95 protein-coding genes and 1 pseudogene (2 of these 96 running past the window's edge) are annotated in these 115,343 nt (G+C 68.5%); 41 read left to right on the forward strand and 55 right to left on the reverse strand.

Annotated elements, in window-relative coordinates; genetic code table 11:
- Positions 1-1,271 carry the 3' portion of an ATP-binding domain-containing protein gene (locus AB0E69_RS09335; protein WP_360142031.1) on the forward strand. The gene continues 1,171 nt to the left of window position 1, outside the view, so only the last 1,271 of its 2,442 coding nucleotides appear in the window; its start codon lies beyond the left edge, outside the window; it ends in the stop codon at positions 1,269-1,271.
- Here the strand turns inward: AB0E69_RS09335 and AB0E69_RS09340 are convergent.
- The gene (locus tag AB0E69_RS09340; RefSeq protein WP_360142032.1) at positions 1,261-2,205 is read right to left on the reverse strand and encodes a zinc-binding alcohol dehydrogenase family protein; all 945 of its coding nucleotides are present in this window, start codon (positions 2,203-2,205) and stop codon (positions 1,261-1,263) included. The genes AB0E69_RS09335 and AB0E69_RS09340 overlap by 11 nt on opposite strands.
- 59 nt (positions 2,206-2,264) lie before the next feature.
- Between AB0E69_RS09340 and AB0E69_RS09345 the strand changes: the two genes are divergently transcribed.
- The 3 genes from AB0E69_RS09345 (at position 2,265) to AB0E69_RS09355 (ending at position 6,732) form a co-directional block, all read left to right on the forward strand.
- On the forward strand, positions 2,265-2,870 hold the full coding sequence (locus AB0E69_RS09345) for a TetR/AcrR family transcriptional regulator C-terminal domain-containing protein (RefSeq protein WP_360142034.1): 606 nt from the start codon (positions 2,265-2,267) through the stop codon (positions 2,868-2,870).
- Between the two features lie 97 nt (positions 2,871-2,967).
- Positions 2,968-5,361 carry a transglycosylase domain-containing protein gene (locus tag AB0E69_RS09350; protein WP_360142036.1) on the forward strand — a complete coding sequence of 798 codons (2,394 nt, stop codon included), beginning with the start codon at positions 2,968-2,970 and terminating at the stop codon, positions 5,359-5,361.
- Between the two features lie 108 nt (positions 5,362-5,469).
- Positions 5,470-6,732: an aminotransferase class I/II-fold pyridoxal phosphate-dependent enzyme gene (locus tag AB0E69_RS09355; protein WP_360142038.1), complete on the forward strand. Its 1,263-nt coding sequence runs from the start codon at positions 5,470-5,472 to the stop codon at positions 6,730-6,732.
- 10 nt (positions 6,733-6,742) lie between these two features.
- Here AB0E69_RS09355 and AB0E69_RS09360 read toward each other — a convergent pair whose 3' ends face one another.
- Both AB0E69_RS09360 and AB0E69_RS09365 read right to left on the reverse strand, forming a co-directional pair.
- Positions 6,743-7,369 (reverse strand): response regulator transcription factor, encoded by a 627-nt coding sequence (locus AB0E69_RS09360; protein ID WP_360142040.1) that lies wholly within the window; start codon positions 7,367-7,369, stop codon positions 6,743-6,745.
- A complete protein-coding gene (locus tag AB0E69_RS09365) occupies positions 7,366-9,297 on the reverse strand; it encodes a GAF domain-containing sensor histidine kinase (RefSeq protein WP_360142042.1) in 1,932 nt (643 codons plus the stop codon). The genes AB0E69_RS09360 and AB0E69_RS09365 overlap by 4 nt, the downstream gene beginning before the upstream one ends.
- 151 nt (positions 9,298-9,448) lie before the next feature.
- Between AB0E69_RS09365 and AB0E69_RS09370 the strand changes: the two genes are divergently transcribed.
- The gene (locus tag AB0E69_RS09370) at positions 9,449-10,162 is read left to right on the forward strand and encodes a hypothetical protein (RefSeq protein ID WP_360142044.1); all 714 of its coding nucleotides are present in this window, start codon (positions 9,449-9,451) and stop codon (positions 10,160-10,162) included.
- Here AB0E69_RS09370 and AB0E69_RS09375 read toward each other — a convergent pair.
- Positions 10,152-10,652: a PaaI family thioesterase gene (locus AB0E69_RS09375; protein ID WP_360142046.1), complete on the reverse strand. Its 501-nt coding sequence runs from the start codon at positions 10,650-10,652 to the stop codon at positions 10,152-10,154. The genes AB0E69_RS09370 and AB0E69_RS09375 overlap by 11 nt on opposite strands.
- A gap of 160 nt (positions 10,653-10,812) precedes the next feature.
- Here AB0E69_RS09375 and AB0E69_RS09380 point away from each other — a divergent pair, with 160 nt between their 5' ends.
- Both AB0E69_RS09380 and AB0E69_RS09385 read left to right on the forward strand, forming a co-directional pair.
- Positions 10,813-11,313: an excalibur calcium-binding domain-containing protein gene (locus AB0E69_RS09380; protein ID WP_360142048.1), complete on the forward strand. Its 501-nt coding sequence runs from the start codon at positions 10,813-10,815 to the stop codon at positions 11,311-11,313.
- 61 nt (positions 11,314-11,374) lie between these two features.
- Complete coding sequence (locus AB0E69_RS09385; protein WP_360142050.1) at positions 11,375-11,824, forward strand: excalibur calcium-binding domain-containing protein; 450 nt, start codon at positions 11,375-11,377, stop codon at positions 11,822-11,824.
- On the opposite strand, the gene AB0E69_RS09390 is transcribed toward AB0E69_RS09385, so the two are convergent.
- The 4 genes from AB0E69_RS09390 to AB0E69_RS09405 all read right to left on the reverse strand — a co-directional run bounded on the left by AB0E69_RS09390 (position 11,764) and on the right by AB0E69_RS09405 (position 16,340).
- The gene (locus AB0E69_RS09390; protein ID WP_360142052.1) at positions 11,764-12,660 is read right to left on the reverse strand and encodes a hypothetical protein; all 897 of its coding nucleotides are present in this window, start codon (positions 12,658-12,660) and stop codon (positions 11,764-11,766) included. The two genes, AB0E69_RS09385 and AB0E69_RS09390, sit on opposite strands and share 61 nt — an antisense overlap.
- 51 nt (positions 12,661-12,711) lie before the next feature.
- Positions 12,712-14,136, reverse strand: coding sequence for a hypothetical protein (locus AB0E69_RS09395; protein ID WP_360142054.1), 1,425 nt, complete (start codon positions 14,134-14,136; stop codon positions 12,712-12,714).
- A gap of 372 nt (positions 14,137-14,508) precedes the next feature.
- Positions 14,509-14,769 (reverse strand): transposase family protein, encoded by a 261-nt coding sequence (locus tag AB0E69_RS09400; RefSeq protein WP_360143010.1) that lies wholly within the window; start codon positions 14,767-14,769, stop codon positions 14,509-14,511.
- A 212-nt stretch (positions 14,770-14,981) separates the two neighbouring features.
- The gene (locus AB0E69_RS09405) at positions 14,982-16,340 is read right to left on the reverse strand and encodes an NAD-dependent succinate-semialdehyde dehydrogenase (RefSeq protein WP_360142056.1); all 1,359 of its coding nucleotides are present in this window, start codon (positions 16,338-16,340) and stop codon (positions 14,982-14,984) included.
- 129 nt (positions 16,341-16,469) lie between these two features.
- On the opposite strand from AB0E69_RS09405, the gene AB0E69_RS09410 reads away from it, so the two are divergent.
- Positions 16,470-18,566, forward strand: coding sequence for a M6 family metalloprotease domain-containing protein (locus AB0E69_RS09410; protein WP_360142058.1), 2,097 nt, complete (start codon positions 16,470-16,472; stop codon positions 18,564-18,566).
- Positions 18,567-18,613: 47 nt separating this feature from the next.
- Positions 18,614-19,270, forward strand: a complete 657-nt coding sequence (locus AB0E69_RS09415; protein WP_360142060.1) for a DUF2306 domain-containing protein — start codon at positions 18,614-18,616, stop codon at positions 19,268-19,270.
- Here the strand turns inward: AB0E69_RS09415 and AB0E69_RS09420 are convergent.
- The gene (locus AB0E69_RS09420) at positions 19,254-19,826 is read right to left on the reverse strand and encodes a histone deacetylase (RefSeq protein WP_360142062.1); all 573 of its coding nucleotides are present in this window, start codon (positions 19,824-19,826) and stop codon (positions 19,254-19,256) included. The two genes, AB0E69_RS09415 and AB0E69_RS09420, sit on opposite strands and share 17 nt — an antisense overlap.
- A 141-nt stretch (positions 19,827-19,967) precedes the next feature.
- On the opposite strand from AB0E69_RS09420, the gene AB0E69_RS09425 reads away from it, so the two are divergent.
- Complete coding sequence (locus AB0E69_RS09425) at positions 19,968-21,998, forward strand: phosphocholine-specific phospholipase C (protein WP_360142064.1); 2,031 nt, start codon at positions 19,968-19,970, stop codon at positions 21,996-21,998.
- 65 nt (positions 21,999-22,063) lie between these two features.
- On the opposite strand, the gene AB0E69_RS09430 is transcribed toward AB0E69_RS09425, so the two are convergent.
- The 7 genes from AB0E69_RS09430 to AB0E69_RS09460 all read right to left on the reverse strand — a co-directional run bounded on the left by AB0E69_RS09430 (position 22,064) and on the right by AB0E69_RS09460 (position 30,977).
- Positions 22,064-24,859, reverse strand: coding sequence for a type ISP restriction/modification enzyme (locus AB0E69_RS09430; protein ID WP_360142066.1), 2,796 nt, complete (start codon positions 24,857-24,859; stop codon positions 22,064-22,066).
- Positions 24,856-25,215 (reverse strand): hypothetical protein, encoded by a 360-nt coding sequence (locus AB0E69_RS09435; RefSeq protein ID WP_360142068.1) that lies wholly within the window; start codon positions 25,213-25,215, stop codon positions 24,856-24,858. The genes AB0E69_RS09430 and AB0E69_RS09435 overlap by 4 nt, the downstream gene beginning before the upstream one ends.
- 262 nt (positions 25,216-25,477) lie before the next feature.
- Positions 25,478-26,365: an ABC transporter ATP-binding protein gene (locus tag AB0E69_RS09440; RefSeq protein ID WP_360142070.1), complete on the reverse strand. Its 888-nt coding sequence runs from the start codon at positions 26,363-26,365 to the stop codon at positions 25,478-25,480.
- A complete protein-coding gene (locus AB0E69_RS09445; protein WP_360142072.1) occupies positions 26,362-27,174 on the reverse strand; it encodes an ABC transporter ATP-binding protein in 813 nt (270 codons plus the stop codon). The genes AB0E69_RS09440 and AB0E69_RS09445 overlap by 4 nt, the downstream gene beginning before the upstream one ends.
- Complete coding sequence (locus AB0E69_RS09450) at positions 27,167-28,042, reverse strand: ABC transporter permease (protein WP_360142074.1); 876 nt, start codon at positions 28,040-28,042, stop codon at positions 27,167-27,169. The genes AB0E69_RS09445 and AB0E69_RS09450 overlap by 8 nt, the downstream gene beginning before the upstream one ends.
- 5 nt (positions 28,043-28,047) lie before the next feature.
- Positions 28,048-29,142 (reverse strand): ABC transporter permease, encoded by a 1,095-nt coding sequence (locus tag AB0E69_RS09455; RefSeq protein WP_360142076.1) that lies wholly within the window; start codon positions 29,140-29,142, stop codon positions 28,048-28,050.
- Complete coding sequence (locus AB0E69_RS09460; RefSeq protein WP_360142078.1) at positions 29,139-30,977, reverse strand: ABC transporter substrate-binding protein; 1,839 nt, start codon at positions 30,975-30,977, stop codon at positions 29,139-29,141. Before AB0E69_RS09460 ends, AB0E69_RS09455 begins: the two co-directional genes overlap by 4 nt.
- Positions 30,978-31,307: 330 nt before the next feature.
- Here AB0E69_RS09460 and AB0E69_RS09465 point away from each other — a divergent pair, with 330 nt between their 5' ends.
- Positions 31,308-32,294, forward strand: a complete 987-nt coding sequence (locus tag AB0E69_RS09465) for an aminoglycoside phosphotransferase family protein (protein ID WP_360142080.1) — start codon at positions 31,308-31,310, stop codon at positions 32,292-32,294.
- A 507-nt stretch (positions 32,295-32,801) separates the two neighbouring features.
- On the opposite strand, the gene AB0E69_RS09470 is transcribed toward AB0E69_RS09465, so the two are convergent.
- Together AB0E69_RS09470 and AB0E69_RS09475 are read right to left on the reverse strand one after the other, a co-directional pair.
- The gene (locus tag AB0E69_RS09470; protein ID WP_360142082.1) at positions 32,802-35,765 is read right to left on the reverse strand and encodes a hypothetical protein; all 2,964 of its coding nucleotides are present in this window, start codon (positions 35,763-35,765) and stop codon (positions 32,802-32,804) included.
- 69 nt (positions 35,766-35,834) lie between these two features.
- Positions 35,835-36,272, reverse strand: coding sequence for a cupin domain-containing protein (locus AB0E69_RS09475; protein ID WP_360142084.1), 438 nt, complete (start codon positions 36,270-36,272; stop codon positions 35,835-35,837).
- Positions 36,273-36,336: 64 nt separating this feature from the next.
- On the opposite strand from AB0E69_RS09475, the gene AB0E69_RS09480 reads away from it, so the two are divergent.
- Together AB0E69_RS09480 and AB0E69_RS09485 are read left to right on the forward strand one after the other, a co-directional pair.
- On the forward strand, positions 36,337-37,155 hold the full coding sequence (locus tag AB0E69_RS09480; RefSeq protein WP_360142086.1) for an SGNH/GDSL hydrolase family protein: 819 nt from the start codon (positions 36,337-36,339) through the stop codon (positions 37,153-37,155).
- Entirely contained in the window at positions 37,142-37,720 is a 579-nt protein-coding gene (locus AB0E69_RS09485) for a GNAT family N-acetyltransferase (RefSeq protein ID WP_360142088.1), read from the forward strand. Before AB0E69_RS09480 ends, AB0E69_RS09485 begins: the two co-directional genes overlap by 14 nt.
- Before the next feature lie 3 nt (positions 37,721-37,723).
- Here AB0E69_RS09485 and AB0E69_RS09490 read toward each other — a convergent pair whose 3' ends face one another.
- The 3 genes from AB0E69_RS09490 to AB0E69_RS09500 form a co-directional block, all read right to left on the reverse strand.
- Positions 37,724-38,524 (reverse strand): GNAT family N-acetyltransferase, encoded by an 801-nt coding sequence (locus AB0E69_RS09490; RefSeq protein WP_360142090.1) that lies wholly within the window; start codon positions 38,522-38,524, stop codon positions 37,724-37,726.
- A gap of 26 nt (positions 38,525-38,550) precedes the next feature.
- The gene (locus tag AB0E69_RS09495; protein WP_360142092.1) at positions 38,551-38,757 is read right to left on the reverse strand and encodes a hypothetical protein; all 207 of its coding nucleotides are present in this window, start codon (positions 38,755-38,757) and stop codon (positions 38,551-38,553) included.
- 88 nt (positions 38,758-38,845) lie between these two features.
- On the reverse strand, positions 38,846-39,340 hold the full coding sequence (locus AB0E69_RS09500; protein WP_360142094.1) for a MarR family transcriptional regulator: 495 nt from the start codon (positions 39,338-39,340) through the stop codon (positions 38,846-38,848).
- 67 nt (positions 39,341-39,407) lie between these two features.
- Here AB0E69_RS09500 and AB0E69_RS09505 point away from each other — a divergent pair, with 67 nt between their 5' ends.
- The gene (locus tag AB0E69_RS09505; RefSeq protein WP_360142096.1) at positions 39,408-40,169 is read left to right on the forward strand and encodes a hypothetical protein; all 762 of its coding nucleotides are present in this window, start codon (positions 39,408-39,410) and stop codon (positions 40,167-40,169) included.
- Between the two features lie 205 nt (positions 40,170-40,374).
- A complete protein-coding gene (locus tag AB0E69_RS09510; protein ID WP_360142098.1) occupies positions 40,375-43,866 on the forward strand; it encodes a hypothetical protein in 3,492 nt (1,163 codons plus the stop codon).
- 51 nt (positions 43,867-43,917) lie between these two features.
- Here AB0E69_RS09510 and AB0E69_RS09515 read toward each other — a convergent pair whose 3' ends face one another.
- Together AB0E69_RS09515 and AB0E69_RS09520 are read right to left on the reverse strand one after the other, a co-directional pair.
- Positions 43,918-44,640 carry a DUF2071 domain-containing protein gene (locus tag AB0E69_RS09515; protein WP_360142100.1) on the reverse strand — a complete coding sequence of 241 codons (723 nt, stop codon included), beginning with the start codon at positions 44,638-44,640 and terminating at the stop codon, positions 43,918-43,920.
- Between the two features lie 29 nt (positions 44,641-44,669).
- Complete coding sequence (locus tag AB0E69_RS09520) at positions 44,670-44,990, reverse strand: hypothetical protein (protein ID WP_360142102.1); 321 nt, start codon at positions 44,988-44,990, stop codon at positions 44,670-44,672.
- Between the two features lie 59 nt (positions 44,991-45,049).
- Between AB0E69_RS09520 and AB0E69_RS09525 the strand changes: the two genes are divergently transcribed.
- Positions 45,050-46,108, forward strand: a complete 1,059-nt coding sequence (locus tag AB0E69_RS09525; protein WP_360142104.1) for an epoxide hydrolase family protein — start codon at positions 45,050-45,052, stop codon at positions 46,106-46,108.
- Here the strand turns inward: AB0E69_RS09525 and AB0E69_RS09530 are convergent.
- From AB0E69_RS09530 to AB0E69_RS09565, 8 genes are all read right to left on the reverse strand, one after another.
- Positions 46,105-47,106, reverse strand: a complete 1,002-nt coding sequence (locus tag AB0E69_RS09530) for a sugar phosphate isomerase/epimerase family protein (RefSeq protein WP_360142106.1) — start codon at positions 47,104-47,106, stop codon at positions 46,105-46,107. The genes AB0E69_RS09525 and AB0E69_RS09530 overlap by 4 nt on opposite strands.
- Before the next feature lie 223 nt (positions 47,107-47,329).
- A complete protein-coding gene (locus AB0E69_RS09535; RefSeq protein WP_360142108.1) occupies positions 47,330-52,699 on the reverse strand; it encodes a ThuA domain-containing protein in 5,370 nt (1,789 codons plus the stop codon).
- A 100-nt stretch (positions 52,700-52,799) separates the two neighbouring features.
- Positions 52,800-53,969, reverse strand: coding sequence for a xylose isomerase (gene xylA / locus AB0E69_RS09540; protein ID WP_360142110.1), 1,170 nt, complete (start codon positions 53,967-53,969; stop codon positions 52,800-52,802).
- Positions 53,966-55,129, reverse strand: coding sequence for a Gfo/Idh/MocA family oxidoreductase (locus tag AB0E69_RS09545; protein ID WP_360142112.1), 1,164 nt, complete (start codon positions 55,127-55,129; stop codon positions 53,966-53,968). The genes xylA and AB0E69_RS09545 overlap by 4 nt, the downstream gene beginning before the upstream one ends.
- 27 nt (positions 55,130-55,156) lie before the next feature.
- Positions 55,157-56,197: a substrate-binding domain-containing protein gene (locus AB0E69_RS09550; protein WP_360142114.1), complete on the reverse strand. Its 1,041-nt coding sequence runs from the start codon at positions 56,195-56,197 to the stop codon at positions 55,157-55,159.
- A 13-nt stretch (positions 56,198-56,210) separates the two neighbouring features.
- Positions 56,211-57,236, reverse strand: a complete 1,026-nt coding sequence (locus tag AB0E69_RS09555) for an ABC transporter permease (protein ID WP_360142116.1) — start codon at positions 57,234-57,236, stop codon at positions 56,211-56,213.
- Positions 57,236-58,738, reverse strand: coding sequence for a sugar ABC transporter ATP-binding protein (locus tag AB0E69_RS09560; RefSeq protein ID WP_360142118.1), 1,503 nt, complete (start codon positions 58,736-58,738; stop codon positions 57,236-57,238). The genes AB0E69_RS09555 and AB0E69_RS09560 overlap by 1 nt, the downstream gene beginning before the upstream one ends.
- On the reverse strand, positions 58,735-60,123 hold the full coding sequence (locus AB0E69_RS09565; RefSeq protein ID WP_360142120.1) for an ROK family transcriptional regulator: 1,389 nt from the start codon (positions 60,121-60,123) through the stop codon (positions 58,735-58,737). The genes AB0E69_RS09560 and AB0E69_RS09565 overlap by 4 nt, the downstream gene beginning before the upstream one ends.
- A 137-nt stretch (positions 60,124-60,260) precedes the next feature.
- Here AB0E69_RS09565 and AB0E69_RS09570 point away from each other — a divergent pair, with 137 nt between their 5' ends.
- A complete protein-coding gene (locus tag AB0E69_RS09570; protein WP_360142122.1) occupies positions 60,261-61,766 on the forward strand; it encodes a lectin in 1,506 nt (501 codons plus the stop codon).
- A 160-nt stretch (positions 61,767-61,926) separates the two neighbouring features.
- On the opposite strand, the gene AB0E69_RS09575 is transcribed toward AB0E69_RS09570, so the two are convergent.
- Together AB0E69_RS09575 and AB0E69_RS09580 are read right to left on the reverse strand one after the other, a co-directional pair.
- Entirely contained in the window at positions 61,927-62,718 is a 792-nt protein-coding gene (locus AB0E69_RS09575; protein WP_360142124.1) for a hypothetical protein, read from the reverse strand.
- A 244-nt stretch (positions 62,719-62,962) separates the two neighbouring features.
- Positions 62,963-63,760: a dienelactone hydrolase family protein gene (locus tag AB0E69_RS09580; protein WP_360142126.1), complete on the reverse strand. Its 798-nt coding sequence runs from the start codon at positions 63,758-63,760 to the stop codon at positions 62,963-62,965.
- Between the two features lie 124 nt (positions 63,761-63,884).
- Here AB0E69_RS09580 and AB0E69_RS09585 point away from each other — a divergent pair, with 124 nt between their 5' ends.
- Together AB0E69_RS09585 and AB0E69_RS09590 are read left to right on the forward strand one after the other, a co-directional pair.
- The gene (locus tag AB0E69_RS09585; RefSeq protein WP_360142128.1) at positions 63,885-65,543 is read left to right on the forward strand and encodes a glycoside hydrolase domain-containing protein; all 1,659 of its coding nucleotides are present in this window, start codon (positions 63,885-63,887) and stop codon (positions 65,541-65,543) included.
- A 235-nt stretch (positions 65,544-65,778) separates the two neighbouring features.
- Positions 65,779-68,604 carry a S8 family serine peptidase gene (locus AB0E69_RS09590; protein ID WP_360142130.1) on the forward strand — a complete coding sequence of 942 codons (2,826 nt, stop codon included), beginning with the start codon at positions 65,779-65,781 and terminating at the stop codon, positions 68,602-68,604.
- Between the two features lie 53 nt (positions 68,605-68,657).
- Here AB0E69_RS09590 and AB0E69_RS09595 read toward each other — a convergent pair whose 3' ends face one another.
- Positions 68,658-69,995, reverse strand: coding sequence for an amidohydrolase (locus AB0E69_RS09595; RefSeq protein ID WP_360142132.1), 1,338 nt, complete (start codon positions 69,993-69,995; stop codon positions 68,658-68,660).
- Positions 69,996-70,081: 86 nt separating this feature from the next.
- On the opposite strand from AB0E69_RS09595, the gene AB0E69_RS09600 reads away from it, so the two are divergent.
- From AB0E69_RS09600 to AB0E69_RS09610, 3 genes are all read left to right on the forward strand, one after another.
- Positions 70,082-70,996 (forward strand): phosphotransferase, encoded by a 915-nt coding sequence (locus AB0E69_RS09600; RefSeq protein ID WP_360142134.1) that lies wholly within the window; start codon positions 70,082-70,084, stop codon positions 70,994-70,996.
- A gap of 581 nt (positions 70,997-71,577) precedes the next feature.
- A complete protein-coding gene (locus AB0E69_RS09605) occupies positions 71,578-72,282 on the forward strand; it encodes a hypothetical protein (protein WP_360142136.1) in 705 nt (234 codons plus the stop codon).
- 261 nt (positions 72,283-72,543) lie between these two features.
- Positions 72,544-73,188, forward strand: coding sequence for an alpha-ketoglutarate-dependent dioxygenase AlkB (locus tag AB0E69_RS09610; protein WP_360142138.1), 645 nt, complete (start codon positions 72,544-72,546; stop codon positions 73,186-73,188).
- 5 nt (positions 73,189-73,193) lie between these two features.
- Here the strand turns inward: AB0E69_RS09610 and AB0E69_RS09615 are convergent, their stop codons facing one another.
- Positions 73,194-73,640: a hypothetical protein gene (locus tag AB0E69_RS09615; protein ID WP_360142140.1), complete on the reverse strand. Its 447-nt coding sequence runs from the start codon at positions 73,638-73,640 to the stop codon at positions 73,194-73,196.
- Between the two features lie 854 nt (positions 73,641-74,494).
- Between AB0E69_RS09615 and AB0E69_RS09620 the strand changes: the two genes are divergently transcribed.
- The 7 genes from AB0E69_RS09620 (at position 74,495) to AB0E69_RS09650 (ending at position 81,518) form a co-directional block, all read left to right on the forward strand.
- Complete coding sequence (locus AB0E69_RS09620; protein ID WP_360142142.1) at positions 74,495-75,748, forward strand: MFS transporter; 1,254 nt, start codon at positions 74,495-74,497, stop codon at positions 75,746-75,748.
- Positions 75,748-76,386: a pyridoxamine 5'-phosphate oxidase family protein gene (locus tag AB0E69_RS09625; protein WP_360142144.1), complete on the forward strand. Its 639-nt coding sequence runs from the start codon at positions 75,748-75,750 to the stop codon at positions 76,384-76,386. The genes AB0E69_RS09620 and AB0E69_RS09625 overlap by 1 nt, the downstream gene beginning before the upstream one ends.
- A gap of 78 nt (positions 76,387-76,464) precedes the next feature.
- A complete protein-coding gene (locus tag AB0E69_RS09630; RefSeq protein ID WP_360142146.1) occupies positions 76,465-77,604 on the forward strand; it encodes a sensor histidine kinase in 1,140 nt (379 codons plus the stop codon).
- Between the two features lie 108 nt (positions 77,605-77,712).
- Positions 77,713-78,627 (forward strand): ATP-binding cassette domain-containing protein, encoded by a 915-nt coding sequence (locus AB0E69_RS09635; RefSeq protein ID WP_360142148.1) that lies wholly within the window; start codon positions 77,713-77,715, stop codon positions 78,625-78,627.
- Positions 78,624-79,388 (forward strand): ABC transporter permease, encoded by a 765-nt coding sequence (locus tag AB0E69_RS09640; protein ID WP_360142150.1) that lies wholly within the window; start codon positions 78,624-78,626, stop codon positions 79,386-79,388. Before AB0E69_RS09635 ends, AB0E69_RS09640 begins: the two co-directional genes overlap by 4 nt.
- A 13-nt stretch (positions 79,389-79,401) precedes the next feature.
- On the forward strand, positions 79,402-80,073 hold the full coding sequence (locus tag AB0E69_RS09645; RefSeq protein WP_360142152.1) for a response regulator transcription factor: 672 nt from the start codon (positions 79,402-79,404) through the stop codon (positions 80,071-80,073).
- Positions 80,070-81,518 (forward strand): HAMP domain-containing sensor histidine kinase, encoded by a 1,449-nt coding sequence (locus tag AB0E69_RS09650; protein ID WP_360142154.1) that lies wholly within the window; start codon positions 80,070-80,072, stop codon positions 81,516-81,518. The genes AB0E69_RS09645 and AB0E69_RS09650 overlap by 4 nt, the downstream gene beginning before the upstream one ends.
- Here AB0E69_RS09650 and AB0E69_RS09655 read toward each other — a convergent pair.
- Complete coding sequence (locus AB0E69_RS09655) at positions 81,462-82,673, reverse strand: alpha-hydroxy acid oxidase (protein WP_360142156.1); 1,212 nt, start codon at positions 82,671-82,673, stop codon at positions 81,462-81,464. The genes AB0E69_RS09650 and AB0E69_RS09655 overlap by 57 nt on opposite strands.
- Before the next feature lie 96 nt (positions 82,674-82,769).
- Between AB0E69_RS09655 and AB0E69_RS09660 the strand changes: the two genes are divergently transcribed.
- Positions 82,770-83,546, forward strand: coding sequence for an FCD domain-containing protein (locus AB0E69_RS09660; protein WP_360142158.1), 777 nt, complete (start codon positions 82,770-82,772; stop codon positions 83,544-83,546).
- Here AB0E69_RS09660 and AB0E69_RS09665 read toward each other — a convergent pair.
- Positions 83,454-84,035 (reverse strand): DUF6069 family protein, encoded by a 582-nt coding sequence (locus tag AB0E69_RS09665; RefSeq protein WP_360142160.1) that lies wholly within the window; start codon positions 84,033-84,035, stop codon positions 83,454-83,456. The two genes, AB0E69_RS09660 and AB0E69_RS09665, sit on opposite strands and share 93 nt — an antisense overlap.
- Before the next feature lie 130 nt (positions 84,036-84,165).
- Between AB0E69_RS09665 and AB0E69_RS09670 the strand changes: the two genes are divergently transcribed.
- The 5 genes from AB0E69_RS09670 (at position 84,166) to AB0E69_RS09690 (ending at position 88,555) form a co-directional block, all read left to right on the forward strand.
- Entirely contained in the window at positions 84,166-85,320 is a 1,155-nt protein-coding gene (locus AB0E69_RS09670; protein ID WP_360142161.1) for a histidine kinase, read from the forward strand.
- A complete protein-coding gene (locus AB0E69_RS09675; RefSeq protein ID WP_360142163.1) occupies positions 85,313-85,969 on the forward strand; it encodes a response regulator transcription factor in 657 nt (218 codons plus the stop codon). Before AB0E69_RS09670 ends, AB0E69_RS09675 begins: the two co-directional genes overlap by 8 nt.
- Before the next feature lie 88 nt (positions 85,970-86,057).
- Positions 86,058-86,723: a response regulator transcription factor gene (locus AB0E69_RS09680; protein ID WP_360142165.1), complete on the forward strand. Its 666-nt coding sequence runs from the start codon at positions 86,058-86,060 to the stop codon at positions 86,721-86,723.
- A 97-nt stretch (positions 86,724-86,820) separates the two neighbouring features.
- A complete protein-coding gene (locus AB0E69_RS09685; protein WP_360142167.1) occupies positions 86,821-87,720 on the forward strand; it encodes an ABC transporter ATP-binding protein in 900 nt (299 codons plus the stop codon).
- Positions 87,710-88,555: an ABC transporter permease gene (locus AB0E69_RS09690; protein WP_360142169.1), complete on the forward strand. Its 846-nt coding sequence runs from the start codon at positions 87,710-87,712 to the stop codon at positions 88,553-88,555. Before AB0E69_RS09685 ends, AB0E69_RS09690 begins: the two co-directional genes overlap by 11 nt.
- A 29-nt stretch (positions 88,556-88,584) precedes the next feature.
- Here AB0E69_RS09690 and AB0E69_RS09695 read toward each other — a convergent pair whose 3' ends face one another.
- Positions 88,585-89,442, reverse strand: coding sequence for an aminoglycoside phosphotransferase family protein (locus AB0E69_RS09695; protein WP_360142171.1), 858 nt, complete (start codon positions 89,440-89,442; stop codon positions 88,585-88,587).
- A 368-nt stretch (positions 89,443-89,810) separates the two neighbouring features.
- On the opposite strand from AB0E69_RS09695, the gene AB0E69_RS09700 reads away from it, so the two are divergent.
- Positions 89,811-90,230: an ester cyclase gene (locus AB0E69_RS09700; RefSeq protein ID WP_360142173.1), complete on the forward strand. Its 420-nt coding sequence runs from the start codon at positions 89,811-89,813 to the stop codon at positions 90,228-90,230.
- 560 nt (positions 90,231-90,790) lie between these two features.
- Here the strand turns inward: AB0E69_RS09700 and AB0E69_RS09705 are convergent.
- Genes AB0E69_RS09705 through AB0E69_RS09720 form a run of 4 tightly spaced genes read right to left on the reverse strand, consistent with a single transcriptional unit; the run spans position 90,791 to position 96,127 of the window.
- Positions 90,791-92,059 (reverse strand): glycoside hydrolase family 125 protein, encoded by a 1,269-nt coding sequence (locus AB0E69_RS09705; protein WP_360142175.1) that lies wholly within the window; start codon positions 92,057-92,059, stop codon positions 90,791-90,793.
- A gap of 7 nt (positions 92,060-92,066) precedes the next feature.
- Positions 92,067-93,320, reverse strand: coding sequence for an ROK family transcriptional regulator (locus AB0E69_RS09710; RefSeq protein ID WP_360142177.1), 1,254 nt, complete (start codon positions 93,318-93,320; stop codon positions 92,067-92,069).
- Positions 93,321-93,333: 13 nt separating this feature from the next.
- On the reverse strand, positions 93,334-94,899 hold the full coding sequence (locus AB0E69_RS09715) for a hypothetical protein (protein ID WP_360142179.1): 1,566 nt from the start codon (positions 94,897-94,899) through the stop codon (positions 93,334-93,336).
- 13 nt (positions 94,900-94,912) lie between these two features.
- Positions 94,913-96,127 carry a cysteine desulfurase-like protein gene (locus tag AB0E69_RS09720; RefSeq protein ID WP_360142181.1) on the reverse strand — a complete coding sequence of 405 codons (1,215 nt, stop codon included), beginning with the start codon at positions 96,125-96,127 and terminating at the stop codon, positions 94,913-94,915.
- 121 nt (positions 96,128-96,248) lie between these two features.
- On the opposite strand from AB0E69_RS09720, the gene AB0E69_RS09725 reads away from it, so the two are divergent.
- The gene (locus tag AB0E69_RS09725; protein ID WP_360142183.1) at positions 96,249-97,214 is read left to right on the forward strand and encodes a DMT family transporter; all 966 of its coding nucleotides are present in this window, start codon (positions 96,249-96,251) and stop codon (positions 97,212-97,214) included.
- Here AB0E69_RS09725 and AB0E69_RS09730 read toward each other — a convergent pair.
- The 4 genes from AB0E69_RS09730 to def are packed head-to-tail and all read right to left on the reverse strand — an operon-like array spanning position 97,211 to position 101,084.
- Positions 97,211-98,203, reverse strand: coding sequence for a DMT family transporter (locus tag AB0E69_RS09730; protein ID WP_360142185.1), 993 nt, complete (start codon positions 98,201-98,203; stop codon positions 97,211-97,213). The two genes, AB0E69_RS09725 and AB0E69_RS09730, sit on opposite strands and share 4 nt — an antisense overlap.
- A gap of 42 nt (positions 98,204-98,245) precedes the next feature.
- On the reverse strand, positions 98,246-99,610 hold the full coding sequence (locus tag AB0E69_RS09735) for a transcription antitermination factor NusB (protein ID WP_360142187.1): 1,365 nt from the start codon (positions 99,608-99,610) through the stop codon (positions 98,246-98,248).
- Complete coding sequence (fmt, locus tag AB0E69_RS09740; RefSeq protein ID WP_360142189.1) at positions 99,607-100,539, reverse strand: methionyl-tRNA formyltransferase; 933 nt, start codon at positions 100,537-100,539, stop codon at positions 99,607-99,609. Before fmt ends, AB0E69_RS09735 begins: the two co-directional genes overlap by 4 nt.
- Positions 100,536-101,084 (reverse strand): peptide deformylase, encoded by a 549-nt coding sequence (gene def / locus AB0E69_RS09745; protein ID WP_360142191.1) that lies wholly within the window; start codon positions 101,082-101,084, stop codon positions 100,536-100,538. The genes fmt and def overlap by 4 nt, the downstream gene beginning before the upstream one ends.
- Before the next feature lie 161 nt (positions 101,085-101,245).
- Between def and AB0E69_RS09750 the strand changes: the two genes are divergently transcribed.
- Both AB0E69_RS09750 and AB0E69_RS09755 read left to right on the forward strand, forming a co-directional pair.
- On the forward strand, positions 101,246-102,571 hold the full coding sequence (locus AB0E69_RS09750) for a hypothetical protein (RefSeq protein ID WP_360142193.1): 1,326 nt from the start codon (positions 101,246-101,248) through the stop codon (positions 102,569-102,571).
- Complete coding sequence (locus AB0E69_RS09755; RefSeq protein WP_360142195.1) at positions 102,571-103,728, forward strand: hypothetical protein; 1,158 nt, start codon at positions 102,571-102,573, stop codon at positions 103,726-103,728. Before AB0E69_RS09750 ends, AB0E69_RS09755 begins: the two co-directional genes overlap by 1 nt.
- Here the strand turns inward: AB0E69_RS09755 and AB0E69_RS09760 are convergent.
- The 4 genes and pseudogenes from AB0E69_RS09760 to AB0E69_RS09775 form a co-directional block, all read right to left on the reverse strand.
- Entirely contained in the window at positions 103,725-104,237 is a 513-nt protein-coding gene (locus tag AB0E69_RS09760) for a DUF1707 domain-containing protein (RefSeq protein ID WP_360142197.1), read from the reverse strand. The two genes, AB0E69_RS09755 and AB0E69_RS09760, sit on opposite strands and share 4 nt — an antisense overlap.
- Before the next feature lie 78 nt (positions 104,238-104,315).
- Positions 104,316-104,933 carry an HAD family phosphatase gene (locus AB0E69_RS09765; protein ID WP_360143012.1) on the reverse strand — a complete coding sequence of 206 codons (618 nt, stop codon included), beginning with the start codon at positions 104,931-104,933 and terminating at the stop codon, positions 104,316-104,318.
- Entirely contained in the window at positions 104,930-105,667 is a 738-nt protein-coding gene (locus tag AB0E69_RS09770; RefSeq protein WP_360143014.1) for an Lrp/AsnC family transcriptional regulator, read from the reverse strand. Before AB0E69_RS09770 ends, AB0E69_RS09765 begins: the two co-directional genes overlap by 4 nt.
- Positions 105,668-105,782: 115 nt before the next feature.
- Positions 105,783-105,998, reverse strand: a pseudogene (locus AB0E69_RS09775) (AsnC family protein); the annotation flags it as partial.
- A 124-nt stretch (positions 105,999-106,122) separates the two neighbouring features.
- On the opposite strand from AB0E69_RS09775, the gene AB0E69_RS09780 reads away from it, so the two are divergent.
- On the forward strand, positions 106,123-107,385 hold the full coding sequence (locus tag AB0E69_RS09780; RefSeq protein ID WP_360142199.1) for an MFS transporter: 1,263 nt from the start codon (positions 106,123-106,125) through the stop codon (positions 107,383-107,385).
- Here AB0E69_RS09780 and AB0E69_RS09785 read toward each other — a convergent pair.
- Positions 107,360-108,613 carry an MFS transporter gene (locus AB0E69_RS09785; protein ID WP_360142201.1) on the reverse strand — a complete coding sequence of 418 codons (1,254 nt, stop codon included), beginning with the start codon at positions 108,611-108,613 and terminating at the stop codon, positions 107,360-107,362. The two genes, AB0E69_RS09780 and AB0E69_RS09785, sit on opposite strands and share 26 nt — an antisense overlap.
- A 95-nt stretch (positions 108,614-108,708) precedes the next feature.
- Between AB0E69_RS09785 and AB0E69_RS09790 the strand changes: the two genes are divergently transcribed.
- A complete protein-coding gene (locus AB0E69_RS09790; protein ID WP_360142203.1) occupies positions 108,709-109,698 on the forward strand; it encodes a helix-turn-helix domain-containing protein in 990 nt (329 codons plus the stop codon).
- On the opposite strand, the gene AB0E69_RS09795 is transcribed toward AB0E69_RS09790, so the two are convergent.
- The 4 genes from AB0E69_RS09795 to AB0E69_RS09810 all read right to left on the reverse strand — a co-directional run.
- Entirely contained in the window at positions 109,695-111,722 is a 2,028-nt protein-coding gene (locus AB0E69_RS09795; RefSeq protein ID WP_360142205.1) for a primosomal protein N', read from the reverse strand. The genes AB0E69_RS09790 and AB0E69_RS09795 overlap by 4 nt on opposite strands.
- A gap of 93 nt (positions 111,723-111,815) precedes the next feature.
- Positions 111,816-113,009, reverse strand: a complete 1,194-nt coding sequence (gene metK, locus AB0E69_RS09800; RefSeq protein ID WP_360142207.1) for a methionine adenosyltransferase — start codon at positions 113,007-113,009, stop codon at positions 111,816-111,818.
- A 188-nt stretch (positions 113,010-113,197) separates the two neighbouring features.
- Positions 113,198-114,310, reverse strand: a complete 1,113-nt coding sequence (locus AB0E69_RS09805) for a winged helix DNA-binding domain-containing protein (protein ID WP_360142209.1) — start codon at positions 114,308-114,310, stop codon at positions 113,198-113,200.
- Positions 114,311-115,189: 879 nt separating this feature from the next.
- Positions 115,190-115,343, reverse strand: the end of a protein-coding gene (locus AB0E69_RS09810) for a dihydrofolate reductase family protein (protein WP_360142211.1). Its footprint extends 614 nt past the window's final position; 154 of the gene's 768 nt are visible here — the last part of the coding sequence; its start codon lies beyond the right edge, outside the window — the gene reads right to left on this strand; the stop codon is at positions 115,190-115,192.

Below are 115,343 nucleotides of genomic sequence, written 5' to 3' on the forward strand. Positions count from 1 at the left end.
TCGCCCTGCTCGACCGGCTCTGGCCCGAGCTCACTCCGCAGGCGCTGGTCTCGGTCTTGCTTTCCTCGGCGGAGCGACTGGCCGCGGCCGCTCCCCACCTCACCGACGACGAGCGCCACGCCGTACTGCGACCACTCGGGGCGACCGCTCCCAGCCTCACCGACAACGAGCGCAACGCCGTGCCGCGACCACTCGCGGCGGCCGCTCCCCACCTCACCGACGACGAGCGCAGCGCCGTGCTGCGAACAGTCGCGGCGGGCTGGGCGCCGTCCGATGTCGCGCTGCTCGACGAAGCGGCCGAGCTGCTCGGCGAGACCAGCGGGGTCGTTGCCGGACGCAAGCGTCAGCAGGCCGAGGACGCGGCGGCCGAGGCGGCCAACCGGGAGTACGCTCAGGGCGTGGTCGACATCGAGCTGACCGCCGACCGGATCACGATCGAACCGTGGGAGATCGATCAGTTCAAGGATCTGATCGCGCAACGAACACGCTTGATCGAAAATCCGTTCACCCTGGCCGAACGCGCAGCATCTGATCGAACGTGGGTGTTCGGTCATGTGATCGTCGACGAAGCACAGGAACTCTCGGCCATGGACTGGCGGATGCTGATGCGCCGCTGCCCACGCCGCTCGATGACGCTGGTCGGCGACATCGCCCAGACCGGTTCGGCGGCCGGGGTCACCTCGTGGGCCGAACTGCTGGACCGTTACGCACCCCGCCGCTGGCAAAGCGCCGAACTGACCGTCAACTACCGCACGCCCACCGAGATCATGACCATTGCAGGCCGGGTCCTGAACGCCATCGATCCGGCGCTCACCCCGCCCACCTCGGTCCGCGAAACCGGCGTCGAGCCCGACCTCCAGAGCGTCCCGGCCACCGATTTCGTCGACGCTCTACGAACAACGATCACCATCGAACGCGAAGTGATCGGGGACGGCCGGCTCGCGGTCATCGTGCCGTCGTCGAGGTACGACGAACTGGCCGCAGCACTCCCCGACGTCGTCCACACCCACGACCCCGCCGTTCTCGACGCCCAGGTCGCACTCCTCGACGTACCGCAGTCGAAGGGCCTCGAGTTCGACGCGGTCCTGATCGCCGACCCCGCCGGCATCGTCGCGGAGTCCGACCGCGGCTGGTCCGACCTGTACGTCGCGATCACCCGAGCCACCAAACGCCTCGGCATCCTGAGCCCCGGCAACCTCCCCGAAGTCCTCGAGCAACCAAGAGGAACGACTACCGGACCGGACGAAAGTGGCCCGGTGGTCAAGGGATAATGACAGTTCGGCGGCCGCGGGAGCTGGTGCCCTGCCAGGCGGTTTCGATGTCGGTCAGGGGGACTCGGTCGATCATGTAGGTGAGCTTGCCGGTGCGGGTCCACTCGAGGACCTGGTGGTAGGCCTCGCCCATTCGCTCCGGGTTCAGGTTGCGGCCGGCGCCGTAGAGCTCCACGCCGGAGGTGCGGAGGGCTGACGCCGGTACGACGAGGTCTGGGCCGGCGACCTCGCCGGTCTGCACGATGCGCGTCGGCTTGCCGAACGCGAAGCTCTCCGGAGTGAGTGCCCGCAGCAACATCTCCGTCGGCCGCCCCCACAGGAAGTCGAGCACCACGTCGTACGGACCGGCGGCGACGTACGCCTCCCGCAGTACGTCGTCCACGACCGCAGTGTTCACAGTCGCGTCCACCTCGAGCTCCTGCAACTGCTCGGGATCCCGGCCGGACGCAACGATCCGGCCGGCCCCGAGCAACCGCGCGACCTGGATCGCGAGCCGCCCGGACACTCCGGTCGCGCCCTGGATCAGTACGGTCTCTCCCGGCTCCAGACCGGCCGCGGTCCGCATCGTCATCGCGGTGATCGCCGACGCCAGCACCGTCGCCACGGCGGGATCGACCCCGTCCGGGATCGGCGCGTAGGAGCCCTCGGGTACGACGGTCAGCTCGGCAAGCGCGCCGTACGGCGACCGCGGGTTGCCGAACCCGACCACGGTCCCGTCCGCCAGCCGCCCGACGCCGTCGAAAACCGGGATCATCGGCAACTCCGTGAGGTACTGCGCACTCGCATAGTGCTTGCCGGCGGCAACCGCCTTGTCCACGTTCTCGAGCGCGGCCGCGAGGACCTCGACCAGCACCTCGCCGGCCGCCGGAACCGGGTCCGGAAAGTCCTCGTAGCGCGGCACCCCGCCCACCTCGTGCAGAACTGCAGCCTTCATCACGACACCCCTCTCTCTAACACCGTTAGATCCACTCTAACACTGTTAGAATCCGCCAGGTGAGCCTGGACAAGACCCGGATCGTCGACGAGGCGGTCGCGCTGCTCGACGCCGAAGGGCTGGAGGGCGTCACGCTGCGGAAACTGGCCGCCCGCCTCGGGGTGCAGGCCCCGACGCTCTACTGGCACCTGCCGAACAAATCGGCCCTGGTCACCGCGATCGCGGAGGCGATCGTCCCCGACCCGACCCCGCCGGGGCCGGAGCAGCCGTGGCAGGAGTGGCTGACCGACTTCGCCGTACGGCTCCGCGCCGCCCTGCTCGCCCACCCGGACGGCGCTCGCGTGGTCTCGATCGCCCAACTGTCCCGGCAGACGGCTGCCTGGTCGGAGCTCGCCATGAGCACCCTCGCCGACCGTGGCCTGAGCCTGCGGGACGCACGGATCATCGCCCTGACCGTGGAGCGGTTCACGATCGGCCACGCGCTCGAGGAGCAGTCCCCCAGACCGGACCCGGCCGATTTCGACCTCGCGAGCTACACCGCGGCGTACCCGGTCTCCGTGCGCGCGATCACGGAGTACTTCGAGCCGGGCCGGACCGTCGACGACCTGTTCCGGGACTGCCTCGAGGTGGTCGTCGCGGGAGCCGGAGTGGTTGCCGTGCAGTGAGCGCGCGCCTACCCAAGGTGAGATCGGTGGGCAAATGTGTAAATTCCGTAACGGAAAAGCTGCCGGAGATCCTTTTCCTGACGTAATCTGCCCAACCATGCACAGAGGCGAGCGGGCCCGCCGGCCCAACGTCGTGATGTCGGTCTTCATGTTTCTCCTGGTCAGCGCTCTCGCCGGAGCGCTGGCAGCCGGTCTGGCCCTCCCCATGGCCGGTCTGGCCGGGGTGACAGCGAACGCCGCCCACGACAGCGTTCAGTACCTGCCGCAGGACCTGAAGACGGCCCCGCTGGCCCAGAAGAGCGTCATGGTGGCCGCCGACGGCACGACCATCGCCACGCTGTACCAGAAGAACCGGACGCCCGTCTCGCTGAAGGCGATCAGCCCGATCATGCTGAAGGCGATCGTGGCGATCGAGGACGACCGCTTCTACGAGCACGGCGCGCTCGACGCCAAGGGCACGCTCCGCGCGCTGCTGCGGAACAAGTCGTCCGGCGGCGTCCAGCAGGGCGGCTCCAGCATCACCCAGCAGTTCGTGAAGCTGAACCTGGTGAACAAGGCGAACACGCCCGAGGAGTACCAGCAGGCCACCACCGACACCTACGAGCGCAAGGTCGCCGAGCTGCGGTACGCGATCGCGGTGGAGAAGGAGCTCAGCAAGAACGAGATCCTCAACGGATACCTGAACCTCGCCTTCTTCGGTGATCGCTCGTACGGCATCGACGCGGCCGCCATGCACTACTACGGCGTCCACGCGAACAAGCTGAACCTGCCGCAGGCGGCGATGCTCGCCGGTCTGGTGAAGAACCCGAGCGGGTACGACCCGATCGACAAGCCGGCCAAGGCCAAGGCGCGCCGCGACGTGGTCCTGCGGCGGATGCAGGAGCTGAACATCATCACCGCCACCCAGGCCGCCGCGGCGATCAAGACCCCGGTGATCAACCCGGCCCGGGTACAGAACGTGCCGAGTGGCTGCGCGAACTCGCGGTACCCGTTCTACTGCGACTACGTCATGGCCAAGCTCAAGGCCAACCCGTCGCTGGGCAAGACGCCGGACGAACGCGAGAACTACGTCGAGACCGCGGGCCTGGTGATCAAGACCTCGCTCGACCCGAAGATCCAGGCGGCCGCCGAGACCTCGATCAAGAACCACACCAAGTTCGGCGACCAGGCGGTCGCCGCGATCACGATGGTCGAGCCGGGCACCGGTCTGGTCAAGGCGATGGCGCAGAGCCGGACGTACGGCAGCAAGAAGGGGTACACCGCGTACAACTTCAACGTCGAGAAGTCGTACCCCGGTGGGTTCGGCGGATTCCAGAACGGGTCGACGATGAAGGCCTTCACGATCGCGGCGGCGATCGGCAAGGGCGTGCCGACGACGTACCGGATCAACTCGCCGCAGCAGATCGACCTGAGCGGGAAGAAGTTCAGCACCTGCAACGGGACGACCTCCGACGACGACTACAACCCGAGCAACTCGACCAAGACGATCGCCGACCCGTCGATGGTGGACGCGGCGCGGGCGTCCACCAACACCTACTTCCTGCAGCTGTCCGAGCAGATCGGTCTCTGCCCGATCGCGACCATCGCGTCGCGGCTGGGGATGTACGACGGGCAGTCGCTGAAGCCGCTCGAGCAGGTGGTTTCGTTCACGCTCGGCTCGGCCGGTTCGATCACGCCGCTGATGCTGTCGAACGCGTACGCGACGTTCGCCGCCCGCGGGATGTACTGCACCCCGCAGATCGTCACGGCGATCACCGTCTTCAAGACCAGCAAGGCGATCCCGACGCCGGGCCCCGGCTGCCACCGGGTGCTCTCGCCGAGCGTGGCCGACGGTGTCAACTACGTGCTGCACCAGGTGATGCAGAACGGCGGCACCGGTGCCAAGGTCAACTTCGGCAAGAGCGACCTGGCCGGCAAGACCGGCACCATCCAGTTCAACCACGCGGTCTGGTTCTCGGGCTACTCCTCGCGGCTCGCCGCTGCGGCCGTGGTCGGTGACGCCGACCCGCCCGCCCAGGACCTGAGCAAGCAGGTCCTGAACGGCAAGAAGATCGGTGATCCGTCGGGTTCCGGTACGGCGGGACCGATCTGGGAGACGGCGATGCAGCTGGCCCTGCACAGCCTGCCGACCACCAAGTTCGTCCAGCCGAGCGACATCATCATCCGCGGTAACGTCAAGGACCTGCCGTACCTGAAGGGCATGCCACCGGCCGACGCGATCGCGAAGCTCCTGTCGATGGGCTTCCAGGCAGAGGTCGCTCCGGCACCGGTGGACTCGGACGCGGTGGCCGGCACCGTCGCGTACACCTCCCCCCGCCAGGAGGACGGCGCACCGGCCGGAGCGAAGATCACGATCTTCCTCTCCAACGGCAAGGACGCGCCGCCCCCAGTCACTCCGCCGGTCACCCCACCGATCACCCCGCCCGTCCCGCCGAACACCATCAAGCCCACCAACTGCCCACCCAAGTTCCCGTTCTGCCCCCACCGCTGATCGAGGGCTTGTCACCAGGTGGACGAACGAGGGGTGCGAGGCGACCGCCGCGCACCCCTCCGTTTACGCTTGGGCTCGAAGATCGAGCACTGTGTGAAAGGACTCCCCGTGAGTGTGGATGAGCTGACTGCCCAGCGTGACCGTGCGCGCCAGGACTACGAAGAGCTGGTGGCGAAGGGGCTCAAGCTGGATCTGACGCGGGGGAAGCCTTCGCCGAAGCAGCTTGACGAGGCCAATCCGATGCTGCGGCTGGGGACCGAGCCGGTCGGTGCGGACGGGACCGACCTGCGCAACTACGGCGGTCTGAACGGGCTCAAGGAGCTGCGGGAGATCTTCGCCGCCGACCTGCAGGTTCCGGTCGACCAACTGCTCGCCGCGGGGAACTCGAGTCTCGAGCTGATGCACGACGCCGTCGTGTTCGCGCTGCTCGGGAAGGTGCCGGGCGCCGAGCGGCGCTGGGCCGACGTCGAGGGCCTCGCGTTCCTCTGCCCGGTGCCGGGGTACGACCGGCACTTCGGGATCTGTGAGCGGTACGGCATCAAGATGATCCCGGTGCCGATGACGGCCGACGGACCGGACATGGACGTGGTCGAGCGGCTGGTCGCCGAGGACGCCGCGATCAAGGGCATCTGGTGCGTGCCGAAGTACAGCAACCCCGACGGCACCGTGTACTCCGACGAGACGGTCCGCCGGCTCGCCGCGATGGAAACCGCGGCACCGGACTTCCGGATCTTCTGGGACAACGCGTACGCCGTGCACGACCTCACCGACTCCCCCGCCGAGATCGCCGACCTGCTCGCGCTCTGCGCCGAGCACGGGCACGCGGACCGCGCGTTCGTGTTCGGCTCGAGCTCGAAGATCACCTTCGCCGGTGCCGGCGTCGCGTTCTTCGGGTCGTCGCCGGCGAACCTCGAGTGGTGGCTGAGTCACACGGTCAAGCGCAGCATCGGCCCGGACAAGATCAACCAGCTCCGGCACGTGCAGTTCCTGCGCGACGCCGACGGGCTGCACGCGCACATGCGGGCGCTGGCGGCGCTGATCCGGCCGAAGTTCGACGTGGTCGACAAGGTCCTGACCACCGAGCTCGGTGGCACCGGCCTGGCCACCTGGACCTCACCGGCGGGCGGCTACTTCATCACCCTGGAGGTGCCCGAGGGCTGTGCCCGCGAGGTCGTCGCCAAGGCGAAGGCGGCCGGCATCGCCATCACCCCGGCCGGTGCCACTCACCCGTACGGCGACGACCCGACCGACCAGGTCATCCGGATCGCCCCGACCTTCCCGGAGCTCCCCGAGGTCGAGGCCGCCATCACCGGCCTGGCCACCTGCGTCCGCCTCGTCGCCACCGAGAAGCTGCTCGCCGACCAGGCCTGAACAGCCGCGCTCAGCCCAGGCCGTGGTCCCGGGCGAGCAACGCGGCCTCGGTTCGGCCGTTGACGTGCAGTTTGGTGAAGACCGACGACGTGAGGTTGTTGACGGTCTTCAAGGACAGCCCGAGGTACTCGGCGATGCCGGCGTTCGACCGACCGGTCGCCAGCAGGCCAAGCACGTCCCGTTCCCGCGGTGTCAGCTGCGGGAACGGGTCGGCCGGCGGCGCACTCAGCTGACCGAGCAACCGGCCGGCGACCGACGGACCGAAGATCGCTTCGCCGGCAGCGACCGCGGTCACCGCGCGGCGAATCTCTTCCTTGGTCGCACCCTTCAGCAGGTAGCCCTTTGCGCCGGCTCGCACGGCGCGGCTCAGGGTCCGGTCGTCGTCGGTCATCGTGAGCACCAGCACCGCGACCTCCGGCGCGGCCTTCCCGATCTCGGCCGTCGCCGCGAACCCGTCCAGGTCTGGCATGCCCAGATCCATGATCACCACGTCCGGACGCTCGGTGACCGCCCCGCGGACGGCCTCCCGGCCGGTCGCGGCTTCGCCGACCAGCTCCATCTCCGGCAGCTGCTCGAACAACGCCCGAAGCCCGTCCCGGACGACCGGATGATCGTCGGCGACCAGGACCCTGATCATCTGCCTCCTCCCAGCGGGAGTACGGCGGCCACCCGGCCGCCGTGCGCCGTCGGACCCAGCTCGCAGGCCCCGCCCAGCTCGGCAGCGCGCGCCCGGATCGACTCGAGACCGACCCCAGCCGGCCAGGCTCGCTGCGATCGACCGTCATCGGTCACGGTGACCGTCAGCGCGCCGGAGTCCGCCGTCAACGAGACGGTGGCCCGTCGGGCCGCGGAGTGCCGGGCGACATTCGTGAGGGCCTCGCTGGCAATGCGGTACGCCGCGAGCTCGACCGGCGCCGGCAACCGCGGCAGCGAGTCCGGCGCTTCGACAGTCAGGGCGATCCGGCCGAGTCCACTGCTGTGCCCGCGGAGAGCGGCGACCAGTCCCAGCTCGTCCAGCACCGGCGGACGCAGCGCGTAGACGATCCGCCGGACGTCGGCGATCGCCGCCCGCAACTGCCCGGCCAGCTGGGTCGCGAGCTGCTCGGCGCGCTCCGGGTCCGACCGGGCCGCCAGTGCCGCGCCGTCCGCGGTGAACGCCGCGCCGGTGAGTACCGGGCCGAGGCTGTCGTGCAGGTCGCGGTGCAGCCGCTCACGTTCGTCAGAAGTTGCCGTCAGCAACCGATCGTGGGATTCCCGGAGCTGCTCCCGCAGCGCGGTCGAGTGCAGCGCCACCGCCAGCGGGCCGGCCAGTAGACCCAGGACGGCCGTGTCCGGCTTGGACAGCTGCCGCTCACCACGGCGAGCACCGACGACGAGCAGGCCGGCCACCTCGTCGTGGTGACGGAGCTCGACGGTGACGACGTCGTCCGGCCGGGTCCCGGAGACCGCGACGCACTCGGCTCCCCGTTCGATCGCGGCGTACGGCAGGCGCAAGGCGGCGCATAGCGCGTCCAGCACGCCGGTGAGGTCGTCACCGGCAAGTTGCCTCCCGACGACCGAGACCGCGCGGACCGGATCGCGGCGCGCGCCGTAGAGCCAGTGGTCGATCAGGCGCTGCAGCCGGAGCCGGACGGGGTTGAAGGCGAGCGCGACGGCCAGCGTGGCCAGCACGGGTGCGCCGGCGGAGCTGAGCAGCCGCTCGAGCAGTGCGACCAACGCCGTGTACGCCGCGATCACCGCGGCCGAGAGCGCGCCGTACAGGAGCAGCCGGGACAGCACCAGCCGAACGTCGAACAACCTGTACCTGAGCACCGCGACGGTCATCGCGGCCGGGATCAGCGGGAAGCTCAGCAGCAGGAAGATCTCCTTCCCGGTCGGCACCGAGAACCACGACGGGCTGTTGACCAGGATCACAAGCACGACCGCGACGACCAGCCAGAGCAGCTGCTGCCGGACGACTTCCCCGGCCTTTGCGAAGCGCACGATCAGGCTGATCACCGTCGCCAGCATGACCAGCGGGGTGAGCACGCCGCCGAGTTGCTCACCGGTCTGCCACCACGACGACACGAAGTACGACGAGGCGCCGTACTCGGGTGTCGGTCCAGTGGAGAAGCCGCTCACGACCGCGGTCACCAGCGTCAGCCACCCGAGCCATCGCCAGGCCGGAGTCACCGGACGTCCGGTGGGGAACAGCTGCAGCGCGAGCGGAAGGCAGCAGAACAGACCCCAGCCCCACGCGAAGTTGAGCACGGTGACGAGCAGCCGGAGGACCGGTTGTGGCCAGCCTGACTCGTGGCCGGCGGCGATCAGCGGCACGGTCGCGGCGGTCAGCAGCGGCGCGCACCCCAGACCGAGCAGCAACCACCCGATCGGGCTCGACGGCCGCCGGCGCGCGATCAGGAAGCCGCCCGGAGTCGCGGACAGTCCGATCGCGACGTTCGTGATCAGGTAGCTGGAGATCGCCGTACTCGCGTCCAGGCCGACCAGCAGCGTGCCGCACACCGCGACCGCGGCGAGCAGCAGGGCAACGGCCGCGACGACCGGCGCGAGATTTCCCCTCCGCATACGGTCATGATCACTCGATCTGCCGCTCCGCGACAGGGAGTCGCCTCCTGGGGCGGCCGGGCAGCCACCCGGGGCGACCGGGAGGTTCCGCTCTGCTTCCCCGGCTCCGCGTGTCCGAGGCTCGGAACGACACCGACCTTCGGAGGGGAAGATGACCACACTGCGCGAGACCCCGCACGGCACGGGGAAGACGGTCCGGGTTCACGACGTACGCCGTTTCCGGCGGTATGCCGCTGCGGTCCTGCTCCTGGTCCCGGCGACCAGCATCGGCATCGCCCGGCTGTTCCAGACCAACGACGACGACACCCGCCGCGCGCTCGACCAGATCGCCACCAACCCGGACCGGCAGTTCGTCTTCGCGCTGCTCGGCTACCTGGGCATTCTCACCATTGTCCCGGCGTTCCTCGCCGCGGCGCGGCTGTCGCGGCGGCGCCGCCCGGTGCTGACCACGATCGCGCTCGCCGTGAACCTGGTCGCGTACCTCGGCTCGTGGGCGCTGGGTGCGATCGACAACCTGTTCCTGATCGGCGGGCAGCTGCCGGCCGAGCAACGCGGTACGGCGGCCGTCGTGATCGACAAGCTGTATTCCTCGGGGCTGGCCGGTATCAGCGCCGGGGTGTTCGTCGCCGGTCACGTGATCGGCGCGATCCTGATGGGGTTCGCCTTACGTGGAAGCATTCCGGCCGTTGGCTGGCTGGCGATGGTGCTCACCACGCCGGCGCACGTAGTCGCGTTCGTGATTCTGCAGCAGCCGGTCGTCGACATGGCCGCGTGGTTGCTGATGACCGTCTGCTTCGCGTACTGCGCGATCGCGGTGGTTCGGACGTCCGACGACGACTGGGACGTGCCTCCGCTCAGGCGGTGAGGTCGAAGATCAGGCAGGTCGAGGTTGCGTGGGCGAGGAGTTTGCCGCGCTCGTCGTACAGGTGGGACTCGGCGACCGCCGTACGGCGTCCGCGGCTGACGATGGCGCCCACGCAGCTGAGCTGGCCCGAGTCGACCGTCACCGGCTTGATGAAGCGGGTCATCAGGTCGAGTGACGTGTAGCCGACGCCGGCCGGTAGCGTCGAGTGGACCGTGCAGCCCGCGGCGGTGTCGAGCAGGGTCGCGATGATGCCGCCGTGGACCGTGCCGAGCGGGTTGTAGTGGAACTCGGCGGCGGGCATGAAGACCGTGACCTTGCCTTCGTCGACCTCGAATCCGGTCGCGCCGACCAGCTGCAGGATCGGCGGGGCCGGCAGGTCGCCGTCCCGCATCGCCTGCAGCATCTCCAGCCCCGACGTGCTCCCGACCCGCGCGGCCGTCGCCCGCGGGTCGTCCCACGTGAAGGTCCTGGTGCGCTGCGTCTCCGTCATGGGTAGAGCGTCACACCACCAGCTGAGTCTGTCAACGAGACTTAGCTAACCGTCCGCCGTTCGAGGTCGCAAACGCTTGAAAACAAGGGATTCCACGAATTCGGGCCGTAGCCCTTCCCTTCCGCTCCGTGGTCGCTAGGCTGCGTTCCGGAGGCATGAAGTGCGCAAGTTCACCACACCACCGCAATGGCCCGATCCACCGACCCGAAGCTGGCGCCCACCCCGGCGCTGGCGCCCACCGGACTCCTGGCCGGCCGCGCCCGCGGGGTGGATCTTCTGGACAGACCAGCGCGGCGAACCCGTCCGCGGACCCGTCGGCCGGTACGGCGGAACCAGCCGGCTGAAGGTGACCGCGATCGCCGGCATACCGGCCGCGCTGATGGCACTCGTCGTACTGAACCCTTTCAACACCAGCGACCCACCAACCGCCGCGCTCGCCGTGTTCGCACCCACCGAAACACCGGCGCCTCCGGCCCGGCGCACCCAGAAACCCGCCCGGCTGGCAGAACGTGCACCGATCCCGACGACGCCGCCGAGGTACCGGACCTGTGCCGCAGTACGCGCCGCGGGTAAAGCACCGTTGCGCCGCGGCGACGCCGGATACTCGCGAGCGCTGGACCGCGACGGTGACGGCATCGCCTGCGAACGCGCCAACTCCTGATGCCCTGACCCTTCCGTCGGCCCGCGGGAAAGCTAAGCTGCCTGCCGGGGAGGAAGCAGAAGTGAGGCAGTTCAAAGCACCACCGGAATGGCCCGATCCACCGACACGAGACTGGCGCCCGCCGCGGCGTTGGCGTCCACCGGACAGCTGGCCGGCCGCTCCTGCGGGCTGGGCGTTCTGGGTCGACCAGCAGGGTCACGCCATCCGCGGCCCGATCGCCCGGTACGGCGGTCCGAGCCGGATCCGGATGACCGCGCTCGTCGCCGTGCCCGTGATCCTGATGACCCTCGTCGTCAGCCTCCTGCTGGTGCGGCCCGCGGGTACGCCGGCGCTCGCCCAGCCGACCGTGGAACCGCGATCGACGGTCGTGCCGACCACGGCCGTGTTCTACAAGAGCTGCGCCGAGGTCCGCGCCGCCGGGAAGGCGCCGCTGCACCGCGGCGAGCCCGGTTACTCGCGAGCGCTCGACGGCAACGGCGACGGTGTCGCCTGCGAGCGCGGCACATCCTGACGGATGCCTTCGTTCCACAGCTCCTGGGTCTGACTCAGCCAGAACGCGGCGAACAGCAGGATCAGCGCGCCCTCGATCCACAGCACCGCGTGGTCCCAGCCGAAGAGCGCTTTCCACCCGACCATCGCCGCGGGCCCGAGCACCATCGCGAGCGCGATCACGGAGTACCGGTTGGCCGGTGAGTGCGCGACGGCGTGCTTGCGCTGCTTGCGCCGGAACTGCTCGGCGTTGACCAGCACGACCACGACGATGCAGGCGAACATCACGATCGCGGCGGCATAGTGGGCGTGTCCGATGAATCCGTCGCGGTCCGCGAAGAACCAGGCCAGTCCCCCGCCGAAGAGCACCACCGCGACGGCCAGCCCGAGCACGTACATCGGCGTCCAGCGGTCCGGGTTCGTGATCCGGTCGCGGATGACGAAGATCGTGGTCAGCACCAGACAGGGCGCGCCGATCGCGAACAGCGCGCCCATGTTGTTCGAGACGTTCGCCGCCGCGTCGCTGATCCCCATCTGCACCGAGTGGCAGCGGCCCTGGCCCGGCGTAGGCACCAGCGCGACCACCGGCGCCAGGATGCCGGCGACATTGAGCAGGATGTCCTCCGGCTCGGTGTTGCCCTTCAGCACCACCATGCACACGCCGATCGTGATCAGCGCGCCGACGAAGATCGCGCGTACCGGCGTGTAGTAGTACGCGCTGATCGAGGTCTGCAGGCAGTGCGGATCGGTTTTCGACCATTCGATCACCAGTGCGGCACCGAGCAAAACGATCATGGCGACCATCGCCATCCGCAGATACCGATAGGTCTTGATCGAGTAACCACCGGGCACGGGCATCGTCGGCCCCCCTCGAGACGAGCTCCCCCTACATCTCGCAGTATGTGCTCGTCAGCGGCGGATGACGAGAGCCTGGAAGGCAGCCTTGATGGTCGCGTTGGTGGGGGCGACGTACTGCGTCGACGGGACATAGTCGTTCAGGTACGGGACGGACGTCGTGTAGTTCAGCCTCCGCGGGCACGACGAGCCGGCGATCTCGACCGTCGCCCCGTACACCTGCCGCCCGGTCCGCAGCTCGTACACCTTCACCGGGATCGCGATCTGGTGGAACGTGACGTCGGTCGGCACGGCACTCGGGTTCAACTCGGGCGTGTACGGGCAGGTGCGGACCGCCGTACCGTAGTTGGCCTCGCCGGCGCACAGGATGAGCGTGGCGCGGTACGGGTCGCTCGTCTTCCACTGGCTCGGCAGCCTCGAGGTGTACTCGTTGTCACCCAGGAAGAGCGTGGGATTGACGCCGCGGTGGTACGGCGGAGCCCCGCTGTACTGCGCGGGCGAGTCGCAGTACGTCGCACTGGTCACCAGGTCGCGCACGTTCGCCAGCTCGATGGCGAGAGTCGCTCGCTGGACGCCGCCGCGGGCACGAGCCGCCTGCTTGGCCTTGGGATACCGGCCGACGAGCTGCTCGTAGGTGCTGCGCGCACTCGGCCACTGCTGGGCCATGGCTTGGGCGTCACCGCAGCTGAGCAAGGCGTTCGGCTCGAACTTCGGCACGGCCGCGGCGGCCCGGTCGAGGGTGGTATGTGTCGGCGTGCGCGAGCGCAGCCAGCCGGTGACCTGGACGACCGCGCACGGCGTGCTCTTCGAGAGCTTGGTAAGGAACTCGTCCACCGCGCGACCGACGGTTCGATCCTGGCCGGGCCGGTTCAGAACCTCGGAGAGCGTCTTGAAGCCGGAGTCCAGCAACAGCAGGTTGCCGCGCGCGCCATCGGCCAGGTCGCTTCGGGCCTCGTCGATCCGCTCGCAGGCCGCGACGTCGCCTTCGCTGCGGACCGTCTTCGGCCCGTCGGTGAGCCGGTGCCAGAACCCGAGCCTGTCCGCCGTCCGCTTGACCTGCCCGCAGTCGCCGGCGTCGCGCGCGTCGATCACCTTGTCGTCGATCCGCGCAGTATCAATCCGCAGCAGGCCGGCAACTAGCAGAATCGGCATCGCGACGGCGAGGGCGATGATCCGCTTGCGCGGCTGGGCTTTCCGGTACGGCTTCGTCCGGGCGAGCAGCCAGCCGTGCACGACGACGAGCAGCCACCAGCCGATCAGCGCGAGCTCGCACCAGAGCTCGCGGACCGACACCAGCAGCACGACGAATGTCGCCGTACCGATCCAGTTGAGCACGGCGAAGCCCCGGCGGCGCGCCATCAGGTAGCCGAGCCCAAGCAACGAAGCGTTGCCCACGGCAACAGCCACCGGATCGTAGGCAACCGGCGGCGGACCCGGGTACGGCGTTGCGCCCGCAGCGGGCGGCGGCAAGTGGCTCATCCCATCAAGTCTGAGCCACCCCACCCGGGACCCTTCCCCAGCTGACCGCTTGCTGCCACCGGACCAAGCACTGAATGAAGAAAGAACGGAAAGGATTATTCAGCAACCCCGAGTCGGACCTCAGGAAGATACTGAAGGAAAGACCAAGAAAGGAAGATATTCAGAGGAGTGGTCAGTTCAGTGACCGCCCGCAAGTTTGCTGTCCTACATATCACCCCAGACAATGCCGTCCGATGTGCGCGGTCAGGCAGCCGACGGTAGCGAGGATCTACCGGCCGACCACTGAGGGCCAACCACCACTCTAAAGCTCTTCGGGGGTTGTTCAGACGTCACCAGCCAAGTCGGTCGGCCACGGAAGCCGGCGGTGAGGATTCACCAGTTCTTGAAGTGGCCGATGGCGCGTTCGACTGCGGATCGTCGCGTGGAAATTTTTCTGTTGACGGTTTGTTCGTAGCCCGTGAGGTCCCGGTGCTTGCTGCGTTTGTACGGGACGGTGGCGGTGATGCCGGTGTAGATGGCGTCGGCGTACCAATGTGGTCGTTCAGTACTGGCTCCCAGCCGCACTCGGTCATCGCTCAGCGGTCGTGGCGGCCTCCGGCGACCGGGATGGACACGGCCAGCATGGTGCAGCACCAGCTCCAATTCTTCTATTGCGGTGGGTCGATTGTGTGTTCTGACACGCTGACGTCGCGTCGCTAATCTACAGCCGGTTGCCGAAGCCGGCCACCACTCTAAATCTCTCTTCTTCCTCTGATCTTTTCTTTGATCTCTTCCTTCAAGGCCTACTCGGGACTTCTGAACAGCCCTCTTTGTTTCTTTCTTTGGGTTCTTTTTCCTTGTCTGGTTTACAGGCGGATTGACTTTTTGTTCATGAATTCTTCGATGCCGGCGGAGCCGAGTTCGCGGCCTAGGCCGGAGCGTTTGATACCGCCGAAGGGGAGGTCGGCCTGGGAGCCGCCGGCGCGGTTGAGGTAGACCATGCCGGCGTCGATCCGGTTCGCGACCCGGCGGTTGCGGGCGGCGTCCGTGCCCCAGACCGAGGCGCCGAGGCCGAACGGCGTGTCGTTGGCGAGCCGGACGGCGTCGTCCTCGTCCTCGGCCCGGAAGACGATCGCGACCGGCCCGAAGATCTCCTCGTAGTACGCGTCCATCGACGGCGTCACGTCGGTCAGCACGGTCGCCTCGAGGAACGCGCCGGGCCGGATCCGCCGGCCACCGGCACGCAGGGTCGCACCTTGCTCGATCGCCTTCGCCACCTGGCCGGCAACCTCGTCGGCCGCGGCGTCGGACGCGAGCGGCGGGAGCTTCGTCGCCGGGTCGGACGGGTCGCCGGGGACGTAGTACTCCGTGACCCGCTTGGTCAGGCGGTCGACGTACTCGTCGTAGATGTCGGCGAGGACGATCATCCGCTTCGGGGCGTTGCACGACTGGCCGCAGTTCCGCATCCGGGCGGTCGCGGTCGCGTTGACCGTCTCGTCCATGTCCGCGGTGTCGAGGATGATCAGCGGGTCCGAGCCGCCGAGCTCCAGCACGGTCTTCTTCAGGTGCTTGCCCGCCTCGGCCGCGACCGAGATCCCGGCCTGCTCGCTGCCGGTCAGCGAGACACCCATGATCCGCGGGTCCGCGAGGATCGCGGGGATCTGCCGGCTGGAAGCGTACGTGTTCACGTAGACGTCCGCCGGTACGCCGGCCGCGTGCAGGATCTCCTCGATCGCCCGCGCCGAGCGCGGGCAGATCGACGCGTGCTTGAGCAGGATCGTGTTGCCGAGCACCAGGTTGGGCGCGACGAACCGGGCCACCTGGTAGCAGGGGAAGTTCCACGGCATGATCCCGAGCAGCGGCCCGATCGGTTCCTTGGTGATCACCGCCTGACCGCCCTTGATGTCGATCGGCTCGTCGGCGAGCAGCGCCGGCCCCTGCTCGGCGTAGTACCGGAAGATGTCGACCACGATGCCGACCTCGCCACGGCCCTCGTTGATCCGCTTGCCCATCTCGACCGTCATGATCGGCGCAAGCTCGTCGGCCCGCTGCTCGAACAGGTCCGCCGCCCGCGCCACGATCGCGGCCCGCTCCGCCACGGACCGACTTCGCCACCGCGGGTACGCCGCGGCCACCCGCCCGATCGCCGCTCGCACCTCCTCCTCCGTCGAGTTCGCCACTTCCTCCACCAGCTCACCCGTCGCCGGGTCGGTGACCGAGTACATGGTTCCTCCATCCAAGGTCGAATACTCACCATACTGTATACAGTGAGCTGATCCGTTGTGGTACGGCGTCTCAGCAGGCAAGCTCAGGTCTTGTCTCGTTGTCCCCCTTCGTCGATCGGATACCCGCCCGTGTCTGAGCAACGGAAGCTTCGTCGTGTACTACGGCTGGTCGCTGTACTGGCCGCCGTATCCGTCCCGTCGATGGCGCTCGCCGCACCGAGCGCTCCACCGGACCCCGCCAACGCCTGGCAGTACCCGCACTGGCCGCAGAAGCAGCCGTGGCAGGAGTCCGGCCACGACCAGCGCATCGCCACAACAGCGTCGTCCGGCCTGCCCGGACCCATCGACCCGCAGAACTGGGAGAACCCGGACCACATGACGTGGGACGACTACGTCAAACCGCCGGGCACCAACTGGGCCGATCCGAGCGTGAAGGGCTCGACCCGGACGTTCAAGGGTGCGCTCGTCCTGCTCGACTACCCGAACCAGGACTTCGTCATCACCAAGCCGAAGGGCTCGACCGTCTTCGGCAACCCGAGCGCCGCCGCGAACGGCGTACCCCGGGATCAGGTCGCGTCCTTCTATCACGACTTCCTGAACAAGCCCGAGCCGCTGAACCACGGGCACACGCTGCACGAGTACTGGATGGAGGACTCCGGCGGCCGGTACGGCGTCGACCTCACCGCGTTCGGCCCGTACCGGATGCCCGGCAAGTCGCACGAGTACGGGATGGAGTTCCAGAGCCCGGCCGAGTGCCCGGCCGGTGACAACTGCAGCCGCGACATCCGCACCGACGGCAAGGCGGCCTGGGTAGCCGACCAGGGCGCCGAGGTACCGGCCGGGTTCGACTTCGTGTTCTTCCTCAGCGCCGGCCAGGACGAGTCGTCCACCTGGCAGGAGTTCGGAATGATGAAGTTCCCGACCAAGGAGGACGTCACCGACGACTTCGGCCCGCCGGACCCGGCCCTGCCGAACTGGTCCGACACGCGGTACGTCGACTGGACGTCGTGGGCCGCCGGTTCGTCGATCTGGCTGAACGCGGGTGGCGGCTCGTCCACCCAGGCGGAGAGCTCCGGGATGGCGGTCTTCGCACACGAGTTCAGCCACATCCTCGGGATCGGCGACAACTACAACAACCCGTACGGCGTGCCGGCCCGACGCTCCTACACCGGCATCTGGGAGATGCTCAGCCGCGGCAGCTTCAACGGGCCCGGTGGTCCGCACAGCCGCTGGATGATCCCGGCGACCGGTGGCGCGTCGATGGGCGCGCAACACATGCTGCGGAACAAGATCAAGCTGGCGATGGTCGACGAGCAGAACGTCCTGCGGCTGTCCCGCGAGGCGCTCGCCTCGTCCGGTGTCGTGATCGCGAACGTGACCGCGCGCAGCGTGAACCCGGGTACGAAGGATCTGTCCGGGATCAACATCGAGCTCGGCGGCGCGGGTGACCTGGACCCGGCGTGCGACGCGGCGACCGATCCGCTCTGCGACGGCCGCGGGTACCAGAACTACACGGTCGAGGTCGTGGACCGGATGGGCACCGACTCGTTCACCCCGGACGCCGGTGTGCTGCTCGCGAAGACGAAGAACCAGGACCGCGCGCCGTTCGAATGGGTCGTCGACGCGAACCCGCAGAACATCAACCTGACCGACTACGTGCTGCCGGACGGTACGAAGGTCCCGATCACGATCGGCGACTACCGGCAGCTGGCGGACGCGCTGTTCCACGCCGGCACGAACTCCGGCAGTGAGTACGAATACACCGACACGGCGAATCGGCTGCACTTCTACATCACCAACGTGCACCGCGACAGCAAGGGGGTTCTCGCCTACACGGTCGCGATCCGTTCGCTCGACGGCTCCGGCGCACAGAAGCGCGGCGTACGGCTCCTCCCGACCGTGGCGAAGCCGGGCGCGGGCGGCGTACAGACCTGCAACTTCCGGCTGACCAACACCGGCAAGGCCGGCGCGACCGGGAGCCAGCCGGAGGACGTCACGCAGTACCTCAAGGGCGACGTCTACCGCCTGTCGGCCAAGGCGGACGGCAACGACTGGCCGATCTCCTTGCCGAACGCACTGGCCACCGCGAACGCAGGCCAGGACGTCACCGTGCCCGTCTACACGAAGGCCGGTAGCGGCCCGCTCGCCAAGATCACCCTCACCGCGACCTCCGAGAGCGACCCGACCAAGCACGCCACCGCAACCTGCCTAGCTGTCAGGCGGTGACTTCGCCGCCAGACCGCTGAAAGGTGCTCCGCCCTAGCGTCGTCGGTATGACGCAGACCGTCGTAACGCTGGGGCGGAGCCGGTTGCGGGTGGTCCAGGTCGGGATCGTGGTTCTGGCCGGGATCATCCTCGCGTTCGCGGCCGCCCGACTGGTCAAGGACGTGCCGCACATCGCCAACGGCACGATGCCGCCGGAGGCGATCGACAAGGAGTACGTCGCGCACCCGTGGATCGCGTACTTCCACATCGCGCCGGCAGTGGTGTACCTGGTCGGAGCGCCGGTCCAGCTCGCGTACCGGATCCGGTCCCGGCACTACACGTTCCACCGCCGCTTCGGCCGGATCGTGCTGACATGTGCCTTGCTGTGCGGGGTGTTCGCGATCTGGTTCGGCCTGTTCTACAGCTTCGGCGGATGGGTCCAGGCCGCCGCGACGGTCGTCTTCGGCCTGTGGTTCCTGTACTGCCTGGTGCGCGCGTTCCGCGCCATCCGCGGCGGCGACATGGCCACCCACCGGAGGTTCATGATCCGCGCCTATGCCATCGGCATCGGCGTCGGCACAATCCGGATCTGGGTCTACATCTTCACCCTCCCGAACCTGTTGTCGTTCCCGGCCAGCTTCGCCGCGTCGTTCTGGATCGCGTTCGCGATGCACGCCGCCTTCGCGGAGTGGTGGGTGCGTACGACGCCTACTCCCCCAGGCTGAGGTAGTCGGCGATCCGCTCCTCGTCCCAGCCGTGAGCCTCACGCAGGCCGGTCCTGATCCAGTGCAGGTACGCCGGAGACGGCGCGGCCGGCTCGAGGTCCGCGACCGTGCCGTGGGTGACCGTGAACATCGGCATCCCGTCGAGCTCACCGAGCCGGACCACGGTCTCGTAGCGGCCCGGACCCAGCGTGTGGAGCTCCTCGACGCCGGGGAGGACGGCGGTCAACTGCTGCGCGAACTCGCCGCCGGGCTCGCGCCACATCTCCTGCGCCGCGACGTCGCTGAGCTGCTCCGCGGTCAGCAGGTACGCGCGGGCGGCGACCTCACCGGCGGCCGACCAGTGGTAGAAGGCGGAGCCGCCGCCCCAGGTCTTCGACGCGCCGGCGAAGACCAGCCGGCCGGGGATCATGACACCCTGTGTGCGGATGGGTGCTGTCGGGTTGCGGCAGCCGGGGTACATCCGCGCGCCACCGGATGGTTGACCGCCGGACACGTAGCAGCGGAATCGTTCCATCGCCAGGTTGGAGCCGTAGGCGACGTACCAGACCCGATCCACACGTTCACAATAGTTCGAAACTGTAGAGAAATGAACACAACGGTTCATCTTCCCTCGGTTTAATCGTTCAGCTATCGTGCCGGGGTCGTAGCGCTGGTCTTCATGACTCCATCCGCCTCATTGTCCGCCCGAGGAGACCCCATGCCAGACATCAACCGCCGGAGGTTCCTGCAGCTCGCCGGAGCCTCGGCCGCGTTCACCGCGATGGCGAACAGCATCGAGCACGCCGCCGCGATCCCGGCGTACCGCCGCAACGGCGACGTCCGCGACGTCGAGCACATCGTCGTCCTGATGCAGGAGAACCGCTCGTTCGACCACTACTTCGGCACCCTCAAGGGCGTCCGCGGCTTCGGTGACCCGCGGCCGGCGACACTGCCCGACGGCAAGCCGACGTTCTACCAGAAGAACGCCCTCGGCAAGGAGATCCTGCCGTTCCGGCCGCAGGCGGACAACCTCGGCCTGCAGTTCATCCAGGACCTCGCGCACAGCTGGCCGGACGCGCACCTGGCGCACAACAACGGCAGGTACGACCAGTGGATCCCGGCCAAGACGTCGACCACGATGGCGTACCTGACCCGCGAGGACATCCCGTTCCACTACGCGCTCGCGGACAAGTTCACCCTGTGCGACGCGTACCACTGCTCGTTCATGGGCTCGACCGACCCGAACCGCTACTACATGTGGACCGGCTACACGGGCAACGACGGCACCGGCGGCGGCCCGGTCCTCGGCAACGACGAGGCCGGCTACAGCTGGACGACGTACCCCGAGCGGCTGGAGAAGGCCGGGGTGTCCTGGAAGATCTACCAGGACAGGGGCGACGGGCTCGACGCGGCCGGTGGCTGGGGCTGGATCGACGACGCGTACCGCGGCAACTACGGCGACAACTCGCTGCTGTACTTCAACAACTACCGGAACGCGCAGCCCGGGAACCCGTTGTACGACAAGGCGCGGACCGGCACCAACGCGAAGGCCGGCGAGAGCCTCTTCGCCCAGCTGACCGCCGACGTCAAGGCGAACAAGCTGCCCAAGATCTCCTGGATCGCGGCGCCCGAGGCGTTCACCGAGCACCCGAACTGGCCGGCCAACTACGGTGCCTGGTACATCTCGCAGGTCCTCGACGCGCTCACCTCGAACCCCGAGGTGTGGAGCAAGACCGCGCTGTTCATCACGTACGACGAGAACGACGGCTTCTTCGACCACGTCATCCCGCCGTACCCGCCGATGGACGCGAACCAGGGCCTGTCGACGGTCGACACCGGCCCCGACCTGTACACCGGCTCGGCGGCCGCGCACGGTCCGTACGGCCTCGGCCAGCGGGTCCCGATGCTGGTGGTGTCGCCGTGGAGCACCGGTGGGTACACCTGCTCGGAGGTCTTCGACCACACGTCGATCATCCGGTTCATGGAGAACCGGTTCGGAGTGCACGAGCCGAACATCTCGCCGTGGCGGCGGTCCATCTGCGGTGACCTCACCTCGGCGTTCGACTTCGGTACGACGGGGACGAAGCCGTCCGGACTGCCGGACGTCAGCGGGTACGAGCCGCCGGACAACGACCGGCACCCGTCGTACGTCCCGACGCCACCGGCGGTCGGCGCGCTCCCCGCGCAGGAGCGTGGCTGCCGCCGGACCCGGCCGTTGCCCTACGCACCGGTCGTCGACGGAGCTGTTGCCAATGGCAAGTACAAGCTGACCTTCGGCTCCGGTCCGCAGCGCGGGACGCAATTCCTGATCACCTCGGCGAACCGTGCCGACGGTCCGTGGACCTACACGGCCGAGGCCGGCAAGACCGTCGCCGACAGCTGGAACCCGGTCTACTCCGGCGGCGTCACCGACCTCACCGTCCACGGCCCGAACGGCTTCCTCCGCACCTTCAAGGGCAAGACGACCGCCGGCCTGGAGATCACCGCCCGCGACACCCGCACCGGTGACGTCACGCTGACCTTCACCTCCGACGCGGCCCGCCGCGTCACGATCAAGAACGCGTACACCGGCGGCACCAAGACCCTGGACGTCCGCAAGGGCACGACGACGTACACGGTCACCACCACCAGCCGCTGGTACGACGTCTCCGTCACCATCGACAAGGACACGACGTACCTCCGCCGCTTCGCCGGCCACGTAGAAACCGGCATCCCCGGCATCAGCGACCCCGCCATCAAAACGGTCTGAGATTAGAGCGACTGTCTGGCGGTGACTACAACCCCGCCGCCAGGCAGGCTCTTGATCAGACTCCCTCAGTTGCCGAACAAATCGTCGCTCGACGGCGGCTTCGGCGCTTGAGTTGCCCACGACGGGATTGGCAGGAGGTGCGCGGACTCGAGGTCGGCAACGGTGATCAACGGGACGTTCATGATCCGCGCCAGTAACGCGTGCTGTACAGGCTCAAGAGCCACACAACGACCGATTACGTTCAAAAGTTCCAAGAGTTCTGTAGTCATTGCCGACGTCCAATGAGTGGCGACAATGTCGTTCAGAGGAGAGCCACGATTTCCTGCCGGCACCTTCCGTCGATAATCGAACCAGTGCTTCAGAACGAACATCCCCGACACCTGGTACTCGACCACTTCAGGCTCGACAGGCGCTACCTGGCCCGTCCCGACATGCAAGGTTTTGGTCGCAGAGTCGTAGCGCAACTGCGTCGGCATCTCATCCTCAGTATCTGGGATGCTCACAAGCACCTTCGGGCGATGAACCTGCATTCGCGGCGGCCCGGGTGGCCGACCCTCAGTCCGATTCGCCCCGCGCTCGCCGTAGGTATGAAGCCACAGCACCTCGCGACCCAGCCGGCAGGCCTGCCGCCAAAGCGCGGGATCGGCGGTCAGCGGAATCCTGATACCCGGTGAGACGAGAGATGCCGCGAATCGCGAAATGTACCCGCCGTGCGCAGTCGTCGCAGCAAGGTAAGCCAGCAGATCCTCGGCCCCAACCTTGCACTTGTAATTTGTCGAGAGGAAATCAAGCAGGCCTGGCGTAATATTCGGTATGTCTGCATTGATGTCCCGATAGAGCGGCAGAACTCGTCCACCACGTCCGGCGAAGTAGTGCATGTCTGGTATCAGCGCCGAAAAAACCAACGCTGGACCCGCTGTGACTGGGTGGGCGTGGTGCTCGACAACATAGATCTGCTGGTGAGAGTTCGTGAACCACAATGGTGGGCTTGGCCTGTGGTGAACCCGGGCGTCGGCCACCACCCATTTCCGGTCGAATGACCTGTGGCCGACTCTTCGCAACGGTGGGGAGGAGTGATTTTCCTCGCCCAGAGTTCCGCAGTGCGAAGTCATGCCAGGGAGTGGGGAGATCTTTGAATCCACGCGCGTCGAGGCCGTCTCTTTGAGCAACCCCGGCTTCTCTGCCGCAGTCGCGCTCACTAAGCGACGCCAGCGACGTTCCAAGGACTCTTGCTCAGGCGCATACACCCACGTGCGATTCGGCTTGATGCCCGGGGCCGACCACGGCATCAGGTCCGTCATCGCGGGCATGGACTTCCAGGTATCGTTCGATGCCTCAGCGAAGGGCTGGTCCCACCCCGTCGCACAGTCTGCCCATTGGTCCGAGTCGAGCGTGATACGGGTGAGAGCAGCCTCTTTCTCGCTGAGCGACCCAGCCACGCTCATGCGGTGGATCCGCGCGGGCACACCGATGTCGGCTCCTTCTCGCCGGATGAAGATCGCCACACAGATAGGCTGCTGATTGCCTTTGAAGAAGCGGGTGTTCATTGGCGGCTGATGTCCCTCTGGGGTCAGGTCAATCAGCCAGCCCTCATCGGACGTGCGTCGCAGATACTCACGCATCCCAGCGAAGCCAGGGCCGCTGGTGAAGCCTGCTGAGCAGACCATCGCCACGACGCCGGCAGGGTCGGCTGGATGGGCGTCGAACGCTTTCCAGGTTGCCCAGCGCCAGAAGTACACGTACTTGTTGGACAGTACGTACTCCAGTTTCCCGTTGCCTGGCTTTCGGAACGCGGAGAGGCTTGGTGACGCTGAGGTCTCCGCAGGCTTCTCGATCCAGCTGGACGAACCCTTCGCTTTGTCCTTGTACGGCGGGTTGCCGATGACAACCATGACCGGCTCGTCGCGCTTCACGCGATTGGCCCCGTGACGTGACTGCTCGATCGCCTCGTACATCCTGCCCAGAGGAAGAAGTTGCAGGCCCGGATCGTCGAGAGTATCGGTGAGAAACCGGCGTTCGCGGATCGGAACCTCTGCCCTGTGACGCTTCCTGAGAAGCGTGTGGATGCGCAGTTCCGCAACAGCGTAGGGAGCGGCCTGGTTCTCGAATCCGATCAGGCGGTTCGACAGTTCGCGCAGATGGGGGACCACCGCTCCAGGACCCTCGTCACGCGAGATGGTCTCCGCGACCGTGTTGACGACGTCCGCGAGGAAGCTGCCAGTACCCATCGCGGGGTCCACCACGATCACATCGGACTCCGCGAAGCCGAGCGGTCGATCGAGCCGCTCCCTGAGTATTTCGTCCACGAACCTGGTCATGAATTCCACGAGCGCAGCAGGCGTGTAGTAGACACCGCTCTTCTTACGCAGTTCCGGATCGTACCTTGCCAGGAAGTTCTCATACAGCAGGGCGTAAGAGTCGTCAGGGAACAAGCTCCAGTCCACGGCGCTGAGCACGCGAATCATCGTCGTCAGTGCGACGCTGTGCTCCTCCTCCGGCTGGTCCGTCAGCACAGTGAGTGCACGACCCATCAGGGAGTGCTTCTTCCCGAGCAGGCGTGCAATCTCACCGATCGACTGGTGGTCGAAGCTGACCTCTTCGACTCGCGCAAGCAGAAGAGCAAAGGTCACTGTCTGGGCGTACTGATCCGCGAATTCCGGGTCACTGAGGTTCGGAAACAGTACTTGTCGCCAGTCGGTTGCCAGTCGTGTGAAGTTCGGTGCTGCTTGCCCTCTGTTTTCGCGATCCAGCTCGGTCGCGATGTCGTCACGAAGCAGCCGGCACAGGTTCGCGACCAGCCGGATGAGGTCGTCCAGTGTCCGCGGGCGTTCCGGTTCCCACAGCAGGAAGCCGGTGATCAAGCGGGTGAAATCGGTGCCTTCCGCGTGCAGATTCCCCCTGCTGCGTGCACAAGACCTGGCTCCAGGCGGGCGACCCTGCCCTGCAGTCTGCCGAAGCTGTACCGAGCAAACTGCTCGCCGTCGGAGTACAGAACGTTGGGGAGTTGCTGAAAGCGCTGCCACTGGTCCAGATCATGCTTTCCAGGCCGTTGCCATGTTCCGGGGACACCGTGCCCTGGACGCTTCAATTCGACGTACCCAACCCGGGCGCCGGCCACGTCGACGGCGTAGTCAGGTCGAATGGAAAGATCAGGCAATCGGGTTTCGCCGATCATCGTGACGGTCAGGCCGCGGCTTTCGGCGATCGACCTGATCATTCGCTCGAAGGGACCCCTCAGGTGATCCTCGCCCGAGCCCTCCCCGGTCCGGAGCTTTCGAGACACCTCGCGACCGAAGCGCGTGATCGCAAGAGCGATCGCCACTTCAGACGGATTTTCGACAGCATTCGACCGAGGCATGAGTCCCCCCAGTTGTTCAAACGCCCATGACACCTCACGCCAAGCAGACTTTGAACTATTTTCCGGCGCGCTGAACCGCGCGGCGACTTGACTCGGCGTGCCGGAGAACTCGTGCCTCTTACTACAGGATCGGGGCTTCTGGCTTTGTGGTGTCGCCGGGGGTGTTGTCGTCGACGCGTTCGAGTTCGTCGACCTGGATGCGGGTGGTCCAGCGCAGGTCGGGGTCGGGGGACGGGATGGAGTCGAGGAGGAGTTTCGTGTACGGGTGGGACGGCTCGTGCATGACGGTCGACACCGGGCCGCGTTCGACGATCTGGCCCTTGGTGATGACCATGACCTCGCCGCCCAGGTAGTAGACGGTGGAGAGGTCGTGGGTGATGAAGAGTGTGGTCATGCCGTGCTCGCGCTGGAAGTCGAGCAGGATGTCCAGGAAGTGCCTGCGGACCTGGGCGTCCAGCATCGAGACCGGCTCGTCGGCGATGATGAAGGACGGCCTCAGCATGTGCACCCGGGCCAGCATGATGCGTTGCCGCTGACCGCCGGAGAGTTGGTGCGGATAGCGGCCGAGCACGTTCTCCGGCTCGAGCCGGACCGCCTCGAGCGACTCCTCGATCAGCTGCAGGCCCTTGGCGCGGGTGTCGGCGAGCTTGAACTTCTTGACCGCCTTCCAGAGCGCGCGGTCCACCCGGTAGAACGGGTTGAAGATCGCGTACGGGTCCTGGAAGACCGGCTGCACGTCCTTGCGGTACTCGTCGTACTCCGCACGGCTCAGTTTGAAGATGTCCTTGCCGCCGTACAGGACCTGACCATCGGTCGGCTTCTGCAGGCCGAGAACGTTGCGGGCGATCGTGCTCTTGCCGCTGCCGCTCTGGCCGACCAGGCTGACGATCTGCGGTGGGGACGCGGCCAGCGTGAAGCTCACGTCGTCGACCGCGGTCAGGTAGCCGCCGGCCACTCCGCGGGCGTGGAACCGTTGCTGGACGCCCCTGAGTTCGAGCTCCGACTTCACGAGGCCCTCCTTCCGACCCGCGGGATCGACTCGATCAGCTGCCGGGTGTAGGCATCCTGCGGGTTCTTGAACACCTGCCGTACGTCGCCGACCTCGACCAGCCGGCCCTCGTACATCACCGCGACGCGGTCGGCGAGCTGGGCGTGTACGCCCATGTCGTGCGAGATCACCATCAGCGTCACGCCGAAGTCGGTGCGCAGATCGGCGAGCGACTGCAGGATCACCCGCTGGATCGTCACGTCCAGCGCGGTGGTCGGTTCGTCGGCAATCACGAGGTCGGGCTCGAGCGCGACCGCGATCGCCATCAGGACGCGTTGCTTCATGCCGCCGGACAGCTCGTGCGGGTACATCCGGGCCACCCGCGGCTCCAGGCCGACCTCGCCGAGCAGCCGCGGGATCATCGTGTCCACCTCGCCCTTGCGGCCGGGAGCGTGTTCCAGGATCACGTCCTTGAACTGGTCCTGGACGCGCATGACCGGGTTCAGCGAGCTCATGGATCCCTGCGGGAGGTACGAGAGCGCGCTCCAGCGCAGGACCCGCAGTTCCTCGCCTTGAACCTGCAGGAGATCCACCGGCGAACGGCCGGCCGGGTGGAACATGGCTGTGCCGCCGGAGACCTTGCCCGGTGGCTTCAGCAGTCGGAGCAGCGCGACCGCGAGTGTGCTCTTGCCGCTGCCCGACTCCCCCGCGATCCCGAGGATCTCACCACGGCGGACGTCGAGATCGATGCCGCGGACCGCTTGCACGTCGCCGCGGTTGGTGGAGTAGATGACCTCGAGGCCCTTGACCTCCAACACCGACTCATTCACCGGCCACTCCCCTCAGCCGTGGGTTGTAGACCTCTTCGAGGCCGATGTTCACCATGTTCAGCGCCGCGAACAGCAAGGTCAGCAGGACGATCGGGACCACGAACATCGGCCAGGCGCCGAGCGTCAGCGCGCCGGTGTTGATCGCATTGAAGATGATCTGACCAAGGTCGATCACACCACCTGGCCCGAGCCCGATCACCTCCAGTCCGACCAGCCCGAAGATCGCGCCGAGCGCCGAGGACGCGAACCCGACACCGATGAACGGCAGCAGGTTCGGCAGCAGCTCGGTGACGATGATCTCGAGGTCCCGGGCCTTGCTGACCCGCGCGAGGTCGACGTACGGCCGGGTGCGCAGGCTGAGCACCTGGGAACGGATGGTCTTGGCCGCGAACGGCCAGGAGAAGATCGAGATCATCACCCCGACCTGGAACAGGCTCACGTTCTTCGCGTACGCCGAGAGCGCGATCAGCAGCGGGAACGTCGGGATCACCAACAGGATCCCAGTGAACGTGGAGAGCACGTTGTCGATCCAGCCGCCCTTGTACCCGGCGACGAACGCGACGATGACGCCGGCCACGGTCGAGATCACGCCGGCGATCGCACCGATCTGCAGCGAGACCGAGAGCGCCTTCACCACCATCGCGAAAACGTCCCGGCCGAACTGATCGGTCCCGAGCAGGTGGTCCGGACCCGGCACCAGCCATTTGTCGTACGCCGCCAGCTCGATCGGGTCCTGGCCGCCGCCGACGGCGTGGGCGATCAGCGGGCTGAACAGCGCCAGCAGGACCATCACGCCGAGGATGATCAGCCCGGTCGCGAGCCGCCGGCTGTTCCGGATCGTCCGCAGTACCGCTGTCAGGATTCTCATCGTCATCACTTCCAGTACTTGACGCGGGGATCGAGCAGCGGCAGCGCGAGATCCAGCAGCAGTACGGCGGTCAGCACCGAGAAGATCGCCATGTCCGTGACGCCGAGGATCGTGTTGAAGTCGAGCTGCTGGATCGCGGTCACCAGCGTGGTGCCCAGACCCGGGTAGTTGAACAGCTGCTCGACCAGCACGTTCCCGTTGAAGATGAAGCCGAGCGAGATCCCGAACGCGGTGATCTGCGGCAGGTAGCAGTTCCGCAGCGCGTACCGGGTCAGCACCCGCCAGCCCTTCAGGCCCTTCGCCTCGGCGTACACCAGGTAGTCCTCACCGAGGATCGGGACCATCAGCATCCGGGTGGACAGGATCCAGCTGAAGGTCCCGATGATCACGATCGACAACCCCGGCAGCAACCCGTACTTGAGCACACTGCCGATGAACTGCGGTGTGATCCCGGGACTGATGTTGGAGTCGTACGCCGATCTCGCAGGCAGCACACCCATCGAGTACGCGAAGATGTAGACCAGGATCAGCGCGATGAAGAAGTAGGGCACGTGCGACAGCGCGATCGACAGGTTGGTGGCGATCGACGAGCCGAGCTTGCCGCGCCGCCAGCCGGCGATCGCGCCGATCACGACGCCGAGCACCCAGGCCAGCACCGCGGAGATGCCGAGCAGACCGATTGTCCAGGGCAACGATCGCAGGATCACGGTCTGGGCCGGCGTCGGGTAGTTGATCAGGCTCGGCCCGAGGTCGCCGTGCAGGATCAGCTTCTGCATGTAGACCACGTACTGCGTGAGCAGGTTGCCGTCGAGTCCGAACTCGTGCTTGTAGCGGGCGATGATCTCGACGCTCGCCTGCTGGTTGTAGATGTAGTTCTGCTGCAGGCTCTGGATCAGGGTCTGGATCGGGTCCCCCGGCATCAGCCGGAAGAAGAAGAACGCGATCGTCAGCGCTCCCCAGAGCTCGACCAGGTACAGGCCGAAGCGGCGGATCGCGTACGCCGCCAGCGGATGCCGCGACAGCCAGGCCCGCACCCCCGAGACGGGTGCGGAGTCCTGGCTCTTGTCGACAGCGACCACCGGCGGGGCTTCCGCCGTCACGCCGGTCCCTTCTGCCCGGTGGGCTCGATCTTGCCGAGCACGAAGATGAAGTGCTGCCACCAGTTCAGCGGCACCTCGTACAGGTCGTCGTCGGTCGGCCAGCCCTTCCAGAACGCGGTGTTGAAGTACGACGGGTACCCGGTCTGGATCACCGCCAGCATCGGCAGGTCCTGGAAGTAGATCTCCAGCGCCTGGTCAAGCAGCGGCTTGGCCTCCTCGCTGTTCGGGTCGAGGCCGGCCAGCTGCTTGGAGATCGCGTCGAACTTCGGGTTCCGGTACCGCAGCTTGTTCTTGCCGGCCGCGTTCTTGCCGATCGGCTGGTACTTGTCGCTGGTCCAGTCGGTGTACAGCTGCTCGGGGTCGATCGCGATCCCGGCCCAGCTGGAGTCGATGTCGAACTCGCCGCGCTGGAACTTCTCGTCGTGCACGTTGCCGGCCAGGCTGCGCAGCGTCGCCGGGACGCCGACCTTGGCCAGCTCGGTCTTCAGCACGTTCGCGATCGCGTACTCACCACCGTCGACCGGCGACGGGGTGATGATCTCGAGGTTGATCTCCTTGCCCTTGTACATCCGTTTGCCGGCCGCGTTCTTGGGCGCGATCTCGTCCAGCAGCTTGGTCGCCTTGTCCGGTGCGAACTCGAACTTGTACTTGTTCGCGAGATCGTCGTTCTTCCACTTGTCGTTGGTCGGGTAGTCCGCCCACGGGTACTGCGCCGGCGGTACCGGCACCGGCCAGATCGACTTCCCGATCTTCTCCCGGTCCAGGCAGTAATTGATTGCCCAGCGCATCTTCGGCTCCGAGATCACGCCACGGGCCGGGTCGCAGTTCAGCCACATCACCCGCGGGTTCGGGTCGTGGAACTGGGTCGTCACCAGGTTCGGGTAGCCGGTGTTGCGCAGCTGCTTGGCGTGCTGCTCGTCCACCGAGCCGACGTCGAACTCGGCCCGCTCGAACGCCAGCGACGCCTGGTCGAGCTGCTTCGACGTGCTCTGGTAGACGACGTACTGCGGCTTGACGTCGAGCTTGTCCTTGTTCCAGTAGTTCGGGTCCTTCTCCCAGACGAACATCTTCTGGGCCCGGATCGCCTGCTTCAGCTTGTACGGCCCGCTGTGCACCGGCGGGTTGTCCTTGTACTTCGTCGGGTCCTGCGACTTCCAGATGTGCTCGGGCATGATCCCGAGCGGCGGTCCGGCGATCGCGGAGATGAAGTTGTAGTGGAACCGCGGCGTCGGCTTGAGCAGCTTGACCACGGCGGTCTGCGCGTCCGGTACGTCGATGGCCTTGACGAACTCCTTCAGCTCACCGCCACCGCCGAACAGGTCCGGGCGGTCCTTCAGCAGCATGATGGTGAACTTGAAGTCGTTCGCGCCCAGCGGCTGGCCGTCGTTCCAGTGCGCCTTCGGGTCGAACTTGAAGGTCACCTCGGTGTGGTCGTCGTTGTACTTGTACTCGGTCGCCAGCCACGGCGTGAGCTTGCCGGTGGCGAAGCTCAGGTAGAACAGCGGCTCGGTGCTCAGCTCGACGCCGGCGCCACCGGGCGAGCCGTTCGGGATCATCCCGTTGAAGCTGTCGAAGACCGTGTACTCGACCTGGCCGACGATCACGGCCTGGTCGCGGGGAACCGGGATGTTGGCCTTGCCGATTTGGATCGACTTGGTCGCGACGGGCTTGTTGTTGTTCGCCGGCTTGTCCGAGTACGAGCCACCGCCGGAGCAGGCGGCCAGGAACGCGGTCATCGCCGCCGCGGCACCTCCGCCGAGCATGCTCCGCCGGCTCACCTGGTAGCGGACCACCTCCGCGACATCTTCGTACTGCGGGCGCGTCGATTCATCCATGACGAAAGTCACCTCCGATTCCGTTGCGCGGACGGGCTGATCACCGACCGAGAGGTGTCACGGACTATAAGTAGGCCTGACAACGTTGGCAAGGGTTCGTTCCCACGTTGAAAAGATCAAGCTATATCCGCAGATCAGTCGATATACCAAGCCATGACAACGTTGGCTCGCTCTCCGTGACCCCCGCAGGCGGAAACGCTTCCATTTCCGGTCACACGCCGTACCGATCGGCCCTTCTCAGCCCTCGCTCGGCCCCTGGCCGACTCTGGACAGCCGGGCGGTGTGCAAATGGTGTGGAGCGAGACTTGGGAGGTGTGCGACGGTCGGTACGTGTCCGACCCATCGACCCCGTTCGTCGGCGAGCCGGCGTTGCTGAGGACTCTGGCCGCCGCTGGCCTGCCGGCCACCGGGCGCTTCCTTCCGAAGGGCGGCTGGGTCAGCCGCGTGTGGGTCGGCGACGAGTACGTCGTACGGCTGAGCAACGGACAGTTCCGCGACTCGTTCCGGCACGAGGCCACCGTCGCCGACCTGCTCGCCGGCAGCGAGGTCCCACACGCCCGGCACCTCGCCCACGGCGACGGCCCGGACGGGCCCTGGTCTGTCACCGAACGCGTGCCCGGCCGAACCCTGTACGAGGCCTGGCCGGAGGCGGACTCGCACACGCGCCAGACAATGATCGAAAGCCTTGGCTCTGCGTTGCGCGCACTTCACCGCGTTCCGGTCACCGCCGACCTGCTGCCGCCCTGGCTGGCCGACGCACTCGCCGGCAAGCCGTGGCCTGCGTTCCACCCACCCGTCGTGAATGCGACGCTCCAGGAGGTCGAGGCTGCCCGGCGACTGCCCGGCCGTGACTCGCGCCTGCTAACGGACGTCGCCGACTGGATCCAGGAGCGGCTGCCGCTGTTCGCGACCGACGTACCCGTCCTCGTCCATGGTGACCTACATGGATCCAACGTGATGGTCGACCAAGGACGCGTCACCAGCCTCATCGACTTCGCGGAGGCAGTGACTCAGCCGGCGGACGTCGAACTCGACACCATCCTGCGCTGGTGCGCGAAGGCGCGAGAGTACCCACCCACACCCTCCGATCAAGGACTCGACGAGACCACCCTCACAGAGGTCCCCCGATGGCTACATGGCGCGTACCCGGAGCTGTTTGAGCGTGAGCACCTGCGCGACCGGTTGCTCTTCTACGACATGTACGTGGAGCTCGCGCTCTATGCCCACCACCCCCAGCCCGACGTACGCCAGGTGTCGCAGAACCGCATCACTCGCCTACTTGCCGGCCACAACCATCTAGACGCACTCGCCTGGTAGATCGTCGCCGGGGCCGCACTCCTGTTCGCGCTTCGAGCCGGCAGCTCAGTCCGACCGGTCGTGACCGCGACGCCCGCACAGGACAATCGGCGCCAGGCGCTATCCGTTTCGCGCGAGCCCGGAACCCTCAGCGCAACCCCTCCCGCGCAACCACGACCCACACCAGGAGCCGCCTGCGCGAATCGCCTTCCTTCCCACACGTCCTTGACCGCCCGGGTCACCACGCCCGCCCCGCAACCACCGTCCGCACCCGCCGAAGGCGGCCAACAGACAGCCAGCGCGAAGCGCTGTCCATTCCACGTATCCACCTGACTGCCCGGGTCACCGCACCCGCCCCGCAACCACCGTCCGCACCCGCCGGAGGCGGCCAACAGACAGCCAGCGCGAAGCGCTGACCTTTGCGCGTATCCACCTGACTGCCCGGGTCACCACGCCCCGCCCGGCAAGCACCTTCCGCGCCCGCCGGAGGCGGCAACAGACAGCCGGCGCGGAGCGCTGTCCTTTGGGTTAGGTGTCGTAGGTGGCGTCGGTTTGGAGTTCTGTGGTTCGGGTGGGTTCGTTGAGGATGGCTCGGATCAGGTGGCGTTGGTGCCAGTGGGTGCTGGACCAGGCGAGGGCTTTCGCGAGGCCGTCGAAGGTGGCGGCGTGGGGAGCGCCGTCGGGGTCTACCCACCAGGAGACTTCCACGCCGTCGACGGTGAGTTCCTCGTGTTCCCACCACTCCGGTGGTACCTCGGGGACCAACTCCCGGACGATCGGCGGGACCTCGGCCACCTGACCCTCGCCGTCTATCTTGCCTTCAGCAACTTCTTGAGCGAGAGGTACGTCGAAGAGATCGCTCAGCCCGTCCGCGGCCGCGCCGGACGCGATGATGAAACCGCCCAGGTCCTCGCGCTGCAACCACATCGGCGCGTCGATCACGACCGCGGCGTCGGCGTCGACGACCCGCGTTTCCCCGTCGAGCCCGAGCACCCGAACCTGTTCCGGCGCGTCTCCGGGAAACAGCGACAGCGTTCCCAGCCGGCTCCAAAGGCGCAGGATCGCGGTCTCGTCCACCTCCCGCGCCGGATCAGCCAGCCGCTCCAGCACAAGGCCGATGCCGTCGGCATCGAGATCGCCGACGTCCCGCACCAGTCCGACCGCGGTCCGCACCTCCGGATCGAGCGCCGCGGTCCACTCCGGCGCCGGGTCCAGAAACGTTGCCAGCACCGGCTCGGCGTCGGGGTCGGCGCGGCCGGACAAAGGTTCGCCGTCGTCCAGGACCACGTGTTCGCGGATCCACCAGGCGGAGTACGACGGTACGCCGAGCGGCCGGTCGTCCGGCCCGACCACACGGACCTGCGTGACGAGGGCGCGCCGCAGTTCGGGCGAGGCGCCGAGAAGGTCGAGAACCCGCGGCCACGCGTTGTCGGTGATCCAGTCGAGGTCGCGGATCGCGGCCAGTTCGCCGACCGTCGCGCCGTACCGCGAGCCGTCCGGGGCGACGTCGTACGCCCAGTCCTCGATGCCGTCGAGATCCTGCAGAGCTTCCGGCAGCTGGTCGAGCGTCACATCGGACGCGGTCACAACTCCGAGCGTCGCAAGTACGCCGACGGCCTCCACCGCCGCGAGCCCGTAACGTTCGAGAACCTCGGTAGCGAGCGGGGCGACCTCGTCGGCGTCGAGGATGGCTTCGGCGTCGGAACCCGTGACCACCAAGGCGTTTGCGGGCACGAGCTCGCCGTCGGCGTCGCGCAGTACCAGGTCCGACAGCCACCACAAACCCTCCGCCTGCGACGGGTCCGCGGCGACGAGGCTCAGGACCGCATGGGCGATCGCGTCCGGATCGTCGGCGTCGGCGGAGTGCTCGACGGCAGTCCGTACGGCGCTGTCCTCGAGCAACGACCGCGGCGTCGCCGGGATCGCCCCGAGCCGCTCGAGCGCCGGATCCACTGCGTCCGGATGCACGACGCGTACGCCGTACTGGCCGAACGCAGCCAGGATGTCGACCGGGATCTCGGGCCCGGGCAGGAGCAGCCCACGAGCGCCACGGACCAACCGGCCATCGGCAAGCGGTACCGGCAAGGTGCCCAGCGATTCCCGGATCAGCGGGTCCGTGACCATCGAGCCGAGCGACGCGTAGAGCGCTCTCCACCACGCCGGCGACTCCTCCCCGCCGAGCTGATCCACGACCTCGGCCAGCTCGAGGCGCCTTGTTTTCAAGGCATCCAGCGCCAACCGATCCTGCCGACCGCCGCGAATCAGTCCGGGGAGAATCGGCGCCAGCACACGATTGAAGTCGTCATCCGCGCCTTCAACCACGACCGCGTCCTGGGGCCGAAGCAGCTCCCCGCCGTCGACCGGCCGAACTATCGGAGTCCCAGGCAAGACGCGCAGGATCTGCTCGCGCAAAGCCCCGTCCAGCACACCCGCGGCGAGCCCCGTCGGGACGAGCCGCAGGACGTCGTCACCGTCCTCCGCACGCTCCCGCAGCAGCTCACCGAAACCGGCCGCCGCTTCCCGCACCAGCCGGTTCGTCAACGCCCCCTTCGCCACGTGCCGCCGGGTCGAGTCCAGCGGGAAGGTTGCCAACAGCAACGCACCGAGGGACAGTGCTTCGTCGGTGGGCGTCGGTGCGTGCACGACCTCCGGCACCGCGGTGATGGGGTTCCGTGGGAGCGCCCAAACGACCGACCACGAAGGCCGAGCGCGTTCCTCGGTCGGCCGATCGGCGAACAGCTCGTCGCGTTCCTCCGGCGTGAAGACGCCGGCCGTGCGGTGCACCCACCAGCGCGATGCCGCGTCAGCGAGCGTTCGCTGGCCGTCCTCGGTCTCGATCTCAATCCGCTCCAACCCCGGCAGGGCGAGCAGCAACGCGTCATTGGTCTCGTCCAGCAACCGCCGTACCAGAGCCACCGCGGCCTCGTCCCGCAACGGCAAGAGGATCGCAGTGTCGTACCCCGCCGGCGGCTCTCCCTCAGCCTCGAACGGCAACCGCAGCACGGGTACGTGTCCGTCCCGGCGGCGTACCTCGGTGTCGAGCTTGCCCGACCCAACCGCAGCAATCGCCGCCGCCGTGTCCGCCTTCGAGAACCGCACCCCACCCGACCGCGACAACACGACCGGTTCGTCGCTCACTGCCAGCACAGCAGAGAACCCGACCCCGAACCGGCCTACAGCTGGTTCTTCGAGCTTCGCGGAGGCGCGGAGCGTTGCCAGCGACTGCACACCTTCCACAGTCAATGGAGCGCCGGTGTTTGCCACGACCAGGGTGTTGTTGCGCAGCTCGTACAGGACTCGGCCAGGGACGCCGGCGCGAGCGGCGGCGTCGGCTGCGTTCTGGGCCAACTCGATGACCAGGCGGTCGACATACCCACCGAGGGCCAGTTCTTCCTCGGCGTTGGCGTCTTCGCGGAAGCGGATCGGGGCAGCCGACCACCCGGCCAGGACCCGGTCGCGGATGCCCGTCGTACCGAACACGTCGTCGCTCACGCGGTGCAGTATGCCGCACCCCCGGAAGACTGCCTGCCGGGGCAGCAGTCTCTGCCCCGGCAGTCGGGACTACTGGAACGGGCAGCCCGGGTTCGGTGCGTCCTCGGACAGCGGCTTGCCGTGCGGGAGGACGTACAGGACCTCGAGCACGATCGGCTTGGAGCCGAGGTTACGGCCGAGGTGCACGTGGTTCGCGCCACTCGGCTCCGTGAACGCCGCCCCGGCCCGGTACACGCCATCGGTGGTGCAGTCATGGTCGGAGTGAGTCAGCGTTCCCGCCTTCACGAACGCGTACAGCGTGCCGTCGTGGAAGTGCCATCCGGTCGTACCACCCGGCTGGATGGTGATCTCGCGCAGTACGTAGTCGGTGCCGCCCACCGTTTCCTGCATCAGGATCGTGCCGGTGACGCCGGACCCAGGCGTCGCACTCGCCGTCGCCGGCATCAGGCCGGCCGCGAGTACGCCGGTGGCGAGAACGGCGAGCGCTCCCCGAGAGGCTCCGCGCATGAGTAGTTCCTTTCGTCGCAAGGGTTGTCGGCTCATGGTGACACCTCGACGTAGAGTGGGCGGAATGGTGCCCTCCGGAAGCAGGTACGTCGCCCTCGGCAGTTCGTTCGCGGCCGGTCCGGGGATCGGCCCGATCGTGCACGCGCCGGCCGGCCGATCGGGTAACAACTACGCGCACCTCGTCGCCGCCGAGCTCGGTCTGGACCTGGTCGACGTCACGTACTCCGGTGCGACCACGGCCCAGCTCCTGGACACGCCGCAGGACGAGGCACCGCCGCAGCTCGAGGCGCTTACCCCGGACACCGCGCTCGTCACGATCACTGCCGGTGGCAACGATCTCGAGTACGTCGGAACGTTTCTGCGCGGCAGCTTCCTGAACACGATCGCGAAGCCGGCGACGATCCTCGGCCGCCGGGTCGCGAACCGGATCCGGGCGCGGGTCAGCTATCTCAAGGACGAGGCGTCGTACCAAGCGGTCGCCGACTCGTTGACCCGCGTGGTCGAGAGCGCGAGAGAGCGCTCCCCGGCGGCGCGGATCGTGCTCGTCGACTACCTGAGCCTGGTCGGCCCCGGGACCAAGCCGCGGAAGGACGTACCGCTGAACGAGGAGCAGCTGCCGAGCGTCGCGATGATGGCCGACGGTCTCGCGGCCGCGTTCGCGAAGGCGGCCGCGGCGACGGGTGCCGACCTGGTCGCCGCGTCGGCGGCGAGTCGCGAGCATGCCATCGGGTCGGCCGAGCCGTGGACGACCGGGTTCACGATGCTGCCGCCGATGCTCGGCGGTTTCGTGCCGTACCATCCGAACGCGGCCGGCATGCGGGCCGTCGCCGACCTGATCGTCGAGGTACTGCGCTCCGAAGGAGAACCTCGTGCTGGTGCGTGAGGCAACCACTGCGGACGTCGACGCCGCGGCGATCACGTTGTCGCGCGCGTTGGAGGACTACCCCATGACACGCGCCTGCATCGATCCGGTGAACTACTTCGAGCGGCTCGTCCAGTACCACCAGCTCTTCATCGGGGCCGTCGCGCTGCCGCACGGCCGGGTCTGGGTCACGGACGACGTCACCGCGGTCGCCGTCTGGACCACGCCGGCAACCTCGTCCGACGCGTTCGCGCCGTACCGGGACAGGTTCCAGGAGATCTCCGGTTCCCGGGCCGCGATCGCCGCCGAGTACGGCCAGGCCACCGCGATCTTCCACCCGAAGGAACCCGTCTGGTTCCTGGGTCTCGCCGGCGTCGACCCCGACCATCAGCGCCAGGGCCTGGGCCGCGCCGTGATCACCCCCGGCCTGGCCGAGGCGGACGCCGCCCACTCCCCCGCCTTCCTGGAGACCCAGGACCCGGCCAACGTCGCCTTCTACGAGTCCCTCGGCTTCACCGTCACCGCCGAACTGGAACTCCCCCACCGCGGCCCGATCCACTACTCCATGTACCGAGCCCCCCGCTGACGCTCAAGCCGGCGTGTGGACGTACGGCGTGGTGGTGGTGATTGCGAGGAAGCCGAGGCGCTGCAGGATCGGGCTGCTGTTGTCGGAGGCGTCGACGTGGAGGTATTTGTAGCCTCGGGCAACTGCTTGGGTGGCCCGGGTGGCTACCAGGGCTTTGTAGATGCCTCGGCCTCGGAAGGGTTCGAGGGTTGAGCCACCCCACAGGCCGGTGAACTCGGTGTTCTGTTTGTAGACGGCCCAGGCGGCGGAGACGACGGTGCCGCCCGACTCCGCGATGTAGACGTCCGTGTGGCCGGTGGCGTGGCGGCGGACCAGGTCGTCCGGGAGCCAGGACCAGTCGTCGTTCCAGACGGCGGACTCCATCGCCGCGATGCGCTCGAAGTCGGCACGGTCGGACACCTGGCGGATCGTGATCCCGTCGACCGACTCACGGCCGCGGAGGCGCTCGACGATGTCGGCGCTCTCGGCGACGAGCACAGTCTCCTGGTCCTCAGGCACGAACCCCGCCGCCCGCAGGCGCTCCGGCAGATCCGCAGGCTGGTCGTGCCCGCGCAGCTTCCACTCGACCGACTGGCCCTTGGCCGCGAAATAGTCGCGCTGGCGGGCGATCAGCGCATCGACCTCAGCGCCGTCGAGGCCCTCGAGAGCGCGGTAGCTCACGAACCCCCGGTTCGGGTACTCGACCCGGATCACCGGCCCGTCGAGGCTCGTCGGTACGTCGGCGCTCTCGCTCGTCCCGCGCAGCTGGTCGTCGTACGCCGCCAGCAGTTGCCGGCCCTGGTCATTCGTCGAAGCATCAGTCACGAGCGGACTCTGCCATGGCTGTTGGGTCAGCGGGCCGAGACCGCGGTGCCGCGGCGGGTGAGTTGGCGGGCGAAGGTGATGAAGGTGGTGCGGCGGCGCGGCTGGGGGTCCGTGGGGCAGGTGGTCGGGTTGGTGCGGCGGGAGCGGCCGGCGGGGGTGCTCAAGCCGCGCTTGTTCGCCCGGTTCTCGCCGGCGAAGTGGCTCAGCGACACCATCAGGTTCAGCGGTTCCATGGCAGTGGTCCTCGGTCTCTGGGGCACCCTCTGGTGGGCGCCTTCACTGAGTACGTCGGAGCCACTCCCCCGTTCTTGACACCACGGGCTAGGAACTTTCCTCGGCGGCCAGGACGAGGTGCCGGAGCAGGTTGTCGAGACGCAGGCGGTCGGTCCTGGGCAACCGGTGGACCAGGTCGCGCTCGACCTGGATGATGTCGCCGATCGCCTGCTCCCAGACCTGGTCGCCCGCGGCCGTGAGCGTCGCGTAGACCTTGCGGCGGTCATCGCGGTCGTGCGTGCGGTCGACGTACCCGCGCCGCTCCAGCGCGTCGATCCGGTTGGTGAGAGCGGCGGCGGACATGCTCAGCTGCTTGGCGAGCTCGCCCGGCGTCGCGCGGTACGGCGGTCCGCCGCGGCGGAGCATGTGGAGCGTCTTGAACTCCCAGTGCTGCAGGCCGTACTCCGCGAGGACCGCTTCGCGGCGGCGCTCGAGGCACCGCGTCAGGACCTGCATGCGGACGGTGATTCCCTCGACCACCCGGTCGAGGTCGGGCAGTTGGCCGGCCCAGAGGTCGACGTGGGCGTCGATGAAGTCCTTCACCCGACTGATCTTTCAGCCACTGAAGGTTAGTTGTCAAATATTTCGACGTCGAAATACTGTGATCGACATGACTGAACTCGCAGCTGTAGACGTTGTCGCCGCCGCCACTCAACTGATGCGCGCGGCTCAGTGGGACGCCGCGACCAGCCTGCTGGCCGGGACCCGGACCGACGATCCTGGTGAGCGGCTCGCACTGGCGGTGGCTCGGGCGGTGGTGGCGATCGACCAGGACTTCTGGCAGCGGACCGACCACGGACAGGCTGCGCTGACCGCGGCCAAGCAGCTCCTCGACGGTAGCCCGGAGCCTGCCTGGGACCTCGAGTTCGCCGCATTCCGGAGGGACTACTCGGCGGTCGCCTTCACCAGCGCCAAGGAGCCGGGAGATCTCAGGGCGCGCTCGTTGCGACTCATCGAGAGTGCTCCCGACGAGGCGCGGCAAGCGGCGATCTCGTTCTGGGCCGGCGTGCTGGCCGACAACGTGCTCGACGAGCCCGAGGCGGCGTACGGCTACTACACCAGCGCGCTACAGCTCGGGGAGAAGAGCGGGGACGAGCTGACGATGTCGTACGCGCTCCGGCACCTCGGGGATCACGCACACACGGCTGGCGACCTCGAGCTGGCGAGAGCGCACTGGGAGCGTTCCACCGAGCTACGGCAGAAGGCCGGCCACGTGCCGGGAGCGCTCGCGCAGCAGACGCTGCTCGCCCTGCTCCTACGTGACGAGGACGACGCGGAGGGTTCCCGGGCGGTGGCGACCGAGGTGAACCGGTGGGCTCGTCAGCTCGACCTCCAGTTCATCGCCGCTGAGACCGCGGGCCTGTCGACCTGACCGACCGGCGAGCCACTCCGCGCACTCCGGCCCAGACCAGATCGTTGCTCAGGGCGCTGATCTGCCTGAAAGGGCATTGGCAGCCACCGAGTGGTTGACAGGTCTGCCGGGTGCGCGGACCGTCGGCTCTAGGTTGTCTCGGCAGGGGGCCGGGGGCCGGGGCCTGGGCTGGCACGGACAGCCCACGAATCAAGGGGGGAATTCGATGAGGCACGTCAGTCATGCCCGGAAACGCCGAGTGGTGTGTGCGGCCGGGGTGTTCGCTTTCACGGTGCTCGGAGCGGGGGTGGCACAGGCACAGCCCGCAAGCACGACCACGGCCGGAACCAGTACCGGCCTGACGAGCGCGGCCGCGCCGCGGAGCGCCGCGTCGAAGGTGCCGACGCTGGTCGCCCAACGGATCGCCAAGGTCGGAAAGGCCGCGGGCAACGGGCACAGCCTGGACGCCAAGCAGCGCAAGGCTCTCAGTGACGACCTGCTGTCGGTGGACACCGCGGCGAACCTCGACCTGGAGATCCACGCGCTCGGCCGGGTCGGCGGCAAGGAGCGGGCCGAGCTCTCCCGGCTCGGCGTGAACATCCTGAACGGTTCCGACCAGTGGGTGAAGCCGCAGCGGGTGAAGGCGCTCCCGGACGCCGGGATCTTCCACGCACTGGTCCCCTACGACCGGGTCACCCAGGTCGCGGCCCTGGACTGGGTCGCCGCGATCCGGCCGACGGAGTCGTCGCCACCGGACGCGGGCAGCTTCCTCAGCGAGGGCGTCGCGCTGCACCGCGCGGACGCCGCGCAGGCGGCCGGGTACGACGGTACCGGCGTCTCGGTCGGTGTCATCTCCGACGGCGTCTCGAACCTCAGCGCCGCGCAGGCGCTCGGCGACCTCCCGGCCGGAGTCACCAACCAGGCGACCGGTTCCGGCGACGAAGGTACGTCGATGCTCGAGATCGTGCACGACATGGCTCCGGGTGCGGATCTGTTCTTCCACGCCACCGGCAGCGGCGTCAGCGACCACGTCGCGGCGCAGAACGCCCTCGCCGCCGCGGGAATCGACATCCTCACCGAGGACATCCCGTTCGACTCCGAGCCCGCGTTCCAGAAGGGGCTCGCCGCGGTCAACGGCGAGATCCTGGCCGCTTCCGGCATCTGGGTGAGCTCGTCGGCCGGCAACCTCAACTCCTCGCACGCACCGCGCGTCGCGGCGACCGGAACCGGCTCCGGGCCGGACGGCGCGTCGCCGGCCGGCTGCGGCGTGGCACCGGCCAACACGGTCGCCTTCAACGGCGCCGACACCACGTTCGACGTCTCGGTCGCTCCGGGCGCGAGCATCGGTGCGACGCTGCAGTGGAGCGAGCCGCGGGCGATCTTCCCGACCGCCGGCGCCGGCGGTTTCACCAACCTCGATCTCTACATCCTGGACGCCACCGCCGCGAACTGCCTCGCGACGAGTACGGCCACCCAGGGCGGCGGCTCCGGCGACACGCTCGAGCAAGCTTCCTGGACCAACGGCGGTACCGCCGCCGTCACCGTCAAGCTGGCCGTCAACGTCACCGGGTCGACCGGCGCCAAGGCCACGCCCACGATCGACCTACGCTGGCGCGGCAACACGAGCGCAATCGACGCGACCGGCAACGCGGGCTCGATGAACCCGGACAGCAACTACACCGACCTCGCGACCTCCGCGGCCGCCGTCAACGCCGGCGCCGACCAGAACCCGGCGACCGTCGGCCTGGAGGGCTTCAGCGGCCAGGGCCCGGTCCGGTTGGTCAGTTCGACCGTCTGCACCACGTCGTACCCGTGTCCCGCCTCCGCGCCTGCCGGCAGCAACCAGAGCGTGGCAGGTGGAGCGGGCCGGACCGTGACGGCACCGACGTACTCGGCCGCGGACGGCGTGTCCGTGAGCGGGGTCGGCAACTTCGGTAGTGGCAACTGTCCCGCAACCGTCCAGGGTGAGTGCCGGTTCTTCGGTACCTCGGCCGCGACGCCGAGCTCGGCCGGTGTCGCCGCGCTGGTTCTCGACGCGGCGGGTGGTCCCGGGTCGCTCACGCCTTCCGCGCTGACCGCGGTACTCGCGGCCACCGCAACGGACCGCGGTCCGGCCGGACCCGACAACGCGTTCGGTGCCGGTGTCCTGGACGCGTACTCGGCCGCCGCCGGACGAGCGGATGTGGCGGTCGCCAAGAACTGCCTGCCCGACGGACCGGCTGCCGCGGGTACGGCGTACCCATGCACGATCACCGTGACGAACAACGGCCCGGCGATCGCTCGTGCGGTCACGGTGACCGACACGGTGAGCTCGAGCGGCACGTTCCAGTTGTCCACCACCTCGAGCGGTTGCACGGCACCGGCCGGCGACCAGTCCGGCAGCGCGTCGGCCACCTGCACCCTGAGCGATCTCGCGTCCGGACAGCAGGTGAGTGTGGTGATCAACGAGCGGGCGAACGAGGCACAGGACATCGCCGACACGGCGAAGGCCGGCGCCGGGACGGTGGACCCGAACCTCGGCAACAACTCCGCTTCCGACACCCTGCACGTCGTCGGCTCGGCGGACGTGAGCATCGACAAGACCGCTCCGGCGAACGCGACAGCGGGCGGCCAGATCACCTGGACCACCACGGTCTCGAACAACGGTCCGTCCACCGCGACGGCCGTGACCGTCCACGACGTCCTGCCCGCGCAGGTCACCGTGAACTCGGTCAGCGGGACCGGCGCGACCTGTACGGCGGGCGTACCTGGTAACGCGGCGCAGCCCACCACGTGTTCGTTCGGCAACCTGGCGACGGGCACGAGCCGGACGATGACGGTCGTGGCCACGATCAACCCGTCGTTCACCGGTGCCATGCACAACGACGCCAGTGTCTCGTCGACGACCGCTGATCCGGACCTGTCGAACAACACCGACACCGTCACCACGCAGGTCGGCGCGCAGGCGGACCTGTCGGTCACCTCGACCGACAGCCCGGATCCGGTGCTCGCGGGCCGCCCGCTGACCTACACGGTCCGGGTCACGAACGCGGGTCCGTCGACCGCGACCGGCGTCAAGCTCGTCGACGTCCTGCCGGGCGCGGTGGACTTCACCTCGGCGACCATCACGACCGGATCCGGTAGTTGCGTGCTGGTCACGATCCCGGTCGACCCGCCGTCGAAGCAGGTGGAGTGCGAACTCGGCACGATGGCGCCGGGCAGCGGCCCGACCACCGTCGTGATCGCGACCAAGGTCCAGTCCGGTACGCCGGCCGGCGCGATCGCCGACCAGGCCACGGTGACGTCCTCGACCGGTGACCCGGTGGCCGCGAACAACACGGCGTCGGCGTCGACCACCGTCGGGACTGCTGCCGACCTTGCGATGAAGCTGGTCGCCGACAAGGACGTCTACAAGCCGTCGTCGACGATCATCTACACGGCGACGGTCACCGACGCCGGCCCGTCCGACGCGCAGTCGCCGAAGGTGACGGTCGCGCTGCCGGACATCAAGCAGGCCGTGTACGTCTTCGACACCGCCAACTGCACCAAGTCGGGCCAGACGCTCACCTGCCTCCGTCCGACATCGCTCGCGGCCGGTGCGTCCTGGTCCTTCAACGTCCATCTGCTGGTGAAGGGCAGCAAGGGGGTCGTCACCACGTCGGCCGCCGTCACGTCGCCCACCACCGACCCGGCCACCGGGAACAACAGCCTCGCGCTGTCGGTGAAGATCGGGAAGTAGTCCGCAACGCGCCTGTGCGCCGCACCCTGCTGGGTGCGGCGCACAGGCGCGTCAGTGCCGCAGCGGGAGGCCGAATTCGGCTGGGACGCCAGGGCTGAACGCCAGGTGGTCGGGTGGGCGGCCGGGTGGGGTCAGGCCGACCGAGGACAACAGGGCGCCGGCGTCCAGGGTGGTGAGGGTGGCGGTGTGGAGGGTCCAGGCCGGGTGGTGGTTCGGGAGGTACCAGGTGCGGCCGAAGCGTTCGATGTGGAGGCCCCAGCGAGCGGTGAGGAAGTCTTCCAGCGGGCCGATGCTCAGTCGCGGGCCCATCTCGATGCCGATGGCGGTGTCGACCTGAGGTCCGCGGCGGCGGAGGGTCGAGGTGTAGGTGTGGTGGGCGCCGTCGCGGTGGTGGTGCATGCGGGCCCAGCGGTACGGCAGGCCGAACACGGTTCGGGCGGTGCTGACCACGGCCAGGCGGTTGGCGTCGAGGCTGCGGAAGACGACGCCGCGGCGGCCCGTTTCGTCGACGGAGTACAGGCGGATGTTCGTTTCCAGGAACGAGCCGAAGTACGGTACGCCAGGCCCGTGCGGGAGCCCGGTACCGACCATCCGGAACGGGACGAGACCGACGTACGTACGCCCTTCGAACGTGTCCGGTCGTGTGCCGGGCGGGAAGAACCGCGCGACCTCATCCGGTTCCACGGCCCAGTGCAGGAAGGTCAGATCCAGCCACCGCTGCCGCAGAATCCGCGGCCGCCGCAGTCCCGGCGCCGCCGGCCAGCTCGCCTCCATCAGTCCACCCACCTCGCGGTCCGGGCGGGTCAGCCCGCGGTTGGGTCGACCCGGCAGGTGGGGTGGCCGTTCGAGAGCGTGCAGGTGATGGTGGCCGCAGCACCGGATGTCGCCGCGCGCCAAGGCATCACCGCATCGCCGGACAGGAGTGCGTCCAGGGTCTGGAGCTCGGTGTCGCGCGGCTCGGCGTGGTGCTGGTAGCCGGCGGCGCCGAGCGCGAGGGCGATCGCCATACCGAGCAGGTTCACCTCGGTGGGCTGGTCCGGGATGGTGGTGCCCTCCTCCGGCTCGAGCTTGATGCCGCGGTCCGGGACCTCGACGATGCGCGCGACGTACTCTCCAGCGGTCATGGCCTGAGCGTATCCGTAGAGGTCAGCCACTGTCCGCTACCTCCCCTAGCGTGGGTCGCATGGAGTTTCGCGCTGAAGTCCCGCAAGCACACCTCGACGACCTGCAGCACCGGTTGGACGCTGTCCGATGGCCGGATCAGCTACCTGACGCCGGGTGGTCGTACGGCGTCGAACTCGGACGACTGCAGCAAGTCGTGAACTACTGGCGCACGTCCTACGAATGGCGAAGCCTCGAAGAGCGACTCAATGCGCACACCCAGAACCGGGTGGAAATAGACGGGCAGCCTGTGCATGTAATTCGGGCGGGCTCGTCGGGGGTGCCGCTGTTGCTGCTGCATGGCTGGCCTGGGGCGGGGGCTGACTACCTGGACGTGATCGACGCGCTGGCCCAGGACTTTCAGTTGGTGGTGCCAACGATGCCCGGGTTCGGGTTCAGTGGGCCGACGACGGCGACCGGGTGGGGTGTCGAGCGGATCGCGAAGGCTTGGATCGCGTTGATGGAACAGCTCGGGTTCGAGCGGTACGGCGTCCACGGGTTCGACTGGGGTGCGCGGATCGGACCGGTGATCGCGCGGATGGCGCCGGAGCGCGTGATCGGGCTGCACCTGGACGGATATCTCGCGTTCCCGCGGGGCGAGGAGCTGACCGAGGACGAGAAGCGGCGGCTCGGCGGGCTGGAACGTTGGCAATCCGAGCGTTCGGGGTACGCCTCGATCCAGAGCACGCGACCGCAGACGCTGTCCTATGCACTGAACGACTCGCCCGTCGGCCAGTTGGCCTGGAACCTGGAGTGGTTCGACGACTACGGGCATCGGGTGGGTGCTATCAGCAACGATCGGATCCTCGACTCGGTGACGTTGACGTGGTTGACGGGGACGGGCGGATCGTCAGGGAGAATCTACCGAGAAGCCCTGGACTCCTGGAATGCAAGCGCCGAGTATTGCCCGGTGCCGACGGGGTTGGCGGTGTTTCCGGGAGACAGTACGGTTCGGCGGCTCGTCGAGCGGGAGTTCGACGTCGTGCATTACACCGAGTTCGAGCGCGGTGGCCACTTTGCCGCCCTGGAGGTCCCCGAGCTCGTGGTCGAGGACCTCCAGGCGTTCTTCGGCAAGCTCTAGGACGAGAACGCCGCGTCGAAGGAGGCGGTCGGCGGGTCGAAGGCGAGCCGACGGACGAACTCGACGGCTTCGGCCGCGCCGACCAGGCGGTCCATGCCGGCGTCCTCCCACTCGACCGAGATCGGGCCGGTGTAGCCGATCGTGTTCAGCATCCGGAAGCAGGCCTCCCAGGGGACGTCACCGTGACCGGTCGAGACGAAGTCCCAGCCGCGCCGCGGGTCGCCCCACGCCAGGTGCGAACCCATCCGGCCGTTGCGGCCGTTGCCGACCTGGCGCTTCGCGTCCTTGCAGTCGACGTGGTAGATCCGGTCCTTGAAGTCCCACAGGAACCCGACCGGGTCGAGGTCCTGCCAGACGAAATGCGACGGATCCCAGTTCAGGCCGAACGCCTCGCGGTGCCCGATCGCCTCCAGCGTCGCCGTGGTCGACCAGTAGTCGTACGCGATCTCCGACGGGTGCACCTCATGGGCGAACCGGACCCCGACCTCGTCGAACACGTCGAGGATCGGGTTCCACCGGTCGGCGAAGTCCTGGTACCCGGCCTCGAGCATCGCCGGCGGGACCGGCGGGAACATCGCGACCGTCTTCCAGATCGAGGAGCCGGTGAACCCGACCACCACGTCCACCCCGAGCGCACGGGCGGCCCGGGCCGTCGTCTTCATCTCCTCGGCCGCCCGCTGCCGGACGCCCTCGGGATCGCCGTCGCCCCAGATGTGCCCCGGCAGGATCGCCTGGTGGCGCTGGTCGATCGGATCGTCGCAGACCGCCTGCCCGAGCAGGTGGTTCGAGATCGTCCACACCTTCAGGTGGTTCTTCTCCAGAATGTCCAGCCGGTCCTGGACGTACGCCGGGTCCTCGGCGGCCCGCCGTACGTCGAGGTGGTCGCCCCAGCAAGCGATCTCGAGCCCCTCGTAGCCCCACGAGGACGCCAGCCTGGCCACCTCCTCGAACGGCAGGTCGGCCCACTGGCCGGTGAACAGTGTGATCGGTCGAGCCATGGTCTTCTCCTCGTTCTGTGACTCGTCTTGTCGTACCTGTCTGGTCAGCTGGGGCGAGCTGAGGATCTGGGGGGAGGTGTCCCCGGCGGCGGTCCGGAGCGCGAGGTCGCCGCCGGGGACGGGTCGCCGCCGGAGAGAGCGCTCCCTGGTGACGCTCCGCATGGGGCCGAACCAGCGGAGACGCCGACCGAGGTACCGAACGCGCTCTCCCGCGGCGACGTCATCAGCCCAACCGCCCTCTCAGGTCCTGCCCGACGGCGGTCAGCAACATGCGCGTGGGCACGTCGCGAACCGTCCGGGCCTGGGTGAGATACAGGTTGAGCGCGATCCCGGCGACGAGCGGCTGCTTCCGCTCAACGGCCTTCTGCGCGATGCCCAGCTGGGCCTTCAGCACGGTGGCGGTTGCCAACGGCACCTTCCCGGCCAGCCGGAACCGGTCGACCAGCTTGATCGCCTCCGGGTACGACGCGAACACGGTGAACTGCACCGTGGTCGTGGAGCTGTTGCCGGCCAGGTCGAATGCCTGCGCGGTGAGAGAGTGCACTCCGAGTCCCAGGACTGCCCCGTCAAGCGCACCCGCACTGGGCTCGCCGTCGACCGTCAGCACGACCTTGTCGGGACCTGACTGGGCATCTCGGGAGGTTGCCTTCACTTGAGCAGTCGAAGCCACACCCAGGGCGGTGGGTAGTCCGGTCATGTCGGCGGTCGGTGGTGTCTGGTCGAGCTTCACCGTGACGGACGAAGGCTCCGAGACATTGCCGGCGGTGTCACTTCCCCGGACTGTGATGGTGTGGGTTCCGTCGGCGGTCAGCTGCACGGGGGTTGTGTACTCCGACCAGGTGCCGTCGGCGGCCTTCTGCTCCAGGTAGACCTGACCGCCTTGGTCGTCCGTGCCCAGCGCGGTGACCGTCACCGGTCCCGTCCACCATCCGGCTTGTCCGGACGGGGTCGACGGGTTGAGTCCCAGGCTGACGGTGGGAGCCGTGGTGTCGGTGATTCGTTTGAAGTAGTCGAACTTCGCGGTCTTCGAGGCGGTCTGGTCTACCCCGAAGGCGTAGATGCCGAACTTCGCGTTGCCGAGCGCGGTGTTGGTCACCGGCGGCAGAGCGGTCCAGGACAAGCCGTCAGCACTGTACGAACCTGTGAAGGTCGAACCTGATTTCGCCAGGCGGAGGTACCAAACACCCTGGACTGGAGAAGGAGCGTTGGGCTGCGGTGACTGGACGGCATCGGCGATCTCAGACCTGAGTTCGATGCCTCGGGCAACCGGTGTGCCGGGTGCGTTGGTGGTGAGGTAGTCGAGTTTGACGTAGTTCGCGTCGTCGGCGTACACCATCAGGCCGGCCTGCTGGAACGCCTCGTTGAAGGTCGAGGCGTCGACCTTCGTCTCGATCGTCCAGTCGCCGTCCGGTGCCGGCTGGAGCATCAGGTTGCGCGGATTCGTTGCCGTGCCGCCGTAGATGTCGCCCTTGCTGGTGTCGATCTCCAGCCCGCCGTCGGTCACCCGGTAGGCGGCCGCGTCGGGCCGTACGACGGAGGACCAGCGGCACGCGTCGAGCGTCGTACCGGCGAAGTCGTCGTCCGGTGCCGGCTGCTCGGCCTTGTCGTCCGGCGTGATCGTGAAGTAATCAAACGACGCCGTGATCGGCAGCGCCTCGGTCCGGTTCGCCAGGCCGAAGAGGCCGATCCGCGGGTTGGTGATGCCGGCCAGCTGCTTCGTCTCCGGCATCTCCGTGAACGTCGCACCGTCCGCGCTGTACGCCGCCTTCAGGTTCGCGCCGTCCGAGGTGAACCGGATCCACACGGTGTCCGGGTAGTCCGCCCCGAGGTTGGCCGTGTTCGACGCCGCGACCTCGTTCGGTACGCCGTTCTCCTCGCGGATGAACTGGAAGATCCGGTCGGCCGCGGACGCCGCGCCGGTGGAACGACCCTGGATCACCATCTTGGCGTAGTTGTCGTCGTCGCCGTAGATCAGCAGACCGGCCTGCTGGTAGGCAAGCCGCGCCGGAAGCGTCAGCTTCGTGGTCGCCGACCAGGCGCCGGCCGGGAGCGGCTGGAGGACGAGGTTCGGCGTGTTGGTATTGCCGGTGCCGTAGATGTCCGTTGCTGTCAGCGGTAGGTTGAGGTTGCCGTTGGCTACCGACAGCTCCTGGTTGCCTCGGACAACTGATGACCATCTGGTCGTGTCCAGGGACGTGCCTTCGAAGCCGTCGGAGCGGCCGGTGAGGCAGGTCGGCGCCGTCGGTGTATCGACCGTGATGTCTACCTTGGCCGTCCCGGTGGCGCCGCGCGAATCAACCACGGTCGCGGTCACGGTGTGCTTACCCGGGACTGTGAAGGTGTGGGTGGCGACGGGGCCGGTGGCGGTGGAGCCGTCGCCGAACGTCCAGGCATACGTGAGTGGCAGGTCGCCTTCGGGGTCGGTTGCGGCGGCGGTGAAGTCGACCTTCAGCGGCGCCTCGCCCTGGGTGGCCGACGCCGTGACGGTCACCGCGGGGCGTTCGTTCTCCGTGACGCCCTTGCCGATGAACTTGACCCAGTTCACGTTCAGCTGCCCGGTCGTCTTCACGAAGTACAGCGGTCCGCTCTCCAACGACGCACCGCTCACCGCGCCGGTGAAGTCGCCGTACGTCTGCCATGCCCCGGTCGGCGCGACCTGGATCGTGGCCACGACCGGACCGTCGGTCGGCGATCCCTGCCGCACCTGCACGGTCGCGCCGAGCTCCGGTGACGCCGCGCGGAGCTGCAGCTGGTTGATGTTGGTCAGGTTCGTCGGCTTCCACGCCCACCAGTCGCCGTCCTCGATGAACCCGATGTTCTTCCCGCCGCCGGCGGTGTCCCCGGTGTCCTCGACCTGCACGCCGCCCGTGGAGCCAGGTCCACCTGTCTCGGTGAAGAACTCGGCCTCGCGTGTCTTCGGCTGCAGCTGGATCACCTTCTGCGTGGTGATCCTGCCGGTTCCGGGCGCGCCCTTGTCCGTGTACGTCACGGTCACGATGCCGAAGATGTTCGCCCCGACGTGGCCCTGGTCACCCGGCAACGGGAAGTCGCCCTCACACCCGTGGTACTGCTCGTAGGGATGCGCGTGCTCGTCGTGCCCGAGCGCAGGCTGTGTGATCACGTCGTTGCAGTCGACCACCCCGTCCTCGGGATCGGTGACCGTCACCTTGTAGTGGATCGTGTCGCCGAAGTCGAAGAATCCGCCGTCGACCGGTGCCTGGACGGTGATCGTCGGCGCGGTGTTGCCGGCCGTGATCGTCCGGTTCGACACCGCCGTACGCCCGTCGGGATCGGTCACCGTCAACCGGGCCGTGAAGACGCCGGCCGTCGAGTAGGTGTACGCCGGCTTCGCCTCGGTACTGTCCGTCGTACCGTTCCCGTCGAAGTCCCACGCCACCGTCACCGGCTGCCCGTCCGGGTCGCGCGACCCCGTCGAGTCGAAGGCGACCGTCAGCGGCACCGGACCGGACGTCCTGTCGGTCGTGAACTGCGCGATCGGTGCCCGGTTCCCTTGCACGTAGTCGATCCGGTAGAGCCCGGAGTCGGCGTTGTTCCCGCCGAACCCGCTCCCCCACTCGATCACGTACAACGCACCGTCCGGACCGAACTGCAGCGCGTGCGGCCGGATGAAGTTCATCCCCTGCAGCATCCGCGACACGTCCGCGACACCCGAACGGTCGTCGTTCAGCTGCAGCGAGAACAGCCGGCTGTCGTTCCAGTCCGCGAACACCGCCTTGCCGTCGAAGTACGCCGGCCACTTCCGGTCCGACGGGTTGGCCGCGTCGAACTTGTAGGCGCCCGACGTCATCGGTGCCCCGCTGCCACCGATCTCCGGTACGCCGGATGTCGACTTGCCCATCCACAGCGTCGCCGGGATCGCGGCCGGCAGCTGCGTGATCCCGGTGTTGTTCGGCGAGTCGTTCACCGGCGCACCGCAGTTGAACGTCGGTCCCGACGTACCGGTCGCGAAGTCGTAGTCGTTGTACGGCGTGTTCGCGCCGACGCAGTACGGCCAGCCGTAGAACCCGGGCTTGTCGATGATGTTCCACTCGACCCGGCCGTCCGGGCCACGCGTCGGCGAGGCCGCACCGGCGTCCGGCCCGTAGTCCGCGACGAACAAGTGGTTCGTGGTCGGGTCGATCCCGATCCGGAACGGGTTCCGGAATCCCATCGCGTAGATCTCCGGCCGCGTCTTCGCGGTCCCGGGCGGGAACAGGTTGCCGTCCGGGATCGTGTACGAACCGTCGGCGGTCGGGTGGATCCGGAGGATCTTGCCGTTCAGCACGTTGCTGTTCGCCGCGGTCCGCTGCGAGTCCCACGCCGCCCGGCCGGGCCGCTCGTCGAGCGGCGCGTAGCCGTCGGAGTCGAACGGGTTGCTGTTGTCGCCGATGGCAACGAACAAGTTGCCGTTGCCATCGAATTCCAGCGCACCACCCGCGTGGCAGCACTGGTCTCGCTGGGTGTCGATCCGGAGCACCTGCTTCTCACTCGCGAGATCCAGCGTGTCCCCGGTCACCGTGAACCGGGACACCCGGTCGAACGGTTCCGACGACACCGGCGAGTAGTAGAGGTACAGGAAGCCGTTCGACGCGAACCCGGGATCGAGCGCGATACCGAGCAGACCGAACTCCTGGCCGGTGTACACGTTCAGCGTCCCGGCGGTCACCACGGATCCGTCGGGCTTGACGATCTTCACCGCGCCGTTGCGGTCGATGTAGAACACCCGCCCGTCGTCGGCGATCGAGAGCTCCATCGGGTTCGAGGTGTCGTCGTCGAGCGTCACCTTCTGGTAGCTGTCGCTCAGCGACGCGCCGCAGTCCGCCGGCTCGACGCCGGCGGCGGTCTTGATACCACCGAGGAGCAGCTTGCGGAACGTGGGATCGGCGTACGACTCGATCGTGTGGCCCATGCCCGTGTACCAGGCGCGGCCGCCGTCGTAGTCCTGGCACCAGGTGATCGGGTGTTCGACACCCATGTTCCCACCGCTGTACGTCGACTCGTCCAGCGACTCGAGCACGTGCACGGTCCCGCGCGGATTGGTGCGGTAGTTGTACCACTCGTCCGTGCGCTGCCAGGTGGTCGGCGCTTCGGCGGTCGAGGGGTGCGCGTGGTCCTCGGTCTTCACGGTCGCGGTCGGCGTACCGGCCGGGTGGCTGTCGAAGTAGCTGCCGACGAGCTTGCCGTACCAGGGCCAGTCGTACTCCGTGTCCGAGGCCGCATGGATCCCGGCGTACCCACCGCCGCCGCGGATGTACCGCTCGAAGGCGGCCTGCTGGTCCGCGTTCAGCACGTCACCGGTCGTGGACAGCCAGATCACCACCTCGTACTTCGCGAGCTCGGTGTCGGTGAACACGGACGCGTCCTCGGTCGCGGTAACGGTGAACCCGTCCTGGGTCGCGAGGTCCTTGATCGCCTGGATCCCGGCCGGGATCGAATCGTGCCGGAAGGCGGCGGTCTTGCTGAAGATCAGTGCGTTGAAGGTTTCGTCACCGTGGCCCGGATGAGCCTTGGCCGGTAACGGGGTCAGTAAAGCCGCGAACAGGGCGAGCACGAGAGCGCACACCAAAGTGCCGTGCCTGCGTAGCTGGATCATGCGGAGCTCCTCCTGGGGACGGACAAGGGGTGGCGCGCTCCATCACTACGGATCCCGTGCTCTGCCCTGCGCGGGATGTAACTACCTCACTACGTCTGGATCAGCGAACGCCGAGCAGGTGCTCCATCGCCAGCTGGTCCAGCCGCTCGAACCCGAGACCGCGCTCGGCCAGCGCCTCCCGGTCGTACGTCGCGTTGCGGAGGTCCGCCAGCGATTCACCCTCGGCCAAGGTGGGTTCTGACAGCTCCGCGACCCGCGCGGCGGCCAGTGCCTCGGCCACCTCCGGGTCGGCGCGGAACGCCTGCACCTTGTCGCGCAGGATCAGGTAGTTCCGCATGCAGCCCCGGGCCGTCTCCCAGACGCCTTCCTCGTCCTCGGTCCGCGGCGGCTTGTAGTCGAAGTGGATGTGGCCCTCGTACGCCGGGTAGCTGCCGGACCCCTGCAGTACGTCGACGGTCCAGAACGCCTCGCGCAGGTTGCCGGCCCCGAACCGCAGGTCCTGGTCGAACCGCGGACCGTGCTGTCCGTTGAGGTCGATGTGGTAAAGCTTCCCGTGCCACAGCGCCTGCGCGATCCCGTGGGCGTAGTTCAGCGACGCCATCTGCTCGTGCCCGACCTCGGGGTTGATCCCGACCAGCTCCGGATCGGCGAGATCGTTGATGAACGCGATCGCGTGCCCGATCGACGGCAACAGGATGTCGCCGCGCGGCTCGTTCGGCTTCGGCTCGATCGCGAACCGGATGTCGTACCCCTGCTCACGCACGTAGGCGCAGAGCAGGTCCATCGACTCCTTGTACCGGTCGAGCGCCGCGCGGACATCCTTCGAGCCGCCGGACTCGGCGCCCTCACGACCGCCCCAGAGCACGTACGTCGTCGCGCCCAGCTCGGCGGCGAGGTCGACGTTCCGGAGCACCTTCGCGAGGGCGTACCGCCGTACCTGACGGTCGTTGGCGGTCAGGCCGCCGTCCTTGAAGACCGGGTGCGCGAACAGGTTCGTGGTCATCATCTCGACGGCCATACCGGTGTCGGCGAGCGCCTTCTGGAACCGGTCCAGGGTCTGCTTGCGGGTCGCGTCGTCGGGTACGACGTCGTCGTCGTGGAACGTGACGGCGGCGGCGCCGAGCTCGGCCAGCTTCTCGACCGCGTACACCGGGTCCATCGCCGGGCGGACCGCGGTACCGAAGACGTCGACGCCCTGCCAGCCGACGGTCCAGAGTCCGAACGAGAACTTGTCGTCCTTCGTCGGGGTGTAGTCAGTACTGCTGCTCATTCAGGAATCTCCTGCCATTGTTTGGAGGTCGAGCTGGCCTCGACCGCGGCCAGCACCCGCTGGACGCGCAGCCCGTCGGCGAACGACGGCGCCGGATCGGCTTCTTCGGCGATCGCGGTGACCAGGTCGACGACCTGATGGGTGAACCCGTGCTCGTAGCCGAGCAGGTGGCCGGGCGGCCACCACGCGGCGACGTACGGGTGCACTGGCTCGGTCGCGAGGATTCTGCGGAAACCCGCGGTCCTCGAGTCTTCGGTGGCGTCGTAGAAGTGCAGGAGGTTCAGGTCCTCGAAGTCGAACGCCAGACTGCCGAGGCTGCCGTTGATCTCGATCCGGATCGCGTTCTTCCGGCCGGTCGCGAACCGGGTCGCCTCGAACACGCCGAGCGCCCCGGAACGGAAGGTGGCCAGGAACACGGCCGCATCGTCGACCGTGACCGGTCCGCGTTCGGTGCCCGCCGTACCGGCCAGGCCGGAGTGCTCGGCGGCCACCGGGCGCTCCTTGACGAACGTCTCGAGCCGGGCGCTGACCTCGCCGATGGTGTCACCGGTGATGTACTGCGTCAGGTCGATGATGTGCGCGCCGATGTCGCCGAGCGCACCCGAACCCGCCTTGGTCTTGTCCAGCCGCCAGGACAGCGGCGCCTCCGGATCGGCGATCCAGTCCTGGAGGTACTGCGCCCGGACGTGCCGGATGGTACCGAGCTTGCCTTCGGCAACGAGCTGGCGGGCCAGCCCGATCGCCGGCACCCGGCGGTAGGTGAACCCGACCATCGACCTGATCCCCTTGGCCCGGGCCGTTTCGGCGGCCGCGGTCATCGCCTCGGCCTCCTCGACGGTGTTGGCCAGCGGCTTCTCGCACAGCACGTGCTTGCCGGCCTCCAGGGCTGCGATCGCGATCTCGGCGTGGCTGTCCCCCGGCGTACACACGTCGACCAGCTGGACGTCGTCCCGGCCGAGCAGCTTACGCCAGTCGGTCTCGGTCTCCTTCCAGCCCAGTTTCGTCGCGGCGGCTTGGACAGCCTCGGCGTTACGACCGCACAGCACGTTCATCTGCGGGTCCAAAGGCAGGTCGAAGAAGCGCGGTGCGCTCCGCCAGGCCTGCGAGTGGGCCGCGCCCATGAACGCGTAGCCGATCAGGCCGATGCCCAGGTTGGTCATGACTCTCCTTCTGGCTCTCGAATGCCTCTAGCTCTCGAACGCGGTGGGCAGGTACTGGTCCACGTTGTCCTTCGTGACGACCGGCGCGTACAGCTGGACCGTGCGCGGGACCTCGACCTCCACCAGGTCGCCGAGGTTCTTCTTCTGCACCAGCAGGCGGGCCAGCCGGATGCCGTCGGCACCCTGCGTGGACGGGTAGATGACGGTGGCCTTGAGCAACGAGCTGCCGGACTTGATGTCCCGCATCACGTTCGCCGAACCGGCGCCGCCGACGACGAAGAACTCCTTGCGGCCCGAGTTCTTGATCGCGGCCATCACGCCGACGCCCTGGTCGTCGTCGTGGTTCCAGATCGCGTCGATCTTCGGCGCGGCCTGGAGCAGGTTCGCGGCGGCCTTCTCGCCGGACTCGACGGTGAACTCGGCCGCGACCCGGTTGCTCACCTTGAGACCACAGTCGGCCAGTGCTTCCTTGAAGCCGCGGCTGCGGTCCTGAGTCAACGGCAGCGAGTCGATCCCGGCGATCTCCGCGACCACCGCGTCCTTCTTGCCCTTCAGCTGCTGGCAGATGTACGTGCCGGCCGACACTCCCATCCCGTGGTTGTCACCGAGCACCGTCGTCCGGGCCGCGAACGGGCTGTCGAACTCGCGGTCGACGTTCACCACCGTGATCCCCGCCTGCATGGCCTTCGTCGCGACCGGGGTGAGCGCGGCCCCGTCGAACGGAAGGAGCACGATCGCGTCCATCTTCTGGTTGATGAAGGTCTCGATCTGGGAGATCTGCAGGTTGACGTCGTTGGTGCCCTCGGCCACGTGCAGCTCGACGTCGGAGTACTTCTTGGCCTCCTCCTGGGTCCGCTTGGTGATCGCACCCATCCAGCCGTGGTCGGCGGCCGGCGCCGAGAAGCCGATCTTGACCTTCTTGCCGGGTTCGTCGTTCTTCACCGCGGCCTGGTTGGCGGCGGCCTTGTCGGTGCTGTCGTCGGCCTTCGGGGAGTTGCTGGTACAGGCGGCGAGCGCAAGCACCCCGAGGCCTGCGATCACCACTGTGCGGGCGGAACGTCTGGACATCCTTGTCCTCCTTCTAGGAACCGGTCGCGCGACGCGCCAGCCGTTGCTGGAGGAGGACGGCGATCACGATGATCGCGCCCTTCGCCACCGACTGGGCGGAGATGCTCAGGTTGTTGAGGGTGAAGACGTTGTTCAACGTCGTGAAGATCAGTACGCCGATCACCGTGCCGACGATCGTGCCGCGGCCACCGGACAGCAACGTGCCGCCGATCACCACCGCCGCGATCGCGTCCAGCTCGTACAACTGACCGTGGGTAGAGCTCCCCGTTGTCGTCCGCGCCATCAGCATGACCGCGGCGATCCCGCAGCACAGGCCGGCCAGCACGTACAGCGCCACCGTGTGACGCTGAACCTTGATCCCCGCCAGGCGAGCGGCCTCGGCGTTGCCGCCGACGGCGAAGGTCCGGCGGCCGAAGGTGGTCCGGTTCAGCACCACCCAGCCGGCCGCGGCCACCAGCAGGAAGATCCAGACCAGTACCGGTACGCCGATCAGCGAGCCGCCGAAGAAGTCGACGAACCCGTTCACCGTGATGATCTGGGTCTTCCGGTCGGAGATGATCTCGGCCAGGCCGCGGGCCGCCGCCAGCATCGCCAGCGTCGCGATGAACGGCACGATCTTGCCGTAGGCAACCAGCAAGCCGTTGACCAGTCCGCAGGCCGCGCCGACCAGCAGCGCGGTCGTCACCATCACGAGCCAGTGCACGTCGGCGGCCAGCTGCTGGGTCGCCAGCGTTGTCGCCCAGACCGAGGCCAGCGCCACCATCGCGCCGACGCTCAGGTCGATGCCGCCACCGGTGATCACGAACGTCATCCCGACGCTGACCACGCCGATGACCGCGGCCAGCCGCAGGATCGTCAGCACGTTGGCGCCGGTGGCGAACGTGTCTCCCGCCGTCACCACCCCGACGATGCACAGCAGGAGGAGCGCCACCACCAGGCCGAGATTGCGGCCGAACCCGGAGTGCAGCAGGCCGGTTCTCGGGGCGGCGGGTGGAGTGACTGTCTCTTGAGTGGACTGTGTCGTGAGGTCCTCACTCATCACACGGCACTTCCTTCCATCACCAGGTCGAGCACCTGGTGCTCGTCGATGTCTTGCGCGGGCCCCGTGTGGACGGCTCGCCCCTCCCGCAGTACGACGACCCGGTCTGACAGACCGAGCACTTCCTCGACCTCACTGGAGACCAGCACGATCGCGACCCCGTTGGCGGCCAGCCGCCGAATCAGCGCGTAGATCTCCGAGCGCGCACCGACGTCGACGCCCCGCGTCGGCTCGTCGAGCAGTAGCACCCGGCAGTCCCGCAGCAGCCAACGGGCCAGCACGACCTTCTGCTGATTGCCACCGGACAGGTTGCGCACCGGATAGTCGACACCGGCCGGCCGGAGATCGAGCGACTTGGCCAGCTCCGTAGCGGCGGCCCGCTCGGCCCGGTTGTTCAGGAATCCGCCGCTGGCGAACCGCTGCAGCGTCGACACCGTGATGTTCTTGTAGACGGCTTCGTCCAGCAGCAGCGCCTGACTCTTCCGCTCCTCCGGGGCCAACCCCACGCCGGCGCGGACGGCGGCCTGCACCCGGCCGGGTCGCAGTAGGGCGCCGTTCACCCGGACCGTTCCGGTCGCAGCTTTCCGGGCGCCGTACACGGTCTCGAGGACCTCGGAACGCCCGGAGCCCACAAGCCCCGCCAGACCGAGGATCTCCCCGGCCCGCACCGAGAAGGCGATGTCGGCGAACTCGCCCGGTCTGGTCAGTCCGTCGACCTCGAGCACGACCGGCGCCGTACTCAGCACCTCCGCGCGCGGCGGGAAGACGTACTCGATCGAGCGGCCGGTCATCAGCCGGATCAGTTCCTTGGTCGGCGTCTCGCGGGCGTCGAGGCCGGTGGCGACGGTCGCGCCGTCCTTCAGCACGGTGACCCGGTCGCCGATCTGGCGGATCTCCTCGAGGCGGTGCGAGATGTAGACGACGGCGACGCCCCGCGCGGTCAGGCCGCGGATCACCCGGAACAGGTTGGCGACCTCTTCGGAGTCGAGGACCGCGGACGGCTCGTCCATCACGATCAGGCGTGCGTCGCGGGACAGCGCACGGGCCATGCTGACGACCTGCTGGCCGGCCGACGGGAGCAGGCCGACCGTACGGTTCGTCGGGATCTCGGCGTGGCCGAGGCCTTGCAGGATCTCGCGGGCTCGGACCGTTGCCTCGTGCGTGCGGCTGAAGCCGAAGCGGGCCGGTTCGTGGCCGAGGAAGATGTTCTCGGCCACGGTCAGCTCAGGGACGAGGTCGAGCTCCTGGTAGATCGCCGCGATCCCGCGCTCGATCGCGGCGGTCGGGCTGTTGAGCTGGACCTGTTCGCCGTTGATGTGGATGGTGCCGGCGTCGGGCTGGTGGGCGCCGGTCAGGACGCGGATCAGCGTGGACTTGCCGGCGCCGTTCTGCCCGAGCAGGCAGTGCACCTCGCCGGCACGGACGTCGAGGTCGACGCCGTCGAGCGCCCGGACGCCAGGGAACTCCTTGACGATGCCGGTCATCATCAGCAGGTCGGTCATCGCGCTGCCCCCGCCGCGGTCAGGGTCGGGTCGACGAACACCTGGTCGAGCGAGATCTGCGCGCCGCCCCGGACCGCCGCGGCGAAGCCGAGCTCGGACCGGACCACGCGGCAGCCACCGCCGTCGGGGGCGATCACGCGGTCGCGGATCGCCTTCTCGAGTGGTTCCTTCAGCCACGGCCCGAGGACGGCGAAGTAGCCGCCGAGCACGAGCACGTCCGGGTTCAGGATGTTCACCAGGATCGCTCCCCCAATCCCCAGCCAGGTACCGACGTCCTTCAGCGCCGACAACGTCCGCGCGTCCCCCGCTTCGGCCCGCCGGGTGATCCCGGCCAGCCGCTGCTCCACGTCCAGCGACGGGTCCCGCACCGGGTCGTCCCTGTCCGTTGCCTTGTGCAACAAAGCGGTCAGCCCGACCACGGTCTCCCAGCACCCGGTCCGCCCACACCCGCAGTCCCGCCCCGGCGGCGCGACCGGCATGTGCCCGACCTCCCCGCTGTAACCCCGTCCGCCGCGGAGCAGATGCCCGTTGGACACCACGCCCGCACCAACACCCACCGCGCCGGTGAGAAGCACGAGATCGTGCACCGGCCGGCTGTCCGCCCCGGTCCTCCCGCCCGCCGCGCCGGCCTGGCCGGCGGCACTGGCCTGGGCGGCGGCACCGGCCGGCTCCCCGGCGACGAATGCCGGTGTTCCGTCGGAGCCGGCGGAAGCTGCGTCACCTCGGCGCAGCTCGGCGTAGGCGGCGAGGGCTGCGAGGTTTGCTTCGTTGTCCACGTGGAGGGAGTAGGCCGGTTCGCCCAGGCGGCTGCGCATCTCTTCGGCAACCGACAGTTCCCCCCAGCCGAGGTTCGGAGCGAGCTTCAGTTCGCCGGTCTCGCCTTCGACCAGGCCAGGTACTGCGAGCGTGACGCCCACCAGCCGCCCGCCCCGGGCGTCCACAGCCAGCACCGCCTCCTGGACCAGCTCCGCCACGCGGTCCAGGGTCATGGCTGGGTGCAGGTTGGCGACGTCCACCGGGACGCGCTTCTCGAACACCGGCTCACCGGAGAGGTCGAGCGCTGCGACGGCCAGGTAGTCGACATTGATCTCGGCGCCGACGCCGCACACCCCGGACCCGTCCAGCTCGACCAGCTGACCGGGACGACCCAGCGCTCGAGTTGAGTCCGCCGAACCCTCGCGAAGCAGCCCGCGTTCAACCAGCTCGGCGACGAGGCTGCTGACCGTCGCCTTGTTCAGGCCGGTGTCCGCCGCGATGCGCGCCCGCGAGCGCGGTCCGAGGTCGCGGACGTGCCGCAGTACCACGGAGAGGTTGTTGCGCCGGAGCGAGACGTGGTCGGCGGCAACAGCCCGGCTGCCCGGGCGACGGCCGTCGGTCAACGTCATCGAACACCCCTCCCCGGACTTTGTCTGTTGGATCAACAAACTAAGTTTGGGCGTAGATCTCGTCAAGACCTTGCGGTCGTCAGTTTCTTGCACGAGTCTGTTCAAGATTTCCTAACCGCCCCCACTAGGAGTCTGCCGTGAAGATCTCCCGTCGTACCCTTCTCGCCGCGACCACCGCCACCGTTGTCGCCGGCACGCAAGTCGAAGCCGCCCTCGCAGCGAGCCCACCTGGAGACGTAGTCGGCAAGGTGACCGTCGGCTATCAGGGCTGGTTCGCCTGTCCCGGCGACGGCGCCCCGATCAACGGCTGGTGGCACTGGAGCAGCAACTGGGGTCAGCCGCCGTCGCCCTCGAACACGGCGATCGTGAGCTGGCCGGACGTGCGCGACTACAGCTCGACGTACCAGACGGCGTACGCGAACCTCGGCAACGGGCAGCCGGCCAAGCTGTTCTCGTCGTACGACCAGCAGACCGTGAACACGCACTTCCAGTGGATGCAGCAGAACGGCTGCGACACGGCCGCGCTGCAGCGGTTCAACCCGACCGGCGGCGAAGGGCCGACGCGGGACGCGATGGCAGCCAAGGTCCGGCAGGCCGCGGAACAGTACGGCCGCAAGTTCTACATCATGTACGACGCCACCGGCTGGACGAACATGCAGTCGGAGATGAAGGCCGACTGGACGAACAAGATGCAGGCGTACACCTCGTCACCGGCGTACGCACGCCAGAACGGCAAGCCCGTGGTGTGCATCTGGGGCTTCGGGTTCAACGAGGCGAACAAGGCGTTCCCGGCGTCGGTGTGCCTCGATGTCATCAACTGGTTCAAGGGCCAGGGCTGCTACGTGATCGGCGGCGTACCGACGCACTGGCTGCCGGGGAACGAGGACTCGCGGCCGGGGTACCTCGACGTCTACCACGCGTTCAACATGCTGTCGCCGTGGATGGTCGGGCGGATCAGCGACATCGCCGGCGCGGATCACTACTACAACAACGTGAACCAGCAGGACCAGGCCGACTGCAACGCCCATGGGATCGACTACCAGCCGTGCGTGATCCCGGGCGACCTGCAGTCCGGGCACCGCGCACACGGTGAGCTGATGTGGCGGCAGTTCTACAACCTGACGCGGGTCGGCGTGCAGGGTCTCTACATCTCGATGTTCGACGAGTTCAACGAGGGCAACCAGATCGCGAAGACCGCCGAGTCGGCCGCGTTCGTGCCGTCCGGGTCCGGGATCCGCGCGTTGAACGAGGACGGTACGGCGTGCTCGTCGGACTACTACCTGCGGCTGACGAACGACGGTGGCCGGATGTTCAAGGGCCAGGCGCCACTGACGTCGGTGCGGCCAACGGTTCCGATGCCGTCGCAGGGCGCCGGTGGCGTGATCTTCTACGAGCACGTGGACTACGGCGGCGCGGCCGGCACAGCGCTTGCCAAGGGCAACTACACGCGCGCCCAGCTGCAGGCCGCCGGCGTGCAGGACAACTGGGCCTCGTCGGTGAAGGTGCCGGCCGGGTGGACCGTCACGATCTACGCCGAGGACAACTTCGGTGGACAGTCCTGGACCCGGACCGCGGACACACCCAACTTCGTCGCGCTCTCGCCGAACGCGAACGACCAGCTGACGTCCTGCCGGATCTCCTAGTGTCCTGAGTCGGAGGTTGGGCGAGCGATTTCGGTGGTCAGGTGCGTGCATCGGGGTGCTTGGTCAGTGGCCTCGATGCGGAGCATCGTGGGCGCTGGGCAAGTGCCGCGAGGTGCGTGCCTGGGCGCCGAAAGCGCCGCCGAACCTCCGACTCAGGACACTAGAAGAGCTCCATCGAGTCCGAAGCGGCCGTGATCACCGGGTTGTCGAGGTAGAGACGGCACGCGATCGCGTGGCCGGCGCAGGTCAGCAGAGCTGGGCCGGCCGCGTCGACCACGCGGTACGCGACCGGGTGCTCGCAGCGCTCGATCTCGCCCTCGTTCGGCCGGCCGCAGCCGAGCACGTGGCAGGTGCCACCGGTCTCGCCGATGTTCATCAACGTCAGGCCGTGCTCGGGACAGACGCCCCAGCCGACGTTGCAGGCCTGGCCCTCGTTCGCCGCGAGGCGGACCAGCTTGCCGGCCGTGACCTCCAGCTTGGTCGCGAGCTCGCGGAAGGTGGTCGCGGCCTGGTCGAGGTCACGCCGGAACCGGCGCAGCTCGACGGAGTCCGGCATGCTCTGGGTGGCGGCGTGCAGGTCCTCGGCCAGCGTCATCGCGGCGACGGCGATCTCGTCGACGCGCACCGGGGTGTTGAACTGACCGAGCGCCGGAGTGACCGGCGGCCGGTCGCGTACCTCGGCGGTCCAGGCCCCAGGTGCCGGTGGTACCGGCTGCTGCTGGGGTGGCTCCTGCGGTGCCTGGTTCTCCGGTGCCTGGTTCTCCGGGGCCGGGTCGAGACTGATCTCGGCCACCTGCTGGTCCGGGCGCCACGAAGCCGACGGCGCCGTACCGGCGTCGTCCTTCGGGGCCTGCTCGAGGTGCGGCTCCGGTTGCGGAGCGTGACCATTGGTCCCGTTCGCCGCGGCCCCGTTCACCGGAACCCGGCTCTCCTGCGCTGTCCGCCCGTTCATACAGCCTCACATCTCGGTGCTTGGCACACGCTGCGCGCCCCCTGTCGTGCCTCCGGTGGACGATCGTGCCATGGCTCCGGTACCCAGGACCAGAGGAAACAAGGCCACATCACCCACCGCTCCCCCTCCCTTGCAGACCGCAACGAAACACCCCCAGGCATCAGCCTGATGCCCACTCCACGTGGAGCGAATCACACTCTGTGCATTCCTCAACGTGGCTTTAACATTTCCGCACGGAGGGTCGTCAGCCGGTCGCGGTGAGGTGCTCCCGGAGGAACTCGACGGTCCGGGCCCGCGCCGCGAAGGCGGAGTTCGGCGGGTTGTCCCGGACCTCAGCGGTGAGCACAGCGTGTGCACCCTTGGCGTACCCGTCCGGGTTGCCCGGTGCGGAGTCGAGCTGGATCACCTCGAACGCGTCGCCGAGCTGTGCACGCAGCGTGGCGAAGCGCTCCGGCGGCACCGCCCGGTCGCCGCTGAACCGCATCCCGAGCACGCACAGGCCGTCCGTGCGGGTCCGCTCCTTGACCACCTCGAGCTCCTGCTGGGAGACACCGGGATCGCGGCGCAGCTTGGGGGTCACCGGGAACGGTGTCGCCGGCTGGCTCAGCACCGGCGCGGTGACGACGTCCTCGACCGCGGTGGCGAGCGCGAACCCGCCGGTGAAGCACATGCCGATCACCCCGACCCCACGGCCGGGCGTACGCGCCGCGAGATCGGTCGCGACGGCCCGCAGGTACTTCGTGATCGGCCGCTCGGCGTTGGCGGCGAAGCAACGAAACTCCCTCGAGACGCAGAGCCGGGCCACGACGCCGACGACGTACCCCATCGACTCCGGGCGTCCCGGCGTACCGAACGGGGACGGGATGACGACGGTGAAGCCGGCGTCCACGAGGTGCTCACCGAAGGCGAGGACGTTCGGGGTGAGACCGGGAATCTCGGGGATCAGGACGACGCCGGGGCCCTGACCCTTCTCGAAGCAGTCGTAGGTGAAACCGGCGCCGGTGAAGGGCGTGCGCCGCCAGGAAGCCAGGTCGTCGCTCATGTCCGACAGCTTAGGGTCCGCGCTCGCGCACGACCTGTCGTCTGAATGGAAAGGGTTGATCTTCACCGCCGGGCGCCGTGGACTTGAAATCGATTGCCGCCCTCGTTTGTGAAGGACCGCCCCCATGCATCGTCTTCTTGCGTTGGCGACGGGCGCCACGCTGGCGTTACCCGTCGTTGTTCCCGCCCAAGCCCTGCCGGATCTGCGGACGGTGAGCTACCACGGGTACCAGGTCGCCGTACCGCGGTCCTGGCAGGTCGTGGACCTGTCCGCGGATCCGCGGGCGTGCGTGCGCTTCGATCGGCCCGCGGTATACCTCGGTCGTCCGGGTGCTCAGCAGGACTGTCCGGCGCATTTGGTTGGCCGGACCCAGGGTTTGATCATCGAGCCGCTGGCCGGGTCGTCGCCCCGCGCCGCTACCGTCGTGGCTGGTACGGGGATCGCGCCGTCGGTGGATCAGGAGATCCAGGTCGGGGTCGAAGACGCCGGCGTACTCGTGACCGCCGTCCACGGTCCGTCGGACGAGGCGGCGGTACGGCGGGTGCTCGGCAGCGCTCGGGTGGTGCGTGGCGGGTCTCCGGCGAAGCTGGAGAAGCCCGCCGCTGCGCGGATGGCCCCGGCGGCCTCGATCGTTGCTCCGGGCAACATGATCGACCAGCAGGCGTTCGACCAGTGCACCGCCCCGTCACTGGGCGCAATGAATGCGTGGAAGGCGTCGCCGTTCAAGGCCGTCGGTATCTACATCAGCGGTACGTCCCGGTCGTGCTCGCAGGCGAACCTGACCGCCTCGTGGGTGGCGTCGAACGCGAGCAACGGCTGGTCGTTCATCCCGATCGACGTCGGCTACCAGGCGCCGTGCGGCACCCGGAACCCGAAGATCTCGCTGGATCTCGGGACTGCGCGAGCTCAGGGTGCCGACGAGGCGTCGACGTCGGCTTCCGCGGCGGGGAACCTCGGGATCGGGCCGGGGAGCGCTCTCTACGCGGACATCGAGTCGTACCCGACCGGGAACACCGCCTGCCGCGAGGCGATCCTCTCGTACGTCAGCGGCTGGACCGAGAGATTGCGCTCCCTGGGGTATCTCAGCGGCGTCTACAGCAGCGCCAGCTCCGGCGGGCGGGACCTGGCCAACGCGGCCGGTGACTCGCGGTGGCTGATGCCGGACCACCTGTGGTTCGCGTGGTGGAACAACGTGGCGAACACCGACGGTGGGCAGTACGTCCCAGCCGGCCTGTGGGCCAACCACCAGCGGCTCCACCAGTACAAGGGCGACCACAACGAGACGTGGGGCGGCGTCACGATCAACATCGACAGCAACTTCCTCGACGTCGCCGGCAGCGCGCCCGCACCGATGACGGACGGCGTGTACCGGATCACGTCCGAGGTCGGCGGCTTCGACCTCGACGTCCGCGACTGCCAGTCGAACAACGGCGCCGACGTCCGGATGTGGGACCGCATCCTGACCAGCCCCTGCCAGCAGTGGCACATCGTCAACGTCACCGGCACGACGTTCAAGATCCTGGACGGCAACACCGGCAAGGCCCTGGACGTCATCGGCTGCTCCACCGCCGACGCCACCCCCGTCCAGCTCTACGACGACTGGGGCGGCGACTGCCAGACCTGGTCCATCGAACCGATCGTTGGAGGTGCCTACAAGATCATCGGTACCGGCTCCGGCAAGTCCCTCGACGTCGCCGGCTGCAACCCCGCCCGGGACGCCGACGTCATCATCTGGCCGTTCCACGGTGGCTCCTGCCAACGCTGGTACTTCACCCCCGTGTAGCCCACGCAGTAGGTACTCGATCGGTCACTCTCTGTCGGGTTGCGGATGGGGATGGTGGGAGCGGCGTTGCCGAATTGCAGCTATTGGCAGGAGTTCTGGTCTGCTGGTGGGGCCGAGACTCTGGCATACTCCGCAGGTCTATCTGTTTGACCCATGGGGGGTCCCTGTGTCTTTCCGCCCTGCTCATCTTGCACGTCTGGGGCTGCCTGCGGCGCTTGTCGCGGGAGCCTTGGTCGTGCTGACCAGCTCGTCCGGTACGGCGGCTCAGCCGCAGCCGTACCGGCCACCGTTCACCGCTCATCAAGGCGGCCCGCAGGCCGCGTTCGAGCCCAATTCCGTCCTGGTGAAGTTCAAGCCGAAGGCATCGTCTTCGGCCCGTCGCGCGACGATCTCCAAGGTCAGGGGGACCACGGAAGACTCGGTCAACGCGAAGGTCGTCGAGGTCGAGGGTGACCTGGCCGCGCCCGACCTGCTGAAGAAGGTCAAGGCCGACCCGGCGGTCGAGGAAGCCTCGCTGAACTACGTCCGCCGGATCTCTGCCGTACCGAACGACACGTATTACCAGACGGACCAGACCGTGCAGATGAACACGGTCCGTATGCCGCAGGCGTGGGACCTGTCGAAGTCGACGGGCACGCTGAAGATCGCTGTGCTCGACACCGGTGTCGACGCCGGTCACCCTGATCTGGTCGGTCATCTGTGGCCGGGCTACAACGCAGTCTCCAGCACCCGCCCGAACCCGGTCGACGACAACGGGCACGGCACGATGACGCTCGGCATCATCGCGGCCGCCGCCAACAACGCGGTGGGGGTCGCGGGAGTTGGCTGGAACGCGAAGGCGATGCCGGTCAAGGTGATCGGGGCGAACGGTTCCGGCAACGACGCCGACATCATCGAGGGCCTTAACTGGGCGGTTTCGAACGGCGCCAAGGTCGTCAACATGTCGTTCGGCTCGCTCGGCGACGACCCGTTGCTGCACCAGGCCATCCAGCAGGCGGTGGCCGCCGGCGTCACAGTGGTGGCGGCTGCCGGCAACGACGGCAACAGTGCGCTGCAGTACCCGGCGTCGTACCCCGAGGTGATCGCGGTCGCGGCGACCAGCCCGAGCGGCAGCCTGACCGACTTCAGCTCGTACGGCGACTGGGTGGACGTCGCGGCGCCCGGCTTCGACGTACTGACCACCGGACCGCGGGACAAGACTCCGGCGGCCAACGTGCCGTACTGGTACTGCACCGGTACGTCGTGCTCCGCGCCGATCGTCACCGGGATCGCGGCGCTGGTGAAGAACAAGTACCCGACGCTCACGCCGGCCCAGGTCGCGCAGCGGCTCGAGACACTGGCGCGGGACGCCGGACCGCGTGGTTTCGACCAGTACTACGGCTACGGAATCGTGGACGCGTACTCCGCGCTCGGCGGGCGCTTCACCGCGGACTTCCCGGCGGCCGGTGAGGACGGCAACGACCAGCCGGTGCGCGCGACGTCGCTGACGGTCGATGCGTCCAACCCGACCTCGACCACCGGGACGGTCGGCATCGAGGGTGACGTCGACTGGTACGCGGTGGAGTCCTCCGGCGTCCGGAACCTGTCGGTCTCGGTGACGGGTCCGATCTTCAGCTGCAACAACACGGCCAACTTCGGCCCGCAGGTCGACGCGTACAACCCGCAGCTGATCGCGCTCGCCCATGGCGTGAACGAGTACCCGGCCACGCCGATCGATCCCGCCACCGGTTGCCCGAAGCCTGTCGCGCTCACCGAGACGGTGGCCGTCAGCGCGGAGGCCGGTGCCACATACATCGCCGTGCGCAACGCCAACGGGTCAGCAGGCGGTCAGCAGTACACGCTGACGGTCAAGCAGGAAGGCGCCGGCCAGACGCCGAACGGGACCGCGTACCCGGTGAAGGACGTGAACCCGCACGACCTCGGCCGCAACGCCGCGCTCGACACGGCGCCGACGGTGCGGTTCGCCCGGGAGGTGGCCGCGGACAGCGTCAACGCGACCAACGTCCGGCTGGTCAACGGCAAGACCAAGAGCACCGTCGGTGCGACGGTCAGCTTCGATGCCGCGACCAACGTCGCGACCATTCACCCGAGCGCGCCGCTCCTCGACAACACGCCGTACCGGATCGCCGTGAGCGGCGTGCAGGGAGGCGGTGGCGGCACGGTCGCGCCGTTCACCAGCGTCTTCTCCACAGCGGACAACATCCCGGCAGCGCTCGGATCGTTCGACGCGAGCGGTCTCTACCTCGCCGCGAACCTGTCCTGGAAGATCCCGGTGACCGGTGACCTCGACCAGGTCATCGTCCGGCGGAACGTCGGCAGCAAGCCGCCGGCGATCAACACCGGCACGCTGGTGTACGCCGGCACTGGGTCCGCGGTGAAGAACACCGGGCTGGCGCAGGGCGTGACGTACACGTACGGCGCCTGGGTCACGGACCGGACCGGTCACAGCAGCCCGATCGCGACGACCCAGCTGCTCGGGATGAAGACCGGGATCTCCACCACGTCGACGCTGCTCACGTACGGCGGAGCGATCACGCTGCGCGGCAGCACGCTGCGGATCGACAACATCGCGTACGCCGGGTTGCCGACCAACCTGTACGTGCGGCCGAAGACCTCGTCGACGTTCAAGCTGCTCGCGGCGCTGAAGACGTCGGCGACCGGGACGGTGAGCTTCGTCGACAAGCCCACGGTGTCGTCGGTCTACATGATGACGTTCCCGGGGAACGCGGACCTGATGGGGACGCGGACGCCGGACATCACCGTGCAGGTCGCGCCGTCGATGGCGTCGGCGACGCTCGCTCCGGCGGCGATCCGGCTGGGTCAGGCGACCGCGTTCAGTGGGTACGTCGCTCCGGCGCACGCCGGCAAGCTGGTCTACCTGCAGCAGTACGGCAACAAGGTGTGGAAGTCGATCGCCTCGGTCAAGCTGAGCACGTCGGGCAAGTTCGCCTTCGGCATCAAGCCCGCCGTCCGGGGCCAGATCGCCTACCGCGTCTGGTTCCCGGCCGACGCGGACCACGCGCAGGCCTACACCGTGAACAAGATCCTGACGGTCAGCTGATCCGACGGAGTGGTGGTGCGCCCCGGGCCTCTGGGTCCGGGGCGTACTGCGTTCTAGGGGGCGTAGTGCTGGACGGCGCCGCCTTTCGAGAGGTCGACGAGGGTGTGGGCCAGGGAGCGGGCTTCGGCGAGCAGCTCCGGGAGATCCATCGTGAGGAGCTCGCGGTTGCGGACCACCACCTGGCCCGCGACCAGGACGGTGTGGACATCTGAGTCTCGGGCCGAGTAGACGAGCGCTGCCCGTGGGTCGTGGAGTGGCTGGTTGTGGGGTGCGCTGAGGTCGATCAGCGCGATATCGGCTTGGCGACCGGGCTCGAGCGCCCCCAGCTGCGTCGATTGACCGGCGGCGGTGGCGCTGGCGCGGGTAGCCAGGCGGAGAGTTTCGGACAGCGGCATCCATTCCGCGTCGTGCTCGCGTTGTTTCTGGGTCAGTGCGGTCAGACGGATGGCTTCCCAGACGTCGAGGGTGTTGTGAACGGCGGCTCCGTCGGTACCGATGCCGACCGGTACGCCGATCGTGCGCAGGGCCTTGATCGGGGTCACCGGGCCCATCGCGAGTTTGAGGTAGACCTTCGGGCAGCTGGCGATCGCGGTCCGGTCGGCGTACTGCTCGAGGATCGGCAGGTCGGACTCGCGGATCCCGCAGCCGTGGGCAATCAGCGCACCCGCGTCCAGGACTCCGGTCCGCTCCAGGACCTCGACCGGCGTGACACCGAGCTTGTCCAGCGATGCCTGAGTCTGGTCGTCGGTCTCCGCCGCATGCAGGTGGATCCGGAACCCTTCCGCCCGGGCAACCTCCGCCGTACGCCGAAGGTCGTCGTCGGACACCGTGTACGTCGCGTGCGGTCCGAGGCTCGCCGTGATCCGCGGATGCAGCCCGCTCAGCTGGCGCGCCGTATCGATCGCCGCCTCGATGGCCTGCGGACCGGCCGACGAGAAGAACGTGGGCGCGAGGTCAGCCCGGATTCCCGACTCGATCGCAGCCGCGGCGATCTCCTCGGCGTGGAAGTAGTGGTCGACGAACGTGGTGACACCGCCCAGCAACATCTCCGCGCAAGCGAGGCGTGCCCCGACCCGCACCCGCTCCGGCGTCAGATTCACCTCCATCGGCCAGATCCGCCGGTTGAACCAGTCGTCGATCCCGAGATCTTCCGCCGCACCCCGCATCATCACCATCGGACTGTGCGTGTGCGAGTTGATCAGCCCTGGCACCGCCAGCAACCCGGTCCCGTCAACCACCTCCCCCGAGCCGTCCCGGCGCTGCTCGGTGGTCGGAGCGATCCCGGTGATCCGGTCGTCCTCGATCTGAATGTCCTGCGCATCGTCGACGCGACCTTCGCCACTCTCCGGCACCACCAGGACGGACACGTTGCGGATCAGCACTCGAGCCATGGTTGAGGCTACTGTGCGCGAGAGGTCCTCCCTGTGATGTCGTTCCGGGAGCAGTCAAGGTCCAACCGGCTTGGAGAAGCACAAGTATGGCTCTGACAATGGACGGACATCCGACGCAGGAGCTGCACACGCTGATTGCGTCGGCACTGGGCAAAGATCCGATCGACTGGCATCGACCGCACACGGGGCGGTCGGCCGCGTCCTTCGTCGTTGGCTTTGCTGACGGCTCGAGCGCCTTCGTGAAGGCTGCGGTCGATGAGCAGTCAGCGAAAGGGCTCCGCACAGAGCATGAGATCGTCTCCAGTGTCGACAGCGACCTGGTTGCCCGGGAGCTGGCCTGGCTCGAGTACGGCGATCGCCCAGTCCTCGTGATGGAGGATCTGCGTGCTGCGCATTGGCCGGCCGACCATGACCCGGTGATGTGGAAGCCCGGTCAGTTCGATCTCCTGTTCGCGGCACTGCGGCGGGTCGCTGAGCTGCCCCCGCCGGCATCCCTTCCGTCAGCCCAGGACGGATTCCGGCCGCAGTGGCCGCTGATCGAGCGCGACGCGGATGACTTCCTGGCGCTCGGCCTGTGCAGCGAGGCCTGGTTCCGCGCTGCGCTGGATGGACTGGTGGAAGCGGAGGGCAACGTCCCCGTCGGGGGTGATGCGCTGGTGCACAACGACGTTCGGAGCGACAATCTGTGTTTCGTCGGTCGACGCGTGGTGCTGGTGGACTGGGCTCAGGCCGTTCGTGGGAATCCGCAGCAGGACCTCGCTTCGGCACTCGCTACGTTGCCACTCGAAGGCGGGCCGGATCCGTTCGACGTACTCCCTGAAGGAGGGCCTTGGGCGGCCCACATCGCCGGTCAGTGTGCTCGCCGGGCCGCTCACGAGACGCAGGCTCCGCAGTGGCTCCGCAGGGTCTTTCAACGGATCGCCGTGATCTGCCTCAGCTGGGCATCCCGCTCGCTCGACCTGCCCCCTTGGACCGGAGCCCACTGGACCGAGCTCCGCTGACTGGTGGTGAGGTCTCGTCAGGCGCGGTGGTAGCACGCTGCCGCGCCATCTGGGCAACTTGCGCTGAAGCCCTCGGAGAAGGCCGACGGACTCCGCGTCTGAGATGCCGGACGTGATCCGCCAGTCGAGGCCGGAGCCGACGACATCGCTCGCAAACACGATCTCGACTGATAGCAGGACTCGTCTCCAGTCGTCTGCTGTCATCGTCTGGCCTGCTTCGATCCGCTTCCAAAGCGCCCAGGCCTCGCTCGACAGGCTGTCGGCGCTTGTGAAGCCCATGGCGACGGCGAGTTCATCCGTGGGCTGCGCGGGGCCGCCCCAGTCCAGCAAGGCGGCCCGTAGAAAGCGTCGTTCCATGTCATCGAGCAGGACCGGCAAACGGGCAGCGTCGCTCACGGCGCCGATACTGCCAGGGATCGCCGCACGGGCGTACTCGTCGGCACGACTGCGCGGATCGCGGCAAATGAGTGCGTTTCCCGGGTCAGCATTTAGTAGCGCCACAGCAGCGCCAGGGTGGGCCAGGGCGTAGATCGAGGTGATCCCTGTTGATGATTGCGGCTACCCAAGCGCATTCTGTGGCCATGAACAAGGTTTCGCTGACGGCGCCGACCCCGGCGTTCGGGGAGCGGGTCGTGGGCGCGGCGGCGATCGCGTTGGTAGCGTCGTTGGTCATCCAGAATGCGGTGCTGGTCTGGGCCGGAGCGCCCGGCTACGGCGACCCGATCGAGAAGGTGCTCGCCTTCCACGCGGAGAACCGCGGCGCGGTCGCGATCGCGACCGGCTCAGAGGCGCTGAACCTGCCGCTGCTGCTCGTGTTCGTGACCGGTTTCCACGGGCTGGTCGGGCGTCGCGGGGGTGCGGGCGCCGACTGGTCGCGCCTCGCGGTGGCCGCGGGCGCGACTCTCGCGGCGGTCTTCGCGCTCTACGCGGTTCTGTGGAACGGAGTCGTATTGTCCGCCGGCGAGCTCGCCGAGCCGAGCCCGCTGTTCAAGCTCGTCTGGCAGCTGCATGCAGGAGCATTCGCTCTGGCGCTGCCGGCGCTCGGCACCACCTTCATCGGCGCTGCGCTGGCGGCGCATGCGAGTCGGCTGGCGGCGCCGTGGCAGCGTGTGCTCGGCGTGGCCGGGGGAGGCCTGCTGATCGCCGCCGGGGTGGCCAACCTCGCGATCGCTGACGGCTCGCCGATCCTGTTCGTGGGGCTGCTGGGCTACGCCGCCTGGCTCGTGTGGCTGCTGGTGACCGGGGTACGGCTGGTTCTGATGCCCAGGAAGGTCGGCGCTGCCTAGGAACCGTTCCCGCCACGCGGCAGCCCCGATACAAAGATTGCGTCAATCTGGGCGACCGAAGTGACACGACCGCTCATCGGCAGATCCGGAAGGACATGCCTTGCACGCCGGGCCGAAGAAGTGTCACCACCAAGCGCCCCGGAAGCGTCACCGATGTCCTGATATAGATTCGTCACCGATGTCCTGAGACATGACAACGAGGTCCTCCCGACCGCCCGGCGCAGGGGAACAGGCGTTCGAATGTCGGGGTATGGTGGGGGTATGGGTGCTGGACTTCAGGGCTCGTTGCTGGATGCGTTCGCGGATCCGGCGTTGGGGTCGTTGGACGGAATCGCGCGGACCGAGCTCGGGCGCGGGGCCTGGATCGACGTGCTGCCGGGGTGGTTGACCGGGGCCGATCAAGTGTTCGAGCGGCTGGCGCGGGACGTGCCATGGCAGGCGGAGCGGCGGCAGATGTACGACCGGGTGGTCGACGTACCGCGGTTGCTCTGCTTCTACGGGGAGAACGTCGAGCTCCCGTTGCCAATCCTGGACGAGGCCCGCGACGCGTTGAGCGCGCACTACAAAGGCGAGTTGGGTGAGCAGTTCCGGACCGCAGGGCTCTGCTACTACCGGGACGGCCGTGACAGCGTCGCCTGGCACGGCGACCGGATCGGGCGCGGGAACAGCGAGGACACGATGGTCGCCATCCTCTCGGTCGGCGAGCCGCGGGTGCTCGCGCTCCGGCCACGGCCCGGTGGCACCAGCGGTCCGGTGGCGTCGACGATTCGCTACCCGCTCGGCCATGGCGACCTGATCGTCATGGGCGGCTCCTGCCAGCGCACCTGGGAACACGCCATCCCGAAGGCCTCCGGCCGGATCGGCCCGCGGATCAGCATCCAGTTCCGCCCGCGGGGCGTCCGCTAGCCCGCTCATGCGGCGATCGCAGGTGCGTCGAGGGACGGCTGGTAGATACCGTCGCGGGCGGCGATGTAGAACCCGAGGAGACGGGTGTTGGTCGACCGGCAGATAGTCATGCTCGCGACAGCCCACTCGTAGTCGAGCTCAGGCCGCCGAGCCGGACCTGGACGCCCCAAGGCGAGCACCAGCCCTGTCCCAGGAGCGGTATGCACCGCCGGGATGATCGGCTCCAGCGCGGAACTGCACGCCTCCCCCGCATCCAGCCTCGCCCCGAACCCGGCCGGCAGGTCGATGGTCAGAGCCGCCCGGTAGTGGTCATCGGGATCACAGAGCAGAACGGTAAAGGTGCCGCGCTGACGATCCCCAAGGCTGACCATCAGGTCAACAACATCGGCCGCAACGGCAGAATCGGTAAGTGGCTGATCGGTCCAGGACGAAGGCAGTTGTTGGAAGCTCATGCCTGTAAATGTGCCGCGATCCCACCCCCCAATCCGACTTATCCACAACCCAAAACCACCACACCACCCGACTGCTTGCCCACCTTCCTCGGCGCGCCAATTGACGGCCGCACACCGCGCAGCGGTGACCTTCCCGCAGAGCAGTCCCTCCCCAACCAGCGAGCTGACGCGGCACCTCCACCCCCTGACCACGCCAGCTCACGCCAACCAGCCGCAGACGTCACCACGAGACGCGCATCCGCTGAAGGCGCCAACAGACAGCCACCGCAGCGGTGACCTTTCCCGCAGGCCAACCCTCGCAGGAGTACCGGGCCGGCGCCGGACCCCCACCCACCACGTCAGCTCGCGCCAACCACCTGCGGGCATCACCACCAGACGCACCCGCCGAAGGCGCCAACAGACAGCCACCGCGCAGCGGTGACCTCTCCCGCCGACTAACCCTCGCGGGAGCACCGGGCCGGCGCCGGACCCACTGACCACATCAGCTCGCGCCAACCACCTCCGGGCGTGACCAGGAGATGCGCACCCGCCGGAGGCGGCAACAGAACAGCCACCGCGAAGCGGTGACCTTTCCCGCGGACACATCAGCTCGCGCCAGTACCTCAGGGCGTGACCAGGAGACGCGCACCCGCCGAAGGCGGCAATAGAACAGCCGCGGCGAAGCCGCGTCCTTTGCGGGCGGTGACCTTTGCGGGCGGTGACCTTTGCGGGCGGTGACCTTTGCGGGCGGTGACCTTTGCGGGCGGTGACCTTTGCGGGCGGTGAGCTTTGCGGTGAGGGAGCAGCAAGTGGCCCATCATTTCGAGTGGTCAATGGATCTCACTGGTGGGCCGTTGGGCGGTTAGGGTCGGGGCATGAGCAGACTTGGGAATGTGCTTCCGCCGGCGGGGGCGCCGCGGGATCTTGCGATGGCGCAGGTGGCCAACTCGGTGGGGGACGGAGCGTTCGTCGTCACCTCGGCGTTGTTCTTCACCCGGGTCGTCGGGCTCTCCACGGCGCAGGTCGGGCTCGGGCTGACCATCGCCTGGCTGGTGGGTTTCCTGGCCGGCGTCCCGCTCGGCAACCTGGCTGACCGGCGGGGCGCGCGGGGGGTCGCCGTGCTGCTGGCGCTCACCACCGCGACCGGAGTCGGTGCGTTCCTGTTCGTCCGCAGCTTCCCGCTGTTCCTGGTCGCTGCCATCGTCTACGCGTGCAGCCAGACCGGACTGACCGCGGCCCGGCAGGCGCTCCTGGCCGCGCTCGTGCAGCCGGCCGAGCGCACTCGGATCCGCGCGTTCCTCCAGTCCACGGTCAACGCCGGTCTCGCGGTCGGCGCGCTGCTCGGTGGTATCGCGCTCCGCTTCGACACGGAAACGGCGTACCTGATCGTCTTCGGCATCGACGCGCTCAGCTTCCTGATCGCCGCCGCGCTGATCCGCAAGGTCCCCCGGGTCGCGATCAGCATCCGCGTCCAGGGCGAGCCGCGGCTCGCGGTCCTGCGCGACCGCCCGTACGCCGTACTCGCGCTGCTCAACGCGATCATGCTGCTCTTCATGCCGCTGATCAGCCTGATCGGCCCGCTCTGGATCGTCACCCGGACCAACGCGCCCAGCTGGGTCGTCGCCTCGCTGATGATCGTCAACACGATCGGCGTCGCGTTCTTCCAGGTGCGGGTCGCCAAGCGCGTCACCGACCTCCGCAGCGCCAGCCGCTCGGTCCGGTACGCCGGAGTCGCGATGCTCGCCGCCTGCGCCGTATTCGCGCTCACCGCCGCCCACCTGAGCCCCGTCGCCGCAGCCGCGACACTCGTCCTCGCCGCCGCGCTCCTCACTCTCGGCGAGATGAAGCTGGCCTCCGGCGCCTGGGAGATCAGCTTCGGACTGGCCCCCGCCGACAAGCAGGGCCAGTACCAAGGATTCTTCGGCTCCGGCCCCGCGATCGCCAGGATGCTCGGCCCCGCGCTGCTCACCACCGTCGTCCTCGGCTGGGGCCCGATCGGCTGGATCCTGGTCGGGGCCCTGTTCCTGGGGACCAGTTGTGCGACTGGTCCCGCCGTACGATGGGCAGCGCGGACGAGGGCCGTCAACGAGGACGCCACGCCGCCGCTGGTAGAGGAGAACGCCGCCTGATGGAGATCCCCGGACTGGTCGAGATCACGACGTACGACGAACTCCGCGAGGTCGTCCCGGAGCCGCTCGCGGCGGCCGCCGGCAAGACCCGCAAGGAACTGCACGACCTGGACCGGCAGTGGCTGGCGGCGTCGCCGTTCTGCCTGATCGCCACGTCCGCCGCGGACGGCAGCTGCGACGTCTCCCCCAAGGGCGACCCGGCCGGCTTCACCAAGGTCTTCGACGGCTCCACGATCGCCATCCCGGAGCGCGCCGGGAACCGCCGCGTCGACGGCTTCGGCAACATCCTCTCCAACCCGCACGTGGGCCTGATCTACTTCCTCCCCGGCCGCGGCGACACGCTGCGGATCAACGGCCGCGCCCGGATCGTCCGGGAGGCGCCGTTCTTCGACGAGATGGTGGTCAAGGGCAACCGCCCACAGCTGGCCCTGCTGGTCGAGATCGACGAGATCTTCCACCACTGTTCGAAGGCGTTCCTGCGCTCGAAGCTGTGGAACCCGGAGACCTGGGACCCGGAGGCAGTGCCGAGCCGGCCGCGGATCTCGAAGGCGCTGGAGCGGCAGGACGCCGACCTGGCCGAGCTTGAGCAGTACTACGGCAAGGCGTACGAAGAGAAGATCTACCAGGTCAAGTACTGACATACCGCAGCGGGAGCAGGCCGAAGTACTCCGTGGCGACGATGACACTCGCGCCGCGGCGCTCTACGGTTTCGTACTGTGAGCACGACTGAGCCGACCACCACACCGACCTTCGGGGATCGGGCGCGGCGGATCGCGCTGCCGCTGTTCATCTCGGTGATCGCGGTGGTCGGGTCGATCGGTGCGTCGCACAACGAGGTCGCCCGGCGGCCGGCGGACTGGTTCATGATCCTGCTGATCCTGAAGGGCTCGATCGCGCTCTACTGGCTGCGGACCCACCCGGTCCCGGTGCTCTGGATCACGGTCGTCTCGACGCTCGTCTACATGCTGATGGGGTACGCGTACGGGCCGGTCATCTTCGCCTTCGTGATCGCGGTGTTCACCACGATCCGGATGGGCCACCGCCTCGCCGGCTGGTCCGCTCTGACCGGCCTGTACATCGGCCACGTCGGCGGGCGGATGGTGCTCGGCCTCAACGCGCTCGGCGTCTACCAGATCCTCCTCGTCGGCACGTGCTTCGTCGTCCTCGGCTTCATCGCCGAGCTCTTCAGAGCCCAACGCGACCGGGTCATGGCCGCGGCGCGCACCCGGCAAGAGGAGGAGCTGCGCCGGGCCGACCAGGAGCGGCTGCGGATCGCGCAGGAGCTGCACGACGTCGTGGCGCACCACATCTCGCTCATCAACGTCCAGGCGGCGACCGCACTGCACCTGGTCGACCGACAGCCCGAGCAGGCCGCTCCGGCGCTCGCAGCGATCAAGGACGCAAGCAAAGAGGCACTGGTCGAGCTCCGCTCCATCGTCGGCATCCTGCGGCAGCCAGAGGAGGATGCGCCGCGCCAACCGGTCACTGGCCTCGACAACCTCGACCACCTGGTCAGCCGGACCTCCAGGGCCGGGTTGGCCGTGCACAAGGTCATCCACGGCGACCCCCGTCCGTTGCCAGCCGGCCTGGACCGAGCCGCGTTCCGCATCATCCAGGAGTCGCTCACCAACGTGGTCCGGCACGCGAAGGCCACCTCGGCCACTGTCAGGATCCAGTACGGCGAACAAGCGCTCGTGCTGCAGGTCGACGACGACGGCGAGTGCCTGGCCGCGCCGCCAACGGAGGGCAACGGCATCTCCGGCATGCGCGAGCGCGCGACCGCGCTCGGCGGCACCCTGACCGCGAGCCGCACCCCGTCCGGTGGCCTCCGGATCGTGGCGACGCTGCCGCTGTAGGTTTCCTGTGAGTCCTGGCCGCCGGAGACGACGAACAGGCGGGTGCCTCACAGAGTTCTCCCAGAACCTCACTCCGGACGCTCAGACCAGCAGTTCAGGCTCTGGAGCATGACCACCATCGAAGTCCGCGGGCTGACCAAGCGGTACGGCCCGGATCTCGTCGTCGACGACCTGTCCTTCACCGTCGAGCCCGGCCAGGTGACCGGGTTCCTCGGCCCGAACGGCGCGGGCAAGTCCACGACCATGAAGATGATCATCGGCCTGGCCGCCCCGACCAGCGGCACGGTCGCCGTCGGCGGCCGCCGGTACGCCGATCTGAAAGTCCCGCTCACCGAGGTCGGCGCGCTGCTCGACGCCGGCGCGGTCCACGGCGGGCGGACGGCGTACCACCACCTGCTGGCGCTTGCCCTGAGCAACGGTCTGCCGAAGCGCCGGGTCGGCGAGGTGCTGGCGCGGACGGGCCTGGAGAGCGTGGCCGGGAAACGCGCCGGCGGATTCTCGCTCGGGATGCGGCAGCGGCTCGGGATCGCCGCCGCGCTGCTCGGCGATCCCCGGATCCTGATCTTCGACGAGCCCGTGAACGGCCTGGACCCGGAGGGCATCCGCTGGATCCGCGACTTCATGCGATCGCTGGCCGCCGAGGGCCGCGCGGTCCTGGTCTCCAGCCACCTGATGAGCGAGATGGCGCAGACCGCGGACCACCTGGTCGTGATCGGCCGCGGCCGGCTGATCGCCGACACCGGGATCGCCGAGCTGATGCACGCCGGCGGCGAGGGAACGGTGCTCGTCCGGACTCCCGAACCGGCGTCGTTCGCCCGGCAGCTGACCACGGCCGGCGCGGTGGTGAGAGACGGCGTAGAGCGCTCTCTGGTCGTTTCCGGGCTGTCCAGCGCGGAGATCGGCAAACTCGCGGCGTACCACGGGATCGCGCTGGTCGAGCTCACGCCGCAGCGGGCGTCGCTCGAGGACGCGTTCATGGAGCTGACGAAGAACAGCATCGACTACCACGGAGCGGCGGCATGAACGCGATCCGGGCGGAGTGGGTCAAGCTCCGCAGCCTGCGCTCGACCTGGTACACCCTGGGCACACTTCTCGTGCTCGGACTCGGGATCACCACGTTGACGATGAGCTCGATGCACAGGCAGTACTTCGAGGCGTCACCGGCGGACCGGGCCGCGTGGGACCCGACCGGGCAGAGCCTCAAGACGTACATCGTCGCGCAGCTCGTGGTCGGCGTCCTCGGGATCCTGATCGTCACGTCGGAGTTCGCGACCGGCCTGATCCAGACCACGCTGGCGGCCAACCCCCGCCGGAGCCGGTTGCTGGCGGCAAAGTCCCTGGTGGCCACTGTGGTCGCCGCGGCGGCCGGGCAGCTGCTGATGTTCGCCGCGTTCCTGCTCGGCCAGGCGGTCCTCGCCGCTCAGGACGTGCCGTCCGCGAGTCTTGGCGATCCCGGCGTATTCTCCGCTGTGATCGGCGGCGGGCTGTACCTGTCCGCGATCGCCTTGCTGGCGCTGGGTCTGGGCGCGATCATGCGAGCAACAGCAGGCGCGCTCGCGACGCTGGTCGGGATCGTGTTCCTCGTTCCCGCGCTCTCTGGCCTGTTTCCGTCCTGGCTGCACGGGGTGCTCGCGTGCTGGCCGACGCTCGGAGCGGCCGCGATCTTCAACACCATCCCGGACCCGGCATACCCGCACCCGTGGCTCAACCTGGGCGGGTTGTGGCTGGGCGTTCTCGCCGTCCTCGCGGCCGCGTTCTTCGTGTTCCGGAAACGCGACGTCTGACATTCTGGCGACCATGACCCGGCTGCTCGTGGTGGACGACGAGGCGACCGTGCGCGAGCTGCTGTCCGCGACGCTGCGGTTCGCCGGCTTCGAGGTGACGTCCGCGGCCACCGCCACCGAGGCGGTCGCCGCGGCTGTCGCGGAGCCACCTGACCTCGTGCTGCTCGACGTGATGCTGCCGGACCTGGACGGCTTCGAGGTGGTACGCCGATTGCGGGACCAGCGGGCCGAAGTACCCGTCCTCTTCCTGACCGCCCGCGATCGCCAGGCCGACAAGATCACCGGCTTGTCTCTCGGCGCGGACGACTACGTGACCAAGCCGTTCGACCTGGAGGAGCTGATCGCCCGGATCCGCGCGATCCTGCGCCGTACCTCCGGGCACCGCAACGACGTACTGACCGTCGGCCCGCTCACGCTCGATGCCGAGGGCCACCAACTGACCAAGGCCGGACAGGCGTTGCGCCTCTCCCCCACCGAGTTCCGGCTGCTGCACTACCTGATGGAGAACGCGGGCCGGGTGGTCTCGAAGGGCCAGATCCTCGACCGCGTCTGGCGCTACGACTTCAACGGAGACACGAGCATCGTGGACACCTATATCTCGTACCTGCGCCGCAAGGTCGACGACGCGGACCCCAAACTCATCCACACCGTGCATGGTGTCGGCTACGTGATGCGGAAACCATGAGCCTGCGCGCCCGGCTTCTGCTGCTGACCACCGCGCTGCTGCTGGCCGGTCTCAGCCTGATCAGTGCGGTCGTCTCGAACCAGCTCGAGGGCTACCAGCTCAGTCGGCTCGACTCGCAGCTGAGGTCGTTCACCGAGATCATCTCCGGCGTCGCCCCGGCCGGACCGGACAAGAAGGCGCCGGCACAGCCCCAGCTGCTCGATCCGGCGCTCGACCTGATCGGTACGCCGTACCTCGCCTACCTGGACGCGAACGGCAAGATCATCGGCACTCTGCAATCGTCCCGCGTCGACGCCGCCACGTTCCCGACCGCGGACTCGCTTCGGACGTTGCCGCGCGACGGGTCGGCCGCAGTATTGCCCGCGTCCAACGGCGACGGACGCTGGCGGGCGGTGGCGCGGCCGTCCACCGGTCGACCGGGGACTGTGGTCGCCGCGGCGCCGCTGGCTGAGGTCGACGCGACCATTGCCAAGCTGCGGACCAGCAGTCTGGTGTCGGGCGCAGTGCTGCTCATCCTGCTGACTGGCGTTGGATGGTGGGCGCTGGGACGCGGGCTGCGCCCGTTGCGGCGGGTGGAGAGTACGGCGGCGGCGATCGCGGAGGGGGATCTCAGTCAGCGGGTGCCGGGGCTGGCGGCTCCCAAGACCGAGATCGGGCACCTGGCGGCCTCGCTCAACACAATGCTCGGGCAGTTGGAGCAGGCGTTCGCGGATCGGTCGGCAGCCGAGACGCGGATGCGGGCGTTTCTCTCGGACGTCAGTCATGAGCTGCGGACGCCGCTGGTCGGGATCAAGGGGTCGACCGAGCTGTACCGGATGGGTGGGTCGACTGTCGACGAGGCGATGGGGCGGATCGATCGCGAGGCGACTCGTTTGACCGCGTTGACCGAGGATCTGCTGTTGCTGGCGCAGCTGGACGAGGCGCCGGAGGGGCAGCTCGACCCGGCGCCGATGGATCTCCGGACGATCGCCAACGACGCCCGCCACGATCTCAAGGCGCTGGATCCGTCGCGGCGGATTACTTTGACCGGCCTCGATGCCGACGACCCGCCGGGGCCCGCTCCCGTGATCGGTGACGAGGATCGGCTGCGGCAGGTGGTCACCAATCTCGTCGGGAACGCGGTCGCGCACACGCCAGCGGGTACGGCGGTGCGGATCGGGGTGGGTGTGGAGGACGGATGCGCCGTACTGGAGATCGCCGACGACGGCCCTGGAATGACCGAAGAGCAGGCCGCGCGCGTGTTCGACCGCTTCTACAGGGCCGACCGGTCCCGTGCTGGGGCGAGCACGGGACTTGGGTTGGCGATTGCGCGGTCGATCGCGCGGGCGCACGGCGGGGACGTCGTACTGCGGACCGCCCTCGGGAAGGGCTCGACGTTCGGGCTGGTGCTAGGGCAGGCGGACGTGGGACGGGTTGAGGTCGGCGACGCGGGAGACGCCGAGTAGCGCCATCGTCCGCCGTACCTCCTTGGTCAGGATCTCCGCGGCGCGGGCCACGCCGCGCTGACCGCCGGCCATCAGGCCGTACAGGTACGCGCGGCCGACCAGGCAGGCATCCGCACCCAGCGCGAGCGAAGCGACGATGTCCGCGCCGGACATGATCCCGGTGTCGAGGTAGATCTCCGCGTCGGTGCCGATCGCCTTGCGGACGTCAGGGAGGATCCGCAGCGGCGTCGGCGCCCGGTCGAGCTGGCGGCCGCCATGGTTCGACAGCACGATCGCGTCGGCGCCCGCGTCGACCACGCGCCGGGCGTCGTCGACAGTCTGGATGCCCTTGACGATCAGCGGTCCGTCCCAGATCGAGCGCAGCCAGTTGAGGTCGTCGATCGTCATCGTCGGGTCGAACAGCTTGTCCAGCAGATCCGCGACCGTCCCTTGCCACGTGGACAGCGACGCGAACGTCAGCGGCCGGGTGGTCAGCAGATTGGCCCACCACGCCGGGTGCATCGACGCGTCCAGCACGGTCTTCGCGGTCAGCGTCGGCGGGATCGTGAACCCGTTGCGTACGTCGCGCAGCCGCGCACCCGCGACCGGTACGTCGACGGTCAGCATCAGCGCCTCGTACCCGGCGGCAGCCGACCGCTTCACCAGGTCCTCACCGGCGTCGCGGTCCTTCCACACGTACAGCTGGAACCACTTGCGCGCGTCCGGAGCGGCCGCCGCGACGTCCTCGATCGAGGTGGTGCCCATCGTGGACAGCGCGTACGGGATGCCGAGCTGCTCGGCGACCTTCACCACCGCGCTCTCGCCCTCGTGGTTCATCATCCGGGTGAACCCGGTCGGCGCGAACGCGAACGGCAGCTCCGAGCGGCCGCCGAGGATCGACGTACCGAGGTCGATGTCGGCGACGTTGCGCAGGATGGACGGCTGCAGCTCCATTTCGGCGAACAGGCGGCGGGCCCGGTGCAGGCTGATCTCCGCCTCGGCCGCGCCGTCGGTGTAGTCGAACACCGAGCGCGGTGTCCGGCGCTTCGCGATCCGGCGCAGGTCGGCGATGGTGAGCGCCTTCTCCAGCCGGCGGTCGGTGGCGTTCACCGTGATCGGCTTGGCCCGCAGCAGCGGCTTCAGCTCGGACCATTTGGGCAGCTGTCGATCGGTCATCGGGGTACTCCGGGCCGGGGTGGACTGTGTGGTCGGACCACAGCCTACCCTGTGGTCCGACCACACAGGTAGAGTCGTCCGCATGGAGAGCTGCGGGTGAAGAACTACGAGCTGGTTCTGCATCGAGTGGAGGCCGACCTGGCCGCCGGGCGGTTGCGGATCGGCGGCCGGTTGCCGGGTGAGCGGGCGCTGGCCGAGCAGCTGGGGATCAGCCGGCCGTCGGTGCGCGAGGCGGTCCGGGTGCTCGAGGCGATGGGCGTCGTCCGGACCGCGACCGGGTCCGGGCCGGAGGCGGGCGCCGTGATCGTGGCCGAGCCGGTGTCGCCGCTGACCGCCGTACTGCGGTTGCACCTGGCAACGAACCATCTGCCGATCGGGGATGTCGTGCAGACGCGCATCCTGCTCGAGTCGTGGTCGGCGCGAGAGGCGGCCGGTCGGGCGCCGGCGCCGGGCTCGTTGAAGGTTGCGGAGGATCTGCTGGAGCAGATGGATGCTCTGGGGCTGTCGCCGGAGGCGTTTCATCTGCTCGACGCGGAGTTTCATGTCGCGTTGTCGGGGCTGGCGGGGAACGTGCTGATCGCCGCGGTGATGGCGTCGTTGCGGTCGGCGATTCATGAGTACGTGCTGGCCGCCGTACCTAATCTGCCGGACTGGGAGGCGACGGCGGTCGGGCTGCGGGCCGAGCACCGCGCGATCCTGGCGGCAGTGCGGGGTGGTGAGCCGGAGCGCGCGGCCGGGTTGGTGGCCGCGCACATCCGGGGGTTCTACCAGGCCGCTCAGTTAGCACCGTTCGCGGGCGGCGGCGGTGCGGCGGAGTCCGATGATGACGGTGGCGCCGACGAGCAGGTGGAGCCCGGCGAGGCCCAGCTTTGAGTCCAGACCGATTCCACGGTCGATCGGGCTGCTGGTGGACGTGAGGCAGACGATCGTGGCGACGACGGTCCAGATGTCGCGGGCATTGCGAGTACGACGCTCCAGAATCGCCAGCAGCCCCCACCCGGCAAACGCAGCAACCACCGCAGCAACGAAAACGCTGACCGCACCGATGTGCACAACCGTCCCCTGCTGAACCCGCAGGTCGACCCCCGCGACCGGCTCAAGAACCACCCAACCAGCCAGAGCACTGGCCGCGGCCGCCCCAACCACTACCAACCGCAAGCCACCGGACACCCGCCCACGAAACAACCCGCCTCCCGAGGAGGCTGACGCATCCGAGGTGGCGGGGCGGGAGTCTGGGTAGTGAGTGGTCTCGGCGGAGCGGGTGTCCGTCGAGCGGGTGGTGTCCGTCGGGCGGGTGGTTGTGGGGTGGGTGGTGTCCGTCGGGCGGGTGGTTGTGGGGTGGGGGTTCTGGTGGGTGGTCATTGGGTCTCCCTGGCTTGTGGTGTGGGGATAGCGTCGGGGAGGAGCGGACCCACGGGCATCGGTCGGGTGGCTGGAGGGGTTCTACTTTGGTTGGTGGTTGGGGAGAGCGGGGCGGCTTAGGGTCGGCGGCATGGAGGAGATTTGTGAGCCGCGGAGGCCGGACGTGCGGGCTGTTGCCGCGTCGACGGTCGCGGTGGGGGTTTTGACCGCGACGACGATCGTCGGGCGCTGGTCCGATCAGGCGCACCACAAGTGGTTGTGGCTCGACCTCGTGGTCGGCCTGCTCTCGGTGGGCCTGATTCCGGTGCTCGTCCGCCGCCCGGTGCACAGCGCGGTCGCACTAGCGGCCCTGGCCGCGCTCTCCCCCGCGGGTACGCCGGCCTCCACGGTCGGCACCCTGACCGTCGCACTCCGCCGCCCCCTCCGCACCGCGGTCCTCGTCGCGCTCGCGGGCACCGTCGGTCACCTGATCCAAGGCATCTGGCAACCGATCCACGGCCTCCCCTACCTCTGGTTCGCAGTCCTCGACGTCGCCGTCCACGCCGCCCTGCTCGGCTGGGGCCAAGGCACCCAATCCCGCCAGCAACTGCTCGAATCCCTCCGCGAACGCGCCCACCGCGCCGAGGCCGAGCAGGGCCGCCGTGTCGCCGAAGCCCGCACCCTCGAGCGCACCAAGATGGCCCGCGAGATGCACGACGTCCTCGCTCACCGCCTCTCGCTGCTCGCGACGTACGCCGGCGCCCTCGAGTACCGCCCGGACTCGTCCCCGGAGCGTCTCGCTAAGGCGGCCGGCGTGATCCGTACCGGCGTACACCAAGCCCTCGACGAGCTGCGCGAGGTGATCAGCGTCCTGCGCGACACCGACATCGACGAACTGCCCGGCGGCCGTCCCCAGCCGACGTTCGCCGACCTCGCGGCGCTGGTCGAGGAGTCGCGCGAGGCCGGTACGACGGTCACGTACGACGACCGCGTGTCCGACGCCACGTCGTTGCCGCCGGCAACCGGACGAACGGCGTACCGGGTCATGCAGGAAGGCCTGACGAACGCTCGCAAGCACGCCGCCGGTTACCCGGTGACGGTGACTGTGACCGGGCAACCCGGTAGCGGGCTGTGGATCGAGCTGACCAACCCGGCGTCCAACGGGACCCCGCTCACGCCCGGCAGCGGAACCGGGCTGGTCGGGCTGACCGAGCGGGTGCAGCTCGCCGGCGGCACTCTGGACCACGGCCGGCAGCCCGGTGGCGGGTTCCGGCTGCAGGCCTCGCTACCGTGGCCGCATGAATGAGCAGATCATCCGGGTGCTGGTCGTGGACGACGACGCGTTGGTCCGGGCCAGCCTGGAGATGATGCTCGATGGCGCGAACGGGATCTCCGTGGTCGGCCAGGCCGCCGACGGCGCCGAAGTACCGGCGGCCGTGGACGCGCACTTCCCCGACGTCGTGCTGATGGACCTGCGGATGCCGCGGGTGGACGGGATCGTCGCGACGCAGCGGGTCCGGGCGCGGACCAACCCGCCGGAGGTCGTCGTACTCACCACATTCGACACCGACGAGAACGTGCTGCACGCGTTGCGCGCCGGAGCGAGCGGGTTCCTGCTGAAGGACACGCCGCCGGCGCAGATCGTCGACGCGGTACGGCGGGTCGCGGCCGGGGATCCGATCCTGTCGCCGGCGATCACCCGGCGGCTGATGGACAAGGCGGCGACGCAGGCCGATGCGCACACGATCGCACAGGAGTCGTTGAAGCGGCTGTCACCGCGGGAGTACGACGTGATGCTCGCGGTCGCGCAGGGCAAGGCGAACGCGCAGATCGCCGCCGAGCTGTACATGAGCCTGGCGACGGTGAAGGCGCACATCTCGCACATCCTCACCAAGCTCGAGCTCGGCAACCGGACCCAGATCGCCCTCCTGGCCCACGACGCCGGCCTGGCCTGAGCTTGCCGACGCGGACCGACCTGGACGCGCAGCGCTGGCCGAGCCGAGTGCGCGCTGCTGGCCTGAGTGATGCCTTAGCGTGGGGCGCATGATCAGGGTGCTGCTGGCGGACGACCAGGCGTTGGTGCGGGCCGGGTTCCGGTCGTTGCTGAACGCCGAGGACGACATCACGGTGGTCGGCGAGGTCTCCGACGGCGCCCAGGCGGTCGCCGCGGCACGGGCCGAGAAGCCCGATGTGGTGCTGATGGACATCCGGATGCCGGGGACGGACGGTCTGGACGCGACGCGGCAGATCGGCGCGGACCCGGAGCTCGCCGGCGTACACGTGGTGATCCTGACGACCTTCGACCTGGACGAGTACGTCTTCGAGGCGCTGCGGGTCGGGGCGAGCGGGTTCCTGGTGAAGGACACCGAGCCGGTCGAGCTGCTGCAGGCCGTCCGGGTGGTCGCCCGCGGCGACGCGCTCCTCTCTCCCGGCGTTACGCGCCGCCTGGTCGCCGAGTTCGCCTCCCGCAGCCGCCAGCCGCACGCCAGCAAAGAGCTCGACGTCCTCACCGAACGCGAGAAGGAGATCGTCGCGCTCGTCGGCGAAGGCCTGTCCAACGACGAGATCGCCGAGCGCTTGGTCCTGAGCCCAGCGACCGCGAAGACCCACGTCAGCCGAGCCATGATCAAACTCGGCGTCCGCGACCGCGCGCAACTGGTCGTCGTCGCCTACCAGACCGGCCTGGTCCGCCCCGGCTGGCTGGGCTGACTACTCCACCGGGGTCGGCGAGTACTCCGGGGGCGGTAGGTGCGGTCACTCCCCCGAGGCGACGCGGTGGGAGGGTGCTGAAAGCCACGCTCTAGGTATGGATGCGCTTGTAGAAGTCAGCGGATTGACGAAGAGGTACGGCGACACCGTGGCGGTCGATGGTGTCGATCTGAAGGTGCTGCCGGGTGAGGTCTACGGGTTCCTCGGGCCGAACGGAGCAGGGAAGACCACGACGCTCCGGATCCTGACCGGGCTGATCGCGCCGACCAGCGGCGACGTACGGGTGCTGGGCGGGCGGCCCGGACAGGCCGACGTACTCGGCCGGACCGGGTCGATGATCGAGTCGCCCGCGTTCTACCCGTACCTGTCCGGGCTGGACAATCTGCGGCTGCTGGCGGAGTACGCCGACGTGCCGCGGCTGCGGATCGACGACGTACTCGAGCTCGTCGACCTCGCGGATCGGGCCCGCGACCGGTTCTCGACGTACTCCCTGGGGATGAAGCAACGGCTCGGTGTCGCGGCCGCGCTGCTCAAGGACCCCGAGCTGGTCATCCTCGACGAGCCGACCAACGGGCTCGACCCGGCCGGTATGCGCGACATGCGCCGGCTGATCCGCGAGCTCGGGACCAGCGGGCAGACCGTGCTGCTGTCGAGTCACCTGCTCGGCGAGGTGCAGCAGATCTGCGATCGGGTCGGGATCATCAACGCCGGCCGGATGGTTGCCGAGCACAACGTCGAGGAACTGCGCGGCGAGCAGGAGCTCGTCGTCCGCGCCACCCCGAAGGACAAGGCCCAGGCGATCCTGACCCGGTTCGGCAGCGTGCACCAGTACGACGACACGCTGCGGGTGAAGGTGGCGCCGGACCGGGCCGCCGAGGTGAACCGGGTCCTGGTCGAGGCCGGGATCGCCGTCTCCGAACTGCACAGCACCGAGCGAGCCCTGGAAGACATCTTCTTCGAGCTCACCACCAACGAGGAGACGGCTCATGTTGGGTAGCTACCGCGCCGAGCTGCTGAAGCTGCGCAAACGATCCGCGGTCTGGGTGCTCTTCGGCGCCGGGCTGGTGCTGAGCCTGATCTTCGGCTACCTGCTGCCGTACCTCGGGTACGCGACCGGCGACGACAACCCGGAGACGACCGGCGTACCGCGCAGCGAGATCCTGCACGGGATGCTGCCGGAACGCGTGCTGGACAACACGATCGGCGGATACCCGATCTTCGCCGGCGCGCTGGCCCTGGTGCTCGGCGCGATCGTGATCGGCGGCGAGTACAACTGGGGCACGCTCAAGACGGTGCTGACCCAGCGTCCCGGTCGCGGCACCGTTCTCGGCGCCCAGTTCCTTGCCCTCGGCACCATGATCGTGCTCTGGGTGCTCGGCATCTTCACCGCCTGCATGCTCTGCAGCGTCGGCATCGCCGCCGCGGAGGACGGGTCGATGGCATGGCCAACGATCGGTGCACTGCTGAAGGGCCTGGCGGGCGGCTGGCTGGTGCTGATGATGTGGTGCCTGGCCGGCGCTGTCCTGGCCGTTGCCTTCCGCAACGTTGCGCTGCCGATCGGGCTCGGCGTGGTGTGGATCCTCGGCATCGAGACGCTACTCGCCGGCGTCGTCAGCAGCCTGCTCCCCAGCCTCAAGTGGCTCGCAAACCTCCTCCCCGGCACCAACGCCGGCTCCCTGGTGTTCGCCGTCACCGGCATGTCCACCACCGACGCACCCCCCGGCGTACGAGACGCCGTCACCGGAACCCGAGCCCTGCTCACCCTGCTGGTCTACTGCGCCACATTCGCCGCCGTAGCCACCTGGACCACCCGCCACCGCGACGTCACTTGACTCACGGTTTGCTGCCACTGGCGCGGCTCCTAGGTGCTCTCCACCCGCTTCACCACTGCGTCCAATGTCGGCCACGGAGGTCCTTCTCGCAGAATCCGCAGCAATTCCTCACCGAACTGGCGCCCGTTGGGGAACTGGTCCCCGCGATCCCACCGCCACACAGCAACCATCGCAAGCACCAACTGCCGACAGTCGTCCAGCAACGCCTGATCCACACCCCGGTAGTGCTCACACACAGCCTCCGGCACATGCGCCAGATCAAACTCCACCGGCCCGCGACAACAGGTCTCGAAGTCGATGAACAACGGACCGTGCGTCGTGCCGAGCAAGTTCCCCGGATGCGGCTCCCCGTGCAACAACTGCTCCGCGACCCCACGCCCCTCGATCGCTTCCCGCAGGTCCCTCAGCCGACCACCCAGAAACACCCGATCCGCCGCCGTCAGCTCCGGCGAAAGCTCCACCTCGGCGACGATCTTCTGAGCCTCCGCGACCCGATCCGTAAATCGCGGACTCGTCAGCTCCACCTTCCGCATACCGTCGTGCAGGCGCTCCAACGCCCGGGCGTACTCAACCGGCTCAACCTCTGATGCGACCGGCTCGTAGTACTCCCACAGCGTCACCACAAACCCGTCCCGCCGATAAACCTCGGCACTCCACGGCCGAGCCACGGGCGCCCGAATCTCCCCCAACTCCCGCGCGAGCTGTACCTCGAACTCCGCAACCTCCTCCCCCTCCGGAGCCACCCGAGCAAACACCCCACCCGGCACCAACCGCAGAGCCAACTTGTTCGAGTTGTGCAGCACCACCGCGTCCTCAACCACCACGCCAACCGACGCAGCAATCGCCCCCGCAGTCGCAACAGCCCGCGAAACCTCAAAAGCCTCCATGATCCCCGGAGGCTACCCTCGCACCCGCCCCCTGTCCTTCACATTTAGTGCCACCGATCGCCGAGTCAGCCTTCCTGGCCAGCCGACTCTTAACCCGTGCTTGTTCACCAGCTGAGCAGACTCTTGCTGAGATTCACCCTCGCCCCTGGGACGGAACCGCCTCCTGTGCGCGCCATAACCAGCCTGGTACTCCAGCCGTAGTTCGTGATCTGGGACGTGGCGGTCGGCAATGTCCCCGGCTGGTGGCGGGCTGTCGCCCGCAGGCTCACCTGGTGGTAGCCCGTGATCGACTTCGCGAGCAAGGCCCACAGGTCGCACTCCGGCGGCGCGACTTCCCCGCGGTGCGGACGAGTGATATCGAGAGGGGCATGAACCTCTCTGAGAACAAGGCGGTCGTACAGGAGTTGGACGAGCTCGGCAACGGCACAGGTGACCTGTCCCGCCTCGACGCGCTCTGCACCCCGGACCTCGTCAACCACGCGCTCGCCCCACACATGCCCCCGGGCATCGAGGGCACCAGGCAGTTCTTGACCGCGGCAGGCCGCGCTCGCCACCCCGGCCGTTGGGTGGAGTCGTTCGTTGTCGCCGAGGATGACATGGTCGTGCAGTTCGGCACGCGCGAACTGCACTGGCCCGGCGGCGCATTCCGCGGCTTCGACCTGGCCGAGGGCGTCTGCACCCGAGACGTCGCATTCGCCTACCGCCTCCGCAACGCCCGAATCGCCGAACGCTGGGCAATCCGAGACGACCTCACAATGCTCCACCAACTCGGCGGCCTCCATCAGTAACCCCCAAAGCAGCACCCGCGCCGTCTCCCGGGTGCCGGGTGCGGTGGTTCCTGCTTCCCTTGCTGGCCGGGCTGCCGCGGATCAACTGTTGAACGACCGCCGAGCATGCCGACGAGGCGTCGCCGGATGGCATGCAGCACCAGCCGGCACGGTCGGTCTGGAGCGCCGAGGCGGTGTCTACCTCGTCTACGCCGCTGAGAGACCGGGCACGCGTTCATCGACCGGGCTGTGTGTCTGCCGCAGTCGTGGACCACAGACCCCGATCGTTGCCGTGCTGCGGGAGTGCCCGCCGAGGTCAGGTTCGCCACCAATCGACGCTCGCGCGGGAGATGATCACCCGGGCGTTCGACGCCTGTATCCCAGCGTCGTAGGTGGCCGGCGATGAGGTCTACGGCGCCGAACCCGAGCCCGCGAGTGCCACCACCGCCAACGACAGCCCCACTCACCTGATCACGAACTAGGGCTGGAGTACTAGGGCGGCCACGTGACTGCTACTGGCGGATACCGCGCGACCCAGCCACGCACCAACCATATATCCTTGTTCTTTTCTCTGTTCTTTTCTACTTGATGCCGGCGTGGACGAGGGCTAGTTCGCAGAACATGGCGTTGGCCCAGGAGAACCATTCGCGGGTGTAGTGGGTGGGGTCGTCGACGTCGAAGCCTTCGTGCATGAGGCCGGTGCCGCCGGTGGTGTCGCGGAGGAGTTCGAGCAAAGCTTGGCGTTCTTCGGCGGAGGTGCTGGTGATGCCTTGGACGGCCAGGGCTATGTGCCAGATATAGCGCGGAGGCGTGTGCGGGCTGCCGATACCGGAGGCCGCTGAACCGCTGTAGTAGTAGGGGTTCTCGGGGCTCAACAGCAGCGCGCGCGTGGCCAGGTACGTCGGGTCGTCCGGTGCCGCGTAGCCGGTCAGCGGGATCCCCAACAGGCTTGGCATGTTCGCGTCGTCCATCAGCAACGTCCCGCCCATTCCGTCGACCTCGTAGGCATACACCCGCCCGTGCACCGGGTGATCGACCACGGCGTACTGCGCGATGCCCTCGTCGATATCCGCCTTCAACGCCTTCGCACGATCGGCCAGCGACGGGTCGCGTAGTACCTCGGTCGCGATCTCCTCCAAATAGCCGAGCACGACCGACGCGAACATGTTGCCCGGCACGTTGAAGCCGAGCTCGGTCGCGTCATCAGAAGGACGGAACGCGCTCCACGACATCCCCGTCGGCCGGGTCAACTGCCCGCGCCCCTCCCGCACCAGCGTGTCCGACGGCCGGTCGTCCAGTCGCTGGAAGCGGTACGGCGACTTCGCCTCGTGGTCCTGCTCCACGGTCCACAGCTCGACGATCGCCTCTGCCGCGGCCCGGTACCGTTCGTCGATCACGTCCGCGCGACCGGTGATCCGCCACAGCCGGTACGCCAGCTCGAGCGGGAAGCACAGCGAGTCGATCTCGTACTTCCGCTCCCACACCCACGGCGACATCTCGGTCTCGTCGGTGACGTGGCCCGCACCGTTCGGCGACTTGTTGAAGGCGTTCGCGTAGGGATCGAGGACGACGTACGACAGCTGCCGGTGCAGTACGCCGATCAGCACGTCCTGCAGACCCGGATCGTCCTTGCACAGCAGCAGGTACGGCCGGAGCTGCGCCGCGGAGTCGCGCAGCCACATCGCCGGGATGTCGCCGGTGAGTACGAACGTGGTCCCGTCCGGCTGCCGCTCGGCGACCGCGGGCAGGTTCTCGGCCATCGAGCGCCGGAACATCTCCGCGATCACCGCGTCGCCGCCGGCCCGCTGGACGGCCTCCGTCGCGCGGGCCAGGACCTCGGGGTCGATCATCAACACATCACCTTTCACCGACGAGCGCGCTGCTCTGCATCAATACGGAAGGATTCGGGGAGAACGTCTGGTCCAGGACCAGGCTGGCCGCGCCGATCGCGCCGACATCGGCACCGAGCGACGTCCCGGCGACCTCGAACGGATGCACCGCCCGGACCAGGAACCGGCCGTCCAGCGCCTTCCGGACCACGTCGACGAAGGTCGGTGCGAGCTGCTCCCAGTGCGGACCGCCGAAGACGACGCGATCGAGGTCGAGCAGGTTCGCGATGTCCTCGACGACCTTGGCGATTCGCTCGGCCAGCGCGGCCACGATCTCCCGCGCCAGCCCGGGCCCGGCGGCAGCCTGTGCGCACAACCCGGCGAACGCGACGTCCACCGCCTGCCGATCGTCGATATCGATGCCTTGGGCAATCACTCCGGCGTGCACCGCCTGTTGCACCAAGTATCGCGGCTGGCTGGTCTCCCCCACGCAGCCACGCCGGCCGCAGTAACAGACCGGCCCGTCCGGGTCGACGATCACGTGCCCGATCTCGCCGACGTTGCTGGACGCACCCCGAACGACCTCGTCGGCGATCACCAGCCCGGCGCCCACGCCGGTCCCGAGGTAGAAGAACACGAAGCTTCCGCCCTGCCCGGCCCACTTCTCCGCCGAGGCCGCAGCGGTCACGTCCTTGTCGAGGACGGTCGGCAGACCGGTCCGCTCCCGCAGCTCGTCGCGCAGCGGCACGAGGTGCCAGGCGGCCAGGTTCGGCGGGTCGACGACGACCCCGCGCTCGACATCGATCGGACCGGGCGCAGCGATGCCCACCCCGGTGACCCGGTCCCGCGGCGCACCAGATTCCAGCAGGACGTCCTCGATCGTCGCCGCGATGGCATCGATCAGTACGTCGGGCTTGTCCGCGTCCTCGATCAGCATCCGCCGGCGCGCGACGGCCTCGCCGGTGAGGTCGAGCAGTACGACGGTGACGACGGCCGGATCCAGATGCACGCCGACGGCGTACTGCCCGGCGGGCTCGAGCTCGAGCAGGGTCCGCGGTTTGCCGATCCCGGCACCGCGCAGCCGCCCGGCCTCGCGGACCAGCCCGGCGTCGAGCAGCCGGCGGGCGATGTTGGAGATGGCCTGGCCGGAGAGCCCGGTCGCCTCCGCGAGCTCGACCCGGCTCAGCTGCTCGCTGCGGCGGATCGCGTCCAGCACGACCGCGTCGTTGAAACCGCCGACCCGGTCCAGATTGGTGCCGCGGCGACCTGGACGAACTGTCACACCCTGCCCCCAGTCAGTTGATCGGGTCCGCACCCCACGGACGTGACCAGTCGTAGTGGATGGTCTCGCCGCCCGCTCGCCATGCGTTGGGTGTGGTGTTCTCGAGCCAGTCGAGCGGCTCGATCCCGGGCGCCTCACCGCCACTGAGCGCCAACCGTATACCGTCGCGCAGAGCCCTGTCCGACCGCTGGGTCCGTGCCTTTGGATCGATCGAGACGAACAAAGCCGTACCGGATCGGGCGATCAGCTGCAGAAACCGTTCGTTGAGCTCCCACGGCGTCTCCTGCGTACACGGCACGCAGTCCGCGTCCACGGTGAAGAACCGGCCGTGCTGCGGGAGCCGGAACGCGAGCGTGTTCACGCCCATCTTCCGGGTCCGCTCCCAGTCCCGGCCGGAGGTGTCGTCGCCGCTCCGCTGGACGTCGACCAGCCCGGCCGCTAGGTGGCCGACGGTGTTGCAGCCGATCACTACGGCGTCGGTCGCGTCCCGGATCACGCGGTAGAGGTCAAGGATCACTTCGGCTGTCGTCCGGGTGTTGTCGTGCAGCTGCCAGCCGTCGCCCGTGAGGCGAGAACCCATCGCTGGTCCGAAGCGTCCGAAGACGTCGAAGGTGCTGAAGTCGTGCTTCACGAGTTCGAATCCCCAGGACTGAAAGCGCTGGAGGTCGGCGCGGATCCCATCAAGCACCTCGGGGTACGTCGGGTCGAGCGCGCGGCCCGCGGCGTCGTGCGGGACCGCGGACGCCCGCGGCGACGGCTCGCGGACGAAGAGCGGGCGGAACCACAGGCCCGGGCGTGCGCCGAGCGACTTGATCGTGGCCGCCGTGCCGGCCAGGTCGTCGAAGACGCCCGGGATACCGCGGTCCCACGGGCCGCCGGAGCAGACTCCACCCGGGTACCAGCCGTCGTCGACGACGCTGAACGGCTTGACCGGGTGCCCGTCGGCGAGTTCGACGACGGTGGCGGCGTCCTGGAGGACCGCCTTCTCGTCGAAGTTCTCGCCGTACGCGTAGTACCAGTTATTAGCCCCGACTACCGGCGCGGGCTCAGGTCGCTCCGGTAGCCGGGTGCTCAGAGAGGCGACCGCTGCGTTGAGGGTCTGCCAGGGTGTACCGGCGTCTTTGAAGGGTCGCACACTCGCCGCGACGAGCGTCCGGCCGGCCAGCCGGGTCGGGCCGCCGCCGTTGCGGAGGTCGAGCCAGAGCGTGTAGCCGTCCGCATCGACGGTCCAGGAGCAGAAGGCATTCGGCTGCACGTCCACGCCGGCGCCGGTCGTCGTACCGGTGGCCGGGTCGTGGGCGAGGAAGTACCACGGCAGGAGACGGTCGGGTTGCTGGTGGCGCCACTGCAGGTCGCCGTACGAGCGTTCCCAGGCGTCACCGAGGATGAGCGCACCGGGCGGGAGTCGTTCGGACCAGCGGAGTGCGACGCGGGCGACAGCGTCGGCGGTGACCTCGACCGTGCCGTCGGCCCAGGCGATCTCGATACCCCTGGCGGACCAGGTCGCGCCGGTGCGGGGAGCGCTCGTCAGTCCGTCCGAGAGGTCCGTCTGGACGAAGACCGCGCTCGGTTCTCTCATTTCCCCACAGACTTTACTTATTCACCGCCAGCGTGGTCAAGGCGTCCACCAGGCGGTCGACATCGGACTGGTCGACGTACGGCGCGAGGCCGGCGCGGACCGCTCCGGCCGGGCCGAGGCCCAGGTGGCGAGCGGGTTCGTAGGCGTAGAACGAACCGGCGGGCGCGTTGACGCCCGCGGCTGCAAGGTGCGCGGCAACTGCGGCCGGCTCGTGGCCCTCGAGCCGGAACAGCAGGGTCGGCGTGCGATGTGCCGCGTGCCCGTAGAGCGTGACCCCGGGGATCGCGGCCAGCCGAGCCTCCAGATCGTCGCGCAGGCCGTCCTCGTACTCCTCGACCAGCTTCAGCGAGCTCAGGAGCCGCTCCCGACGGGTATCACCGCGACCGCCGAGGCCGGCGAGGCCGGCGAGGCCGGCGAGGAAGTCGACCGCCGCGGTCGTCCCGGCCAGCAACTCGTACGGCAGCGTGCCGAACTCGAACCGCTCCGGTACGACGTTCGTCGACGGCATCAGCTTGTCCGGCGTCAGCGTCTCGAGCAGCTCCGGCTTGGCGGTCAGCGCGCCGAGGTGCGGGCCGAAGAACTTGTACGGCGAGCAGACGTAGAAGTCGGCGTACGACGCATCGACCGGCGCGTGCGCGGTGAGGTGGACGCCGTCGACGTAGATCAACGCGCCGGCCGCGTGGACCTGCTCGGCGATCGCCTCGGTGTCCGGCCGTGTGCCGAGCAGGTTGGAGGCGCCGGTCACCGCGACCAACCGGGTGCGGTCGGACAGCAGCGGCGCGATGTCGTCCAGCTCGGAGGTCTGCGGTTCGAAGCTGAGCCACTTGATGGTCGCGCCGGCCGCCTCGGCGGCCTGGACCCAGGGGCGGACGTTCGCGTCGTGGTCGAGACGCGAGACGATCACCTCGTCGCCGGTCGACCAGGACTTGGCGAGCGTCCGGGAGAAGTCGTACGTCAGCTGGGTCATGCTGCGGCCGAAGACGACGCCCTGCGCGGTGGTCCCGAACAGGTCGGCCATCGCCTGCCGGGCGTTGACGACGATCTCGTCGGCGCGGCGCTCCGCCGGGGTGAGCTGCCCGCGGTTCGCGAGGGCCGAGGTCATGGTCTTCGCAACGGCGTCGGCGACCACCTGCGGGGTTTGCGACCCGCCGGGACCGTCGAAGTGCGCCGCTCCTTCCTCGAGTGCGGGGAACTGCTTCCGGACCGCCACCACGTCGAAGGCACTCATGACCGTCATCCTCTCTCGCCCCTGACGGTCGTCGCTACGTGCTGTTCATTACTCACCAAACTCTGCCCGATTGCGGATAAAGATCCCCGAAGTGTCCCCGGCGTAGTGCAAGATGTCAGGAGTGAGCGCACCTACGACTACTGACACGAGCAGCGACAAGATTCCGGTCGCGTCCTGGCTTCCGACCATGCTGGCCCTGGCTGCCATCTGGGGGTGCAGCTTCCTGTTCATCTCGGTCGGCGTGCGCGAGCTGCCGCCGCTGTACCTGGCCCTCGGGCGGGTGATCGCGGGCTCGCTCGTGCTCCTCGCGATCCTGGTCGTCAAGCGCGAGTCGTTGCCGCGGGACCCGCGGGTGTGGGCGCACTCGTTCGTGGCCGGCGCGATTGGATCCGCGATCCCGTGGACGCTGTTCGGGTACGGCGAGCAGCGCATCCCCTCGCTCCTGGCGGGCATCTGGAACGGGATCACCCCGCTGATCGTGCTGCCGATCGCCGTCCTGATCTTCCGGACCGAGACGTTCTCGGTGCAGCGCGTGCTCGGTCTGCTGATCGGGTTCACCGGGATGCTCGTCGTACTCGGCGCATGGCACGTCGACGGTGGCGCCGACCTGCTCGGTCAAGGGTTGTGCATGCTCGCGGCAATGTTCTACGGGCTCGCGATCCCTTACCAGAAACGGTTCCTGGCCGGGTCGTCGTTGTCGGGCACCACGCTGTCGGCGACGTTGTTGCTGTGCGCAACGGTTCAGCTGGCGATCGTGGCGCCGATCGTCACCCGGCAGGCGCCGCCGGTGCCGTGGTCGTTGTCGATCAAGGTCGTGCTGAGCGTGGTCGCGCTCGGTGCGCTGGGCAGCGGGCTCGCGTTCGTGCTGAGCTTGCGGAACATCCGGCTGATCGGTGCGAGCCGGTCGTCGATGGTGACGTACCTGATGCCGGTCTTCTCGATCGTGGTTGGCGTGATCGTGCTGCACGAGCACATCGCGTGGTACCAGCCGGTCGGCGGCCTCGTCGTACTGCTCGGCGTTGCCGTGTCGCAGGGTCTGCTCGGGTCGTTCCGCCGGAAGCCGTTGGTGGTGGCAGAGGCCGTCTAGGCGCTCCGCAGGTTGGGTACGGCGGCGACCACGACGGCGACGAGGGCGAGCAGGGTGCCGGCGACCACCGTCGAGGTGATCGGCTTGTCCGCCACGGGCAGGAACACGTCGATGAACAGGCTCGCGATGAGCTGACCGGCGATCGTACCGAGCCCGAGCACGAACACGCCGACCACGCGTACGACGGCGGCCGCGGCGCTGATGAAGACGACGCCGCACGCGCCGCCGAAGTACAGCCAGGGCTCGCTCGGCAGGTGCCGCGGCGTACCGCGGAACGCGAGGTCGACGACGAAAACGAGCAGCAACGCGGCGAACCCGACCAGGAAGTTGACGACGCCGGCGGCGACTGCGCCGTACCCGTCGGCGGAGGCGGTTCGTGCGACGCGTCCGTTGATGGCCTGCTGTACGGCGGTGCCCACACCGCCGAGCGCGGGCAGGACGGCGAGGAGCAGTCCATCGGGGTGGGCAAGCTGACCGGATACCGCCAGGGCGACCGCGACCAGCGCGACCGCGGCGCCGACGACGCGCAACGTGGTGAGTTGCTGGGGGCCGGCAGGTCCTAGACCGATCCGGTCGACAACGAGGCTGCTGATCGCCTGGCCGGCCACGCCTGCGACCAGGAACACCGCGACGCCGATCACCGAGACAGTGATCGACTGGGTGGCGACGAGGAACGCGCCGGCGAGGCCGCCGAGGCACTGGTACCAGCGCAGGCCGCCGTACCCGCGCATGGGGGTGCGGATCGTCTGCCAGACGTTCGCGAGGGCTTTGCGGACGCGTGGGATCAGGGCGGTGGCGATGAGCAGGAGCAGCAGGCCGGTGCCGAACGAGATCAGCGCAGCGGGTACGCCGTCGCCGAGGATGCCGCCGAGCTCGCCGTTGAGCCGCGACTGAACGGCGACCAGCATGCCGATCCCGAACGCCGAGGCCAGTCCGACGACCTGACGCCGCCGGGTCGCGGGGGCAGGCGGTGCGGCGGTTGTTGTCACGTCACTATCATGACCGACTCATGCATTAGGTGCTGACTGGGGTCAGGTTCTCCTGATCAGCGCGAGGTACATGGCGTCGGTTCCGTGCAGGTGCGGCCAGAGCTGTACGTCGGGGCCGTCGCCGAGGTCGGGCACGCCTGGGAAGAGTTGGCGGGCGTCCTCGAGCTTCGCATCTCCGCGCCGAGCGAGCACCGCGTCAACCACCGCGCGGGTCTCGTCGGGGTGCGGGGAACAGGTGACGTACGCCGTCACGCCGCCGGATCTGGTGGAGGTGATCGCGGAATCGAGGAGGGCTTCCTGGAGCGGACGGAGCTCCTTGACGTCCTCCGGGGTACGCCGCCAGCGCGCCTCGGGCCGCCTGCGCAGCGCGCCGAGCCCGCTGCACGGCACATCCGCCAGCACCCGGTCGAACGATCCGGCCGGCCAGGTCGGCTTCGTCCCATCCCCGACCAGCACCTTGTGCTCCCCCGGGATCGCCCGCAGGTTGGAGCGAACCAGCTCGGCCCGATGCTTCAACGGCTCAACCGCTGTCAGCTTCCCGTCGCGTTGATAGGCCAGCGCCGCCAGCAGAGCCGACTTCCCGCCAGGCCCCGCACACAGGTCCAGCCAGTTCGCGTCGTCCCCCTCGATGACCGCCGACGCCAGCGCAATCGCCACCAACTGCGACCCTTCATCCTGCACACCGGCCCGCCCAGTAGCCACAGCCTCGATCCGCCCCGGATCCCCACCCTGCTCCAACACAGCCGCATACGGCGACCACCTCCCCGGCGTCGCACCTGAGAGCTCATCCACCGATGCCACCCCAGGCCGAGCCACCAACGTCACCCGCGGCGGCTCGTTGTCGGCGTCGAGGAGTGCCTCCAGCTCGTTGGGGACAACGCGGTCGAACGCGTCAACGACCCAGCGGGGATGGGCCTTCGCGATGGCCAGGTAGGCCAGCTCATCGTCCTTCGGAGCAGTGGTCGAGATCCACTGGTCAAGGGTGCGTTGGCTGATTTTTCGGAGTACGGCGTTGACGAGGCCGGTGCGTTTCTGGCCGAGTTCGGATCGGGTGAGGGTGACCATCTCGTCGACGGCGGCGTACGAGTCGACGCGCATGTTGAGGAGTTGGTGGGTGCCGAGGCGGAGCATGTCCAGGAGCTCTGGGTCGAGGTCCGCGAGCGGCCGCGACACGCTGCGGGCCAGGAACGCGTCGTACGTACCCTGCCAGCGGAGCGTGCCGTGGACGAGCTCCGTACAGAAGGCAGCGTCCCGACCGCTCAGTCGCGCCTCGCGGAGGGCCTTGTTGAGGACGAGGTTCGCGTAGCCGCCCTCGCCGGTGACCTGACGGATGACCTTGTACGCGACCCGCCGCACACCGTCCGGCCGACGCTGCGGTCCACGATTACGAGGAGAACGATCACTCACGCGGCCGGACCCAGCCGATCCTCGTCGGTCAACCGGACCCCACGGGCCCAGTCCGCCGCCGCCATCGGCTTCTTGCCCTGCGGCTGCACCGTCACCAACTCGACCGCCTTGCTCCCGGTGCCGACCCGCACGCTCGACTTCGTCGCCTGCAGCTCACCCGGCTTCAGCTCGTCGTCGGTGAGCTGTACGGCGAGCACCTTCAACCGCTCGCCTCGGAACATCGTCCACGCCCCCGGCGCCGGGTTGCACCCACGCACCAGCCGATCCACCCGCTGGGCCGGCGCGGTCAGATCCAGCTCGGCGTCCTCGACGTTGATCTTCGGCGCGAGCGTGACCCCGTCACGCGGCTGCTCCCGCGCCTCCAGGATCCCGGACTCGATCCCGTCCAGCGTGTCCACGAGCAGCTTCGACCCCGACACCGCGAGCCGGTGCAGCAGATCACCCGACGTGTCCGACGGACCGATCGGCTCGGTCAGTACGCCGTACACCGGACCCGCGTCGAGCGCCTTCACGATCCGGAACGTGCTCGCTCCGGTGACGTCGTCACCCGCGATGATCGCGTGCTGCACCGGCGCCGCCCCACGCCACGCGGGCAGGACCGAGAAGTGCAGGTTGATCCAGCCATGCGTCGGGATGTCAAGCGCCGCCTGCGGCAGCAGTCCGCCGTACGCGACCACCGGGCAACAGTCCGGCGCGATGTCCCGCATCCGCGCGAGAAACTCCGGGTCGCTCGGCTTGACCGGCTTGAGGATCTCGATCCCACCCAGCTCCTCGGCGTACTGCGCCACCGGCGAAGCGACCAGCTTCCGCCCCCGCCCCGCCGGCGCATCCGGCCGCGTCACCACCCCGACCACCTCGTGGCGACTGGCAACAACCGCCTCCAACGCAACAACCGCAGCCTCCGGCGTACCGGCAAAGACGACTCTCACAGTCCAAATCCGTTCGTGGGGTGAGGCGAGACCTTGAGGCGGGGTGGGCCGCCTAGGCCGGTCCAGTCGGCTTCGCGGATGGCTTTCATGGCCTGTTTGCGGGTGGCGGTGTCGAGGCGGTCGACGAACAGGATGCCGTCCAGGTGGTCGGTCTCGTGCTGGAGCGCGCGGGCGAGCAGCTCGGAGCCCTCGATCACGACAGGGTCGCCGTACATGTTGAAGCCGCGGGCGACGACGGACAGCGCGCGGCGGCAGTCGAAGGTCAGGCCGGGGATGGACAGGCAGCCCTCCGGGCCGAACTGCTCGTCGGCGGACAGCGTCAGCTCCGGGTTGACCAGGTGCCCGAGGTCGCCCTCGACGTGGTACGTGAAGACCCGCAGCCCGACGCCGATCTGCGGCGCGGCCAGGCCGGTGCCGGGCGCGTCCTGCATGGTGTCGGTGAGGTCCGCGACCAGGCGGCGCAGCTCGGCGTCGAAGTCGACGACCGGGTCTGCCTTGGTGGTCAGGATCGGGTCGCCGAACAGGCGGATGGGTTGAACCGACAACAGAATCTCCACAGCGTCGCACCAGGCAGGACTGCGCAAGTCTAGTGCGCCGGGCGCGGGTGCCGGAGCCCGGAGGCCCCTGTCGTTTGTTGCCACAAGCACGTACTGTGGTCTCAGGCGTACCCTCAGTCACTGCCGTCACACGCCGCACGGGAGACCCAATGCTCACAGCAGCACGGGGGGCAACTCTGGTCCTCCTCGGTGCCCTGGTTACCCAGCTCGCACCGATCACCGCCCAGGCCTACGAGCGCGACCCGGAGTACACCGGCCGCCCCACCTCGGTACCGTCCGCCACACCGACCTCGGCGCCAACCGGCGTACCTTCGTCGCCGCCGTCCGACGGTCCGGCTGGTACAACTGGTACGCCAACGGCCCAGCCGGATCAGCCGGTCGGGGAGCCTCCCGCGGCCAAGTCGTGGAGCCAGGTGGTCGACCAGGTGACGGCTACGTCGCCCGGCGACGTGCAGGTGCGGTCCGCCAGCGCGTCCGAGCAGGCGAAGTCGATGCTGCGGTGCTTCAAGCTCGACTCGGAGAACTACTGCCTCGGACTGGGCTTCGTCGACCAGGTGCCGACCGGTGCGCAGGTGGAGGCGATGATGAGCCCGCCGAGCGTGCGGGCCGAGGGCGATGCCGGGGTTGAGCAGGACATCCCGACCGGGGATCTGACGCCGGCCGCGTTCGTCGAACAGCGGGCGGCGATGCCGAAGAGCGCCCGGGTAGGCGCCGAGCTGGACGAGATGCAGGCCGCCTGGGACGGGCGGGCGAAGGCGCGGGAGCTGCGACTGATGGCGGAGGCCCAGACGACGGCCGACCAGCGAGCTTCGGCCGCGCCGGCGCCGACTGCCAGTCCTACTGCTACGCCGACCCCGACTGCGACGCCGACCACGCCGGCCACCACACCGACTGCGACGCCGACCACTGCGCCGAAGCCGGTCGCTTATCCGGCGTCGGCGTACATCATGAAGGGGTTCCAGACCTCGCAGGAGAAGGGGTACTGGTGCGGGCCGGCCACGTTCCAGTCGATCGACTGGGCCGATGACAACCAGAAGGACACGCAGTCGTCGTGGGCCAAGGACCTCGGCTCGACGTCCGGCGGTACGTCGATCTCCTCGATGGTGAAGCAGACCAACGCGAAGACCGCGTGGTCCAAGACGGCCGGGACGTACGTCGTCCAGAGCGTCTCGGGCTGGAACGCGCAGACCTTCTTCACCGTGCACCAGAAGCACTTCGCGGTCTACAAGGCGCCGGTGATCGAGCACGTGCAGCTGCTGAAGCGGTACTTCCCGTACCTCGCGTTCAACCACAGCGGGCACTACCAGGTCGGCCGCGGGTACGACAAGGCGAACGGCACGATCGCGATCTTCGAGGTGTTCAACGAGCGCCGGTTCAACAGCCGCGGGAACGTCACCGACGGGCCGCGGAACATCCCGGCGAGTGCGCTGTTCAACGCGACGCTGGCCAACACCTTCCAGAACATCGGGCTGTGATGCGACGCCGTACCGTTGCCCTGGGCACCCTGCTCGTGCTGGCCGTCGCCGGCTGCTCGTCCACCAAGGACGGAGCCGCACCGTCGGGGACACCAACATCCGGAACGCCAACGTCAGTCGCGCCAACGTCGGGGATGCCAACGGTCGCGCCCTCGACCCCGCGGCCACCGACCGATACCGCGCTGCCGGCTTGGGCGAAGGTGCTACGGCAGCCGATGGACGGTCAGCACCTGGTCACCCAGCAACGCCGGTACGTCGTCACGCGCGGCAGTGACGAGGCCGGGACGACGACGATCGTGGACCGGACCAGCAAGAAGGTCGTGGTCCGGCATGTGCCCGCGGCCGGCTTCGTGGCCCAGTCGCCGGTCGTGATCGACGACCACTGGGCGCTGATCCAGGACATCCGCTCGGACGGGTCGGATCCGCAGATCAAGGTCTTCCGGTACGACCTCGCCACCGGCCGGGTCGCGAGTCTGGGCGCACTGCCGCCGGTGTCCGAGCCGGAGATCGGAGCGTACGACGGGACGTTCGCCTACAGCTCCACCGACGCGAAGAACCGCTCGTGCCTGATCGTGGCCGACCTGGCGACGCTCAAGGCTCGCCCGCTGACCTGCGTCGCCGCACCCGGTTACATCGCCGATCCGGTGGTGTCCGCGGACACCGTCACGTTCAGCGAGATCATCGCGCCGGAGACTGCGCGCCGGTGCAAGCGGGTGATGACGGCCGCGCTCGCGGGTGGCGCCGTACGGCCGGTGCCAGCGGCAACCAACTGCATCCAGTGGAGCGGCGCTTCGTTGGGCGGGGCAACGGTGTGGTCGGAGGTGAGCGCGTCGGACCCGGATCAGTACCAGAGCAAGGCGTACGTCCGTGAGTCCGGTGACTCCCCCGCTCGCCCACTCGGCCCGATCGTCACAGACACAATCCTTGCCTGCAACAACTGGATCCTTTGGGAGACACGAACAGTCGGCCCGACCGGCGACGAAACCTACTCAATCCAGCGTTGGCGCCCGGGCCTCCCCAAACCGCAACAGCTGTACGGCGGCAAACCCGGCGTCGCCCTCACCCCGATGACCTGCCAGGACAACACGATCTACGTCGAGGCGGCCTACCTCTCAAGCTCCCCGCAATACACGGAGACAATCTCTGCACCGGTCTAGCGCCGGGCGTGCCGGATGCGGAGTCTGCCGAAGCCTAGGGTGCCGGTGATGCGGATGCGGGGGCCGGCGCCGTTGGAGTGACGGGGTGGTTGGTACTGCGAGTCTTTCATCGCGGTGTGGACGCCGTCGACGTTGACGACCGCGTCGCGAGGTACGCGGATCGTGGCGCCGCCGGTGCCGAGCTTGAGCTCGATGTCCAGCTCGTGGTGCTCGAAGATCGCCCGGGTCAGGTCCAGCTGCACGCGGCCGAATGCCGACGCGACTGTCAGCCTCCGCGGCACCTGCCAGGCGCCGCTCCGGCGGATCCGACCGGTCGCCGCACCGATCCGGAGCGAGCGGCCGGGGTCCGACGGCGGCAGCGACGCGATGGCCCGGTCGATCTCGTTGTGGGTGGTCGCGCTCAGCACCTGATGCAGCCGCTGGTCCATCTCGTCGTGCGACAGCCGGCCGTCGGAGTACGCGTCCTGGACGCGCTGGACGGCGGCCTCACGGTCGATCTCCCGGATCACGGGCGAGTGCTCTTCCGGTGCGGAGTCACACCTCAAGCGTAGTACCGCCAGGTCGCGCGGTTCAGGCGGCGCGTTCGGTCAGACGGCGAGACCGCGGGCCTGGAGTTGGTGGCGGAGATTGGCGGCCGTGGTGAACTGCTCGGCGTCGAGGCCGACCGCGCGGGCGCCGTCGACGTTGTACTGCGTGTCGTCGGTGTAGAAGGTTCGCTCCGGGGTCAGCTGGTAGCGGTCGATCAGGATCCGGTAGATCTTCTCGTCCGGCTTCACGGTCTGCTCGGCCCCGGAGACGACCTCGCCGTCGAACCCGGTCAGGATCGGGAACGCGTCCTTCGCCACCTGCCACTTCTCGGCAGAGAAGTTGGTCAGCGCGTACGTCGGGACGCCGAGCGCGCGAACCTCCTCGACCAGGGTCGCCGTGTCCTCGAACACACCCTTGACCATCTTCAGCCAGCCGCTGTCGTACGCCGCGATCCACTCCGCGTGCTCCGGGTGCAAGCTGGTGAGCTCGGCAACCGCCTCCGCCCACGGGCGCCCCTCGTCCTGCTGGTGATTCCACGCCGGGGTGGCGACGTTGGTGAGGAAGTGCGTCCGCTGCTCCTCGTCAGGAATCAGGTCGCCGTACAGGTAGTCGGGGCTCCAATCCAGGATGACCCCACCGATATCGAACACCACCGCATCAATCGTCCGCTCCGTCATGTGCGCAACCCTACGAGACCGGGTGTGAAGGGCGCGGCCGCTTTCAATGTCCGGAGTACCGGGACCGTTTCGATGGACGTGATGTGCTCGATCGCGCCGACTCGTTCGATCAGGTACTTGTGCAGTGCCTCGGGGTTGGCGCAGAGGGCCTGGGTGACGAGGTTGGTCCGCCCGGTGGTCGCGGCGACGAACGCGAGCTCGTCGTGCTCGGCGAGGGCTCGGCCGACGCGGTCCAACTGGGCCGGCGGCACCGACAACCAGAGCATCGCGCTGGTCGTCGCTCCGAACACGCCGGGATCCACGTCCACATCGAAGAAGATCGCCCCACTCCCCTGCAGCTCCTCGATCCGCCGTGCCACCGTCGCGGTCGACCATCCGGTCCGCCGCGCCAGTTCCACCAGGCTCGCGCGCCCGTCCTTCCCGAGCTCCAGCAACAACTGGCCGTCCGAAGCCTGCAGCTCCCGTCCGGCTTTGGAGTCGGTGACCGAGAGAGCGGTCTCTTGGGTTGGGCTGAGGGTCTTGGCGCGAGCTCGCCAGGCGGTAGGACCGCCGACGTAGAGGTGGAGCAGGTAGTGGGCCGAGACGGAGGTGATGCCGGCCGTCCTGGGGATGTCGTGGAGGAGAAGGGTGTTTCCGTCGGTGGGCGTGGTGTGGACGATCGAGGACGATCTCGGTACCGCCGGCCGCGAGCTTGATCCAACTGGTGTCGGGACGCCGGGACAGCGCCGCCGCAAGATCCTGCGCGGCTTGCGGCGCTGCAGTGAGCCTCACCAGCCATAGCGAGCGCCCCGCGATCTGAGGATCCGGCAGTCCGACGACCCGCAGCCCCGCCTCGGTCCGCAGCCGGTTGAACCGCCGCGCCACCGTCTGCGTCGAGACCCCGAGCACGTCGCCGATCCGGCTGTACGACGCCCGTCCGTCCACCTGCAGCGCGTGTATCAACCCACGATCAATCTCGTCCAGCACGAGAAAATCATCACCTAAAGCAGGCCGTGATGGAAGATTCCGACGAATCTTTCCATCCAGATGGAACAGCCGAGCGCCCAGGACCGATCGTCGAGGCATGACAAACGAGCAGACGTCAACTGCCCCGAGGGGACGCCCACAGGACGCGGTAGAGCGCGTACTCACCCCAGATCCGCCCGTCGAAAACCGACCGACGCGGGACTGGGTGCGATGGATCGGATTGGTGGGGGTGTTGATCGCGGAGGGGATGAACTTGCTGGACGCGACGATCGTGCAGGTTGCGGGGCCGGTGATTCATGCGGAGCTTGGCGGGCGGGTCGGGGACATTCCTTGGTTCAGCGCGGCTTATACGTTGGCGTTCGCAGCGCTGCTGATCACCGGCGGCCGGCTGGGCGACATGTTCGGGCGACGCCGGGTGTTTGTGGTTGGTGTCGCTGGATTCCTGGTGATGTCCGCTGCCTGCGCGGCTGCGGTCACACCGGGGTTGTTGATCGGAGCTCGGGCTGTGCAGGGGGCGACGGCGGCGCTGGTGATTCCGCAGACAATTGGGCTGATCAGGGCTGGTTTCAGCGGTGCGGCGCTCTCCAAGGCCTTGGGGACGATCGGGCCGGTGATGGGACTTGCGGGCATCTCAGGCCCGTTGCTGGGTGGGTTCATCACCGACGTGAGTTCCTGGCGAGCGGTGTTTCTCGTGAACGTGCCGCTCGGGCTGATCGTTCTGGGACTGGCGAAGCTGCTCCCTGAGTCGAAGGCACCACACCGTCCGAGACTCGATTGGGTGGGGACACTCCTGCTGGCGGCCGGGACGGCGCTGGTGGTTTACCCGGTATTGCAGTCGCGAGATTGGTGGGTCCTTGGAGCCGGCGTCATCGTGCTCGGCGTGTGCGTGTTGCACCAACGCCGGCGCAAGGACGGTCGGCTGATCGAGCTGAGCCTGTTCGAGCATCGCGTCTTCGCGCCGGCATTGCTCACGTCGACGCTGTTCTTCGGCGTGATGAGCGGCGTGACGTTGGTCGTCGTACTGCACGAGCAGCTCACGCTGCACCACACCGTCATGCGGTCCAGCCTCACTCTGCTCCCCTGGTCCGCGGTCACCGGCATCGCGTCGCTGGTAGCAGGCCAGTGGCTGGTCACGCGGTTCGGTTCCCGGCTGATGTACGTCGGACTCGGCGTACTGCTGGTCGCCGTTCTCGTCGCGCCGTACGCGTTGCTCCCCGCGCTCGCAGCGGCTGGTGCCGGCGTCGGGCTGTTCACGACCGCGTTCTTCACCGAGGCGTTGCAGCGCGTCCAGCCGCACGAGACGGGCTCAACCGCTGGGTTGCTGAACGCGGTACAGCAGTTCGGCGGGACGCTCGGCGTCGCCGGGTTCGGCACGCTGTTTCTGCGGCACCCGGCGACGCTCGAGCGCCCCTTCTGGCTAGCGGCTGCGGCCGTGGTGGCGACCCTCGCGACCGCTCACCTCATGCGGATGCCACGCCCGCGTTGACTTCGGCCGCGGCAGCTTCGGCCGCGGCGGTTGCCTTGGCCCGGGCGTGGAGGGCCGGCGCCAGTGACCACTGGCCGACAGCGATCACCAAGCCGAGGACGGCGCAGCCGATCCAGGTGACGGCCGGGCCGAAGTGCTCGAGCGAGGTCGGTCCGGCGAGCGGACCGACCACCGTGCCGACGCCGAACGCCATCCCGCCAAGACCCATGTACCGGCCGCGGAGATCGATCGGCGCAAGATCCGCGAACACCGCACCGATCACCGCGGCGAACCCGATCTCACCGATCGTCCACACCACGACCGACAGCCCGTACCCCCACCAGCTGTGCACCACGGCACCGAGCCCGAACCCGAGCCCCACCACCAGCATCGACGTCGCCAGTAGCTTCGGCCGGTCGAACTTCGCCAGCCACCTCCCGAGGAACGGCTGGACCAGCACGATCACCACGCCGTTCAGCGCGATCACGAGCCCGTAGATCTTCGAGGAGAGCCCGTCGTCCGACATCGCCAGCGGCAGCGTCGAATACCCCTGGAAGTAGATCGTCGCGTACCCGACCTCGATCAGCATCATCAGCAGGAACACGGTGTCCCGCAGCGCGACGCCGAGGAAGTTCCGCTGCGGAGTGCTCTCGTCGAGCACCGGGCGGCTCTCCGGAACCATCGTCCAGATCACGATCCCGGCGATCACCGAGGTACCGGCGTTCAGCCAGAACAGCAGGCCGTACCCGAGCGCCGCGAGCGCACCCGCGCTCACGGTGGAGACCGAGAAACCGAGGTTGATCGCCCAGAACAGCAGGCCGTACGCGCGGACCCGCTCGGCCGGCTTGAGCAGGTCCGCGACCGTCGCCTGGACCGCCGGCCGGAACAGATCGCCGAGCAGGCCGACGAGAAACGCCGTCGCCCAGATCATCGCCATCGAGCGCGCCGACCCGAGCAGGATCAGCGCCGCGCCGGTTCCGAAGAAACAGGTCAGCATCGTGAACCGGCGGCCGATCCGGTCGGAGAGCGTGCCGCCGACAAGCTGAGCGGCGACAGAGCCGGCGCCGACGGCCGCGGCGACCGCACCCGCCGTACCGGCCGACAGGTGCCGGTCGTGCGTCAGGTACAGAACGAGAAACGGCTGGACGAAACTGCCCAGCCGGTTCACCAATTGGCAGACCCAGAGCGCCCAGAACGCGCGCGGCAGGTCGGTGCGGGCTGGGTTGCCGACGGCAGCGACTGCGCTCATGTTTCCACTGTCCAGCGTGGTTCCGGTCACTGTCGACGATTAGGGTCAGCGCTAATCCGCTGGTCAGGTCGGATCACTCGTTCTAGGCTGATCGAGTGATCACGATCAGACTGAGTGCCGAGGACGTCGGGCGGATCCGGTTCGCGCTCTCGCCGGTCTGGGAGGCGGTGACCAGCGTTCGGGCGCTGAGCAACAACACTGCCCGCAGCGTGCACGGGCCGTGGCTGCGGAAGGTCCGGCCGACGATCCAGGGCGACGACCTGACGTTGCTCAGGGCACTGATTCCGCCGGTCGGCTACATCCCGGACTTCATCACGCCGGCGCCGCCGCGGCGGTCGACGAGTCTAGAGTCGGGGCTGGCCGCGATCGCGGCGACCCCGCACGATCTCGTCGTCCGCGAGCTCGTGCAGCTGAGTGAGGAAACACCGAACCCGGTGCTCCCGGAGCTGATCGGCAACCCGGAGCGAGCGCTCGACCTGATCACGTCGGCGCTCGAGACGTACTGGAGACACGCGATCGAGCCGGACTGGCGGCGGATGCGGGCGTTGCTGCAGGAGGATCTCGCGTTCCGGATGGACGAGCTCGCGAGCGGCGGGATCGAGCGGCTGTTCCGGAACCTGCATCCCTCGATCCGGTACAGCGCGGACCGGATCGAGATCGACCGGCCGTTCTGCTGCGACGGCGTACCGATGGCCGGGCAGGGTGTGCTGCTGGTGCCCTGCGTGTTCACCTGGCCGGCGGGCCTTGCGGTGACCTCGGCACCGCACGTACCGACGATTACGTACCCGCCGCGTGGGCTCGGGCGGCTGTGGGAGAGCCAGAGAGACACAACGGAGTCGCCGCTGGCGGATCTGGTCGGGCGGACGCGGGCGGCGATCGTCGGTCATCTGGATCTGCCGATGTCGACGACGCATCTCGCGCACCAGCTCGGGGTGTCGGCACCGACGTTGAGCGTCCACCTCAGCATCCTGCGCAACGCCGGTGTGGTCGACTCACGGCGTGACGGGCGAGCGGTCCTGTACTACCGCACTCCCCTGGGCAGTCAGCTCCTCGACGCCTCCACCCGCCTCGCCTCAACCGCCTAACCGAAGCTCGGTGGATCCACCTGGATCCGGACCGAGCCCGGGGACTTCTTCGTGGTGCGCGTTGCCTGGGCTTCCTTGAGCGCGCGGACCAGCGCCGTGCCGTGGGCTCGCGGGGTTCGTACGATCGCCCGGACCGTCTCGTCGTCCACGTCCACCGGCCCGAGGACCTCGAGCCCGGCGGACGGCGCGAGCAGCGCTCGAAGATGTGTAATCAGGTCAGCAACGGAGTCCGAAGGACCGGTGACTTCGGCAAGCTTCGCGGCGGGCGCCAGCCGAGCCGAGCGACGATCCTCCACCTCGCGGGTCGCATAACCCTCGGGACTCCAGCGGACGATGGCTTGCAGTTGCAGCGCGGACGGGTCGCCGACGAGGATCACCATCCCGCCCGCGCCGGCCGGCCGGACCAGCGCGGCGGCGTTGAACCAGCGCCGTACCGCCTCTTCCGGAGCGCGCAGATCCGGTCGCGCGAGCATCAACCACGTGTCCAGCAACAGCGCGGCGGCGTACCCGCCCTCCGCGACCGGCTCGGCTCCCGGCGTGGTCACGATCAGCGCCGGCTCGCCAGAGACAACGTCCAGCATGTTGTCGCCGCCCGAAGTACGCACGAGAACACCCGGGAACGCTCTCCCGAGCTCCTCCGCCGTACGCCGGGCCCCGATCACCGCCGCGCGCATCCGGGTATCGCCGCACTCCGGGCACCGATGATCGGCCGCGGGCCGCCCGCACACACTGCAGCTCGCCGGCCCAGATCCACCGGTACGGCGCAACGCCCCGCCACACGTCGCACACCGGGACGGCGCCCGGCACGTCTGGCACACCAGGCTCGGCAGGTACCCGGCGCGCGGCACCTGCACGAGCACCGGCCCGGTCTTCAACCCGTACCGTGCAATCTCGAACGCCCGCGACGGCAATCGCGCCGCCCGCGCCGACGGATCCCGGGCCAGATCGATGTCCGACTCCCCCGCGATGTGCACCGACGGCGCTGCCGCCCGGATCGCCTTCCGGTCCGCGATCAGCTCGTGCGCGAACCCGGACTCGATCAGCGCCGCCGCCTCTGCGGACCGCGCGTACCCACCGATCAATGCCGCGCACTTCTGCCGGAACGCTCGCAACAGCAGCACTTCCCGCGCGTGCGGGTACGGCGCCCGCGGTTCGGCGTACGAGTCGTCGCCGTCGTCCCACAACGCCACCAGCCCGAGGTTCGCAATCGGCGCGAACGCGGCCGCCCGCGTCCCGATCACCACGCGCGCACAGCCGCGCAACGCCGCGAGGAACGCGCGGTACCGAGCCGTCGGCCCAAGATCCGCGGACAGCGAGACGAATCCGCTCTCCCCCAGCACCTCCTTGCAAGCCTCCGCCAACCGCGCCAAGTCCCTCGCATCCGGCACCAGCAGCAACGCACCGCGCCCCGACGCGGCACACACAGCCGCGGCCTGCGCAAATGCGATCGCCCAGTCCGCACCCGGTACGGCGGTCCACACCGCCCGCGGCGCCTCCGCCCGCGCGACCGCATCGAGGAAGCCGCTCGGGTACGGCGACCACTCCGACCGCGACGTCGACACCGGCGGCCGGGCCGGCTGGTCGCACCGCAGCGGCTCGCCCTCGACCTTCGCGTGCCGTGGCGGTACGGCGAGGCGGGTGACGTCGGCGAACACTCCGGCGTACCGGTCGGCGACCGCGCGGCACAGATCCGCGATCTCCGGCGTCAGCACCGCCTCGGGCGACACGACCTTGCGGATCCGGACCAGCTTGCCGTCGTGGTCGGACTCCGCACGCCGCTCGAGCACGAACCCGTCGAGGTCCTTACCGGCGAACCGGACCTTCACCCGGGCACCCGGCTGGGCCGCCGCGGCCAGGTCCTCGGGCACCAGGTAGTCGAACGGCCGGTCCAGGTGCGGCAGAGAGACGTCCACCGCGATCCGTGCCACCGGCAACGACTCGGTGATCTCGGCCGGTTCCTTGGTCCGCGACTTGCGCACAGTCTTCCGCAGCAGCGTCAGTTGCTCCGGCTCGTGCGATGTCACCGTGAAATGTTAGTCGGCCGAGCCGACACTTCGTGGGAGGCCTGTGGACAACGCACGAACGGCCCGGCACTTGCCGGGCCGTTCACGCAGTACTTACTGGGTGACCGCGGCTTTGAGGGCCTCGACGCGGTCGGTGCGCTCCCAGGTGAAGTCCTCGCCGGTGCGGCCGAAGTGGCCGTTCCGCGCGGTCTGGGCGTAGATCGGGCGGAGCAGGTCCAGGTCGCGGATGATCGCGGCCGGCCGCAGGTCGAAGACCTCGCGGACCGCGTCGGCGATCTTGGCGACCGGCACCTTCTCGGTGCCGAACGTGTCGACGTAGAAGCCGACCGGCGCGGCCTTGCCGATCGCGTACGCGACCTGGCACTCGACCCGGTCCGCGAGCCCGGCGGCGACGATGTTCTTCGCCACCCAGCGCATCGCGTACGCCGCCGACCGGTCCACCTTGGACGGGTCCTTGCCGGAGAACGCGCCACCACCGTGCCGCGCCATCCCGCCGTACGTGTCGATGATGATCTTCCGCCCGGTCAGCCCGGCGTCGCCCATCGGGCCGCCGATCTCGAACCGGCCGGTCGGGTTCACCAGCAGCTTGTAGTCCGCCGAGTCGATGTCGAACTGCTCGAGCACCGGGTCGACGACGTGCTTCTTGATGTCCGGCGTCAGCATCGAGTCCAGGCTGATGTCGGCCGCGTGCTGGCTGGACACCACCACGGTGTCGATCCGGACCGCCTTGTCACCGTCGTACTCGACCGTGACCTGGGTCTTGCCGTCCGGCCGCAGGTACGCGAGCGTGCCGTTCTTGCGGACCTCGGAGAGCCGCTCGGACAGCCGGTGCGCGATCGTGATCGGCAACGGCATCAGCTCCGGCGTCTCGTTGGACGCGTAGCCGAACATCAGTCCCTGGTCGCCTGCCCCCTGCAGGTCCAGCGCGTCCTCCGACGCGGCCGAGCGCGTCTCGTACGCCGTGTCGACACCCTGAGCGATGTCCGCCGACTGGCTGCCGATGGCGACCTGCACCCCACAGGACGCACCGTCGAAGCCCTTCAGCGACGAGTCGTAGCCGATCTCCAGGATGCGCGACCGCACGATCCCGGGAATGTCGACGTACGCCGTCGTGGTGACCTCACCCGCCACAACGACCAGACCCGTGGTGATCAAGGTCTCGACCGCGACCCGGCTCTTCGGGTCCTCGGCCAGCAACGCGTCGAGGATGGAGTCGCTGATCTGGTCAGCGATCTTGTCCGGGTGACCCTCGGTCACGGACTCGGACGTGAAAAGGCGCCTCGCCACAGTTCTCCCTCGGTTCCTCTTGTGCCGCCCGGCCATGTGCTGGTGCGACCGCGCGATCCCCCCATGCACCGGCGGTTGGCGATGCATCTTGGGAAGTATGCCAGCAGTTTCCGCCCGCGTCCCGGTGACGCTCCGAATTCGTCCATCATATGGGAATGGCGACCACATGTCGGACGCCGAGGCGGTTTTCAGGCGTGCGCGCCGACCGTTACCTCGCCGAGTGTGAGCGACGGTACGCAGCCCAGGATGGCAGCAAGGCGGTCCACCTCAGCCTCGAGCAGCCCGCGCCGGCGGCGGTTGAGCGGGCGGAGTGCTTCGACGGTGACGTGGAGTGCACGACCGGTCTTTCTCTGGTGCCAGACGCCGGCGACGATGCCGTCGATGAGCAGGAGTGGATAGTTGCCGGCTTGCCCTCGGGCCGTCGCCCGGGCGAACGCCTTGCCGGGGAAGAGCAGCTCGCGCGGGTAGCTGCCGACGCCGTACGCATCGAAGTACGGCAGCAGGCGGAGCTCCGGGATTGACTTCTCGGCGAAGTCGTCGTCGCCTGCGGCATACCAAACCGTTTGGTCTGCTAGCCGGCCCTTCGGGAGATCGGCGAAGTACGGCTTGACGACGGCCGGGGTGGTCTTGAGCCAGCGCGCGAAGTACTGCGGGGTCGAGGGGCCGTAGGCGTGGAGGTACCGGTCGAGCAGCTCGATGAGCGCCTTCTCGGCCGGCATCGGCTGGAACGGCTTGAGGCGATGAGGGTTCGAGTACGTCGTCTTGCGGCCGCGCATGGGTCCGTAGCAGAGCACACCCGCGTTCGCCGCCACCGAAATCGCCTGCCGCCACCGTGCCCAGGCCCCCTGGAACGCCGGGATCGTCGGCTCGCGCGCCCAGTCCCCGGTCCGCGCAACCACCTCCTCCGTCAACTCGTCGACGGTCAGATCGTCGTGCGCGAGCGCTTCCCCCACGGCGGCAACCACCTTCTCGACCTCGGCCGGCGACATCCGGATCGGCACCGGCTGGGTCGACGTACCCGGAAGAGCCGAGAGCGCGCCGGTCCACATCGGCAAATCCGCCAAGGGCAGCAGGTGCACGGTCCCCCGCGGCCCGAACGTCTTCACCAGCCCTGGGTCCTGCTGCACGGTCTCGCGAGTAGCCTCCTTCACCCGCAGTGCCACCGACACCTCACCCGCCGCCTGGATCTGCGCATGAGCCCCACACATCCCCCGCACCGCCTCAACCGCACTCCCCGCCTGCGCGGCAAGAAACTGCCTCTCCATCCGCCGCGCAACAACCCCACGCCAACTGATCTCCATACCCCCGACGCTAACCCCCAAAGCGGACACCTTCTGACCTAAAAGCAGCCCACGCCCCCTACGCAGCCGCTAACTTCGTCGCTCCGTTCCTCACCGCGCCCTGCTCCAGGAGCTCCCACCCGCCCCCGGCTCAGCGCCGTATCTGCCGGCTACCGCGGGCGTGCGACAACCTCAGGTGTTCGCGCCCCGATCAACTACCCGAGCAGACCCCGACGCGCCGACTCCGCGGACTCCTGCGTCGCCCGCTCCGCCGGTGCTCCCAGGAACCCGGACCCGCGGGGTCGCCTACTCCGGATGAGTCTGGTGCGCAGGCGACCCCAGGTGTCCTCTGCAACCGCTGAGCCCGGATCGGGCTGGTACGCAGGCGACCCAACGCGTGCAAAGGCTCCGCTATCCGATCCCCGATACGCATCGCGCGGGTGTGGCCGCCTGGCGATCCGCAAACCTGCGTTCGTCCATCGATCAGGCGCTGACCGCCCGACCGCTCCTCCGCTGCTCACCGTGGCCGCTCCACGCGCTCCCACCCACCCCCGGCTTACGACGGAGTTGCCGGGAACCGCCGGCGTTCGACTACGTCAGTTGGTTTCGCTCTCATCCCATACCCGACCGGACCGCCGACATCCCGGCTCCGCGTCCTGCCCCGGTCGCCCGCTACGCCGGTGCTCCGGAGAAGCATCGTTTCGCGGAGGGGGTTCGGGGACGGGCGTGCGTTGAGCGGAGAGACCGGCCGGGTCTCCGCGAACCAGTGCGTGGTGGTGAGAGCCGCAGATGGCGACCGCTCCGGTCGTCGTGCTGGTTTGATCGGTGGAGTTCAGCGTCCGGCCTCGGCGTAGTGCAAACGGACCGAGCAGGCTGTGTCGTGACCTGCTGGAGTGGAGGTCAGTGTCCAAGCACCGCGTAGTGGAGGCGGATTGTGCCGGTGGTGTCTGTGTGGGTGGAGAGTAGTTGGAGTTGGGCTGGGGGCTCGCCTGGGGCTGGGGGTGGGCCGTCCGTGATGGATGGGGTGTCTAGGCCGCCAACGAGGGTGGGGGCG

Source organism: Kribbella sp. NPDC026611 (assembly GCF_040638345.1).
Taxonomy (GTDB): domain Bacteria; phylum Actinomycetota; class Actinomycetes; order Propionibacteriales; family Kribbellaceae; genus Kribbella.

Bases quoted from the DNA above. Each gene is read 5' to 3' on its own strand.
- AB0E69_RS09545 (WP_360142112.1), bottom strand. From the start codon at position 55,129: ATGACCAACCTGGGCATCGGCCTGATCGGCTACGCGTTCATGGGCGCG.
- AB0E69_RS09395 (WP_360142054.1), bottom strand. From the start codon at position 14,136: ATGAGCCACTTGCCGCCGCCCGCTGCGGGCGCAACGCCGTACCCGGGT.
- AB0E69_RS09765 (WP_360143012.1), bottom strand. From the start codon at position 104,933: ATGACGGAGCGGACGATTGATGCGGTGGTGTTCGATATCGGTGGGGTC.
- AB0E69_RS09620 (WP_360142142.1), top strand. From the start codon at position 74,495: ATGAGCAGACTTGGGAATGTGCTTCCGCCGGCGGGGGCGCCGCGGGAT.
- AB0E69_RS09425 (WP_360142064.1), top strand. From the start codon at position 19,968: ATGCCAGACATCAACCGCCGGAGGTTCCTGCAGCTCGCCGGAGCCTCG.
- AB0E69_RS09530 (WP_360142106.1), bottom strand. From the start codon at position 47,106: ATGGCTCGACCGATCACACTGTTCACCGGCCAGTGGGCCGACCTGCCG.
- AB0E69_RS09605 (WP_360142136.1), top strand. From the start codon at position 71,578: ATGAACAAGGTTTCGCTGACGGCGCCGACCCCGGCGTTCGGGGAGCGG.
- AB0E69_RS09645 (WP_360142152.1), top strand. From the start codon at position 79,402: ATGACCCGGCTGCTCGTGGTGGACGACGAGGCGACCGTGCGCGAGCTG.
- AB0E69_RS09575 (WP_360142124.1), bottom strand. From the start codon at position 62,718: ATGAACGGGCGGACAGCGCAGGAGAGCCGGGTTCCGGTGAACGGGGCC.
- AB0E69_RS09655 (WP_360142156.1), bottom strand. From the start codon at position 82,673: ATGACCGATCGACAGCTGCCCAAATGGTCCGAGCTGAAGCCGCTGCTG.
- AB0E69_RS09390 (WP_360142052.1), bottom strand. From the start codon at position 12,660: ATGCCCGTGCCCGGTGGTTACTCGATCAAGACCTATCGGTATCTGCGG.
- AB0E69_RS09550 (WP_360142114.1), bottom strand. From the start codon at position 56,197: ATGTCCAGACGTTCCGCCCGCACAGTGGTGATCGCAGGCCTCGGGGTG.
- AB0E69_RS09475 (WP_360142084.1), bottom strand. From the start codon at position 36,272: ATGCGCGGAGCCTCTCGGGGAGCGCTCGCCGTTCTCGCCACCGGCGTA.
- AB0E69_RS09715 (WP_360142179.1), bottom strand. From the start codon at position 94,899: ATGAGAGAACCGAGCGCGGTCTTCGTCCAGACGGACCTCTCGGACGGA.
- AB0E69_RS09505 (WP_360142096.1), top strand. From the start codon at position 39,408: ATGACTGAACTCGCAGCTGTAGACGTTGTCGCCGCCGCCACTCAACTG.
- AB0E69_RS09560 (WP_360142118.1), bottom strand. From the start codon at position 58,738: ATGACCGACCTGCTGATGATGACCGGCATCGTCAAGGAGTTCCCTGGC.
- AB0E69_RS09585 (WP_360142128.1), top strand. From the start codon at position 63,885: ATGCATCGTCTTCTTGCGTTGGCGACGGGCGCCACGCTGGCGTTACCC.
- xylA (WP_360142110.1), bottom strand. From the start codon at position 53,969: ATGAGCAGCAGTACTGACTACACCCCGACGAAGGACGACAAGTTCTCG.
- AB0E69_RS09595 (WP_360142132.1), bottom strand. From the start codon at position 69,995: ATGGCTCGAGTGCTGATCCGCAACGTGTCCGTCCTGGTGGTGCCGGAG.
- AB0E69_RS09650 (WP_360142154.1), top strand. From the start codon at position 80,070: ATGAGCCTGCGCGCCCGGCTTCTGCTGCTGACCACCGCGCTGCTGCTG.
- AB0E69_RS09695 (WP_360142171.1), bottom strand. From the start codon at position 89,442: ATGGAGGCTTTTGAGGTTTCGCGGGCTGTTGCGACTGCGGGGGCGATT.
- AB0E69_RS09365 (WP_360142042.1), bottom strand. From the start codon at position 9,297: ATGCGGAGGGGAAATCTCGCGCCGGTCGTCGCGGCCGTTGCCCTGCTG.
- AB0E69_RS09515 (WP_360142100.1), bottom strand. From the start codon at position 44,640: ATGGAGGCGAGCTGGCCGGCGGCGCCGGGACTGCGGCGGCCGCGGATT.
- AB0E69_RS09555 (WP_360142116.1), bottom strand. From the start codon at position 57,236: ATGAGTGAGGACCTCACGACACAGTCCACTCAAGAGACAGTCACTCCA.
- AB0E69_RS09675 (WP_360142163.1), top strand. From the start codon at position 85,313: ATGAATGAGCAGATCATCCGGGTGCTGGTCGTGGACGACGACGCGTTG.
- AB0E69_RS09435 (WP_360142068.1), bottom strand. From the start codon at position 25,215: ATGATCAGGTCGATCGCCGAAAGCCGCGGCCTGACCGTCACGATGATC.
- AB0E69_RS09360 (WP_360142040.1), bottom strand. From the start codon at position 7,369: ATGATCAGGGTCCTGGTCGCCGACGATCATCCGGTCGTCCGGGACGGG.
- AB0E69_RS09690 (WP_360142169.1), top strand. From the start codon at position 87,710: ATGTTGGGTAGCTACCGCGCCGAGCTGCTGAAGCTGCGCAAACGATCC.
- AB0E69_RS09350 (WP_360142036.1), top strand. From the start codon at position 2,968: ATGCACAGAGGCGAGCGGGCCCGCCGGCCCAACGTCGTGATGTCGGTC.
- AB0E69_RS09720 (WP_360142181.1), bottom strand. From the start codon at position 96,127: ATGAGTGCCTTCGACGTGGTGGCGGTCCGGAAGCAGTTCCCCGCACTC.
- AB0E69_RS09340 (WP_360142032.1), bottom strand. From the start codon at position 2,205: ATGAAGGCTGCAGTTCTGCACGAGGTGGGCGGGGTGCCGCGCTACGAG.
- AB0E69_RS09405 (WP_360142056.1), bottom strand. From the start codon at position 16,340: ATGTACTCGGTCACCGACCCGGCGACGGGTGAGCTGGTGGAGGAAGTG.
- AB0E69_RS09635 (WP_360142148.1), top strand. From the start codon at position 77,713: ATGACCACCATCGAAGTCCGCGGGCTGACCAAGCGGTACGGCCCGGAT.
- AB0E69_RS09640 (WP_360142150.1), top strand. From the start codon at position 78,624: ATGAACGCGATCCGGGCGGAGTGGGTCAAGCTCCGCAGCCTGCGCTCG.
- AB0E69_RS09375 (WP_360142046.1), bottom strand. From the start codon at position 10,652: ATGACGGAGACGCAGCGCACCAGGACCTTCACGTGGGACGACCCGCGG.
- AB0E69_RS09700 (WP_360142173.1), top strand. From the start codon at position 89,811: ATGAACCTCTCTGAGAACAAGGCGGTCGTACAGGAGTTGGACGAGCTC.
- AB0E69_RS09525 (WP_360142104.1), top strand. From the start codon at position 45,050: ATGGAGTTTCGCGCTGAAGTCCCGCAAGCACACCTCGACGACCTGCAG.
- AB0E69_RS09510 (WP_360142098.1), top strand. From the start codon at position 40,375: ATGAGGCACGTCAGTCATGCCCGGAAACGCCGAGTGGTGTGTGCGGCC.
- AB0E69_RS09705 (WP_360142175.1), bottom strand. From the start codon at position 92,059: ATGATCGACCCCGAGGTCCTGGCCCGCGCGACGGAGGCCGTCCAGCGG.
- AB0E69_RS09805 (WP_360142209.1), bottom strand. From the start codon at position 114,310: ATGGAGATCAGTTGGCGTGGGGTTGTTGCGCGGCGGATGGAGAGGCAG.
- AB0E69_RS09685 (WP_360142167.1), top strand. From the start codon at position 86,821: ATGGATGCGCTTGTAGAAGTCAGCGGATTGACGAAGAGGTACGGCGAC.
- AB0E69_RS09565 (WP_360142120.1), bottom strand. From the start codon at position 60,123: ATGACGTTGACCGACGGCCGTCGCCCGGGCAGCCGGGCTGTTGCCGCC.
- AB0E69_RS09670 (WP_360142161.1), top strand. From the start codon at position 84,166: ATGGAGGAGATTTGTGAGCCGCGGAGGCCGGACGTGCGGGCTGTTGCC.
- AB0E69_RS09520 (WP_360142102.1), bottom strand. From the start codon at position 44,990: ATGACCGCTGGAGAGTACGTCGCGCGCATCGTCGAGGTCCCGGACCGC.
- AB0E69_RS09785 (WP_360142201.1), bottom strand. From the start codon at position 108,613: ATGAGCGCAGTCGCTGCCGTCGGCAACCCAGCCCGCACCGACCTGCCG.
- AB0E69_RS09665 (WP_360142160.1), bottom strand. From the start codon at position 84,035: ATGACCACCCACCAGAACCCCCACCCCACAACCACCCGCCCGACGGAC.
- AB0E69_RS09755 (WP_360142195.1), top strand. From the start codon at position 102,571: ATGCGACGCCGTACCGTTGCCCTGGGCACCCTGCTCGTGCTGGCCGTC.
- AB0E69_RS09535 (WP_360142108.1), bottom strand. From the start codon at position 52,699: ATGATCCAGCTACGCAGGCACGGCACTTTGGTGTGCGCTCTCGTGCTC.
- AB0E69_RS09415 (WP_360142060.1), top strand. From the start codon at position 18,614: ATGACGCAGACCGTCGTAACGCTGGGGCGGAGCCGGTTGCGGGTGGTC.
- AB0E69_RS09610 (WP_360142138.1), top strand. From the start codon at position 72,544: ATGGGTGCTGGACTTCAGGGCTCGTTGCTGGATGCGTTCGCGGATCCG.
- AB0E69_RS09460 (WP_360142078.1), bottom strand. From the start codon at position 30,977: ATGGATGAATCGACGCGCCCGCAGTACGAAGATGTCGCGGAGGTGGTC.
- AB0E69_RS09615 (WP_360142140.1), bottom strand. From the start codon at position 73,640: ATGAGCTTCCAACAACTGCCTTCGTCCTGGACCGATCAGCCACTTACC.
- AB0E69_RS09600 (WP_360142134.1), top strand. From the start codon at position 70,082: ATGGCTCTGACAATGGACGGACATCCGACGCAGGAGCTGCACACGCTG.
- AB0E69_RS09680 (WP_360142165.1), top strand. From the start codon at position 86,058: ATGATCAGGGTGCTGCTGGCGGACGACCAGGCGTTGGTGCGGGCCGGG.
- AB0E69_RS09495 (WP_360142092.1), bottom strand. From the start codon at position 38,757: ATGGAACCGCTGAACCTGATGGTGTCGCTGAGCCACTTCGCCGGCGAG.
- AB0E69_RS09625 (WP_360142144.1), top strand. From the start codon at position 75,748: ATGGAGATCCCCGGACTGGTCGAGATCACGACGTACGACGAACTCCGC.
- AB0E69_RS09580 (WP_360142126.1), bottom strand. From the start codon at position 63,760: ATGAGCGACGACCTGGCTTCCTGGCGGCGCACGCCCTTCACCGGCGCC.
- AB0E69_RS09480 (WP_360142086.1), top strand. From the start codon at position 36,337: ATGGTGCCCTCCGGAAGCAGGTACGTCGCCCTCGGCAGTTCGTTCGCG.
- AB0E69_RS09370 (WP_360142044.1), top strand. From the start codon at position 9,449: ATGACCACACTGCGCGAGACCCCGCACGGCACGGGGAAGACGGTCCGG.
- AB0E69_RS09450 (WP_360142074.1), bottom strand. From the start codon at position 28,042: ATGAGAATCCTGACAGCGGTACTGCGGACGATCCGGAACAGCCGGCGG.
- AB0E69_RS09750 (WP_360142193.1), top strand. From the start codon at position 101,246: ATGCTCACAGCAGCACGGGGGGCAACTCTGGTCCTCCTCGGTGCCCTG.